We start from the raw sequence: 82881 nt of genomic DNA, 5'->3' as shown, positions 1-82881 counted from the left end.
GACACAGCTCTCCGGAAGATCGACGGATGGATTGAAGACTATAATGAAATCCATCCACACTCAGCGCTCAAAATGGCCTCCCCAAGGGAGTTCATCAAAGCATTGTCTCAATAGCTGAGCTGTCCGGCGAAATGGGGGGCACTCCAACACGCAAGATGTAGTCGATTCTACCATATCATGATTTTTGCGAAGCAATTCTGCCGGCAGAACCAAATTTGAACCCCCACGGGTCGGTCACCGCGGATGAAAGCCGAGCTCTGGCCCAAAGGCAATTTTCTCCTAGATAGGCAGAAATTGGCACGCGTTTGCGCGCCGAAGTCATTCAGAGCTTTTAAAACACGTGGTGAAGTTCAACGAAGAGGGGAATGCAATGATTTCGAAGACCTTGGCAGCGATGATTGCGGGCACTTTCGTTGCTGTCGCAGCCATCGCACCAGCCCATGCCGATGCGGTTAAGATCGGCAGCAAGAATTTTACCGAGCAGTTCGTCGTCGCTGAAATCTATGCCCAGGCTTTGGAGAAGGCGGGCGTTGAAGTGGATCGTCATCTGAATCTTGGCGCGACGCTTGTTGCGCACACCGCTTTGACCAACGGCGAAATCGATCTCTATCCGGAATATACCGGCACCGCTCTCGCGGCAGTGGTTAAGGGCGACCTGTCGGGCTCCGCCGACAAGATCTATTCCGACGTCAAGGGTTATTACGAGAAGAACCTGAAGCTGACGCTTCTCGAGCCGACAAAGATCAATAACGGCTACGCGATTATTACGCTGCCGGAGACGGCCGAGAAGTACAAGCTCAAGACCTTGAGCGACCTCGGCCCTGTTTCCAAGGACCTGACCTTCGGCGCAGAGGGCGGGTTCAGCGAACGCAAGGACGGTCTGCCGGGCTTGAAGCAGACCTACGGTATCGAATTCAAGGAGTTCAAGATATTCGCAAAGCTCGGAATTCGTTACAGCGCCTTGACCAGCAAGGACCTCGATGTCTCCTACGGTTTCGCGACGGATTGGCAGATCTCAGATAACAAGCTCGTCATCCTTGACGACGACAAGAACCTCTTCCCGCCTTACTATCTCGTGCCTGTCGTCCGTCAGGACGCTCTCGCTAAGAACCCCAAGATTGCCGAGGTACTGAACAAGATCAGCCCGCTGCTCAACAATGACACGATGCGTGGTCTCAACGCCAAGGTCGACCGCGACAAGGAAGAACCGGCAGACGTCGCCGCGGAATTCTTGAAGTCGCAGGGCATCTGATTACGGTGAAGGTTTTCATTCCCCCGGAAGCAAAATGCGGCCAAGTTCTCTGCTTGGCCGTATCGGCGTGACAGCAGGCAGGATCGTTTCCATTTGAACTGGGCACCTAAGCACATTCCCGAGATAGCGCTTGCCGTCTGGCAGCACCTTCTCCTGTCCAGCACGTCGGTGCTGATCGGCATGGTGATTGCGCTTGTGCTCGGAATTGCTTGCGCGAGGCGTCCAAGGCTCTACGCCTTTGCACTGACCGTGACGAATATCATCTTCGTTATTCCAAGCCTTGCGCTGTTTGCACTCTTGATCCCATTCGTCGGGCTTGGCATGGAGCCGGCGCTTATCGGGTTGTCCTCCTACTGTCTGCTGATCCTCCTGCGAAACGTCGTTACAGGCATTCGCGGCGTTCCGGCCGACGTGCTCGAGGCTGCAGACGGCATGGGCTACGGCCGCTGGCAGAGGCTTTTTCGGGTCGAGCTGCCGCTTGCGATGCCGCTGATCATATCAGGGACGCGCATCGCGCTTGTCACGGTGATAGGCATTGCCACGGTTGCGGCGTTCATCGACGGTGGCGGGCTTGGAACCATCATCCTGATCGGCATCGACCAGGAGTATCCCGAGAAAATATTTGTTGGTGGCATTCTGACGGCGCTTCTCGCGATCATCTTCGATTTCCTTCTGACGCGCGCTGAAAAGCGGCTCGTTGGCTGGCAGTGAGGTTGGCGATGCTGAGCACGGCCTTCTTCTGGATTGTCGACCATCAGACGGAGTTTTTCCGCGCCCTTGGGCAGCACCTCCTGATGTCGGGCATTTCACTTGCCATCGCGCTGGTGATTGCGTTGCCGCTTGCGGTACTGATCGTGACCTATGGCCGACTGGCGTTCGCCGTGATCAATGTCATCAACGGCTTGAGGACGGTCCCGAGCCTGGCGATCCTGGCGATCATGCTGCCGCTTCTGGGCATTGGGCTCATGCCGTCAATCGTGGCTCTCACTGTGCTCGCGCTGCCACCTATCCTCCTGAACTCCTTTGTTGGCCTGCGCGACGTCGACGCGGACGCGGTCGAAGCTGCAATCGGCATGGGAATGAGCCGCAGCCAGCTATTGCGAAAGATCCGCATTCCGCTTGCTGCGCCCGCGATGTTTGCCGGTGCCCGCACTGCTGCCGTCCAGGTTCTGGCAGGTGCGACGCTTGCTCCTTTCATCGGCGGTGGCGGGCTCGGCGATTTCATCGCTACCGGCATCGGCGTGATGGACATGTCCCGCCTTCTGGTCGGCGCTGTGCCGATCGCTATACTCGCGCTGACGACCGAATTCGTGCTGGGGCGCGTCGAGAAACTGCTTTTTTCAGAGAGAGCTGCCGTATGATCCGCATGGAGAACGTCACCAAGCGCTACGGCGAAAGCACTGCGCCGTCGGTCGATGACCTGACGCTCGACGTGCCCGAGGGCTCGACAGTCGCGTTGATCGGCCCGTCCGGTTGCGGCAAGACGACGACGATGCGGATGATCAACCGCCTGATCGAGCCGACGGAAGGACGGATTTTCGTAAACGGCGAAAACGTCACGGAGGCTGATCCCGTGAAACTGCGCCGGCATATCGGTTACGTCATCCAGAACGTCGGGCTTTTTCCCCACATGACGATCGGCGAGAACGTCGCCGCCGTTCCGAACCTGCTAGGGTGGGAACAAGCCCGAACCGCCAAGCGCGTCGATGAATTACTCGATCTGGTAGGGCTCGATCCGGGCGAAATGCTCAAGCGTTATCCGCGTCAGCTTTCGGGCGGCCAGAGGCAGCGCATCGGCGTTGCCCGCGCTCTTGCGGCCGATCCATCCGTGCTGCTCATGGACGAGCCCTTTGGAGCGATCGATCCGATCGCCCGCACACGCCTCCAGGACGAGTTTCGCCAAATCCTGAAACGCGTTCGGAAGACCGTGGTGCTCGTGACCCACGATCTCGACGAGGCGATCCGCCTGGGCGACCGTATCGCCATCATGAAGTCGGGCAAGATCGTCCAATACGATACGCCGGACGCTATCCTCTCGCGCCCGGCAAACGCTTTCGTATCGAGTTTCGTCGGCATCGACAGGGCGATCAAACGTCTCAGTCTGTTTTCAGTTGAAGACGCGATGACGGCGGGACCGTCACCGATGACGGCCCCCAGTGTTCCAAGTAACGCCAATCTGCGCGAAGCCCTGTCGCTCATGGTTGCAGCAGATTGCGACCAGCTGGCGGTCGTCGACGGTGACGAGGTCATCGGGAGACTGACGCGCGATGCGATCTTTTCGATTTGAAAATGGAGATGTCCATGCTTCTCGGATTTTCGCTTACCCCTTTCGGACATCACTTGTCGGCGTGGCGCGACGGCGCGGACGTCAAAGAGCTTTCATTTGAGGCACTTCTGTCGCAGCTGGTAAAGGTTGAGAACGCCGGCTTCGACTTCGCGCTGATCGCGGACCTCCATGGTGCTAGGCCGCTGGATGCGCTGTCTTCTATCGCGACACCCTTCGAGCCCACGACGCTCGTTGCCGCGTTTGCCACCAAGCTTGAGCGTCTCGGGTTGCTCGCAGCAGCGGCCACATTTCAGCACGAGCCCTACAATCTTGCACGCCGCTTTGCATCGCTCGATCAGATCAGCCAGGGCCGCAGCGGCTGGTTTAACATCCCGTCAGCGGGTGAGCCCGCGCGCGACCGTGAGTATATCGATCTCGTCCGGGCTCTCTGGGACAGTTTCGAGGACGACGCGTTTGTGTACGATAAGCAGAATGCCCGCTTCTTCGATCCCACCAAGATGCATGTTCTCAATCATCAGGGCGAACATTTCTCGGTCCGGGGACCGCTGAACGTCAACAGGTCGCCTCAGGGCCGGCCGGTTATCGCGCACCTTTTGACGACTGCGGACTATGCCCTCGCTGCCGAGTTCGGCGAAGTGGTCCTGCTTCAGGAGACATCGGGAGAAGGCACAGTCGAAGCTGTTCAATTGTTCGAGGCCGCGCTGGAGGCGGCTGGTCGCTCGCGCGGCGATGTGCGGCTGCTGTCGAACGTCGTTCCCTTTGCCGCCGCCACCCGCGAGATGGCGCAGGAACAGTATGACAGCCTGCAGAGCATAGATTCCGGTGGGCCTGCGGGGCTTGTTCCGATCGGCAGCTTCACCGAAATCGCCGACGCGCTTCAGACGTGGCAAATAGCGGCGAAGGTCGATGGTTTCACGATCCTGCCGCCGACATTGTCGGCCGCGGACGCCTTCACTGCCGACGTTGTGCCGGAAATGCGCAGGCGAGGGCTGATCGAGGCAAAAACAGGCAAGACGTTGCGGTCGCATCTTGGACTTCCACGTCCTCCCCATCCTGCCACTGAAGAGAGTGCATCATGAGCAGCGATCGCAAGATGCGTCTTGGCGCCTTTCTGATGGCCGGCGGCCATCATATTTCTGCCTGGCGTCATCCCGACGCCCACGCGCCGGCTGGTGTCGATATTGCCCATTTCATCGAGCTTGCGCGCACAGCGGAACGTGGCAAGTTCGACATGATCTTCGTGGAGGACGCAGCCGCAATCCGCGAGCGCAATCCGGATATGGCGAGCCAGGCGGCCCGCTCCACCGGGTTCGAGCCCTTGAGCCTGCTGGCGGCCCTTGCCGTCAACACCTCGCATGTCGGCCTCGTCGCAACGGCGTCGACCACCTACAATGATCCCTATGGGCTGGCCCGGACCTTCGCCTCGCTCGATCAACTGAGCGGCGGTCGGGCGGGGTGGAACCTCGTGACGTCGGCGAGCGAGCTGGAGGCCGAGAATTTCGCAAGCAGCGGCTTGCGTCCGCATTCGGAGCGGTATGAGCGTGCCGAGGAGTTCGCCAACGCGGCGCTCGCTCTGTGGGATGGCGTCGACCAGGGGGCGTATCTTCCGCGGGGGGAAGGGAGGTTCTTCGACCACGACAGGCTCCATCCGCTCTCCCATCGCGGAAAGCACTTCACCGTCGGGGGGGTGCTCCAGAGCCAAAGGTCGCCGCAGGGCCGCCCCATCATGGTTCAGGCAGGAGCTTCCGACGTCGGCAAGGAACTGGCGGCGCGTACTGCCGATGTGGTGTTCGCCGCGTCGCAGACGCTGGGGGAGGCCAAGGCTTACTACGACGACGTCAAAGCGCGGATGGTCAAATACGGCCGCCAGCCCGACGACATCAAGATCATGCCGGGCATCTCGCCGATCATTGGGTCCACCGAAGGCGAGGCGAAGGCCAAATATCGCGAGCTCCAGGAACTGATCCCGGACGCGGTCGGCGTCGCCTTGCTGGCGAGCTATCTCAGTATCCAGGACCTCTTGGCCTATCCGCTCGACGGGCCTCTACCCGACATGCCACCGACCAATCTGATCCAGAGCCGGCAGCAGTTGATCATCGATCTCGGCCGGCGCGAGAACCTCTCCATTCGCGAATTGGCTCGCCATTTCGCCGGTGCGCGCGGCCACTGGCAGGTCGTTGGGACACCCGAACAGATCGCCGACGCGATGGAAGAGCGTTTCAGGGCAGGGGCTGCTGACGGTTTCAATGTCATGGCACCGCTGTTTCCTTCGGGGCTTGAGGATTTCGTTACCCATGTTGTGCCGGAACTACGCCGCCGGGGCGTCTTCCGCGAAACTTATGAAGGCAGCACCTTGCGCCAAAACCTCGGCGTCGGTGCGCCGTCCAAACGATAAAAGAGATGACAATGGACCCGATCTATATCGACTACCTGAACGCCTTCGACATCGAAGCACTGGCATTGACGGACGCCGAAATCCTCGCTGCCATCGAGACATCGCTCAAAGCCCAGGGCAATGGCCAGACCGTCATCGAGCCACGGGTCCACCTCGAGCCCGACCCGAGTTTCCACGGACATTTCAACGTGTTGCGCGGCTATGTTGCACCGATCGGCCTTGCAGGGGTCAAGGTCGTCGGCGATTACGTCGACAACTATAAACTTGGCTATCCCTCCGAATTCGGCGTGCTCAACCTCTTCGACCCGCGCACGGGCGTGCCGAAAGCGATCCTCGACGCGACTGTCATTACTGATATGCGCACCGGCGCGGTTACCGCGCTCGGCGCGCGCCACCTCGCGAAAAAGAACTCCAAGGTGCTCGGTCATATCGGTGCGCGGGGTACGGCCTACTGGAATGTCCGTCTTCTCGACCATCTCTTCGATTTCGACGAAATTCGCGTTCATTCGCGACGAACTGAAAGCCGCGAAGCCTTCGGTGCTAAGCTGGAAGCCGATCTCGGGAAGAAGATAACCGTCGTAGACAACTGGCGCGACTGCGTGGAGGACGCCGACATCGTCGTCGAGGCATCGCGTCTTTCCGAACCAGAGCCGATGCTGAAGACGGAATGGATCAAGAAGGGTGCTTTCGTCGTCCCGTATGGGACGATGAGCGCGGTCGAACTATCGCTGACGGATATTATGGACAAGCTGGTCGTTGATGACTGGGGCCAATGCAAATCCGGCAAATTCGGCTCGCTGAGGGCTCACGTGGAGACCGGCCGGCTCTCGGAACAGACATTGCATGCCGAGCTTGGCCAGGTCGTCGCCGGGTTAAAGACGGGGCGCGCGAACGACGACGAGACGATCCTACTTTGGCATCGTGGCCTGTCGCTGAGCGATATAGCCCTTGGGCATGCATTGTTGATGAAGGCCCATAAGGAAGGCATCGGCCAGAGGCTCAGATTCGCATGACGATCGAGTTCTCCGGCGCAGATGTCACGATCGAGGATATCGCCGCGATTGCCAGAGATGATCAGGAGGTCGCCGCATCCTCAACCGTTCGCGGCCGTCTGCTGACCGCTCGCCGCATCCTCGAGGAGGCGGCAGCCGCCGGGCAACAAATCTACGGGATGAATACCGGCCTTGGGGCAAACCTCAAGACGGCGGTCACTGGCGATTTCGAGGCTTTCCAGCTGACCCTCATTCGTGGACGGGGGATGGCCGTCGGCGAGCCGCTGAAACGCGACGCGACGCGCGCGGTGTTGGCCACGCGGATCGCCACGCTGGCAGTTGGCGGCTCGGGCATCTCGCTTGAGACCTTCGAGGCGCTGCTTGCGATGCTGAATGCCAGGGTGCATCCTGTCATGCCGTCGCTGGGTTCGATCGGCGCGGGCGATCTCGTCGTCCTTTCTGCCATGGCCCGCTCGCTTGTAGGTGAGGGCGAGGCTGAGTTCCTGGGGACGCTCCACCCTGCGAAGGAGGCTTTGCGGCTGGCCGGCCTTTCGCCTGCCCGCCTGCTGCCGAAGGATGGGATTTCGCTCATCAACGCATCCGCCTTATCCGTCGGAACAGGCGCTCTGTTTCTCTTCGATGCGGAACGCATTTTCGACGCCCAGCGGAAGGCAGCCGGCCTCACATTCGAGGCGCTTGGTGGAAATCCGCTTATCCTGTCTCCGGGAATACAGTCCGCCCGTCCGGCAGCCGGGCAGGCAGAGGAAGCGGCGCGCCTGCTGAGCGCGCTCGAAGGATCGACACTGTTCGAGACAACAACGGCCCTGCAGGACCCTCTCAGCCTTCGCTGTCTCGCACCCATTCATGGTTCGCTGGCGACGGCGCTCTCTGCAGCCAAGGCCACTGTCGAGACCGAGCTTAACGCGGCGGCCGACAACCCGGTGGTGCTGATCGACGAAAAGCGGGTTCTGTCGAGCGGCAATTTTCATACACCATCGCTTGCACTGGTTTTCGAGACACTTGGCCTCGCGGTCGCTCAAGCGGCTTCGGCCTCCGCTGGCCGTTTCATCCAGCTGACCGGTTCGGCCAGAAATGGCTTGCCGCGCTACCTTTCTCCCACCGGCGGACCATCGGCCGGCTTCGTGCCCTTGCAGAAGACGGTCGCGGCGCTGATGGCTGATATCCGGCACAAGGCCAACCCGGTGATGCTCGATTTCCTCACCGTGTCCGAGGGCGTGGAAGACCATGCGACGCAATCGGCGCTTGCCGTTCGAAAATTCGGCACGATGCTCGACCTGTGGCGGCTTGTCATTGCCTGCGAATTACTCGCCGCCGCTCAGGCAGTCGACCTGCGTCCGCACCATCGGTGTGGTCGAGAGACGGCAAAGACGCATTCGTTCGTTCGCGTTTTGTCGCCGTTCGTTGAGGAAGACCGCCCTCTCGGCGAAGATGTCGCCGCTGTCGCTGACCAGCTGTTAAGGGTGTGACCTTTTCGCGCTGAAGCCGAGCGCCGATCGGCACGTCGCTTGGCTGGCGATCGCCGGTTTCACCTGGCTGACTGGGAAAAAGACCTCCCGCCACAGCTGGTCGATCTTCCTATATTCCGTGAATGAGAGGTCGTAAGCCACGGATTCTGACCGTGAATCGACGGTGTGCGCCACGAATGAGAGGTGTTGGTCATGCAACAGATAATTTCCGCTATTTCGCGCTTGGTGCTTCCGACCTCAAACGCTCCCACCGATTTTCTCGGAGGGTTTCGGCTGGAAGCCGATATTTGAGAATGACGAAATAGTCTTCTGCCAAAGAGCGGGTTCGTCCTCGGACTTTCCGCAGATCGTCGTTGGAGGACGACATCTCTCGCAAGGCTGGTCCCGGTCCAGCAGCAACATCGCTTTCGCACAACGTCCCCAGACAGGACGAAGTAGAGCCGCTCCTCGAAAAGTTGGTGCAGGCTAGGGAACTCATCCGCAAAGTTGACGCGCCCGGCCACGGGGCTTTCGTAGGTACGTCGACGACGCCGACGGCCACGCATGCGACATCGACGGCCTCGTGACCTTCGGCGAGTAACGAGGCAGAAGGTCGCATCTTCAAAGATGTAGTCGCCAGACACTCACCGATAGGAATCGCTCCGCGGCGCTCGGAACCTTTCGGGCTCTAAAGCGCTTCCGTCACCATCTTCGGTGGCAGGAGCAACACGCATGATTAACGATCTTTGGTACAAGAACGCCGTTGTCTACTGCTTGTCGGTCGAAACGTTTATGGACTCGAACGGTGACGGCGTCGGCGATTTCCAGGGGCTGCAGCGCCGTCTCGACTATTTGGCGGGCCTTGGCATCACAGCGATATGGCTCATGCCCTTCCAAACGTCACCAGGACGAGATGACGGCTACGACGTGTCCGACTACTATAACGTCGATCCTCGTTACGGCACGCTCGGTGATTTTGTCGAGTTCACGCATGGCGCAAAACAACGGGGCATTCGCGTTCTTATCGATCTCGTGGTCAACCACACGTCCGACGAGCACCCCTGGTTCAAGGAGGCAAGGGCGGATAAGGACTCCCGTTACCGAGACTGGTATGTTTGGTCGAAGACGAAGCCGGAAAACGCCGACGAAGGGATGGTGTTTCCAGGGGTCCAGAAGTCAACGTGGACGCGGGACAAGCAATCCGGCGAGTACTATTTCCACCGCTTCTACGATTTCCAACCCGACCTGAATACCGCGAACCCGCTCGTCCAGGCTGAAATTCTGAAAATCATGGGTTTTTGGATTCAGCTAGGCGTTTCGGGCTTTCGCATGGACGCCGTGCCTTTCGTCATCGCCGAGAAGGGAGCAGACGTCAAGAAACCCAGGGAGCAGTTCGAAATGCTCCGAGCGTTCCGTGAATTTCTTCAGTGGCGGAAGGGCGACAGCATCATTCTCGCCGAGGCCAATGTCGTGCCAAAGGAAAACCTTGAATATTTCGGCAATGACGGCGACCGAATGCAGATGATGTTCAATTTCCATGTCAACCAAGCGCTATTCTATGCAATGGCAAGTGCTGATACTCGACCGCTCGTCAAAGCGATGCGTGACACTGGAGACCTGCCGAAGACCGGGCAGTGGGGCGTCTTCTTGAGGAACCACGACGAACTTGATCTCGGCCGCCTCACGGAAAGTCAGCGGCAAACGGTGTTTTCCGCGTTCGGGCCAGAGAAGGGCATGCAGCTATACGATCGCGGCATTCGGCGCAGGCTTGCGCCCATGCTTGGGGGAGACGTCCGCCGGCTCAAGCTGGCGTACAGCCTAATGTATTCGCTGCCTGGCACACCCGTCCTCCGATATGGCGACGAAATCGGAATGGGCGATGACCTGACGCTTCCCGAGCGGAATTGCGCGCGCACCCCGATGCAGTGGTCCAACGAACCGCAAGGAGGTTTCACCAAAGGCGAGAAGCCGGTCCTACCGGTGATTTCCGATGGGCCATATGGATACGATCACGTCAATGTCGCGTTTCAGCGCCGAGACAGCGAATCCATGCTGAACTGGACCGAGCGGATGATCCGCATGCGGAAAGAGGCACCGGAGATCGGCTGGGGCGAATTCGCAGTCATCGACTGCGGTGATCCCGGTGTCCTGATCCTGCGTTACGAATGGAGGAGGAACGTATTGGCGATTATCCACAGCTTCCACGACAAGCCTGTCGAGATCAGTTTCCGGATCGAAGACAACGAGGACGCGTCGGTGCTGATCGACATTCTCGACGGCCACGATAGCCATATCGACCAAGGCGGAAAGCATCGAATGGTGCTCGAGCCGTACGGCTTCCGTTGGTATCGATCCGGCGGCCTGGACTACCTTTTGAAGCGTAGCGAAGTGTAAAGAGCGTCGACGGACGCGCATAACACGATTACGATCATAGCCGAAGACGAAAGCAATCGCCCGATGACCTTGATCGCCGCTGATCGGCTATTCGGATTTTCGTGTGGACACGCCTTCTTTTGAGAACACCGCCACGTTGTAACTAGAGATTCCGAACTACTGCCAAAAGGAATAGCCATCGAGGTGTTTGCGTTGGCTCTAAGGTTTCGCGTAGCATCACGGGATTCAGGGGGCGATAGCGGTCGCGCCTTCGCCAAAGCCGCCGGCAAACCTCTCCCGCTTTATGAGCCATATTTTTTTGGTCTCGACCAGACCGGAGGTTAGCGGGAATCCGGTTGGCTTTCGGATGGCCGTTCCTATGTTTGATGAAGCCGAGTCCCAAGTGATCGCGACGACCACCGGGTCGGGCGGCGAAGGCAAGGTTTTACAAAAGGAGCGTCCGGTGAACTCGATCGAGCAACTGTGGGAGTGGCGGCAAACCATTGCGGATCTCTACTGTAATATCCGAACGAGCGAAGACCCCGCGATCGCCTGGCAAACGTGGTGCGACACCCGTTCCCAACTGTTCCGGGGGCATCCCCAATCACCCATCGAGGCCCAGGACCGACAAGGTTATCAGGGGCCCGCAATGTTTCCCTATGATCCTTCGCTGCGCCTGACTGTTCGCCTCGAGGAGACACGCGAGGAGCGGATCACCGTTGCGACGGGCGCTGATGGCGAGTTGACCATGCGCGCCTTCGCACGTACCGGCGGGTTACAGGATGTGCTCGGAGGAGAACTGACGCTTTACTGGATCGAGGGCTACGGCGGCGGCGTATTCCTACCTTTCACTGACGCCACCTCAGGCAACGAAACTTACGGAGGCGGGCGCTACCTTCTCGATACGATCAAGGGCGCAGACCTCGGTACGTTGCGCCCGGACGGAAGCGCCATTCTCGACTTCAACTTTGCTTATTTCCCGTCCTGCTCGTACTCCAGCCGTTACGTCTGCCCACTGGCACCGTCGGGCAATCGCCTAAGAGGCGCGGTGCGGGGCGGGGAGCGTTGGGGGTAGGGTCCGGAAACAGGTCATGCGAAAAGGTAGCAGACTGCGACAGACGCTATTGGGGCGACGAGCGCGCGCGCTCTCGGGGGCATCAGACGACGTTGCTAGAACACAACGGGACCACCACACCGTGATCCCCTGGGAGCCGAGCCCCGTATCGCGTTACCTCCCTGAACAACCACGGGGAACCGAGATGAATAAGCTGTAACGCGTCGTAGAATATGAGATGCTCATCCGCCTCTTCTTGGCAGACGTGCTCGATATCGACGCGGTTTTCACCGATGTCGATATGCCGGGTGGACTGAGCGGCATTGACCTCGCGAAGATGCTGGTTAGCACGATCCCCGCGTTGGCGTCGCGGTGACGTCATAAAGGGTGGATGTTTCACGGATCGACCTACCTGCGGATGCACGGTTCCAGCCAAGTCCTTTAATCGATGATGGCATTGAGCGTCATTCAAGCGACCACCGTTGTCCGCGCTGACAGAACGTCTTGATCTCAGTCGATCGACTGCCGCCCGCCCTGAACGGTTGAAGGTCGGAGGATTGCCTCTTACCATGTCAGCGTATGCTTGCTTGCCTTCCGTGTGAACGACCATCAGCGATCCCGGCTCCCAGGTGACTGTGGTGTAGAGATCAGTTCTGCGGCGGTATTCGGTGAGACCAAAGTCAATCATCTGCAAGTCGACCAAGCGGCCAGCAATTGCTGAGGCCCAGAAGCGTGGCTTGGCGACGAGCAAACAGGTTGCGAATGTCATATACGACGCTGCGACTGACGGTATCGACAGGCTCCGTTACGTGGCTACCGAGGACATCAGGCCCCTCGTGGAGAAGCGGCGCGGTAGCTCAGACGAAGAGGATATGGCTTTCACGCCGGAACGGATGACGCCAAGGCTCTAGCCGTCGTTAGTTATCTCGCCAGCGCTCCGCCAGTAGTGGTCGATAATATGCTGAGCGTTGTTGACAATGCGCTGGCCGATCTCGGCATCGCCGCCCTTTAAAGTGTCGGGATCTCCCCCGCTCAAGCTCACGAACATGACCTGCTGGACCGTGAACTTAAAATAGTCGGCGCTTGTTGGCTCGAACGCCAGTCCGGCCTCTCTAAATCTGTCCGCGACCTCCGCGGCAGCTTCATTGATAGCCGCGAAAACCTTGTCGAGCATCGCGCGCTCTGCGGCGTCCTTGATCTCAATGTATTTTCGCTCTTCGGGCGTTGGGACTGGGCAGGATTTGTCGGACATCGGCAACTCCGGACTTGGTTTCGGTTAGTTAGCTTTCCACTATCGATGGGCGATATTGCGACAAAATTGTACGCCGAGACTCGATCCGTTTCACTTTTTGCCCTCCAATGTATGAAGATTCCCAAACGAGCGCGTTGACCATGACGTTACGGCAGAGTTCAGAGTCTTTTCTGAGGTTGGGCAATTTGTGAGACCGTACCATGTCAAAATTAATTGGCGGCATCGACCGATAAGCGTATGTTTGTTCGTCGGCTGGAATGCAATGGCAACGGCCGCTTGGGAGTTGATACGAGCTCTCGCCCCTCTAACAAGGAGGGCGATCTATGTCGGAGCTATTCCGCGCGATTTCGTTCAGTGATGACGTGACACCGGTATTTGAGGCCATGGCTGAGTGGTGTGAAACTCACCGCGTCAGTCCGAACAGCCAGGAGGGATGCTCGTTGGTATCGCGCCTCTTCGACCTTTTGCAGGCCGGATATACAACCAAAAGCGAGTTGCTGGCTGCGTTGGGCGAAGCGCGTCAAACTTAGTGGTTCGCACGATCCCGACGCACGACACTGTATTTCCGCTGATCATGGGACGAAAAAATGAAACAGTCGGCTGTTGATCTCATCCTCCGGGGAGACAGATACATCGTTCGGGTGACCGAGCTGGGCAAGGTCACCGAGCAGGATTTTTCAGGCATTCATTTTGCACTTTCGTGGGCATCAGGCCAAAGCGTTCGCCTTGGCTTGAAGACGCCCAATCCCCCGGCTTTCAATTCCGAAGCGTAGTTGTAGAGTGCCGAAACCGACCAAGATTATCTTTCTAAGGCACTGTTTACTTGCGACAGAATTCTGTGGCAGCACCGCAGGGGCATACAGCCTCATGCGGTCTCAAGCTGCACGTTGACGGCTCTGGGGCCCTTACCCCTCTTGTCAGGCTCCGTATCGAACGAAACCTTCTGACCATCGCGCAGGGATTGGATGCCGGACGCCTGAAGCGCGGAGATGTGGACGAAGATATCCGCTCCGCCGCCATCCGGGGTGAGGAAGCCGAACCCCTTGTCCATGTTGAAAAATTTGACTGTACCTGTTGCCATTTTTGTTCCCCTTGGCATTTTTACGGGCAGCAACATGCAATGGCTTTTGGAAGCCTGCAACCATAAAAACAACGTCAGCAGCAAACGACATCGGATCGTCGTTTGATCCAGCGATCAAGCGGAAGCGATCCTTGTTCACCGCCTATCGGGCTCCAGTCTGCGATAGCGGAGAGTGGAATTCGGATATCCCTCGCGTTGAGCCGAACAGTCAGCACAACGCCGTCGCAATCGATCGGTTCTACGATCAACGCACGACATGGTATCTATGACAATTTGCATCGCGCAGCTCCAAGTTTATGAGCTACATCTTATGCAAGCAACCTTGCTACAGGCAGGGCTGATGACGGGCAGCTGGCCGGGAAGGCTACGGCGACAGCCTTGCTGAAAGGTAGGGCTTAGAGCGCCGTAGCATATGGAGGGTCGGGTCCTATCATTGCGAGCGGTCACACATCTCCTCATCGGGCTGCTGGCTCGCCGTCAAAAACCCGTGAACAAACCTCGACGGGCATGAAACGTGACCTAACTCGTCGGATGTTCAGGAGGAGAATATGCGGGTTTTGATTGTTGAAGATGAGGCGCTCATTGCTATGGAGCTTGAGCGGATTGTTACGGACTCTGGGCATTCTACGGTTGGTCCAGTTTCCACAGTGGAACAGGCGCTCGCTCACGCCCCTCGTGTCGAGGCCGCTTTGGTCGACCTTGGTCTAGCGGATGGGTTGAGTGGAGCCGCCTTGGCCAGAAGGTTGATCGACCGCTATGGACCGAAAGTGATCTTCGTGACCGGAACGCCCCGAGAGGTCGGTCACGGTCTTGACGGCGCAGTCGACGTGATCGGGAAGCCGTTTTCCGACGAGCGAATTCTCCAGAGCTTGGCGAAGGCAGACACGAAGTCAAAGACGGCTTTGAACGTCGCTGCAGACTGGTAGACCGCGTCTTGGGGCTTCTGAAGCCAGATATGCACGGCGATTTGCCTTCTACGCGGTGCGGCTGAATTGGGCCGCACCGACCAACGCGACCACCCTCAGTTCAAGCTTCCACATATTGATGGCGTCCAAAGTGGACTCGTGGATTGCGATGCCGTTCCCTCGATATCCATTTGCATGGTTGCAACAAGCTAGTCAGGCGGCATGATGGATGGCAGATCTTGCGCGGCCAAGGCCTCTATGAGTTTAGCTTCCGTGGAAAGACCGCTGCGGGTCTGCCGGTTGTGTCGGTCCAACGTCAAGAGGTATCTCCGCATCATCATGTTAAGTCCATATTTTTGTCGAGCGGGCTGACTAATCGGGGGACGACGTGAAGTGAAGACCAAGTCGATACTGGTTTGCTCGCGAAGCGGCTTGCTAATTCCTCGGTTGTGAACTCATAAACCGGTGCATTGGCGCTGTCCTGTTTCTCAGGGGGGCCCCATAAACCTGTCCGCTCAGGATCGGCCGCTCGACACTGGCAATTCCACACGGGAATCCGAATAGCCCAGAATTCAAGGAAAAAAATAGCGCCGCTGGGAGGTGGCGCTGAATTGTGCTCGGGAATTGAGCATAGGAGCGGACAAGACAACGAAGAGGGAAGTCATCATGCCCACGACGCATTTAGTGCGTGTTTTGGTATTGCCAAGGTGTCCGCCACGCCTTTCGCTCCAAAGAACTCCGATTTTTATCGGTGAGGAGTCTGGAAATCTGACACAGTCACATCGACATCTGGCATTCAACCCCTATTTCGTCAAAGATATGAGTGGTTGGAGATGAGATGCATATCGACATCGACGGCGCGTGCCAGTGTGGACAGGTCAAGTCGCTAAGGTCCAAGCCCAGGACGTCACGATTTGCCATTGTAACGACTGCCAGCGGCTTACGGGTGCGGCGTACCGCGTGACCGTAACGGCCCTACGTGAGAACTTCCGCCTAACTTCTGGCCATCCAACGCTGTACGTGAAGACCGCCGCTAACGGCCGCAGAAGAATGCAATACTTTTGCTCCAACTGCGGCTCGCCGATCTATACGAGCGGCGAACTCGAGGATGCCAATCAGGTTGGAATCCGGCTTGGGACCATAACGCAGCGGCAAGATCTCGGACCACGCGCACAGTTTTGGTGCTCATCGGAGCTTTCTTGGGCCCAAGATATTCGGTCCTTGCCTCGGTACAGCGGTGATTAAATCCGAGGTTTGCACTTGCGGCGAAGGTACGGTGGGCTAGCATCGTCCCGATGCATGGCCAATGCGATCTGTTTCGGGGTCTAACGTCCAGAAAGGGAAGTGGGCGCGGTATCCGTCCGGCGGCGGCGAGCAGCCTGAACGGTGCCAGCAATGCCTTGGTGTCCAACGGCGCTCATTTCGGAGCCAATCTTGCAACGGGATCAAACTCCTTGGTCATGGAGAAGCTGAAGCGGGTCATCTTCTCGTCGGACAGAACTCCCAACGTCCCTCCGTGGGCACGGGCAATTTCTGAAGCAATAAAGAGGCCCAACCCCAACCCCTGACCCTTCGAACCCTCTGCTCTTTCAAAAGGTTGGAAAAGCTTATTGAGAGATTGCTGCGGAATTGGCTCGCCACGATTTTCGACGCTTAACTCGAATTTGTCATCCGTGGTGATTGCCTTCACCCGCACGGGATGGTCTGGTGCACCGTGCGTTAGGGCGTTTCCAAGGAGATTGGAGAACATCTGTCCTATTCGCGCATGGTCGATCCGAAGCGGAGCTTCGATCTCCAGGCACATCTCGATCGCTCTTTCGGGATGCGCGATTTTGAACTCCTGAACGACGTGCTCGATCGTGTCCTCAATGGTTCGGTCGGGATCGAAGTCAAGATTGATCCCGCCGCCGAGCCTCGCGCGCGCCAGGTCCATGACATTGTCTACCAGTCCCGCCATGCGCACCAGGCTTGCCTTCATCATGCGTAAGAGTTGTGGCGACTTATCGGTCCAGCCATGACGTAGAAGCCGATTGATCCCGGCGTCCACGCCGGCGATCGGGTTGCGAAGATCGTGGCCGAGCACGGCGATGAATTGTTCCCGAACCTCGGATTGCTTTCTTTCGTGGTCAAGATCAATTTTTGCGGCATCTAGCCTGTCACTGGCGTCAAGATGGTAGGCGATCAGTTCTGCGAACAGCTTAAAGGTCCCTATTGTCTCGGGGTTGTTGACCTTCGCTGTCTTGGAGTGGATAGCGCACAGAGTGCCGAAGAAAGTTCCGTCGGGAAGGATGATCGGCACCGAGATGTAGCTTTGGAGGCCGTAGATCCGCGGTGTGTGGTGGTCACTGTAGATCGGGTCTTCAGCCACATCGTCGATGGCGACGACTTCATGATGCTGCCGGATCTCATGACAGAGAGTGGTCTCCACCTTCAACTCACCACCCGCCGGCAGCCCGAAATCGACATTGTCCAAGACCTGACATGCGATCCATCGCTCTTCCGTGACGCGGGCTACGGCAGCAAACCCCATTCCGGTCGAGCGGCAAACGACATCGAGTATCGATGGAACCGCGGAAATTCGCTGGACTTTATCGATGTCTTTTTGGAAGTCTTCGTTCACCTGCCCGCCCCAACACTAATAATACTGCGAATATGGTGTTCCCCAACAGTTTTGAAAGCGCTCGTATGTAGGGTTTCTGCGCGGGTTTCACTGAATTTGAGACGACCTGAGGCTTGTTCGGCAGCAAGGGTCCACTTTCATCCAGTGGCGAGCAAAACCGTCGCATCGTGCGTGGATGTTGAGCGGCCCAGAGCTTCAAGCTCACGGAACGCCGCAGACAGTGACCTCAGGTTCGATAATGCCGTCCTTCGATTATAGTCATCAAACTATGGAACTCCCTTGCGGTCTGGTAGTTCGCACTACGGGGAGGATCCGGTGATCCAAGTATTAGTCGTTGAAGACGAGCCGCTTCTTTTGATGATGGCGCTGGACCTTGTCGAAGATATTGGTTTCGAGGTTTTCGAAGCAACCAACGCGGATGACGCTCTTCGGCTATTGGAAGCGGAGCCTGGTATTCGAATAATTTGGACGGATATCGACATCCCCGGCTCGATGAATGGCCTCGTGTTCGCAACAGCCGTGCGTGAACGATATCCGCCGATCGAGATACTTGTTGTATCCGCGATGGCGAAGCCGCTCCTCCACCAGATGCCGGAGCGCGGAATTTTCTTCACAAAGCCATACAATCGGAAGCAGTTGGCTCAAACCTTGATCGGGCTCGCCGCATAACCGCCGCTCGCTTGCATCAAAGGCAGCGGAAATCGAACGCACTTACAGATACAGTCATACGGGGCTGCGCTGATCGAGCTTGGCTTCAAAAGTCTTCGGAGTCAGCGACTGCCTGGCAGGCTCTGGCTCTGCCGTAAGTCGTCGATCGACTGGCTTTGCGACATCCGTTCGTTAGCATTGCGGTCGCCCTCTGACACGTCGCGTTGGTGGCCGGTCGGGATAATGTCGTCGACAACGTCGCTCGAAACGTCTTCAGCCAGATCGTATCCGCGAACCCTTGGCGAAGTCGCTTTGGAACTCCTGCTGTATCGGCCGATGCCGGTCGCGCTGCCTGCGGTCGCATCAGCCTGGAACACGTCCTCCTTGGACGCTACAGCCTGCTGGTTATATCCGCCGGCCGACCAGCCTTCGGCGCGCCACAGGTCGGCCCGCTCGTCCATGTCGATCGATCCCTCGTCGTCAAGTATGTCGTGCGCCGTGTCGTAGTTGCTGTCGTCGACCGAAGCAGAGACGAGAAAGCCGCCGCGACGAAGGCCCTCGGCAAAGACGTCGCGGTCATTGTCGGGAAAGAACCAGTCGGCCAGCCCGGCCCAGAACCCGGAACCTTCCCTTTCGCTTGCAACGTTTTCGCCGTTAGCCTCGTAGCCCGGCATTAGACGGACGTCGGCAACGCCTGCCGACCTCAGCTTTTCGATGGCAGTCTCGGCGTTGCCCCGGCTGTCAAAGAATGCAGTCAAAGTACTTTTGGCCAGGTCACCCGCGTATACGGGCGCGCTTTCGTTGTAAACGTTGGTCATGAATGCTCCTCCTCTTTTGGTTAGGAGCGAACGAGCACGCGCGTTGAATGTTCCGTCTTCAACCGGAGCCAGACGATAACTCGCCGTAATGGCGCCATAGCCTGTAAAAATGGTCGCCGGCAGCTTTCGTCCTCCGACGTCTCGCGTGCTAATCGTCCTCAACGATATCTCACTCCTCGTCGGCCACCGACTTCTCCGAAGGATCACATCGAGGGTGACTGGACGCAGCCCTTGTGCGCCAACTCCGACGTCGATTGGCGGGGAAGGGGCTTCAACCGCCCATGTGAGTGGCCGAGCAGATCTATAGACTGCTTTCCGATCTGCTTCCATGTCCGGAAAGCATAGTGGCAAAGGATCAGGTGGTGACCGCCCTGCTGGAGCTCGGCATAGTGTTGCGCGCTATCCCCTTCTCGCGACTGCGGCGTCGTCTCAGGATCGTTGTTGCCGACGGTCAGGTGCTTGCCGCCGTTGAACTTCCTTAGGAGTTAGTTGCAAACTGCGGGCCTTCGCCGACACGACGTCTCCAAGATGCCAGGCCTCGTCGGACCCGACCCTCTCATTCCAGTTCCGGATGTGCGCTGCGTCGTGTTCCTCCATGTTGGAGAGAGGCCTTCGATCCAGACGGAGGACACCCGGATCGCCGAAATGTGTGTCGCCGGTGAAAAACATCATCCGCACTATTTGGCACTCTGAGTTCGGACGTCGACAGCAGCCCATGTTGGTTCTGACGCAGCAAGCTCGCTGTAAAACAGACCGCAGTATCTAGGTAGCGCACGAGCCGTTACACCAACAGGTTTGCGCGCACAAAGATGTTTGCAGTTCGAATGTATCTTCATCCGCTGTCGTTGCGTCAAAGTAGGGCCGTCAGAGCGGCCGCCGGTCCTAGCAGTGCAGACGCTACCCACAGCCTCTGTCGTCGTACGGTGCCGGACCAAACCTCGCATAGTAAACCTTGGTTAAGTTTCATTAGCAATGCTGAATATGCGCTTTGCAACGGAGGTTTATATGTCGCAGGTTCATCTGATTGATCATCTCGAAGCAGCCAAAAAACTCGCTGAACTCAGCGATCAACCGTTTGTCGTCTACCTTATCAAAATGGCAAAGGACGCCGCTATCAAAGCGGAGGCCGAGCGGAGGCGGGTAGCCTAAGCCGGGCTTTACTTTGCGGGCCAGTTCCACTGAGGTTCGTATGGTCTGCGTGAGGCGGCGTAGTGTCCTGTGTCATCGCACTCAACATTGTCACCCGACATCCGGTGCCGATGTGAGATCGCCAAAGTGCCATCAAGACAATTGCAAACTCCATTGGGCATTATGCTCGAATGCTGAAGTATCGCATCCGATATTGACAGCCTCGAATCTACAAACGACAACGAAATTGCCAAACAGGGAGATACGCCAATGGCCGACGAAAACAATCCAAGCATTGCTCCAGACACAGCCGCTGTAGCGCCGGAAGCCCCAGCAAAGAAGAAACGTGCACCGCGTGTCAAAAAGGCGGATGCGAAGGCAGCTGCAACGACTGCGGAGCCAGTTAAGAAAAACCGCGGTGGTCGTCCCAAGCGCACCGAGGTTGCCGCATCGCCGGCAGCTGCCAGCGCCACAGCGACCCGCGGTAAGCGCACAGCAGCAAGCCCAACGACAGGCAAACGCGGGCCAAACCGTTCTGCGAAGCCAACAGCGGCCACATCTCCTCTGGCAGACGACTTCGCGGAACTTCTCCAGCTCGAGGAAGAAAATCAGCGCCTCCGCAAATCGCTGGCAGAAAAGCTTCGCGGTGAGAACGCTGATCTTCGCAGCCGTCTTGGACTGAAGTGATCGCCTATCGATGGCGGATGGTTTGCTTCGCATCCGCCATCGGTTAAAGTCCATGTAGAGAATCGTTCGCCCGATCGGACTTTCTGATCCGGTCTCTGCGCCGCGTATATTGGCGCTTCAAGCGAGAGGGAACGTCTATGTCGCCATGGAACATTATCTCCAAATTTAGGTCTAAGGCCCCGGCTCAAGCTGCAAAACCAGCCCAAGAGCCGGCAATTCCCCCTCGCGAAGAGGCCTCGCCGAGCGTTGTCTCCGACGAGGTGAGGATCACACAGGCCGCCCCGGTTGCAGATGCGATGGTACCCGAGCATGAGCGCGTCGTCGTCAGGGTCTCGGCCCACCACGTATCCTCCGAAAACTCTGCGGTGACTGAACAGCTGACGCACACCGAGATAGCGGAAGAGCCCGGAGATGCGCATCAAGTTTCCGAGGATGCGCTAACGATCAGCAATGCTCGACCTACCTACGATCTTCGAACTAAGAAGAAAGCGGCCAAGGCGTCTCGGGTCTCCTTGAAGTCCGCAGGGGCCAAAGCCCCAGCCAAACTGGTTGAGCCGCCGCCACGTGACGAGCGGGGGGAATATGTCACCGCAGCGTTCAGCTTGGATGATGATATCAAACAGCTCAGGGCCACACTTGCCGAAAAACTGGAAACACAGAACGACCAATTGAGAGACATGCTCTCCCGCTTCGATGGCAGATAAGTGTCGCGTCTCGTCTCAATCAATCCTGGCTCAATAGATTGATGCAGAGCTACGCTGACGATCGGCTAGGCAGGAGGCCCTGTTTGATGCGGGATGTCTTGTCGACCTCAAGTGAAAGAGCTGATGACAGACTTTCGGTGTGCCTTTTCCAGGGATAGAGGGCTCCGTCGAGCGGCTTGCTGGTCGTCGTGGTGACTGCGGACGTTGGATTGTTGCTAGGTGCCAATCTCCTCCGGATCAGGGACGGTGTTTGCAAGGATGTCGTGAATGCTCTTTCGCTGCTTTAGCGACAGATTGGGATTGTCATCGACTACTCTTTCGACAGCGGCCTTCAATTTTTGTGCCGTCTTTACGAGACGCAGCTCTGCTGTCACGAGTTTTTCAGGCGCCTGTTGCATCGGGATGCTGCCCTTCGAAGCGAGATCAACAGTGCGGGTCCTTCTCGGCGTTATCGAAGGAGACGCTTCTTTGTCGGTTGCTTGTGAAAGTTCAGGCTTTTCAAGGTTTTCGGTCGGGGACTGTTCGTAGTCCTGCAGCACAGCCGGCACCATCGGCATCGTTGTAAGTTCGACCTCAGGAATTTCGACCATGCGATACGGAGCAGCAGCAGCGGTTTTGAACGGTTCGACCTTGTAGTAGCGGATCTTTTTGGTCTGGATTGGCCGTTGACCTTCGACCAGCAGGATCGCGTTCTTCTCCGGCATTTGTCTGATCTCCTGCGGCATCATCAGGTCGCGCTCGCGAATCTGCTCGACCTTGGTGCGGCGCGGAAGCCCCATCAACTCGACCGTCCTCGATTCTGACTGATAGCGGATCGTCCGCTTCCCAAGTGCACGAGAGGTATAATCGGCGGTTGCCTGGTCGTTGGCGCCGAGGATGAGTTGAAGGCCGCAATTGCCGAGCAGCGAGTGCCGCGCGGTTTCACCGTAGATTTCGTCGATATTCTTCAGGTCCTGAATGATGAAGGCTAGCTTGATATTGTAGCCCGCGACATAGGGCAGTTTGTTGAGAATCTCGTCCATTCGTTTCAACTGCCGGAATTCGTCGAGAAGGAAGTAGACGGGCAGGGCAGCCGGATTATGTTCGCGGGTCAGGAGATCCATGATCTGCTGAACGAAGAGTGTCAGCAGTGGTCGAAGGATGGTCATATCGGTGATGTTGGGTGCGAGATAGATTGTGACCGGTCGCCGCTGCAGAGAGGCGATGTCGATGTCGGTGATACTGGTGGCCGCGACCACGCGCTCGTTGCGGAACGGAGCCAGCGCCTTCTGGATATCGAGGAGCGCCGAGCGCGCAGCGCGTTCGTTGAGTGAGATGTAGGCATTGAAGCTATCAACCGTGAAGCGTGACAGATCCGTTTCATTCTCTTTGATAAGCTTCATCAGGGCCCGGAGATCGACGCCGGCATTGAAGAAAGCATTCACTTCGCCGAAATTGCGCCGATTGTGATAGTGGCGGCTCTCCAGGATGTAACTGATGATACCCGCAATGACCTGCTGGGCCGTGCCCTGCCAGACGGCATTCTCCGATCCGACCGTCTCCGGTATCAAGATCGCTGACATATTCTGGATATCGATCGTACGGCTGCCGCGATCGGACCGGACGAAGTCGAGCGGATTCCAGCGATGCGTTTTCGGCGACCCTGGCGAAAACAGAAATACCTGATGCCCTCGCGATTTCCGGTATCCGGCCGTCAGTTCGAAAATTTCGCCCTTGAGATCCGTGACGATCATCGAGCCTGGAAACATCAGCGCATTCGGGATGACATAGCCGACACCCTTGCCGGAGCGGGTCGGTCCGATGATCAGGTGGTGACGATCGTCCTTTCGCCTCAAGATACTGCTACCGTAGGCGCCGAGGACATGGCCATCCTTGCGGAACCAGCCTGAGCGCCGCAGGGTAGCCATATCCTGAAACGCCGCGTCTCCCAACGGATTGGATGGTCGTCGAAGTCCGAACATCGCGGCTGCGACAGCGGCAGCCAATGCCGGGATCGCGGCCGCGCAGGCGACCAGTTGAAGCGGCCGGTTGCCGATATAAGCGGCAAATTGCTGAAACGGGACGAGCGGGTTGGTCGTCGTCATCATATGGAGGACGCGCCCATCCTTCCAAACGACTTGCAAAATCAGCGAATAGGCAAGCATCCAGACTGCGACTGCGAGCAAAGCGCAGAAGAACAGGTAGACGGCGGCATATTCCCGGCTCATGCTGTCCGCCTTGCGTAGAAGATCTCGGAGACGCCTCTTCGCCCGCCGTCGCGCCGTAACTGAATAACGATCGGGATGACCATGCGGATGTAGGACATCAGATCCTGCTTGGAGTAGCCGGAGGACATGCCGGCCTGCATCATCATCATCGCGAGTTGCTCGTATGCGCCGGTTGGCGTATCGGCATGAACCGTCGACATGCTTCCGGGGTGTCCAGTGTTGATCGCACGCAGAAAGGCGAATGCTTCTGCGCCGCGGATCTCGCCGACGAACAAACGATCCGGCCGCATACGAAGCGATGCCTCAAGCAGGGTCTGGATCGAGACGTGCGCCGTGCCCTGGTCGCCGCGTGACGCCAGCAGATGCACGCTGTTGCGATGGGGCGGGAAAAGCTCACGGGTATCTTCAAGCGTCAAGATGCGCTCATGCGGATCGATGCTTTTGAGGCAGGCGTTGAAAAACGTCGTCTTTCCCGTCGATGTGCCGCCACTGATCAGCATCGACACACGTTCGCGGATCGCCGTTTCAATAAAGTCATGGATCCGCTCGGCTTCGAGCAGAGCGGTCAGCCTCGTCTCGATCTCGCTCGCGCCGCCAACGGTGACGGACACTCTGTCGAGCCCGCCGTTGTCGCGATATTGCGCCAGCGTGAAGTCGTTGACGACCTGCTTGCGGATCGAGATCGAGCCACCGTCCGCGGCAGCCGGAGGCAGGACAATCTGGATGCGCTCGCCTGTGGGAAGTGCGGCACTGAGCAACGGATTGATCCGGCTGATGAACTGGTTGCTGGCCGAAGCGACCCGTTCGCCAATATGCTCGATCTCCTTAGCTGTCAGGGCGGCAATGGCGTGGAATTCCATTGCGTCCGCGCCAAGGCGTTCGACAAACACTTCTCCTGGCCTATTGACCGATATCTCGATGACGCCGGGGTCATTGAGGAACTCGCCGAGCGGCGCCAGGGCGCGGCGCAGGAAATAATACGGATCGTTACCGGCTACGACCTTGATCGAGGCCTCGTTCATGTTTGATCTCCTTCAGTGCTTCCTCGACCGGATCGGGATACATGGCGGAAAAGTCGAGATCCTGCCGGACGTAGACGAAAATGCGCTCGCCCTGGAGCACACTGATGGTCGGTGGAATTTTGAGGTTCTCCGACAGCGCCTGGTTTGCCATGTCGGAGAAGGTCTGGGCGATCGTTTCGCGCGCGAGGTCTGCAGCCGGGTCGGAATCGGATTCTCCGTTGCCACTGCCCGAGCTGTATTGGCCGCTTCCGTAACCCGTCAGGTAAGACGAGCTGGCGCCAACAATCGAGAGCAGGATTGCGGAGCCAAAACGCTCACGCCACTTGTTGTCGACAATGCCGGTGAGGCCGGAGCGTGCGAGGCTATCCGTTCCGATACTGTTCAGCCGAACGGTGACGCCATCGTCACGCAGCAGCCTGGTCCAGATGACGAAGATGCGCTTCTGCCCACGGGTCACCTCCGACTGGTATTCACCAATCAGTCGCGTGCCCGTTGGGATCAGGACGCGCCTACCATCGAAGGAATACACGTCCTGGGACGTGATTGCCCGGATCTGGCCCGGCAGATCGCTATTAATCGCAGTTTCGAGGATACCGGGGATGAGCGTGCCTTCGGGGATCATCGCGTCAATCCGGTCGATCTTGCGTGCCTGGGCTGACCGGTCGCCGACGGCCGACGCTGTCGCGAGGAATTTGCTGTTGCGATCTTCGCCCGCCACCGTTGGGCCGCCGGCAGCATTGCTGCCACCGAATGATGATCCGTCGCTTTCACCCTTCGCGGAATCGACGACGATCTGCTTCGAGCGGAATCGCTCTGGGAATATTTCCGGTTCGGGCTCGGCCGCAGGCGTTGCTGCGGCAACCGCCGGCGGTGGCGGCACGGCAAATTCGGTCGTGTCGGGCGGTGCAGGTTTTTCGGGCGGCGGCTCCGGTATCTGGATGATATTGTCGGCTGGCTTTGGATCGGGTTGAGGCTCCGGGCGCAGAAATGACGGCGGCCTGAAGGTTGTTGTCGAGAATTCCTCGTCGCCCTGCAAGGTATCGTGTGTCGGCTTCTGAGCGCCGAAGAAGACGACGTAGACGAGGACTGCGCCACCAAGCAGCAAGGCGGTGCCGCCAAGAAGGTGTTTCCGACGGGCGCGGCTATCGCGCACCGCGACCTCGTCGCCGGCGAGCATGGCTTCCAGTTCTGGAGAACGCTGCATCAGTTGCCGCTCCTTCTTCGTGTCGTCGCTCGGCTGTCAGGCGAGGGGCCGAAGACATCAGCGTCAGGCTGGCCAAAATCCGGCTTGCGCAGATTGAAGATGCAGGTCCACTGGTCGCCATCGCGCAGCGTATATTGCGTCGCGGTGCCATCGACGACGATGTATTCGCCCTCGCGCCGGAAGTTACGCAGCGTCTCGCTGAAGTCGCTGTTCACCGCGAAGATTGCCGGCACCTTCGGACCGAATTTGAAGAAGGTCTTCTCGCCGTCATCAAACACCATCAGCGGCTTAAGAGCCGTATCGCCGGAGAAAGAGTAGTCGATGTTGACGTTCGCCTTGTCGATGCCGGAAATGTTCGGATAGCCGGCGCGCGCTTCGGCCTCCTTCCGCAGCGAGGCATTCAAATCCTTGTCGGGATAAACGAAACGGATGCCGAAGACCTTTTTGTTGTCCTCCGGCGCATAGTCATTGAGCTCAAGGTAGTAGATGCGTTTGGTGGTCACGACATTCATGTTGGTCGCGACATCCTTCGCTTTCGGCTTTACAAAGAGGATGTTGCCCTTGTCGGTTGGCACGACATCCCAGCTTGAGGTGTCACCAACAGCAATCGTCTCGAATTTTTCGTCCTCGTCGAAGATGATCATCGTCGAGATGCCGTAAGTCGCAAAAACACGCACGACATTGTTCGGCTGGTAGACGACGCTGGTCACGCGGGGATCGAGCCGGCCGGCGGCTGGCGTCTCAACCGCGTTCGATGTGTTCGCTATGCATGCTGCGAGCAGAAAGCCGTTTAGAAAGAACCGCCTCACCGATTGCTCTCCGTTACTGTTTCCTGATCCCGTCGATAGTCGTAGACCTGGAAGCCAAGCGGGTTTTCGAAGCGCCATTCGTTGGTCGCCGGCGTGTCCGTGTAGCGATAGCGAACAACCGCGATCCAATGACGGGTGACCGCGTCCGTGTCGGAAACTTCGGTCGTGGCAAACCGCACGATCCCGGTAGAACTGTTCGGAAATGTCACGGATGCTATCTCGACTGTGACCCGTTTCGTTTTCCCGTAGACCTTGGCAGGGTTTTTGGCGTTGGCGGCGCTGTAGAGATCCTGCAACTCTCGGGCAGCGTTGCCGGTCGACAGAAGTGCTGCAATCTCGAAGTTCTGTTCGATGGCATAGGGATCGTAACCCTCGCGCGACCGGATATAGCGCACGATATTTGCCTGAGTGATGGCCTGCTGTTCAGTGAGGTTGGCCGGTCGCGTCAGACCGCTCTTGACCTCGAGATAGCCGGTGTTCCTGTCGACTTCGACGATGTAAGGCTCAAAGCTCTTCAGCGGCACGAGCATCACCAAAGCCAGCAGGCTCAGCAACGTTATGCCAGCGAATGTCAGCGTCACCAACCAGGCAAGGGTGCGGGACCGCTTCGCCTTCTTGACGATCTCCTGCTCCCAGATGTCCCCGCTTTGATAATAGGTTCGAAGGTCAAATTCTTTGGTATCTGCCATGTTGGTGCTTCATATCCGGTTGATCAGCCTGGGAGGCCCTGGCGGGAAATCTTCGTTTGCATCGCGGTCCGCGCTCCGTCGGTGCCTTCGTCGCCACCACCGCGGTTGCTGAACCTGCTGGCAAGGGAGCGGCCAGCGCGATAGGCACCTCGGCCGGCAGCTGTGCTGCCGCGCGCCGCCGTCAGCGGAACTTGTATTCCGACGAACTGCGAAATGCGGCGTGCGGCGCTGCCGACGCCAACTGCAATCCCGCCGGCGATCCCCTGACCGATCGATTGGATGTAGAGCATGACAAATCCACCGGCGACGCAAAGCAGCAGGAAGCCTGCGACGTCGGCAAGGGTGAGGGTCCGCAATCCGCTTGCTGCATCGATTTTGGTGAGCTCCGGGCTCATCGCTGCGATCAGAAAGGCGGCGATGACATAAATGAACAGTGGAATAAGCGCATAGGTCAGGACCTGATTGAACCAGCCGATGCCATATCCCCGGGTTCGTTCAAAGAGCATGCAGGCGATGAAGACCGGCGCGACACCGATCAGCACCCAGAGCATCACCTTCGCGAGGATGAGGATCGCTAGCGCAATCGCGATGAACACGCCGGCGCCGACTATAGTCAGGATGCCGATCATGCTGGGGAGGATGGAGAAGTAGCCCGATTGCTCGGCGAAAGCCGAGGCCGCCTCGTTGGCCGTCTTCCAGATCTGCGACAGGCCATTGGTGGGATCGGTAATCCCCGTTCCGGAAGCCGCAAGAATGGCCCGACCAACATCCTCGGGTGTGTCGTTGAGCCAGTGGTAGAAGAGGTTATTGAAATTTGCCCAGGAGCCGACAAGCGCCAGGATGATCATCATCCTGACAATCCGGCCGATGGTTTCGCCGACCGATAGACGCGAGGTGCCCATAACAAGTTGCAGGCCATACCAGGCGACATAGACTATCAGCATGATCCGCAAGAGCGGCATTAATTCGTTGCCGACAACGGTATAGGCCTGCTGCGAGAAGCTCGAGCCGGAATCTTCAATCCGCTGAAGGAGATCGCCCAGAAAATCTTGCATCTTGAGACCCTATTTGCCGCCTGGTTCGGGGATGCCTATCGCGGCAAAGGCGGCGGCGGGATTGTTGACCGCCCGCATCGGCCCGCAATCGTATCGGAGATCAGCAGCAAAGGACGTCAGGTTGGCCGGCCGTTTGCAAGGGGCGGTCTTTTCTTTGACCGTGCCGCAGCCGGCCAGCATCGACAGGCTTGCAACGACTGCGGCATTCAGGATCGCGTTTTTCATGATTCAGTTGCCGTAGCTCAGCGCCTTCTTGGTGTTGGAAATATCCGTCAGGCGCCGCTGGTTCTCCGCCTGCAGCGCTGAGACTGCGCCGTTCATCACACCGATCATCTCGTTCAACGTCAGGCCCGACTGGACCTGGAGCTGGCTGTTCTGATCGATCGACCCCTTGATGTCCTGAGCGCTGCCGATCTGCGATCCGGCTTGCTCAAAAGCGCTCCTTCGCGTTTCGATTGCCTGTTGTGATCCGTTGATCAGCGCTGAAACGCTGAGCACGGAGTTGACGAGCTGCTCGTAGGACTTGTCACCAGAAAAGCTGCTGTTTTCCTTACCCGACAAGCTTTTCACCAGTTGCAAGCCATTGATGAATATGGTCGCTGCCTTAGCGATATCGCCCCCCATCGATCCAAAATTGGGAACGCCCTCCTTGAGAATGCTATCAAAGGACGGGATGGAGGAGACGCTGAAGCCGTTGCCGATCGCCAGGTCCTTCAGGGGCGCGGCGGTGCTGCCGCGGTCACCCGTCACCGCCTTCAGCGTATCCTGCACCGTCGTCAGGATGTTCTTGTTGGTATCGAGGATCTTGTCCGTCGTATCCGCGGTCTGCTTGGCGACCGCGTAGTTGGTCTTGTCGATCACCGGAACGTCGGCAAGCGCGGCTGCCGGCAACAAGAACAGGATCAATGTGCTCGAGGCCTTGATTATCATTGCAGTCCTCCTTCATTGCGGCTGAAGCAGCAGCCGCACATCGTTGGTATTGGGGCGCTTCTGGATGCAGCCGTTTTGCTCGTCGCTCCACACCAGGTTCTGTCGGGGGTCGCACAAGCCGGTCGTATCGCGCGGCGAGGTATCACTGGAACCGCCGGCGGCTGTCCGTGATGATCCGGAAAGATTGGCTGCCGACATCGCATTGCGAGAATTGACGAGGTCGGCCATCGCCGTCGTCAACTTGATGACGCTGTTCATCATTTCCAGATTGGCGTTGCGGGCCGTCGAATTCTGGTCCCAACTGTCCTGGATCGTGCCGGTCTGCATCGCGCCGAGTTGCTGGTACCAGCTCGCAACGTTGCCAAGGCTGTCCGACGTCGACGCGCTTGCGCCCATGGCATTGAGCGTCGATGACCGCATGCCGGTATAGGCGGTCTCTCCACCGCCAAAATTGAGGGGAATCCCCGACTTGTCTGAGCCACCGAAAGCCGGCAGCCAGGCCTGTGTGATCGAGGCGACGTAGCCTTGCGTCTCCTTGAACGGCGGAATCCCGCCATACTTGCTGACCGCTCCCGGACCTGCGTTGTAGGCGGCAAGTGCCAGATTGGTATCGCCGCCAAATTTTAGCAGTTGCTCTCTCAGATATCGCGCGCCGCCGCGCAGGTTGTCTTCGATATTGTTCTCGTCAACGCCGAGGCCTGCCGCTGTCGCCGGCATGAGCTGTGTCAGGCCAGTCGCGCCGGCGGCGGACTTGGCGCAGGGATTGAACCGGCTTTCCTGATAGATGAGAGCGAGAAAGAGGCTTTCGTCGACGCCTTGTTCCTGCGCGACCCGCCGGGCGAGCCCGGCGATTTCTGGGTTGGCTTGCGCAGCCCCGACCGGATCGTTTGTCCGGCCCGGCCGATACATCGAGCAGGTCACGGATGTGTGGATGATGTAACGGTCGTGATCCGTGTCTTCGAGATTGCTCGTTGTTTTATCTCGACGATCTCTTGGGTCGAAATTGGTGCCGTCGATCGTTGGTACGTCGGCCATTGCAGGATAGGGACCAACGCCAGGCCCGCATGCGAGAAGCATGAGCACGGCCGTGGCATATGTCGGAGTGCGGCTGCCTCTCACGGTTGCTGCTCCCAGCCGCAGAACTTCGCGAGCCAGCCCATGGGGTCGTCACCGAACTGATCACGAAGCGCTGCGCATTCTTCGACGGTTTCTTTGCGCCCGGAGAGGACCTTGATCAGGTCGGGCATAGACCCGAGGTCGAGCCTGGCGATGACGCTGTCATTGCCATGCTTAATGAGGAAGGAGCGCTTTTCGGGCGGCGTATTGCGGATGAAGCCGAATTCCTTCGCCGTCAGCCCGAAACGGTTGATGTAGCTTTCCTCGTCGGCGCGGGGGTTCGGGAAATGAATATTGGTCGCCGACTGTTCGATCAGGGTATGGGCCGCCGGCGAGTTCACGATATCGGCAGCCGATTGGGTGCCAAATCCGACGATCCCGTTCAGTTTGCGGATCGTTTTCATTTTGTCGACGATGAAGTCGCTGAAGGTCCGATCCCGTAGCAGGCGCCATCCTTCGTCCATGAAGATCATCACAGGCGTGCCGTCGAAGAGCTCGTCAAGACGGTGATAGATATACATCAGAGCCGGGGTGCGAACCTCGTCGTTGTCGAGGATGCTCGTCATGTCGAAGCCGAATACGCGGCGGCCGGAAAAGGACAAGACGTCGTGCCTAGCATTGAACAACCAAGCCTTTTCTCCGTCGATCCAGGGCCGAAGCCGAGAATTGAGATCGTTAGGATCGGCACGTGAACGGCCGGTCAGGAGACCGGCAAAGTTGACGAGCGTTCGCTCCGCCACCGGTTCGGACATGATCCGCACGATCGCGCGCTCAAGGGTGTCTTCTTCCTCCTGATCGAAGGCATCCGCGCGATCCTTGCGCAGCATCGCCTTCAGCAAACGGAGGAGAAACTCCCGGTTTTCACCGGAGTTCTCGAGCTGCAGCGGATTGAAACCGGTAGGAGTTCCGGGTGAGAGGATCTCGTAGGAGCCGTTCATTGCCCGGATGAAAATTTCCGCGCCGCGATCCTTATCGAAGAAGACAGCACGCGGTGAGGGTTTTACTCGGAAGGCCTGGGCCAAGAGAAAGGTGAGGGCGACTGTCTTGCCGGATCCGGTCGGTCCAGTGACAAGGAAGTGGCCGATATCGCGCCGATGAAAATTGAACCAGTAGGGTGTCTGGCTCGTCGTTTCGAGGATGGTGATCGGGCTTCCCCAGTGCGTGTCCTCTCGTTGTCCGGCCGCGAAATTGTGCATCGACGAAAGGCCGGAAAAGTTGGCGCTTGAGAGCATGGCGCGTCGCGCGATATAGGCATGATTGCCAGGCAGTTGCGCCCAGAAGGCCGCTTCCAGGTTCAGATCTTCGCGCAGCCAGTTGATGTTCATGTCAGTAAGACAGGCGCCAAGGTCGGAGACCGACTTGCCGACCCCGTCCAGATCCCGCGACAGGCAGAGGAGCGACAGATGGTGGAAGCCGAAGACGGCTTCCTGGTTGAGAAGGCTGTTCAGCGCGAAATCGATATCGGTTTCGACATCGCTTCCAGCCTCGTCCGAGGCGCTGATCTGTCGCTTCAGACGTGTAATCCGCTCCTGCGCGATTGGCTTGTCTGCGAGCGTGAAGGACTGAGTCAGAATGAATTCGTGGTTCACCTGAAGCAGGCCATCCAACATCCCGGGCCCGGTAAAGGGCGGATATTCCTTAATTGACAGCATCGCGCCAAAGCGGTCGTCTTGCTTAACCGGCCCTTGCGCTTGCATGGTCCGCCTGGAGAAATGCAGCCTCGATGTGCCAACGAAATTCGAAAGCCCCATGCGCGGCAGGCGCATCTTTCGCTGTACCCCGCAGGTGAGGACCGAGTTCAAAAATTCTGCCGGCTCGGAATATGGCGACCCTTCGATCGAGCGGATGCCGAGCGCTCTTGCGCCATATTTGTTCAAGTCACGGACGATATTGCCGACAAGTTCCTCGAGCTCGTTGATTGTTTCGCGGCTTTGATCAGCTTGCCCATCGCGCCCAGACGCGAGACCGATCAGTCGGCGCGCGCGATCACCTGCGGCCAGTGCGCCGCGCATCCCAGAGCGAAGCACCGTAAGATAAAGTTCGTTGGTGAACATGCGCTTGCCGCCAAGCGAGGCCGCATAGCGCCTATCGAGTTCGGCGCAGAAAGGATCGTCGAACTCACCGTCGATGGATGTATCGACCTGCCGTCGGACAACGGTGGACCACAGCGAAAACCGGCTGGAGCCAAGGGCCCTGATCAGCGTGTTCTGCACGGACGAACGCATATTGATCTCGGCCTGATCTTCCGTCTGGAAGAAAAGACCGTCCAGCTTGATGACGCTCATGAGCGCGCCGCCATCAAGCTTGATGACGGTGTCTGCAACATGACGCAGATACGGAATGTGCTTTGACATGGGCCGTTCGCGGTGGCCAATCGGGCCGAAGCCGAGCTCTTCGCGGATAACGCTCAGCATGGTCAGGGCCCATAGGAATTGGCGCCCCAGAACGACTTATTCGGCGTTCGGGGCGTCAGGCGGCTGGAGACCTGCAGCACGTCGAGCACGCGTGCATCCCAGCTACAGAGGGTGAAGAGAGCCGCATAAGCGACAGGCGCCGTAAGCAGTGCCCAAAGTGCGTTGGTCACGAGCCAGGCGATGATCGTCAGGCCAATCACCAGGACGACCGCCATGTAGGGGACGCCCCAGAGCGTGGGTGACCGGGTGAGGCCGATCACCAGCGGGGTCAAGTGAGGCTTGTCATCCTGAGCGGTCGCCATGGATCAGTTCCCGACCGTGGAAATCAATTGATCGACGATCGCGGGCGCCCCGAAGACCAGCCCGATGCCGAGGACGACCGCGCCTGCGGTGAACCAGCTCAGCCGGCCAGCGAATGCGAGAAATCCGAGGCCGATGACGGCAATGATGGCAATGAGCCGACCAAAAGGCCCGGTGATGAAGTCGACGACCGCCTGCACGACCGTCTGGAGGGGCGCAAACGCCTGATTGGTCGCTTGCGCCATGGCAAAATCAGCGGAGGCAAGCTGTACGAGGGCAAATGCGCCAACGATGGCGATACCCTTTACCAGAAACTTCCGGCGGGGCGATGAGACAGGTTTCATGATCTGCTCCTTTGCTTCAGAATTGCATGACGCCGCTGACGAATTTCGGTGCTCGCGCGCCGATGACGTCGATCGTGGAGGTCTCACTGATTTCGATGGGTGATTTGCCGTCCGCCCTTGCCGTGATCGGGGCGGGAAAACCAAACTGATGGTTGATGACAGAGGAGACATATCGGACGGTCTCGGGATAGGCCGGCACGCCGCCGCTGTCGTAGACCGCCTGCTCACCCGCATTGTAGGCGGCAGCAGCAATGATCGGGTTTTTGAACTCATCGAGGAGCTGACGCAGATAGCGCACTCCGCCGTCGATATTTGCGACAGGGTCGCAAATATCGGTAATACCAAAGAGCCGTGCCGTCTGCGGCATAAGCTGCATTGGTCCGCGAGCGCCTTTGGGGCTATTTCGAATGCGGTCAAAGCGACTTTCCGTCCATGTGACGGCCAACGCAAAGTCCGGATCGACGCTGTACCGATTTGCTGCGATGACCACCAACGTTTTGATTTCTTCGATCGACGCCGGGGAGGGACCGCAAGGTCCCTCAACCGACGTGAGGCTTGGATGAACCGATTCGGTTTCCGTCTTCAGCGGAAATGTGCTGCCTCCAGCAGTATCCGTATTATCGGGATTCAAACTCGGAATTGAACCAAAATAGGCTTTTTCGTGAGGGCGCGGGGTAACCCGGCTGACGATGCCCGAACCGTCGATCGCGAAGTCCATAGTATCAAACGAACGCCCGGCATCGTCTCCGGCTGCAGAGGCATCAAACCGTCTAGAATCAAAGGTTTTTAGGCTCTCTGCGTGGATCGTCGAGGCGGCAAGGCATGCTACCGTTGCGGTGAGGCTGAGGAAACACCTGTTGAACATAGGGCTACCCGTGCGTTGCATTCGAGGGCAAACGACAGCAATTCTTCCATATTGTCAATTGCAAAATGAACTAAATAGGTTTAGTTATTTTCAGGTAACCGCTCTCAACTCCAGGAGTGAGATGAAAATGGACCGAACGGATTTGGTTCGAAGGACTGTGGCGCTGGCGGCGCTGCTGACCGCGGTGAAGGGCGCCTTCGCAGTGGGCGCGGTCGATCCGTCCTACATCAAATCTCTTGCAGCGCCCGGCAAAGCGGTGCTGGTCGTTGAATATTATGATGGCGCGAAAACCGTTGTGTCGCGAAAAGGATATGCCTCCTCGACTGGCTTTCGAGCTGTCTCGTCCTTGGACATTGTCGTCGACGGCAAAACAAACCTGCACCTGTATGGCCTTGAGCCCTGTGCCGGCGACATGGTCAATCGGAGAGAAAACTATTCGGGCTCGTGCGCTGAATTTGCGCAGCAAAAGCTCCAGATTCTGTTGACGTCACCGAAGGTGATCCTCTGCCGGGCATTCGTCTCTGAGGAAAATGCGATCAAGCAGGATGTCACGTGCTTCGGATATTACTATTTTCCGGGAGCGCTCGACAGCGTCGACAATCTCGAGGAGGAACTCCTGTCACTCGGTGCCTTGCGGCTTGCGAAGAAGCCGGATGGCACCCTGATGCGTCCGGACTTGGCGGATGCTGAAAGGATCGGCCGCCAGGGGTTTGGGATGTGGGCTGATCCAAGGGTGCCGAGATGAAACGGGATATCGTACGCCTCGCAGTGGCCGGTGGGTTGGGCGCAAGCGCTTGTTTGGCAGCTGCTTCCATTCCGCCGGACATCATTGTTATCCACCCCGGCGTAACCCTGGTCTCCGGCGATACCTGGCTCGAAGATGGAAAGCGATACCGGCTCTTCGGTGTTCAATCCTGTTTGCGCGGCACCTGGTTTACAAACGCGACGGGTCAGCGGCTCGACTGCGGCGATGCCTCGATGGCTTTCCTCGCTGCCTTCATCAAGGATACCAATCCGCGCTGCACCCCTTTGGTAATCACATCCGAGCTTGCCTACGTCGTTTGCTCGGCTGCTATTGGCAATCAAACGGTGGATCTCGGCACCGCCCTTGTGGGCAGCGGCTACGCGTTCGCAGCGCTCGATAATCGCGGGCTTCCCGCAAACCCAGCTTATGCGGTTGCTGAGCAACGGGCGAGGGCGGCCAGGGCAGGGCTTTGGCAATTCGCGGATGTGCAGCATCCGGCACTGATTTTGGGCCCAGCGGAGTCCCAAGGGAAGGCGCAGAAATGAGGATGAGGCGACGCGGGGCCGTTCTGGCCATTTTGCTTGTCGCCAGCGTGACGCACGCGGCAGATCTCCTGCCCGAAGGGCAAGAGACACTGCATCTGACATCGCCCATCCAGCCAATCGTTACATTGACCGGTGACGCATCGGTCATCGACGGCCGGACACTTTGGCTTCCAGGATATGAGCTTCGAGTGCGGCTTGCTGGCATCGACACATGCGAATTGCCGCAATGGGCCTTTGATCCGGACCGTGCCGAGGCAAATGGAGACAAGCTCAAGCCGGTGCCCTGCGGGGCATTCGCCAAGGCTTGGTTGAAGCGGACGATCCAAAACAGGCGGGTGGAGTGTCGTGTTCTGGCAGGGCGTGATGGCCTGGCCGGACAGTGCAGGGCCGGAGGCCGGGATCTTGCGCTCGGGCTCCTCAGGGCTGGCTGGGCGAGGGCCGTGGAAAACGTGGGCTTGTCGATCGGCTACCATCTGGCTGAAAGCCAGGCGAGGAGGGCGCGGTACGGGATGTGGGCGACGTACGTCCTCGACATGGATGAGTGGCGCGAGAAAGCAGTCGACAAGACTGTCAGCAGACGACCGATCGCCGACTACAATCTTTTGCGTGAAAGGCGCCTCGAAATCTCGCCATCCTTTGCGGACGCCAGGCGCTTGCCAAAGCGCACCGACCGCTGACGAACACCTGAGGAAAGTCCATGAAGCACTTTTTCGTTGTTATTGCCGCAATGTTGATTGCGATCTGTCCGCGCCTTGCATTCGCCGATGAGTGGGGATGCGAAGTGCTGCTGTGCGCGGCTTCGTCCACTCCGTCCTGGCACGGGGTACCGGAGTGCCATCCCCCAATGGACCGACTGATCTCGGAGATGAAAAAGCCCGGGTTCTCTTGGCCGACCTGCCCAGAAGGCGGAGCCGACAAGCCTGGGTATGAGGCCTTCGCCGAGTGCCCGGCCGGCTGGTCTCCAGCCGCAGGCGAACATGGTCGCGACGGATTTGCAAAGTCGGAGCTGTCGCGCTGCACCAGGGCCGTAAGTGACTGTCACGACGGTCGACGTCAGTTTGGAAGGGGCGGTGAGGGCGCGCGAACCAGAGACGACGGTATTACAAGAATTTATGACGGAGGTCGGGGATGTGGATACAGGGAATACGTGGCCCGGCCGCGCCGTCAGCAACCCTATTTCTTCGATATTCGAGATCCGCAAACGCAAGTCAGCTCCCGATTCTATTTTGATTTGAGTAAATAGATCGGGGAGAGTTCGCACCTGCAGCATTGACCGCCCGCATTGGCCGTAGTCGTATCTTGTCGATAGCACGGCCCGCTGCATCTCTCGTGAGGCGGGGGGTGTTCAGGAACCGCACGGAGGCTTGGAGGTTCGGCCAATGAAGCGGGCAACTTCGGCTGTGATTTTACTTAAAGAGATGTCGTCGAGCCCTCTGTCCATCTCGATAACATTGACGAGCACGTGCAAAAGTTTCTCCCTCAGGAGATCGGCATCCGGAGCGGTCCATGCGATCAAGGCCTCGCGAGACGAAGCCTCATCAGCAGCCGCTTTGATGAACTCGAGGCTCACCGGATCGCCCGATCGCCCTCGGCTTTCTAAGGCAGAAAGCCGGAGCGCGGAACGGATATGTGCGTTTGCGAGCAGTTCCAGTTCGGCCCGGGCCTCGTGGTCTTTATCCATTTTTGACACGTGTTGTAGTGTTGAAGCCGCAGCTGACTTTGAATCGAAAAGCGCTAGGCACCATCGGATTTGTGAAAAGCACATAGCCAATCGCAGCTCGGGTGATATAACTCTCCGCACGGAATTGGGCGGGAATGCATGACAGCTAGGACTGACGAATTTATCAACGAGGCGGGGCTCGAGCCGACAGAGGACCCGAAAGTAGAACGACCAATCTATCGGCGGCCCGGGTTCGCTGGTATCCCCACGCCTCAGGAGATGGACGAAGCGATCGCTGCATCATTGAGACAATTTCGAATCGACAAGGATCTATCCAGGGCAGAGCTTGCTCTCCTGATTGGCTCGCTGGAGCAGGTCTACGGACGATACGAGCGCGCGATAACGAAACTCCATGCTACGCAAATCCTTCATCTTTGCGAGGTCCTCGGCATCTACCCCGACGATCTGCTTTTCAAGGCCGCTCCTCATATTTGGGGCGCCTCCGAGGAGGAAGCGAACGAGAGGCGTCGGATTACCAAGATGATCCAGTCACTGTCGCCATCGACGCTGCGCACCGTCGCTACTATTTTAGACTCGGTGTTCGCGCTGCAGAAATCCGAAAATGGGACCCCTCTCGATATCGACCTCAAAGAGCCACGATGAGTGTGGTTCAGCATGCTTTTCGGACTTGTCGCGCCGCGTCGTGAGGAAGTGAGTAGGTTGCTGCCGGGACTAAACATGTCTGCGCCTTTTGTCACTGCGCGGCAGGTGATCGTAGAGGGGAGAAGGTAGCGCTTGATATACGTATTCGGTCGGGAGCGCTGGCCTTCCCATCTTTCTAATTAGGCGCTGCAAATTCCGAGGGCTATTGCTCGAGGCAATTGTATAAAAGTTGCCGCTGTTCCAAGTCACGAAGGAACTGACAAAGTGATCGCTTAAGGCGTCTGCAATCTGCCGGAGCGTAACCTCGTTTCCGTTCATCCGTGTTAGAACTTCATCTTCCTTGGCTTGGATCTGCTCACTGGTAAAGTGACGGGATTTGAAGCCAAAATCCTTCTGACATTCGCGTCGTCGATACTCAGAGGGATCGATATGCCGGAATTTCTCGACAAGGAGAAGTATACCATCCGGCTTCAAGTGTTGTCGGACAAAACCAATCTGATCCTTCCTGTTCGGTGAATACATTTGGAAGGTCGTGTCCTCCATGATGATGTCGAAGCCGTTTGAGAAGGGACGGAAATCTTCACGGCTCGCGATCACGCTTGGTGTGAGATGGTGGAAGGGACCGTGGAAAAAGAACGCGTGGGGCGGCTTGCCATAGGCCAAGAAGCTACGCTCATTTTCTACGTTCGGGCTGCATGACAGAGACTTCACGTGGCCATTGGCGATCTCACTAATGGTTCGGGCCATTGTGGCTTCGGCGGTCCCAAGGCTGTACAAACTCAGCGGCTCGCTTCGGTCTATGGCGTAGCGCAGGATCGCCGTTCCCAAACGACATTCCTCCTCAAACCTGTAGGGGATGCTGCTGAGGTAGTGCTGGTCGAACGGCCCCTGACGCTTTTCATGGAGCGTGATAAATTGGGCTGTTAATGAATCCCGGCGAAGAAGGCGGCGGTCAACGTCCGGTCGCTGCGACGGCATTCCCGAGCGTCCCGCCGCAGTGGACGAGAAAAACGCAGCAAGTTCGTTAAGCCTAGGCGCACGGTCGCATTCGGCGATGAAATCCGTAAAGTCCTGCATGTCAAAAATGGCCCTTCGCCTGCGCCGCTGCTCCGCCTTCATGACGCGAGACCGCTACTACCTGAAGGAAGTGCGGAGGCGGCTTACTGGTGGGCATTGTGCATGCGCCGTCAGGCCGTCCGCATTCAAAATTTTGATGTACTTTCATAAATTTGATACGAAATTCCACCCTTGATTAACACGTCTTTGATTAGCAACCATCGGTAAATTACGGTAGCCTTCTATTTTTGAATTTGTGATTAGTGGTAAGGACAATGACAATAGATTTCGACAACGAACATACGAGGTCATCGACGGCCGACGTCGTCGTGCAACGTCACGAACAGTGGCAGGGTTTCAGGGCTGAATTTGTGCGTCGCACCGGCTTGACGCGACAGGAAATCCGGGTCGGGGGTGACATGCATGCAATACTTTTGAATCTCGAAGGCGCGGCCCGATCCGGCGAGAATTTTATCGATGGGACGCGCACGAGCTTTGTTGCCCGGCCGGAGGGCTCTCTCGCCTATGTCCCGCCTGGCCGCACATGGAGCGGATGGGACGACGGTGATGATACTGCGGCCTACTTGTTCCTCGCGGTTGATCGCGCTTTTGCCGGACGGTTTTTTGATGATCCGCGCCGATCGGATGATCTTCGGCCGGAGTTAGGGTTTCACGACCTCGCGATCCAGTTTGCTGCACGCAAGATTGCAGCGGAGCTCCCGCGCATCGACCATGCCAGCGGCCTGATCGTCGAGGGCTATCTTACAACCATCTTCGGGCACCTATCCCGGCGGATCAATCATACCGAACGGCCGATCAAGGGTGGCTTGGCGCCGACTGTCTTGAAGCGCGTTCTTGATCGTCTGGGCGAAGTCGGCGAGAGGGTCACTCTGTCCGGGCTATGCCAAGACCTTGGGATGAGTACGGCGCATTTCAGCCGTGCGTTCAAACAGTCGACGGGTGTCAGTCCCCATGCCTACTTCAATCGCAGAAGGCTGGAGCACGCCAGTATGCTTTTGCGCACCACTCCGCTTACTGTCACGGAGATCGCTTTCATCTGCGGCTTCGCAAGCGCCAGCCATCTGTCGACCACCTTTACGCAGGTCCTGGGAGTATCGCCAAATGTCTATCGTTCTGTCTGGGGTAAGATCGAGAAATAATGTCAAAAACCTGAAAGCTGGAATGGGTGAGCTTGGATAGGCTGTGCGGGAATGCGTGCTTCCTGAATAGCGGACCGGATATGATGTCGTTATCGAGACCTGATCTATGTGGACATTACATGACCAGTGTAGGCGCGTCGGCAACCGGTCGGAATGCCTACTTTGTCATCGTGGCTTGGATGGGCGTGGATATCAGCAACGGTCCTGCCTTCGTCGCTATTCTTCTTGCTGCTGGCAGCGTCGCGGAGTTTCTCACAACAAATCTCGGTGGCATCATCGCCGATCGCTATGAGCGCAAACTCGTTTGCTTGGTGTGCGATGGACTGCGAATGATCCTGATGGCCCTGACCATTCTAGGCCTCTGTCTGCTCAATCCACTGGCTGTTCTGACGGTCTCATGGATTGCCTACTCCGTCATCGACCGAACTTATCTGACGACACTTCAGGCGATGATCCCGGCGCTGGCACCTGCAGATCGCCTCGCGCGCGTCAACTCCATGTCCTACATCAACATGCAGATAGGTAATTTAATTGCGGCCGTCGCTGCCGGCCTGTTGCTGACGATGATCCCGCACGCGCTTTCCCTGCTCCTGCCTTTGTGCTGCTACGTGGTGTCGTTCTGCGCGCTATCGGCCCGAAGATTTAAAATCCAAAAAATGACGCCTGCACCGCACCTGAGGATCTGGGACCGGGGCATTTTTCCGACCGCCTTGCCGCCTGAGCCTTTGCGGCTCATCGCGGTTGTTTACGCGCTGGTCTATGCGATGGGCATGCTCGTCAGCGTGCTTGCGTCGGCGCTTGTGCTGAGCCAGTTCAGGAGGTCTGCTCTCGAGTTCGGCTATCTCGAAGCGTTCTGGGCGGCGGGATCCATTTTGGGCTGTCTCTATGTGTTTATAGGGGGTGTGCGGTTGCAGAGCCAGGCCGGCCTACTTCTGATTTCTGGTTCGGTGCTGGCCGTTTTCCTAGTCATCCAGAACCTCAATATTGCCTTTCTCCAGATGGCGGTGCTCGGCATTGCGTATAACGTCGCCCGTATCGTCATCGATGTGCATATCCAACAGGTGGTTCCGATCGAAGCGCTGGGGCGCTGTAGGGCTCAATTGCATACCGTATGCGTGGCTTTGGGGCTGCTGACATATGCTGCCGTGGCGACAGCCGGCAACAGCTTCCCGCCGGCGACTGTTTTTGGCTTTTTTGGTCTTCTCATGCTTCTGGTCGGCGCCTTACTTATCTTGCGATACAGAGGAGCGGCTGCGTCTCGCAGTTGGTCAGGGACATGAGCGCGGCGTCGTCGATCGATCGTGAGCGGCTTCTCGCTGTTCTGTTCGATCTCTTTCCCTGGTCGCGGGTCTATCGCGATCGCCCAGTCCGAGACTATGCCGCCGCACTCTTTGAAACTCGATCGGATCTCACCTGCTCGACACGCCTTCATGCAAGACACGTTATGTGCCGCTGGATCAGACAGAAAGCTATTAAAGTTGGATTTGATACCACGAGGGCCGACAGGATTGCCGAAGAAATCGACAGTTTCCCGGTTCTGCAGACAGGGCCGCACCTACATCTGCTTATAGAGCCCGACGCATTCTACACGCATATCTTCAGCCTCCTCGGACTCCGAGCGCGCAACGCTACAAGTTATGTGTCTTATGCGTGTTCGACCGTGAAATTTGTCGAAAAGAGCCGCAAGGGACCGGGCTGGCTGCGCCTTGATGGGCAGGCGGTGAACGTCTTCGGCCTCAGCCGCCGCGAGATGATACCCTATAGTGTTTTAGCGCAGAACAGGGACTATGAATTCCGGCTGCAGCCGGCCGATGGTTACACGAGTCATTCACCTGCCATCCAGAAACTTCGCGAGTTCTTGCCGGAAGAGTCTTTTTCATCTGGAGCAGCTGCAATCAAGGCCGCAAACCAGAGACTGTGGCTCGAGTTTTTCGATCCCCGTGTGGATTTCCTCCAACTTGATGACGACGACGTCATTGATCTTGTCGTTTCTCATCTGGTTGATCCGAATTCCTGGCTACACTCGAAGTTCATGGGCGATGCTACGCTGCCGGTGACGATGCTTCGAGCGGTTGATCGGCTTGCGTCGACACCCTGGCGAAACTGGCTGAAGAATAGCACGCATTATTTCTGGGGCTGCGATAATGGCCGGATCTATCCGATGGTGCTCGAGGCCGGCATCCTGAAGCCGGCTGACGGCGTTGGCGAAGGGATTGCATTTACGCCCGAGGGGCTCATGAACGGGCTGGCCGCAAAGCAGATCGTTCCCAATCTGTTTCTGGTCTTCATTGTGATGGCCATCCTTCCAGGTGTCAGGGTGCTGGGTGGCAGCCGCCACACTGTCTACTATCCATTGATGCGTTATGCATTCTGTTCGGGGCTCGTAGATAGCGAGCGGGACGATGACCTTCTGCGATCGCTACTGCACGACAAGAGAGCCGGAGCGTGGGGGCACCGGGTAATCAGCGATGAAGTTGAACCCTTCGCGCTGCTCAATTCGAGGAACGGCGAGGTGCCCTCCCTGCTGTCGCGCTATGGTGCCAAGACGTTTGACCGCTCCTGCGGTTCGCTCGAAAGCTTCATCGATGACCCCTTATGGGTCGAACTGGCAGCAGCACTTGCCAACGGAACGGCCAGCACGATGCGTGGCCCCTGGGCCTTTGCTTAAACGGCAAACACTCACCTCTCGCCGCGCCTTCATGAGGCGTTTCGGATATTAGAAGTCATTGAATCTTATCGTTTTTGTCTTGAAACATGCCCGCCCCGCGTGTATGTTTCCAGGTGAGGCAGTACGTGCTGCCTTGGGGCTTCGAAACCCCTACGAGCGGTTGGTGCCGGCCGGTACGGCATCGCACTCCTTGACCTTTGGTCGGGGAGCCTGTGGCGTATGTCCAGGTTCTCCGGAACTAAAGGTTACAGGGCCGTCTCGTACGGTTTCGAACTCCCCGATCAGCGGGTTAAGTGAGTTTCTTCCAAGCGGGGACGTACCGCTTGAAACTCTCACACGGGGAGTCTTTAATGAACCGTCATTCACCAGTAATCCATCGTTCCGCAAGGTCGGCCCGGCGCCCAGCAGAGGTCGCACAGCCGGATACGCATCCGGTCGACCGCCATGTCGGCCAGCAGATCCGCATCCGGCGGATCCAGTCAAATGTCTCCCAGAACGATCTCGCCAGGGGGATCGGTGTCAGTTTCCAGCAGGTTCAGAAATACGAAAACGGCCGCAACCGGGTCAGCGCTTCGATGCTCTACCAGGTCGCTGCATGCTTGCGCACGCCGGTCTCGACTTTCTTTGTCGGATTGCCCGAACCTGCTGATGGCCAACAACAGTTGGCGGTCGCCGATGTCGACGAGAGGATCGCCTATATCTCGACGGCCGAAGGACGCCAGCTGATTGAAAGCGTCCTTCGTCTGTCACCGCGCCTCCGCAGCAAGGTTGCGACGCTGCTGAGCACCATCGCTGAGGAGAGCGAACCGGAGTAATCGGAGACGTCCGGCTTAGCCGGCGATCGTCAATCGTGCGCAGTTGCCGCTCTTGACCAGCCTTGTACCATATTGGTTGGAACGGTCGGCCAGGTCGTCGAGGATTTCGCCGGCGAGCCAGCCTTCGGCAAGCACGGGATAGGGAAGACGCGCTGCTGTTCTGTCATCTAGCGCATCCGGCCCGCCGACCGCGATTGGGTCGAGATCGATGCCCTCAAGGTTTCCTTCGCCGTCAAAATGGCAGGTTGCAATCACGCTCTTCCAGACGTCGCGCGGGCTCCACTCGTCATCATCATGCGACGTATGGAACAGGAAATTGCCGAGCCCATAGAAGATCGGCGCGTTCTTATAGATCTCGACCCCCTGGAGAACCGGCGCGCCGTGGCTGACGAACATGCGCGCACCGGCATCGACACAGATCCGTGCGAAATCCTGAACCCATCCCGGCGTTCGCAACCAGTCTGGCTCCCAATGATGGTGATGCAGATAGGCAATGACAAACAGGCCCTGTGCCGTCGCCTTGCGGATCGCAGAGAGCTGGCGGATCGCGCTTTTCGGATCGACAGTGACCCGACGGTGCGTACTCCGGCCCTGTCTGAAGACTGTTCCGAAGAAGTCGGTTTCATTTGTGCCGTCGGTTTGGGGAGGATCGTTAGGCTGGGCATAGTTGGCAAGCTCCAGCTGCGTCGTTCCGACCTGGCGCTGCAGGTGCTGAAGCACTGCAAAGGCGCGCTCGTCGACATCGAACCGGCGCTCCACCTTGAGCTCGTTCACGCCAGGGCGCGCCGGACGAGTGCCTTTGGCGTCGGCGGCGTACATGAATGCGGGGCCGGGGCCTGCATCCATGGCGACCAGCCCAATTGCGCGACCCGCAGCATTGCCCTTCCCGGGTGCTTCGGCAGACTGCAAATCCTGGCCGGTGCCTGCGTGAATGAACCCAAGCCGTGTTGCCTCCTCCATAGTCGAAAGAATACCGGGTGGCCCAAGATCGAAGGCGTGATTGTTTGCCAGTGACAGGACCGAGAATCCCATGCTCTTAAGGCAGTCGAGCACCACGGGTTCGGCATAGCCGAAATAGGAGCCTTTCAGCGGCCAGCCACCGTGGCTTCCAAGGACTGTCATCTCGAAATTGGTGAAAGCAAGATCGGCACGCCTGATCAAAGCGATGACGGCGTCAAGGCGGCTGTCGGCCACGCCGCGAAGATCCTGGTGGATGAGAGATTGGCCGGTGGCCACGACGGAAAACGGAGAGGTCATAGTAACTCCTTGAGAAAGTGCCGCTTCGCCTTTCGACGAAGCGGCCGGAAGGATGTCTGGGTTCAGGGGTTGGGCGAGACATCCATTCCGAACCATTGCAGGCTGAGGCGCTTCAACGTGCCGTCGGCCTTGGCATCGGTAATCGCCCGATCGAGACGTGCGGCAAGATCCGTATCCGCCTTGCGAAGGCCGATGCCGACACCCGGGCCCCACGGCCCACCCGACAGTTCAGGTCCGTAGAATGCGGCTTGCCTGCCGCCATCGCTTTCCAGAAACGCCTTCCACGTGAAATAGTCTGCGAGCCCGCCATCGATGCGTCCGGCAGCAAGGTCGAGCTGGAGATTGTCCTGTGAGTCGTAGCTGCGTATCTCAGCACTGGAGCCGACCAGTTCCTTGAGCACGATCTCGGAATTGGACGAGCGCAGCACGCCGAGCGTCTTGCCTTTCAGAGCCACTTTCAACCCATCAAGGACGCGCTGCTTGTCGGCGGTGATCTCCGTTAGATCAAGCTTCTGGGTGATGTCAGTGGCCGGGAGCCCGATCTCGCTCCGCATGACGATCTGATTGAAGCCTCCAGCATAGGGCTGCGAGAAGGCGATCGACTTTTTTCTTTTCTCGGTGATCGCCATGCCGGACATGATCGCGTCGAACTTGCCGACCGTGAGCGCCGGGATGATCCCGTCCCAGTCCTGGGCGACGAAGTGGCAATCGAGTTTCACACGGCGGCACAGATCCTTGCCGACATCGATATCAAAGCCGACCAGCTCGCCATTGGCGCTGATCGAGTTCCAGGGCGGCGATGCACCCTCCGAGCCGATGGCTAGGGTTGCAGCATTGGCGGCGAGCGCGACGGTGACGTTAAGCACCAGGGCGATGCTGGTGAGTGTAAGCTTTCTCATACAGTTCCCTTCCTTTGGTTGGTCGATGGTCTTACCGGTTGCCGGATCAGTGGCGCACGATTGGGTTGAGGCCGCGCTCTATTGCTCGAGCAAGCCAGGTGATGCTGAGGGTTGTGGCAAGGTAGATCGCACCGGCGACGACGAAGACCTCGTAGGGTGCGAAGGTTGCAGAGACGAGTTGCCGTGAGAGGCCAGTAACCTCAAGAATGGTGATGGTGCTCGCAACCGAGGTTGCTTTCAGCATTCCGATCACCTCGTTGGTATAGGCGGGAAATACTGTGCGGATCATCAGTGGGTAGGTCACGAAACAGAGCGTCTGGAGACGCGTAAGGCCGAGTGCCTTGGCGGCCTCGATGGGACCTTTCGGAACTGCCAGGAAGCCACCGCGAAAAATCTCGGTTGTGTGGGCGGCACTGTTCAGCGTGAACGCTATCAGAGCGCACCAGAGGGGTTCACGGAAGACTGGCCAGAGAAAGCTATTGCGGACCAGAGCAAGCTGCCCGAGGCCGTAATAGATCAGGAAGAGCTGCACCATCAGTGGTGTGCCCCGGAATATATAGGTATAGCCGAGCACGATTGACGAACTCAGGGTTCCCTTGGCAGTGCGCACGAGTGCAAGAGGAAGCGAGACGATGAACGCTACAAGGAGCGGCACGATCGTCAGCCCTGCCGTCAGGACCAGACCGGTCGGAAGCAGCATGATTGCCTCGCGAAACGCGTCGAGGTTCATCGCTGCCTGCCCCGGTAGTCGAACTTTCTTTCCAGGATCGTAAAGGATAAAAGCGCGATGCTTGTCAGCGCTAGATAAATGGCTGAGGCAGCAAGAAAATAGGGCAGGGGTGCACGGTTGGATCCGGCGCCGACATAAGCGACGCGCATGATGTCGCTGAGGCCGACAATGGACACAAGCGCGGTATCCTTGATGAGCGAGATGCAAAGATTGCCATAGGCTGGCAATGCGAGAGGAAGCATCTGGGGAACAATGACCAGCATCCAGCGATGCAGGCGCGGCAGGCCGAGAGCGAGGGCCGCTTCCGTCTGCCCTCGCGGAATAGCCATAATTGCGCCTCTGAAAATCTCGGCGGCGTATCCGCCAAAGACGATCGTCAGCGCAGCCGCGCCGGCCGCAAAGGCATTCACCTCCACATAGCGTCCAGCGATAGCGCTAAGACCCGCCGTGCCGCCAAAGAAGACGACCAGAATGATGAGCAGCTCCGGTACGCCGCGGATGACCGAAACATATCCGGCAGCGAGTTGACGAAGCGTCGCGGAACGTGACAGCGAGGTGCCAGCGGCGGTCAGTCCGATAAATGTTCCAAAGCAAACGCTGACGAAAAATACAGATAAAGTCACAAGTATTCCGATACAAAAATCAGAATAGCGCATGTTTATGTCTCCAGATACGGAAGCACGTTTTGATTTTATACGGATAGGAGTGGCAAACTATAAGGATTATTTCTTGTCAAAACCGATTGCTTAAACCGTAGAGCGACATTTTAACAGGAAATAACCTTTGATTGCTGACCTTAAGTTTGAAAATATACTTTACAAAAAGAAGGTCAATTTATAAGCTGCGATTAAAACCGATAAGTAAACCTTATCGAGATGACCTCACGTCATGGGAGCAGCTATGTGGAGATACTGAGTTCCGGTCTGAAGCTGCGTCATCTGCAGGTATTGCGCCAGGTCATGAAGGCTGGATCAGAGCGATCGGCGGGCCGCGATCTGCGCATCAGCCAGCCGGCGGTCAGCCAGAACCTCCGCCAGTTGGAAGCGATTGTTGGTTTTCCACTCTTCATCAGGGAGAACAATCGCCTGGTGGCGACCACGCAGGCCCATGAATTGCTTCGCAGCGTCGACACAGCCTTTGCCGGCCTTGACCGTCTTGGACGGGCCATAGACGGCATCCAGAACAGCGACAGAAAAACCGTGACGATCGCCGCGCCGAGTGCCTTCTGCCTCCGGCTGCTTCCTTCAGTTGCGGTTGCTGTCAGGAGCAATAAGCCTGCCCAGGCATTTAGCATTCGCACCGGCGCCTATCACGAACTCGCCGATCACGTCCATCACGGACGCGCCGACATCGCGCTGACGCGATTGCCGCTCGATGAACGCCTCTTCGATTGCCGTCCACTGGGCACTGCGGCGAACGTTTGCCTGTTTCCCAAAGGTCATCGTTTCCACGAGCGCAACATCCTCACGCCCGATGATCTTGTTGGCGAGCCGCTTGTCGACATCGATCCCCAGTTCGCCTCGCATCAAATGAACGTCAATGCACTGAGGTTCATGGGCGAAACACCCGAGGTCGCGGTTGAATATGACGCCCACGGTCATGACGCAGGCTTCGTTGCCGCTGGCCTCGGCGTCTCGATCACCAATGACCTGGTGGCTCGCGAGTATCAGCGCTTCGAGCTACTTTCTCGCCCCTTCGAGCCAAGCGCCATCTATCACTATGTGATTGCATGGCAAAAGGAACGGCAGCCGGACGGGGCGGTCCAGCGAACTATCGATGCGCTTATACGGGCGGTAGAGGAAAACGGCCGGCTGGATACCTGACTGTCAGGCCGAATCGGCAGGGTCCCTATTGGATGTGCGATAGCGCGCCAGTCAAATTCTTGATCAGCTGTGCGCAGCAAGCGCATGCTTGACGCGGGCAATGCAAACGACCACGGCGCCGATGACGATTGGGACCGATCCAAGCATGATGAGCGGATCGACATGGAGGCCCGCGTGATCGGCTGCCTCGAACGTGATTTTGAGCAAGCCCAGGAGATAGTAAGTGATAGCGATGATCGAAAAGCCTTCCACCGCTCTCTGGATCTTGACCTGGACGGCGGCTCGTTCTGCCATCGCCTGAATTTGCACGGTGTTCTGGAACTCGATTTCGACCTGTATGCGCGTCTGTAGCAGATCAATCAGATGCATCACTGCGCGCGAAAGCTGATCCAGGCGCAGCGCCGTCGCCTCACACGTGCGGACAGCAGGCCTGAAGCGGCGGGTGACGAAAATTCCAAACCTTTGATATCCCGGTAAGTGTGTTTCTCTGAGCTCGGTGATCCGCTCCTCCACGATCCGCGCATAGGCGGCGGTTGCCCCAAAGCGGTTGCGCGTCCTTGCGGATGCGGAAATAATCTCGGCCGAGAAGGCCGATATTTCCTCCAGAAGTTTCCTGTGCTCAGCCTGAGCGGTCGTCTGGTTCCGGTTCGACAGTTCCATCAGCCTGCTGTCGTAGGACCCGAGCGATGGCGCCAGTCTGCGTGCTTCAGGAAGTCCAAGCAGTGCCATGGCCCGGTAAATCTCGATCTCGTAGATGCGGCGGACCATACGGCCAAGACGATAGGCATTCAGGCCGTTGTTGAACAGCAGTATTCGGCTGGTGCCGTCAGCCTGGACCCTGAAATCGGAGACCACGGTTGCATCGCCGCCGGCAACGGCGGAAGCAGCGCTATCTCCAAATCCGAACTGGCTGAGAGTTGGTCCAAGTTCTGCCGGCGCCGGGCCAAGGACAAGAATGCCGACATGCGAGACCAGTTTTGGTGCGCAAGGGCCAAAAAGTGCAGTAATCTCCTCAGAAGAGAATGTCGGACGTGGCCAGCTCTGGAGCTCCAGTTCCAGTCTGGATACCCTGGTCGCACTGACAAATTCGGTGTGGACTTCGATCTGCACTGGTGCCGTACCGCCGTCGTCACTCGACAGAAGGCGGCTCCCGAGCGGGCCGCCCATTTCAACAGGGACAAGCGCGACGTGCTCGACATAGGCGGGCCCCTCGAAATAGATCGAGGGCCGGGCATGTAGTTCCGCATTGAAATCCGACGTCATGGATCCATCTCCCGGCAATCGAAACTTGCTCGGCGACATCGCTTTGAAGCCGCCAGAAACCTCAATCATCAGCGACGGGGCAGGTCAACGCGGCGGCGGTTCTTCTAATCGATTTTAAGTTTGGATTTTGAAATCGTCACTCGTCTATTCACCGAGATTCGGCCTCTACCCCCGGTGGGCCGGCTTACCTACGACGTAGATAGATGAAATTCAGCGCCCTTCAGTAATGCGCTATTTGCGATTGGCCCGTCCCCTCGCTGGCTTCCGAAGCCAACGACGGCGATCATGGTCCAATCGGGAAAAGTCATCAATTGTGGCGATGGCTATTGCGGGGACTGTGGGTTTCATTGCCGGTATTGCGCTTGCGGGCGTATCGCTGATTTGTTGGCTTGGATGACGCGGTGACACATCATTTGCCGTGACGCGGTCCGAAGCAAAGGACCGGCGCATGGGAATGCGGTGAATCTGGCCGCAGCTTCCCGGCATACCGAAGGCTGAGCAGGTGAAGATCGTACTTAATTAGCGACGAACTTCTGCGCGCACCTATGGCAACAGAAGGATAAACTTCCTCCAGGACGGCAATGTGCCAGGCATGGGCATACGTCCACAGCCAGCGCGTTAGCCGATGGCCCGCGCTCGCCGAGGCCAGTCTCGCGGATTCTTTTGACGTCGTGCTATCAATTGAGATCCATCACGGCGATAGCAATTGATCCACAGAGGCTGGCGAGAAAGCACCCGATACCGATCAGTGTGACCTTTCATGTTCATAGTGGCCCGTCGAAGGCAAGTCTCCCACCCGGCGCGTGTGCGGCACAGTGATTGGCCGGGTGGGAAGAATTGGCGGCAACCCCAGAAGCCGCACCAAAATGAAAAGCAGGTCTTGGGTTTTGGTTCAATGCGAAACGCTGCGTAAGCTTATCAGGCAAGGTTAAGCCGTCGCCTTTTAACGATCGCAATGGCGGATGAACACCGATGTCAACAGCGGGAGCCTGCATTAATATCCATATGGGCCGAGTGACCGATGCGGCCGATCGAGCGTATCTCTCCGCTGCGATAAACGGCCTAGAGAACATTGCTTTCCAGCTCATATTGAAGGCTGGCGATGTTGCGGGTGTGAATTGGGAAGGAGATGACCATTTGCCCAAGTAAACAGGCCCCCCGGTTTCGCTGTGACGGGATCCGTACTTGGGTCATGGCATCGGCCAGCATGCAAGCGTCCGTTCGGGATGACCCCTCCAGTGTAGCCTTTAACAAACATTTCCCTTAGATAGAGACGACTGGCCTGGGGCGTAGGGAGCCACCGAGGTTGCAGCGCGCTTTGCCTCCCCGTGCGGAGCGCCCAACTTATCCTCAATCCAAGGTCTGCCGGAGGCAATGCAGTCAGAAGCGGTGGCGTTTTGTTCAACTGGGGGACAAGCAGTGATACGAGCTGTCCGAGCGGACCGGTCCACGGCAAAAAATGGGCGTCGTCGTGTTCGCCATCATCACCGGGCAATGCAGCATATAACCAGGCAGGGACGGATGCCACTTGCGGAAAGCCTGGCCGGGGAGGGGTGATGCAGACTTTCCGCGCCTGTAGGCGAAACATAAATATATACTGTTACTGCTATTTCATAGGGCCCCTTGTCGCAGGCAGGGCTCCTGCACGGGAACGCTTCCCAGGCGCCAGCATGAGCAACAGAGTACGGGATGATAGTCGTTTCGGTGATTTTAGGAGGAATGAGGCCCGCTACCCAGCAAACAGGCAGGCCCGTAACAGTGTCGCGGGATCTCATTCCGTGACGATTCAACATCGATCCAACTCACCACGTCCTTAACCGATTGACGTGGTTGCATGAAGATGCGAATGGCCCTGCAAAAGGTAGCCTGAGTAGCATGACAAGACGGTTGAAATGTCTAATGCTGGCGTTTCGGTATCGCTGATAATGTGGGGCGGGATAGTTTCTGGCGCCCTCTGGCTGATGAGCGACGGCACAGACCGCGTTTACCTCTGTATCCGCTGATCACTGCAATCCCCGCATATTGTTTGCCTGCGGCAGACATCGCAAGGAAACCTCGTCTGCAGCCCTTTCCCCGCCCTTAATGACGGGCGGCCGTGTTTATATGCCGCGTTGCGCGCATTGTACGCGACGATAATACTTACATCGTGACGTTGCTCGTGGCTCATTTCGATCCGCTGGCCGAAGTCGTTGGAGATCGACGCGCGATATCGGCTACTCTCGCTTTCGTGGCAGGAGACCCCCACGAATTCTGGAGGCTCTGTCCTTTTGCGCGGTTGCGGCAGGCTTTGCATGGGCTGACTGCAAAGCAATAAGGCTCTGCAGTGCACTTTCACGGTCTGCCTCACTCACTTTGCCGACGGAAACACCTGTCAGATCAAAACGCTCTGCGCCCTTCTGGGCGCAGGCAAGGTAATATCGCTTCGAGTGAACATAGCCAGACGTGACCCGGCGAAGTTTCGATATGGTTATGCCCGGCTTGAGCAAGCCTCTGATCTGGTCGAAGAGACCAATTGCGAAAGGCCGGACGGGCTCGCCTATTTCGGATGGCAGAATATCGATGGCGCGTACGAGCAGCTCGATGATGGCTTGGGCGCGCCTGACCTCAAGCTCGGTTGCGAGAATGGGATGTGTATCTTCCCTCCGTGGTTTCTCTGCCGTCAACTCCGGGTCGCTCATGATCATCTGCCTTGGGGCTGGCGATTGTGTTCATATGGGTTTGCTGTTGCAGCCATTAAATTGCGAAACGGCCATAAGGCAAGGGGCTAGCTAGCCTGTGACGAAGTCTGGCCGAGCGAGAAGATGGAATATATAATTGACGGCACGGGCTCGCGACGGAGCGTTGACGCTGGCGCGCAGTGTCACCAGACTTCGCGTCCCCGCGCGCGCCGGAGCCCTCAAGTTTCATGCGTTAGGACGGAGCGATGCCCCAGTCGATCTGAGACAATTAAATTGCGACTGATTTGCTATCGCGGCCGGCTCGCTCCCCATCACGAGCCTTTCACGCCTGAATAACTGTCTGCCTCTACGTTGGCTCCGCCACTTGGCTGGGCGAAAAGCGTGCCCCTCCTGAAGGTGCCGGTCACACAGCGCTCACCGATGTACTCGAATTATGGACCGGGAGCACGCTCGGAGAAGGAGACGCGGCTCGATGATCTGTTCGCAGACCCTGGTCAGCTCGCGCCACTTGCCGATGATGCGTAGAGCGCCAGACGATCGACAGGATGTTAAAGCTTATGGGCGCCAACGAAGCCCCAGATGAGGCACACAAGAGTTTGAGCTTGGCGCCAGCTCTGTCGCCCGCTGACCCGTCAGCGTTGAACTCCGAACTGAGCGGTCACGATCGGGTGTGGTCACCGCATTGGCTTTCGGTTCACAAAGCGTTTGGTGTATTTCAAAGCCAATGCCCGGTGTTTTCAATGTTCTGAACCAGGTTTCTGTTCGATGTGAGGCAGCAGATCTCGCATCTAGCGCAAGAGGTCGCCCTCACGGCTGGCGTTCTCCGCCTCCCACCCAAACTTCCACGCATCGTGGCAGGAAAGCCAGTCGGCCAATCCGTCATGGTTTTCTGGGGGAAGCTTGTCTGCTTTTAGGAAGGGGTTCTCGTGGCCGGCAAGTCCCAAAACACACGCTCTCGCCCCGGCCTCCTGCAGATCCATCAGTTCTTCTATCGTCATAAGTTATCCCCCTCAGGCGGAGGCTACCAACAGGAGGAGCTAATGCAAGCATTGTCTTTCTTGAGGGTTTGCAGATGCTAGGGATTTGCATCGGAATAGCTGGTCCGAAGAGCGCAGTGGGGCCCGTTGTTCAAGGGAACCTAGGTTTCGCGCCCCGAAGTAAGAACGGTCGACTGGAGCACTATGACAACAGCCTGGCTTGCGCGGTTATCGGGTACGGTGCGGTGAAACACAGTGCTCGGAAGAATCACCCAGTATGTGCGGCCCTAGTATTGCCATCTTCGTTTCTGGCAATGATCCGGTCAAAATCTACGCCCGCCATCGGGCGGGAAAAATAGAAGCCTTGCAGATCGGTACAACCGGCCGCGATCAGGAAGTCGCGTTGCCCTTGGGTTTCGATACCTTCAGCTGTAGTGGTTTTTCCGAGCGTTCTGCTCAATCCGATGATCGACGAAATGATGGCAGCTCCCTCGGCCTGGCTTCCAAGCAAGTTGACAAATGAGCGATCGATCTTGATCCTGTCGATATTGAATTGGATTAGATGGCTAAGGGACGAGAAGCCGGTCCCGAAATCATCCAAGGCAATGCGAATTCCGTGCGCCCGAAGGATCGCAAGCGTCTCCTGAGCGCCGTGGTCCAGGTTGAAAAGCGCAGCCTCGGTGAGTTCGAGTTCGAGACGCGAGGGGCTGAGGCCAGCCTCCCTGATAATCGAAAGAACGCGGTCGCCAAATCCGCGGCGCCGGACTTGGGAGGGCGAAACGTTGACGGCCAGCGTGATGCCCATAGGCCATGATGCCGCTCTGAGCGCGGCAGTTCTCAACACCCATTCCCCGAGTTGATCGATAAGACCGGCCTCCTCGGCAATCGGAATAAACATGTCGGGCGTGAGCAACCCTAGATGCGGATGCCTCCACCGTACCAAAGCCTCTGCACCCGACAGCGGCATTTCTTCGGAAGCCAGGTGGACCGATTGGAAGAATACTTCCAGTTGGCCCTTATGTTCTTGGGTGATGGAATCGCTGGCGGAGCCCAGAAGAAGACGAAGATCCTGAGTCAGGTTGTCCTTTTCGACATTTCGAGTATCGAGATATTCGTGATACTCGACACACCGACCCCTTCCATGGCTTTTGGCCTCGTAAAGCGCCACGTCAGCGCGGCGAAGGTATTCGCTGCGGGCTAAGGTCCGGTCGTTGACAATAACAGCACCAATCGAGCCGCCAATCCTGACAACGATATCGCCGTTGCGCAGGTTGAATGGCTTGGCGAGCTCGGAGACGACCTCGTCCCATAATTCCGGGAGCGCTCGCCCCGCTGCGCTCCCAGGGGGCAGGAGCAAGGCGAATTCGTCGCCGCCCATCCTGGCAAGCATATCCCGTTCTCCGAACAGAGGGCTCAGCCGGATCACAACGCTGCGGAGAAGCTCGTCTCCAGCCGGGTGTCCGTAGGTGTCGTTAACCTCTTTAAAGCGATCCAGGTCAATAAGTGCCACGACGGCGTCGCCGGCAGAAGCATCCAGGGTGCCGAGACAATGCTGAAAGCGCTCCGCAAAGAGCGCTCTGTTGGGCAATCCCGTCAACACATCATGATAGGATAGATGACGAGCATGGTCCTCGCTGCGGCCGAGTTCCTTCAGACTTTTTCTCAGGCGTCCCATCAGAGCGAAGAACAGACCGCCGATCAACAGTCCTGCGACCGAGAGGAGGGGCACGAGACGGGCAACGACGCGTGAGCCGGGAAGATCCGGCGTCCATATGATAAAACCGATGGGTTCGTTCGTAGCAGTTGCCTCGATCTGGAAGGCGACCTCGTTTGCATCAGCGTCTGCGGTCCGCGCGTACCGGGCGCCGGCAAGGCCTTGCTCACGGCTGAGCGCATCAAGAGTGGCCCCATCGAGAAAGCGGAAAGCAGCGAGATACAAGGGCTGCACTGGTTTTACCTTGACGCCATTGGCTTCGATTGACCCTGTCACTTTCGCGACGCCCGCAATAGACGGCCGCCCCTCCAGTTTCATCAGAGCAACATGGATCCTTTCTGGGTTAGTCTCGCTCTGCCCAGGGCCATTGAGATCGGACTCCTTTATCATCGGCAAAAGGAGCGGGCGGATCCATTTGTACCGGCGGGCGGTTTCGGCGTCGGCCTCCAGCGCAAGATCGCCGGTCGATGTGACCAGATAAGTGCCGTTGTAACCAAACACGGTCTTTGCGACCGTGGCGAAAGCTTCGGCGGTGCTACTGTCGTATCCGCCATCCGCGGCCACCGCATTTCCCGACAGGAGTGACGAGAAGCCTGCAGCCATCAAGCGCATGTCTTTCGAAACCCGGTCCACCTGGTCCTGAAGGCGGCCGTTGACGAGTTTGCGCTGATGGTCCAACGCCGCAGCGTCACTTTCTTTCCCCGCCCAAAGTGCCGCGACGAACACGAGGCCGAGAATGGCAACACCGCTGATCGCTAGCAGCACAAGTGTGGCTCCAGAGGAGCGGGCAGCTTTCTGGGCAAGACGTTGAGGCAGATCATATGCAGACAAAGCGCTTCTCTCCCGGGGCGCCTTCAATTCTGGCGCGCATTCATTACGAAAAGCTTGTCAAGGATCCGCAAATTTAGTGCTTGGAAAGGGTAAGCATCTTAAACCTTTGATGGTTTGATTGGCATCGTCAAACAGCCTGATAGGCGCAACGAACAGTGGGGTCGCAACATGCCAGAAATGAAGATGCTCATTACGCGACGGATGCTGGTTTTGGGTTCGGTGATGGCCATGGCCGCAGGGGCGCCGTTTCCGTTGCTGGCAGCCGAATACGATACCGTCCGCGTGGCGGTCGAAGGCGGCTTTCCACCGTTCAACTACCTAGACTCCGAGAACCAGCTCCAGGGATTTGACGTCGATGTCGCCAAAGCCCTGTGTGAGGCGGCAGCACTTAAATGCGAATTCGTGATCCAGGAGTGGACCGGCATGATCCCCAACCTGCTCGCAAACAAGTATGACGCCATCGTTTCGTCGATGTCCATGAGCGCCGAGAGACGCGAGAAAGTGGCGTTCTCGGCAAAATATTATGACAGTCCCTCGGTGTTCATCGTGCGCAAAGGCTCCGATATCGCAGGTACGTCGCCGGACGACCTGAAAGACAAGAGGCTTGGCGTCACTGCATCAACGGCGCAGGAGGCATACGCAAAGAAATACTATGGCAATGTATCGACGGCCGTGGTTCAGGCCTCGCCCGACCTTTACAAGGAACTGGCTGAAGGAAGTGTTGATATCATCTTTGAAGACAAACTTGCGGTTTATGACTGGCTGACCAACACCAAGGCAGGAAGCTGCTGCGAGTTCAAGGGCGAGGACATCAAGAATGCTGAGTATTTCGGCGACGGTGCGGGGATAGCGGTGCGTCGCGATGATAAGGATTTGCTTGGAAAGCTGAATGGCGCCCTTGAGAAAATCCAGGCGAGCGATGTCTACGACACAATCAATGCGAAGTATTTTCCTTTCAGCATCAGGTAGACGCGATCCGCGATTTGGACTGCCCAACACTGCTACGTTGTCAATGGTGGATCGCGCCGGAGAATAGCCTCAGCCTGGCCGCCCCTGCAGCCCCGGACTTTTATGCGGCAGGTATATGGCCGTAACTAGGGTTGCTCGCGTGTCCCCGGCGCAGCTTCGCGCTGATCAGCATCCTCAAGATCGGTTGCGACGACAAAGGCGTCGGTATGTTGGCGTGACGCCTCCCGCAGTGCTTCAAGGCTCGGGTGATCGTCAGGGAAGGTTTCGTTAGCGTGCTCTACAGGCGCGTCGATTTCTCCGGGCGGGCGTGGAGCCTGAATATCCGTTTTGGTTTCGGACGTTTCGGTGCTTCCGACAAGAGGCTCAATCCTTGGCTGCTCCCTGGCTGGCGCATTGTCAGGTATTCCGGCGATTGTCTTGGTTCTCTCGGTCATCAAAGATCTCCTTTCGATGATAACGACGGGTCTCCAGATGGGTTCCGGACCTGCAGCACGAATGCGACTGTGGCCACGCTGCGTTGAGCGCCGCTTCCAAGACAAACCAGCTGGTGGAAACACCCCGCGCCAAGTCCTCCGCTGATGGATACGCTGATGTCGACCGACGGCGACCGGAAAGCGTGGCGCAAGGCTCGGAGAAATGTGCGCTTTCGGGCTTAGCCTTTGATCAAGGCAAAATATCGCTATGGTTGAGCGGAGGGACAACCTCTTCGATGCTCAGTTCCCTAGTGCTCACTCCCGAGCATCACCTTAGCGCCATCTCCACTGGCGCTATTTTTAGCACAATCCCGGCAGTCGCTCCGCAGATCCTGCAAATCAAACGCGGATACTTGAGCCGGGCAAGGTGCGCAACGGCCACGGCCCGAAAATGCGTCACAGATGTCGTTCCCTGGTCCATGTGCCCGCTTGCGCGTGTGGCGATGATGTCAGGGCAGTTGAATTGCAGAAAATCCTCACCCGGGCTTCCATTAGCGCCTTCGTCCTTAGCGCGCCGATGCGCAGGCTGATGATCGATCTGTCGCCCCGTCGGGACGCGGATCTTGCGCGTCATCCGGCGCCGAACGTCCAATATCGGCAATGACCGGAAGATGGTTTGATCCATACATTGGACCCGTCCGTCGATCACTGACGGCTAACGCAGCGGAAACCGCGACATGGTCGATCGTTGAACCGAGGTAGAAATAAGGGTAAAGTTTTAGGCTAAAGCGACTTGTTATCCAGGGACGACCGTCACCCGCGCCGCCAAGGCCCGCCTTCTTCAGGACATCCCTGTAGAAACCGGAGGCGCGTGGTGTGTTCCAGTCGCCTGCGACGACGACGTCGGAAGCAGGAAGGTCTGATCTAACGCTGCTTGCCAATGTTTCCAGATGGAGGTTCCGCTCACGCCATTGCTGAAGAGATCGCGGTGTGTCCGGATGGATCGCGTAAAGGACGAGAGAGCGGTTCCAGCCGCCGAGCTCGAGGCGCACGGGGTGCTTGTGGAACTGCTCGTCAATCGCGGGGTCCGATACCATGCTCTCACGAAGGATCGGAAACCTCGAGAACACCTTGACCCGATCATAGGTCATTAGGTCCCGGGTCGTTTCATATGGAAAAAGGCCAAGATTGCGGATTGGGTCCTGCCATGTATCCGGCGTCTCCTGAAGCACCAGAAGGTCCGGTTGTTCCTTTCTTATCAACTCGAGAAATTGATCCGGGCCGTTTGTGTTTTCGATGAAGAGGTTGGCCGTCAAAACACGAAAACTGCATCGAGCGGCCGTTTGGGCGGCCGGGACAGCAGCATAGGGGTAGATCGATATCAGGAGAGCTGAAAGAGCTAACGCAACCGCGACCTTTGCTTTCGTTAAAGACGCGGCAACGAGAAGCACCAGTCCTGCCACCACGACATATTGCCACGCAAATGTCAGCAGATCGAGGAGCCAGAACTGCTCGGAAAACACCACGACGGCAATCACCATGCCTGCATATAATATGGCGGACGCGAGTACCGTCACTGTCAGTGCCTTGCGCATTTAAGTCCCATGGGTTTGAGAACGTGCCCATCAGCTATCCGAAAGGCGGCAGGAAGTAACTGACTGTCTCACATGTGGTGTAAAGGAAAAAGCTGGGAGCAGGCGTCTTCGCGACGGCGCCATGGACGATGCCGTTGGGCGCAGGCACTGTCGCGAAACCTCGTCAGGTCCTCTCGGCTCGAAGACGGATCGCCTGCGCGGCGCAGTCTTCAAGCCAAGCCGCTGCGACCATCATGACGGCGAGCCGATCATCAGCGGTTTCTTGTCGAGCCCCTTCTTCATCAGCACCCCGGTATCCGGCCCGAATTGGGCGTAGATCGGCATGATGCTGGCGCCGAGCGCTGAACCGCGCGCACCGAGATTGCCGGCTGTAATCTTCGGAGCAATGAGCCCGGGGGGAAGCATTTGGGTGAAACAGGCCCGCACACGGTTGACCGTGTCAAGAAGGAGAGGTGAGGGGAGTAACCCGTCAATCACAATGGCTTCGACATCGACGACGGCAATACTGCCGATGATGGCCTGGGCAAGCGCGTCGGCACAGTCGTCCTGCCATTCTTCGACGAACCTTCGAGCGTGTGCCGGCATCGGCTCCAGATCACGGACGCGGCTGATGTCGATGCCATTGGTCTTCAGGTGATGGATCAGCGTGTAGATTGAAGCGCGGTGGAGGAGCACCTCAAACCTGCCAGCGGGCTTTGGAACGGAACTCAGGTTTGAATGGGTTACCGGAAATGGCCCAAAAGCAGCAGTGTTGCCGTTCGGCCCGGTCTGCAGCGTACCGTCAAGAACGAGCCCGGCTCCGACGAAGGTGCTAAGCGAGATATGCAGGAAGTCGGTGAACTGCTTTCCGAGCCCGAAGACGAGTTCGGCGACCGCCGCCGCCGACGCATCGTTCTCGATCATCACGGGGAGGACGTAGGTCTCGACGAAATGCGCCTTCAGGTCAAACTGGCGCCAGGCCAGCTGAACGTCGCCTGGAAAGCCAAGTTCCTCATCCCAGCCACCGATGAAATATGGCGCCGAGACGCCTATACCCGTGAGGCGGAGGCTTGGTTGCGGACCCAGCTGCTTCTTGAACCTGTTGACTGCACTGGCTGCCAGCCGCTTGACCGTGTCCGGATCCGGATGGTCGTAGTCATGTGTCTCATAGGCTACGCTTTCGCCGGCAAAATCGATCAGGATGGCATCCATCGACCGCCTGCCGATATGGAAGCCGATTGAATAGGCGCCATCGCTTGCCAGAGCGTACATGGCAGATGGCTGGCCTTTGCCGCCGTAGCGCCGCCCGTTTTCCACGAGATAGCCACCAAGAACCAGCGCATCGACGATGCCGGCGACAGCAGGGGGTGTCAGATGGGCAAAGCGGGCAATTTCTGCCTTGGAAGCCTGGCCGAAGCGGCGCACCGCGTCCAGAACAACACGCTCGTTGTAGTGCCGTAACTGTACCGAGTTGCTGCCTTTGCCCGCCATGTTCCCTACCAGTATCGATGCTTCAAAAAATGCAGTCTGCTTTATCTAAGAAGCCCTATCCGCCACCTCTGATTTGCACAAGGCCCTGACCGCTAGCCCGCACGGGAGACCTCCGACAGATTGCCCCTTGACGTGTTCGAGTTACAATTATAGTAAATTGCTTTAATTATTCCCAGTGGGAGTTGGGACTTCTTTTGACGGCTGAGAGGAGACGCCACGAGATGCATAATCGCTATCCTATCCATGCTCTGAACGGACTGGCCGGCGGCAATGCTTGACGTGGCAAACATGATTGCTTCCCAAGCCGCTGGGACGGTTGTCGCATCGCTCGAAAACGTTACCAAGGTTTTCGGGGGAACGGCAGCCGTCTCCAACGTTTCGATCGAGCTGCGCGCCGGCGAAGTGCTGGCGCTTCTGGGCGAGAACGGTGCAGGCAAAAGCACTTGCGTCAAACTTCTGGCTGGCGTCCATCATCCTGACCATGGCCGCGTTCTGGTGCGGGGAGAGCCCCAGGCATTTTCTTCGCCGCTGGAGGCGCAGAAGGCCGGCATCGCGGTGATGCACCAGCATCCCGGATTGTTTCCTGATCTCAGCATCGCCGAAAACCTGTTCATCGGGCAGACCGGACTTCGCTTGAGGCTCGATCGCCGGAAGATTGAGGCAGACGCCCGCCGGTTGCTGGCAATCGTTGGTCTCAACGTCGATGTGACGGCTCCGCTGTCCGGCCTCAGGACATCGGAACAGCAACTGGTCGAAATTGCCAGAGCGCTATCTCTCGACGCGTCGGTGCTGATCATGGACGAGCCGACGGCAGCGCTGTCGCAAAGGGAAGTCGAGCGGCTGTTTTCCGTGGTCGACAGCTTGCGAGCGCGCGGCGTCGCCATGATGTTTGTTGGCCATCGCATGGACGAGATCTACCGGATCGCCGACAGGATCGCCGTTTTGCGCGACGGCAAGCATGTTGGTACAGAACCGGCATCGGACTTGTCGCGCGAGCGGGCCGTACAGATGATGGTCGGCCGGTCGCTCGATGGTCTTTACCCTCACCACGCAAAGGCGCCGGGCGCAGTCGTCCTCAGCATCAAGGATCTTGCCAGGGATGGCGCATTTCGTGCCGCGACGTTCGATGTCCGGGCAGGCGAAATCCTGGGGCTAGGCGGCCTTGTCGGCAGCGGCCGGACCGAAATCGCCCGTGTTCTCTTTGGTATCGACCAGCCGAGCGCAGGATCAATCGAAATCGACGGACATCCGAGGCAGTTTTCCTCGCCGAAGGATGCGATGGAACACGGGATTGCCTATGTCTCCGAGGACCGGATCGGTCAAAGCCTGGTCATGGATTTCCCGATCCTGACCAATGCGACGCTGACGGTTCTGGACGAAACCACCTCGACACGCCTGATATCCCGGCGAAAGGAGATCGGGATCGCCGAGCCATTTCTTTCGCGCCTGCGACTCAGATTCAGCTCCTACGATCAGCCGGTCAGCGCCCTGTCTGGCGGTAACCAGCAGAAGGTGGTGCTATCCAAATGGCTGGCGACCAAGCCGCGCCTGCTCATTCTTGACGAGCCGACACAGGGTATCGACGTCCAGACGAAGGCAGACGTCCACGCCATGATGGCAGATCTTGCCAGCCAGGGCATGGCGATCATCCTGATATCCTCGGAACTTCCCGAACTCCTTGGAATGTCTGACAGGATCGTGGTCCTCAGGGAAGGTACCATCACGGCCGAGTTTTCCAGGCAGGACGCGAGCCAGGAAAAAATTATCGCAGCCGCGACCGACGCTGTCGTCAGCAAGGTCGATGGCGGCATCGTAGCGCGTCCGTCTCAAGGCAGCACCTCACAGCCGGACCATCGCGAGCCTTCGTCCGCCAAGAGCAGGCTTGCGCGCCGGGAGCTTGGCCTACTGGCGGCCATTGCAGCCGTTGTCATACCGGTGTCGATCCTGAACGTGCGAATGCTGAGCGGAGCCAATCTGTCGGCACTTGCCATGGATGCCGGACTGCTGATGATCGTGGCACTGGCGCAGATGCTTGTGATCGTGACCCGCAGCATTGACCTTTCGGTCGCGGCGATCATCGGTCTGGCTGCCTATGGCGCGGCCTCGACGCTTCATGCCCATCCAGAGATCGGTGTTTTTGGCGGCGTCTTGCTGGCATGCGCGATCGGCCTGGCGGCAGGGCTGTTGAACGGGCTGATCGTCACCTACGGACGGGTTCCTGCAATCGTCGTCACCCTTGGGACGATGTCCATCTTCAGGGGTATTAACAGTCTTTGGGCAGCCGGCATGCAGGTCAGTGCAGACCAGGTGCCGCAGTCATGGCTCGACATGACGGCAACCGAAATCCTCGGCATTCCGGCTGTTCTCATCATCGCCGTCCTGACCCTTGGCGCAGTCGGCTATTTCCTGAGATCGACCTCGATCGGGCGTGAGTTCTACGCGATCGGCTCCAATCCGGATGGTGCGAAACTGATCGGCATTCCGGCGCGATCGCGTGTGCTGCTTGCCTTTTGCATGTCAGGTCTGCTTGCTGGTTTCGATGGCGCGCTCTGGGCATCGCGCTATGCGACTGTCGATGCGCGCGTCGCATATGGATTTGAGCTGACGGTCATTGCCGCCGTTGTCGTTGGCGGGGTTGCCGTTCGCGGCGGCTCGGGCACGGTCCTGGGCGTTGCAGCAGGAGCCTTGATGCTCCTGGTCATCAACAATGGATTGACGCTGGTGCGCGTCGATCCGCTTTGGCTTCAGGGGGTATACGGTCTTGTTATCCTGATTGCGATCGGCATCGACGCCTATGTGGCACGCCGGGCAACCGGGAAACATCAAGGGGTTGGGCAATGAGCGAGAGCCGCACGCAGGGACCTGACTTTATCAGGCGCTTTGCAAACTGGGATAATTTCCTCGCAGGACTGACGGTGATCGTCGTTGTCTATGCCGTAGCAGGCGTCGACAATTTCGCGTCCGCATTCAATATTTCGCAAGCGATTGCCGGCATTTCCGAACGCGCCCTCATCGTCTTGCCAATGGTACTTTTGATCATTGCGCGCGAAATCGATCTGTCCGTCGGAAGCATCCTGGCGCTGACAAGCGTTCTGTTCGGCCTTCTGGTCCAATCAGGCATGCCTCTCGTTTTTGCAATTCCGTTGACACTGATTGCCGGCGGGCTGTGCGGGGCTTTCAACGGCATTCTGGTGACGGCGCTCGGGCTGCCATCGCTGGTGGTGACCCTTGGCACGATGGCTCTCTTTCGAGGCATCGGCTATATTCTCCTAGGGTCAGGATCGATCAACGAATTTCCGGATAGCTTCCTTGATTTCGGAATAGACACGCTTGGCAACTCGCCGATCCCGGAAACGATCGTCCCATTCCTGATCCTTGCCCCGATCTTTGCCGTGATCCTGCAAAAAATGCCGCTTGGACGACGCATCTATGCGGTCGGCGGCAGCCCGGATGCTGCCCGTTACTCCGGCATTCGCCTCGCCCGGTTGGTCTTCGGTCTTTTTGTGACATCAGGCGTCGTCTGTGCCGCAGCCGGCATGGTCTACACGGCACGCCTGGCCAATGCGCGGGCAAACAACGCGCTCGGCATCGAGCTCGATGTGATCACCATCGCACTACTCGGAGGCATCAGTGTCTTTGGCGGGCGGGGCAAACTGACGGGCGTGCTGTGGGCGCTCTTATTGGTTGCCACCATCAGAAACGTGCTCGGCCTTCTGCAGATCGGCGGGGATGCACAGGGGACTGTCATCGGCCTGCTTCTGATCCTGTCGCTCGTCGCCAGCAACGCGGCCGAACGCGTCTTTGCCAGAGCCAGACTTCGCAAGTTCGACATCAAACCAGGCAAGTAGTTTCCGGGACTGGCCTGTCCACATCATACCGGATCCATTGGAGGAGGAAACAGCATGACATCCCAACTTATTCAATCGCTTCTTGTTGCGTCGTGCCTGGTTGCGCCGTTTGCCGCAGCGCAGGCCGCCGAATGCGCCAAGGAGCCAGTGACCGTCGGGTTCCTGCCGAAGCTCGATACAGATCCCTATTTCCAGGTCGCCCAGACCGGTGCCGAAGAGGCGGCCAAGGAGATCGGTGGCAAGGCGGTCAAGCAGGCGCCGTCGCAAGCGACCGCTGAGGCCCAGATCGACTTCATCAATAATCTGGTTTCCCAGAAGGTTGGTGTGATCGCAATCTCTGCCAATGACGCGAATGCGGTCGCACCCGCATTGCGTCGCGCCGAAAAGCAGGGCGTCAAGGTCGTCTCATACGATTCAGACGTTTCGCAGGCAGCAAGAACACTCTTCCTGAACCAGGCCGCCGGCGACAGCCTGGCGGAGATGATGCTGGAATCGATGGGTCAGATGATCAACTACGACGGAGAGTTTGCAATCCTGTCATCGACGCCGACAGCAACCAACCAGAACGCCTGGATCGACTTCATGAAGAAGCGCATGGCGGGCGACAAGAAATACGAGAAGATGAAGCTGGTCCAGGTCGCCTACGGCCAGGAAAGCGAGCAGGTCAACCAGCAGCAGGCGCTGGCGCTCGCACAGGCATTTCCCAACCTGAAGGGTATCATCATCCCAGCCGGGATAGGTCTGCCTGCAGCCGCACGCGCCATGGATCAGGCGGGCCTACTTGGCAAGGTCAAGCTGACGGGATTGGCACCGGCGACGCTCATCAAGAAATACATCCAGAACGGATCGGTCCAGGACATCTGGTGGAACGTCAAGGATCTCGGCTACCTGACCTATTACGCAGCGCAGGCGGTGGCGTCTTGCAAGGTAACGGGCAAGGAGGGCGAGAGCTTCGAGGCAGGACGCCTGGGCTCCTACAAGGTCGGTGCGAAGGGCGAGGTGCTTCTTGGGCCAGCCGAGATCGTCACCCCGAAGAACGTCGATGAATTCAAGTTCTGAAGCCTGACGGGTGGAGCGCGCTACCAGCGCTCCACCTCCAACAAAAAATCGGAGAACGAAATGAAGCCGGTCCTTCTCGCTGGCGAGACTTTCCACGTGACCTCATTTGCGTCGAAAGGCTATGAGGTCAGCGCGTCAGCTCGCTTTTCCAATGGAGGACTTCGCTGGATCGAAGCCCTGACACGACATGGGTTTGACGTGACCCAGATCGGTGGAGAGCGGTGCGAAAGCGAGTTCCCCACGACAAAAGAGCAGCTTTCGGAATACGCAGCCGTCGTACTTTCGGACGTCGGGGCGCTCTCGTTGCTCTATACGCCGGAGACCAGGAAAGGCCGCCGCTCGGTCAATCGCCTCGAGCTGCTGCGCCAGTGGGTTCTGGAGGGCGGGTCGTTGATGATGGCGGGAGGCTATTGCAGTTTTCAGGGGATCGACGGACTAGCTCTGTTTCATGATACGGCCGTGGACGATGCGCTTCCCGTCAAGATCTATGCCGGACCGGATGGCCTCGAGGCGCCTGAGGGTTTGGATCCCCGCATCACGGAGCCAGACCACCCAATCCTGCGTGGCATCACAACGCCGATACCCTACCTTTTGGGCATGAACAGGGTGGCGGAACGCCCCCAAGATGGTTCAACGACCCTTGTTCATTGTGACCGGCGCGGAGAAGGGCTGCCTCTTCTGGCTGTCCGGGACTTTGGCAAAGGCCGATCGCTGGCGTGGATGAGCGATATCGGTCCTCATTGGCTATCGACAGAGTTTATGGAATGGGACGGGTATGACGTGCTGATGGCGAACATGGTCAGATGGCTTGTCCGCCAGATCTGACGGGGCGCTTTCATAAACGCCAGGGCAGTGGTGTGATCTAGTATCGCCACTGTCTGGCCGTTTCCAATGCGGTCGAGCACCATCGCGGGTGTTGCCATCCTGCTACTGCAAGAGGCGATCACTTCTGGCCTCTTCCGGCTTCAGCGAATCTTGGATCCGAACATGATTGAACATCGGCGCGCTGCAGCCGCCAAAGCATTGGCGAGGGCTGCCAGCATCGGCATAGCAGTTGACAGCGATCCGAAATTTGCCGAACTCGTTGAGGAGTGGATCGCCGGTCACATCACGATGCGGGAGGCGCGGGCTCAGTACATTGCCCATATTCGCGAGCGCGAGGGCGCTCGTGGGGACTGGCGCGCGCTTTCGATCCAGTCCTCGAATGCACAGACCAAATCGAGGCTGCGGCCGGCCGGCTAAATGCCGCAAGTGAGAGCCACTTTTCCTGGATAGGCTGTGTCAGGTGCTCCAAGACCTAGAGGTCGCTGACGTCCCGGACAAAGCCGTCGGCGTCGAGGTCGGCAGCCGCAAGCTCGGCACCCACGATGTAACTGTGCCCATGGAGCCTGGCACACTGGTGATCAGCGGCAGGTGGCACAGCTGATGCGACGCCGAGAAATGGAACTCCTTGGTGATCCGGTGCACCAGCGCACCTCTTCCACGGAGTAACGCCTGACCGCTTCGGACCAGAAGTTCGGGTCCTTCTTGTTCAATAGGGTCGATGTGCCCGGCGAGATGACGCGCCGCTCGACACAGGTGCCAGTGTCGCGCTTCACGGGATTTGACATCAGCGTGCACAGAGAATCAATTAGTTAGAGGGTCTTCGCGACACAAAACCTGACACAAGTGATCATGACACACCAACTTGGCGAGGTTATTGACTTAGCTAAGCCCTGCGGCTCCAGCGTCCATCGATATCGGTTCATCACAGGAGTGCAGTTCATGCCTTCAATTGGCGGTTTGTCGATCGCCGGAGCAACCCGAGATCAAGTGAGTGAAACCTATTGGTCGACAGGCGGCAGTGACGGGATTCCCTGGGAAGACCCGTTCAGGGTGAGTGACAGGCAATCCCTAGCGACTGCAACTGCCGCTGACGTTCAGTTAGTTCGATCCCAAGGGGTTGATATCCCGAGATTTTATGATCCAGCGTTTAATCAATCTGCCAGAGTTTCCCGGAAAGAAACTGCCTCGCTACTGATTGCGAAAATCAGCCCGGCAACCCTGTCCCCTCCAAGCCGCGCCGAAAATGCTGAATTTGCTCTGGCGTCTCCACGACCAGGCCTCGGCTCAGAAACTCGCTTACTGTCAGGTCCGGATACTCTTCGATCAAGCCTGCCGCATACGAAGACGCTTCGTCTACCCGACCCGCCATTGAGAGGCAGGCCAAGATCCTGGCTTTCGTATACTTTCCAGGATTGGGCAGTTGGTGTAACGCGGACATCGCGCCGAGATAATCATTTTTGAAATATAAAAGATTGCCGAGTACCGCATGATACCAATGCGGAGGGTAAGGGTTGAGACGCATACCTTCCTGGACCCAAGGCAAGGCCTCCTCGATGCGATTGCGGCGCGCGAGCAATCCACCGAGCTGCACCAGCGCGCTTGCATCACTAGGATTGAGTTTGCAGGCCAGACGGAATTCACGTTCTGAGTTCTCGAAGTCCTTCAGGTACAGATGGGCAAGCCCCAGGACTCGGTGGGCGCCGGACTCTCCCTCATCCAGTTTTATAGCGTGTCTCGCCAGGGCGACGCTGTCGTGAAGTACGTCGGCCGGAGCATTCGCGTACCCGCCAACGGCAATACGAGCAAGCGCAAGATAAGCATGCGCCAGCGCAAAACCACTGTCACCAATAACCGCCGCTTCGAACATCTCCACTGCCTTTTCATTGTCGTCGGGCTCATACCCTCTCAGGTGCACAAGGCCACGCAGGTAGAACTCATAGGCCGCGAGATTATCGGGAGGCCGCCGGGCGGATTCCCGATAGTCGGCACTTTCGATTTGGCCGACGAGGCTGGCGATGATCATCCTCACGATGTCGTCCTGGATGGCGAATACGTCGTCAGCCGTTTGGCGGTACTTTTCCGACCAAACCAGCCGTTCGGTATCGGATTGGACGATGCGCACGGATACGGCTAGCTCGGTGCCGATCCGACGGATGTCTCCGGAAACAAGATAGTTGGCACCGAGTTTGCGCCCAAGATTCTTCAGATCCTGAGGCTCGTCGCGAACGGCAAATGCGGACGATGCGGCAATCACAGAAAGACTTCTGAATCTTGCAAGCCCGGATATGACATCTTCGGTGAAACCATCGACTAGGAGTTCTTCAGTGTCGGCGCTCGCGCGCCGGAAGGGCAGGATCGCCACGACGCTGCGAAGTGAGCGCTCTCGGTCCGGCGCTTTTGGCCAGTGCCAGACCCGAACAGGATTAGGGATGTTCTTGAGCTGGATTGCTCCACCGTCGACGAACTGCTCGCGCAGGTCTGCCGGAGATTCCAAATAGGCCGAATGCGAAATGCAGATTCCCCCAGATATGGCCCCGGCTTCCAGACGAGCAGCGATGTTAACACCATCTCCGAAGACGTCGTCGTCAACTGTCATCACGTCTGCAAAGTTGACGCCTATGCGGACTTTCAACGGCTTCATCCCGGGAGGCGTTGCCCCACTCGCGATCAGATGCTGGATCTGCAAAGCGATCGAGACTGCGGAACCTGCATCATCAAATGTTGCGAGCAGTCCGTCACCCATGAGCTTGATCGTACGTCCGCCGCCTGATGCGATGCGCGGGCTAAGGACTTCGGTATGCAGTAGCCTGACGCTCGCAAGCGCGCCGTCTTCATCGTCGGACATCATGCGTGAGTAGCCTACGACGTCGGCGGCGAGGATGGCCATGGATCTTCTCGACGTCGGAGCAGGGGTCATGAGCGACCTTCCAGGATGGGCACGGTTTTCATTGCGTCGGGCTCTTCCTTCAGCACAATTAAGTCCGATTGGTAGCTCGCTGTCTAGGTACAAGCTACCGGACTATCAGACATTACAAGAAACTGCGATTTTAGGGGAGATTGACTGAGAGCTCCAGAGGCTAGAGCGGACCCACATGAGGGCTCGGCAATGGAGCTAGATCCTTTGATCGGCATCCATCCTGACGCGGTCGATACCTCCGACCCATCCTTTCCGGCCGCCCATTTGCTTCTCGGCGGACTGGATAGGTTGTACGGCCTTGCTCGTCACGGTTCGGCTCGACAGCTTGAACGAAAGCGTGACCGATGATGGCTCGGCCGTCGATAGCTCGCTACCAAGCGTCGAATCGGATCAGGACAGTCCAGCGGACCGGCGGACTCCGGGCTAACGTGGAGATCAGACTCAATTGGCAGCAACTCTATTGGCAAGGCTCGGTAATTTTTGCGGAGATTGACGGCGCTGAGGGAAAATGAGCGGCGACTGGAACCGATCTCTGGTTGACGCGTTTCAAATTCTCATCAACTGAAGCGAGACACATGATTCAGCGCAATTATATCAGCGCACGCCCGAGTTTCGACCTCCATGCCGGCGATGCAAATCTCCGCCGACGGCTTCAATCGGTGTATGGACCTGAAAATTCCGGTCACGATCCCTTCGCCGATCTTCTCTCACGAATCGATCGCGTCGAGGATCGGGGCAGAAAAACTGATTTAGAAATCGATACGGCAGACTTGCCGGAGCTTTCGTGAATTCTGGCCGCGCCTCACAGTTGCTATCCGGTCAGACGCCGGGGAAGTCCATGCGAGGCGCGTGGAACCCGTAGGTCCCGAAGACAACGGTGCGACCCGCAACTCGTTCCAGTGCCTCCGAAACTAAAGTTCACGTTAAACCATGCTTATGTCGGAACTTCGTTTAGCAACTCCATCTTCAATGCGTTGAAGGAGTTGATCGTGACGACAGGGGCAGTGAATGGTTCAATTCCGGTGCGCTTGTGGGCACGTTGATCCCCGTCGACGAAGCTGTGGCGTTCTGTCGAGGGGGAACCATCGATGATCATAGAAGTTAGGGTCCGCTGCAATGCTCAGCCAGTAGCGCAGCCGCCGAAAGGTGGAAGGCTCGTTTCTCAAGCCGGGACGAGCCTTTAACGTTCGTCCTCCTAAGGTCATCCTCCAATGATTTGCCTGTATGACCAAGCAAAAGAAAGCCCCGCTTGAGGGCGGGGCGAGTCGCGAGAGTGACATAGCTGGGATAGGAACATGCCAGCGCACCGTGAACGCGGCTGCGCCTGTGTTGGTTCCCCAAAAGTTTCTAGATCGAATCGCGCCAGAATTGGCTAACGAACCGCAATCCAAACTGCGTCAGGGCGATGATAAGAACGAGGACGCCCAAAACATACGGAATTCCCGTCAGGCTGTAGAGGATGGCGGTTTTCACTGCGATCGTGCCGGCGACCGCGCCAATCACGAGGCTGGCCACGCTAGGTATCTCGGGCTGTCCATCCATGACCAGGGCCGTGCGTTGCGAGTGTCACGAGAATGCGCGAATTTACTTAATTAGACGTTTCAAATATAGCGCTAAGGCAATCCAAGCTGTCGTTTTTAGTGGCACGACCATGAAATCCGGGGATCTAATCCCATATCAGTTGGATGGAGTACCTTGTGTCCGCGCGTGAACGTGAAGTCCTCGTCTTGATGTGTGACGGGAAGAGCGCGCAAGAAATCGCCGACATTCTTGGGATTTCGGTCCACACCGTGCGAACGCATATCGACAGGTTGAAGGAGACCTTTTCCGTCTACAAGGATACGGCGCTCGTAGCTGCGGCACTTCGAGCAGGGATCGTCTACTAAGAAGCGGGTGTGGGGGTGCGTGACGTCGCATTCACATGCCGACACTCAAGCGGCTATCGCGCACTTCCTGCAGCGGGACCGTCATCCACTTTTCCTGCGACCTTTCAGGTCGGCTTCAACACTTTTCTTCAACGCATCCATGATGTTGATGACATTCGACGGCTTCTCCGACTTGTCCTTTTTGCTGTCGGTCTTCCGAGTGGGTTTCAACCCTTTCTTCTTCGAGGCGATAAGCTTCAGCAGACTTTCCTGTATTGGATCAGTCACCATCGAGGGCGACCATTTCTCCATCCGCGGCTTGATCATCGTCTTGATGACCTCGACGGTCTTAGGATCGGCTTTCTTCTCAATTTCCTGGAAGTACTCTCCCTCAGGACGGACCTCGTCGCCAAAACGGAGGGTCCAGACGACAATGCCCTTGCCGCGAGGCTCCAGAACGACGGCGCGTTCTCGCCTGCCGATGACAACCCTGGAGATACCGAGGACGTCGTCGGCTTCCATGGCATCCCGGATCACCGCAAACGCCTCATTCCCAATCTTGTCGTTCGGCATGAGATAGTGCGGCGTCTCCAGATACACCCACTCGATGCTTTCACGGGGAACGAACTTCTCGATATCGATTGTGCGAACCGTCTCCAGCTCGACTGATTCCAACTCGTCATCGGTGAGCAAAACATAATCGTTCTCGCCGCGTTCGTACCCCTTCGCCTCGTTCTCCTCCTTGACGGACTTTCCGGTCACCGAATCCACGAATTGTGACACGACACGGTTTCCGGTCTGTTTGTTGAGCGTATGGAAACGGACCTTCTCGCTATCGGAAGTCGCGGGGCTCATGGCGACAGGGCAGGTGACCAGCGAAAGTTTGAGATATCCTCTCCAGTATGGGCGACGCGGGGCCATGGGTGATCTTCCTCCTAGCTGGCTTTCTTCTGTGGGGTTTTGCCGTTCGATTTGTCCGCGACCGCCTTTTTGGACCTCCGGGCGTTGGCGTTGGCAGCCTTCTTAGGCTTGGCTTTTCCCATGCCGGCGCTTTCGCGCAATGCCTTGAGAAGATCGTTTGGCTTGGAAACCTTGACGGGCTTCGGCTTGGGAAGCGTCTTGCCCTCGGCCTTTGCCTTCACCAGGTCTGCGAGCGCTTTCTCATATCGGTCCTCGAACTGGGCAGGGTCGAAATCGCCCTTCTTGGTGCTGATGATGTGTTTGGCGAGATCAAGCATTTCACCGTCGACCTTGATCGACGGCATCTCTTTGAATGCCTCTTCAGAGGAACGGACCTCGTAATCGAAATTGAGGGTGGTGGCGATGAGGCCCCGTCCGTGGGCTCGGATCAAAACAGTCCGCATCCGACGGAACAGAACAGTCCTCGCGATTGCCGTGACGCTCGCTTCCTTGAGCGCTTCACGAAGTCCGGCGAACATATCCTCAGAGACATCATCCGTGGGCACGAGATAATAGGGCTTGTCAAAATAGACATCGTCAATGTCGGAGCAGGGCAGGAAGGCTTCGATTTCCAGCATCTTGTCAGAATCCGGAATGACAGCCGTCAGTTCTTCCGGGTCGATCATGATGTACTGGTTGTCTCCGACGTCGAAACCCTTGACCTGTTCGTCACGCTCGACAGTTTCTTCGGTTTCGCTGTCAATGAACTCCCGGCGGACCCGGTTACCCGTGGCCGCGTTCACGGTATGGAAGGTGATGCGATCCGACGTGGAAGCCGCCGTATAGAGACCAACACCACAGCTGAGCTCGCCGATCTTGATGTGACCCTTCCACTGAGCGCGATGAGCGGCCATGTCGTAACTCCCTCTGGAACCTTTTGCTCAACTCCCTGTTCATGCTTTCGTTCCTAGCCATGATCGAGGGGAAGAAATGTCGCGGCATCAAGAAGACAATGGCGAAGCTGGCAGAAGCGGTCCGATCCTGTTGAACGCGGTCGTGACCTGGTTTCGCGTCCACCAAGTTGCGTTCGACCAGAAGGTGGCCGACGTTCTCTGTACAGCCGCTATCGCGCTGTACACCCTTGGTTTTGACGAACGGCAGATCACCGATCATTTGATCCAGAACTACAATGGACCGATGGCGACGAAGGCAACCGCCCCGTCATCGTCGGCATACCACTGAACGAAAGAGCGTCGTGGTCGCAAGTGCACTGTACGGCAACGGACGTAGCAACAATCGTCGGAACATCGTCGTTTGACCGGCATTACCCTTCCGAGATCGCGACCGTGTCAATCGGACGTGACGGGGATGGTGAACATGGGAATTTTTCCGATTTCTTCCTATGGCCAACGAAACGGCAGTCGAGCGCCCCACCCGTCCGGCGCGATTTCATCCCAACCAAGCGCGTCCGAACAGAACTTGGACATGCGCCTCTGGCGCATATGAAAGTGTGATTTCCATGGACGAACACGTATCGAAACGGCGACAGGCGAGTTCACAGCAGGCGCGTATCGACGCCCGAGAACAAACGGATCGCATTGCAATGCAGACGCTGGAAGAGGAGCGGCGGCTCCGCGCCGTCAACACCAAAAGACTGAGGCAGGCGAGGGAGGCGTTGGTCGAACGCGAGACCGCTCCCGACGATCTGTCTGATTAAAGGTGCAGCTGTCGCAGCCCTGCACAAGACGCTGGCTGCACGGGTCCACCGATGCGGCAATATAACAGGAGAAATTCACATGCAGTTGCTCAATACGAATGTTGCCAAAACCACCGAAGGAACCCTGACTGTCGAATTTCACGGTGAGGGAAATGAGATGATCTCTGTCCGTATGGCTTCCGACGCGGCTGGAGATGAGAGCGCGGCGATATTGCGCGCGAAAGAGATGATGGTACAGATCACTTCATTCGGTGTGGACGATCTTTCGCCGAGTGTTCCAGGCGAAGGAGTGAGTATCGACGACACGTTGGCTGGCGAGCTCGACGACCGGACTGAGGTGGTCTAGGTGCAGCTCGGTTTGACCTAATCCGCTTTTGAGGCCTGCGTGGTGAGCCTGTCTCGTGAAAATTGGCAGTAGTCTCCCGGACCCCGGGTTTGAAGCGTCGCGGAATATCCGCACGCTTTGTGCAGCCATCTCGCCGAAGCAATGCGACCCACTGGACATCCAAGGCTCGAGACGAGAAGATTACAGCCAGATTAGGACTTGATGAATTTTCGTATCCGATTGGTGAGGGCGTTTTACTGATCAAAGATCTGATCACAGCCGTACTTCGAATTCGGCGACGGACGACATCGGCTGGGTAAAGTCTTCCTGACGCTTACTATAAAGCATCTTGTCGAACCCAAACGCTGACACTTCCTCCGTTGGTTGGGAAATCGGCGCGACCGCTGTCATCAGTTGGTATCTCGCCTTCACGATGACCCAGAAAGTCAACAAAGGAGGTGCTCGAATGGCCTAGGCCAAGATCAACGGATATTTGTCCTTCCCCGCCATTGGACATAACAACCACGCAACCCGGCTCGCGCTCGGTTCCGTGACGGACGAAACCGATCACACGCGCGTCGTCGAAATGTTCACTCTGCGGGCCATTGCCGAACCGCTTGCGCGCTTCTATCAGCTTGGACAAGCAGGTGATTGCCGGCATGTTCACCGTCTGCTGGCTGCCGTCTACGGCCTTGTCACTGTATTCCGCGCCATACAGATCCGGATAGAAAACGCAGGGCGTGCCGTGTTCGCGCAAAAGGATCAAGGCGTAGGCAAGGGGCTTGAACCAGGGCTCGACTGTCGCTTCCAGCGATTGCAGGGGCTGTGTGTCGTGATTATCGACGAGAGTGACGGCGTGGTCTGGAATTGAAGACACGAGCGATCCATCGAAGATAGTCCGCATGTCGAATTCTCCACCGGCCTTTGAGGCATCATGGAATCGGTGGTGGAGCGCAACGTCGAAAAGCATCAGTTGCTTGTCGACGAGTTCCAGATAGTTTGTAAGCGTCGTCATTTCGGGGTGCCAGTATTCGGCAACGACGAATAGGTCCGTCCCGACCGTGTCGCGCATATGGCCGACCCAATCCTTGAAGAACCATGCAGGGATGTGTTTCGCAGCGTCCAGCCGAAATCCGGCAACTGGCACCTGCTCGGAATACCAGCGCCCCCAATACTTCAGTTCTTCGTAGACCGCGTTATTACGGAACTCGACATCGGCTCCCATCAGGTAGTCGAAGTTGCCAAGCTCGTCATCGACCTCGTCGTTCCATTGGCCTTCGCCATATTCGTTCATCAGCCGGAACACCCCGGCCTCATCCGGCTGCTCAATCACGTCGACGCCGCTGAAGCACTGCTTGTCCCAAACGAATTCGGAGTGCTTGCCAGCTCTGCCGGGGAAAGTGAACCGGGTGTAGGCGAGGGCCTTCACGTCGTCGCCCTCGATCTGCGTTCGATCTTCGGAGTTCACGCGCCGCACGATCACGCTTTCCTTTTCATCCGCCCCCATTTTGTGGTTCAGCACGACATCATGGATCGGCCGCAAACCATGGTCGACAAGAGCCTTGCAAGCGTTCTCAAAGGCTGCCTTGACACCGTATTTGGTGGTCACGCTGCCCTTCTGGTCAAATTCCCCGAGGTCGAAAAGATCGTAGGTGTCATATCCGACCGATGAAGCGCCAGACGCGCCTTTATAGGCGGGCGGCAACCACACGTCGGTGATTCCGATCTGTGAGAGGTAAGGAGCCTTTTCAGCTACCTCATTCCAGAGGTGCCCATCTCCTGGAGAGTACCAATGAAAGAATTGGAAGAGGGTACGTTTGCTCATCAGGTTCCTGAAAATGGATGTTGCGACACCAGGCCGACTATCGGCTGTCTCGGGGGAGGCGGCTGTTTATCAGCAGCTCGTGAAGCGTTGCGAATTGCCCGAAAAGGGCCACAAGATCGCGTCTTTGCTTTTCGTCCAGATTGTACCGGTCAACAAAATCGTCGACTCGAAAAACCTGTCGGGCTCCGCTCTTTATCATTGATTTTGTTTGAAAATGGTTGCTCACATGAAGGCCCTCGCTAATCGCGCGGGAAGAATGCCCATCGTGAACATTTGTTCCAGGATCCACGCGATAAATAGCAGATGGGTCGAATGGAGCCGCCTTGGCCTGACGGCTAATTGACGCTATGGAATAAAGTGACCTTCGTGAACGTCCATCTTGAGAGGTCTGTCATGGCTGGACCGCGCAGTCGAGGTCATCGGGAAGCCATTGTCCGACGAGCGAATTCTTAAGAGTTTGGCGAAGGCCGATATGCACGGCGAGTTGTCATCAAAGGGGTGCGGCTCAGTGGGCCGCACCGACCATCACGCGACCACCCTTAGTTCAAGCTTCCACATGTTCCCTGCGGCCGCAGTGGACTCGTGGATTGCGATACCGTTTCCATCAATATCCATCTGCATCGTCGCAACGAGCCAGTCGGGGGGCATGATGCATGGCAGGTCTTCGGCGACCAAGACATCTATAAGTTCGGCCTCCGTGGAAAGACCGCCACGGGTTCGCCGGTCGTTTCGGTCCAACCTCCAGAGGTATCTCTGCATCATCATGTTCAGTCCACATATGAGTCGAGCGAGCTGACTAGTTGGGGGACGACGTGAAGTAAAGAACAAGTGCGTAGCGGACTGACCGAGTGGCCGGCTTTCTCATTCCTCGTTCAGAAATTCATAGACCGAAGCATTGTCCTGTTTCTCACGCAGGCCTTTGTACGACGCATGTCGAAGATGTCCGTCTGTGGTCCACCCCCTGAAGTCAATTTCTGCAATCAGTGTCGGCTGAGAGAAAACCAGTCGTTTTCCTTGCATTGGGACCGCCGGGCTCTTTGTTGCCAGCTTGTCGAGCATCCGCTTCAGATCGATGGCATCACGCTCTTTGAACCCTGTCCCGACGGAGCCAACGTACTTCCATTCATTCCCGTGGCGCGCCGCTAAGAGGAGGCTGCCAATTCCACCGCGCGCAACGCTGCTTTGCTCATACCCGACGACGATGAAGCTTTCGCTCTGGACACATTTGATCTTGAGCCAATCGCCAGTTCGCCCAGATCGGTATTTGCTCTCCCGGTTCTTGGCAATGATGCCTTCCAGGCCGTGTGAGCGGGCCGTTTCGAGGAGCGTGTCGCCATCACCATCGACCTCTTCAGAGAGCTGTATTGCACCCGTCGCGCCGTCGAGGAAATCCGTGAGCAAGTGACGACGAACCGACAGCTCGGTGTTTGTCAGCAGGTGACCGTCAAAGTATAGAAGGTCGAAGGCGAAGAAGACCGCTTCCGTCGAGACCCGTTTACCGCCCCGACCGCCGAGGGATCGCTGCAATGCGCTGAAGTCCGAGCGACCCCGGTTGTCGAGCACGACGGCCTCGCCATCCAGTATCGCCGAGCCGACACCCAAGTCTCTTGCCGCCTCGGCGATCGTGGGAAATCGAGACGTCCAGTCATGGCCACCGCGCGTCAGAATGCGAATGCCGTTAGGCTCGATATGGACCGCTACCCTGTAGCCATCGAATTTGACCTCGAACGTCCAGTCAGAGCCGCTGGGTGCCTTCGACCGAAGCAAGGCGAGGGCTGGCTCGATTCGATCGGGGATCGCATCGAATGGCAAATTTGGTTGAGCAGGGTCTCGAGTTTTCCGGGGAGCCGACTTTGCAATTTGGTCGTCTCGCAACAATGGTTTGGATCGACTACGCATAAGATCGGGCCCTTATCGAAAGGTCGGGATTGCCTCTTCAATTCTGGACTCAATCGTTTCGCAACCGATTCGTTCCTCTTCGGGAATTCGGCGTCTAAGGAAAGTCATGACTGACGTATTGGCTTATGAGACGGGTGCGTTAAATTGGGAATGGGCTTGATGACTGATCCTCTTCGTCATCCTGTCCGCTCCTACGCTCATTCCTGAGCATCACCTTTAGCGCCACCTCCACGGCGCTATTTTTTTGCCTGGATTTCTTGACGCGCCGCAAAGCGCCGCTAGTTCCATAGAAGAACGTATCCAGCTTTAACCCAAGCACGCAACGTTCACCGCTGACCTCCCTTAGATCAGCAAAGGAAAACCCTCACAGTGGCTGTGAGGCTTTTTCTGCGTTTATCGAAATGGAAGGCCGCCTCTCAAGCCTGTCTAGCGTGAGACGAACTGCTAAATCACGTTTCGGGCGGATGTGGGTTTGAACCGCTCGGCATTGTCGTCTGGACATCTGTGACCTGGACGATCCAGGCCTCGGGCGCGATCTATGTCCTCGCCGCAGTTGCCGACGTGACCACCGAGTCTAGATTGCAGGGCCGACTAGCGATCGGAACCCTCAAGCAACCTTGCTGGCGAACGTCTCTGCAATTTCAGCAGCTTCCAACCTGGCAGACGTCTTGTAAGGGTAGTGTTTCCAGCACCAGTAGTTTTGCTGCGCACCTTTGCCAAAACCGAACCCTGCCCAATCCCCGCATTCGCACTTGGGGGCGGGGAGAACAGGTGAACGCTCGAGCGTTGGGCGGTCTATGTCACTCATTTGGCAAGCTCTGTCTGGAGGAGAGGGCAAGATTATTTGTTCACTTTTTGTTCCGATGGCTTTAGAATGTCAACTCTTTTGATAAGGATCACAGGGACCAACGTTCATGGGCAAACGCTTGACGCAAACGACCATAGATCGTGGATGGCCATATCAGGTTGCCATCCTAGCCGTCCATTCTGAAGGGAGCCTTGCGGATGAGCAGGCTCTTTACTGCAATCGGTTACTCCGTTGCAGTATGATCAACTCAATCACCTTCGAGGGACAAACCTACAAGGTGAATTGCTTCGCGACGCGAGCGGGAGCGGAAGCGTTCATTTCGAAGTTCGGCGGGGAATGGTTTGACCCGCGAGATCGAGGGCGGGGCGTGAATGCTGACATGTGGCTGAAAGGATCTAGCTCGCGGTCGCGAGGTGAAAGGCCATGATGACCAAGCCTTCACCGTCGCCGGCTCCTAGACCATATTTGAGGAGCTTCACTGCGGTCATCAATGTTGGCGGTTTTCTTGCGGAGATAACGCGGGCGCGAAGCCGATTGCCGACCTGAACCGGATGCGCGATGAAATGGGTGATGTCCATGCAGTCAGTGCCAGAAAAAAGGGCCAGCTGAAGACGATCGGAACATAGAGACTACGAATTGCGACGATGGCAACGCAAAAGGCCCACCGGGTAGCATTGCGGTGGGCCCTCCGACATCAACAGAAGCTTACGCTTTGTCGACAACCTTCTTGACTGCTTCTTTGGCTTCGCCCTTAGCCTGTTGCGCGTCGCCCTTGGCTTCCTGCGCAATGCCCTTGGCCTGCATCTCACGGTCGTCGGTGGCTTTGCCTACGCCCTGACGGGCTTTGCCCGCGATTTCGTTTGCCTTACCGGAAACCTTGTCAGCTGTGCTGCCCATCGAATTTCTCCTTTTAGAAACTGAATTGTTTCAGTGAGATATCAACGGCGGTCGTACCAGATCGTTCCATGCCTGGACACTCGCTGCCGGCTTACGACGTCCAATCATGCTGCATCCATAACCGGCTCGATCTTCAGGAGCTCGTCGGGCAGGGGCCGTTGCAGCGCCTTTGCCTTCTCCCAGGGAGCTGTCAGCCAGGTTTCAACCTCCTCCTTGGCTGTCAGGATGACCGGCATTGCCTTCTGATGGATTGGAGCGACGACGCCATTCGGCTCGGTGGTCAAGAAGGCGAATAGATCGATGGTCACCAGACCATCCTTGACCTTGCGAACGCTGGTCCAATCCCTGACCCATAGACCGGCAAAGAACATCAGTGGATCGTCACCTGTACTGGCGAACCACGCATTCGGTGTCCGGCCTCCCTCGATCTTGCTTGCCGGGTCAGGCTCGGCGAACCGGGTGAATGGGACCACACAATGGTTCTGCACGCCGAGCCAGCGCTTCCAGTGCTGGCTGGATGTATTTCGAATGTTGGTCGTGCCGCCGTCAGGCTCCATCTTGAGCAGTTCGTTGAAGTCGAAGGTCTTGCCCTTGGCCCGGAGCTTGTCGGCCCGCTTGCCGGCTGCATCAAGGAGAGCCTTGCTGGAGGAAGGCAGGCCCCAGCGCACCATCGCCAGCTCACGCCGATCTTCGTTGTTCCTGACGATTGGGGCAAAGCGGTCCGGGAACACATCGATGGACGGCTCCATGTTGCCAATGATGTCGTGTGTTATTGCCACAAAGTATCGAATGGCTTGCTGGTTGGTCGTGATGTTGTAGGCGTTGCACATGGATTACCCCCTCCATCGTCGTCCGAAAGGTCGAGCACTTCCTTTCGATGTTCAAGCCTGTCGATCTCGGCCGTCAGCATGCCGTCGTACCTGTCTTCGTAAATCCTCTAAGGGTAAAGCCATGGCAGCCGCAGAAAAGATTTCCGAAACCCCTCCAGAACCTGGCGAGCCATCGCGTGGCACGGAGGACACCTCCGCGCCATGATCGAAACGTTGATTGCGGATCGTCAGCACCTGCGCGATCAGCTGGACACGGCGACGAGATGAATGAGTAGAGGAATGACCCGGGGCTGGCAGCCCCTGAACGTTAGTCGTCATATTCAACGGCTCGGTGGGAAGGTGGTCAGACGCCGCGCTTGTTCCCCCACAGGAGGACATGCAGCTGCGGCAGTACCCTCGCTTCGAACCAACGATCCTCGGTGACCTTGCCGACCAGCCAGTGCATTCGGTCCATCACGCCATCGATGTCGACGACAGCCTCTTCTTCTGTCGGGGGCGGTGGGGTGTGGTTTCCTGGTTGGAGAAAGATGGGGTAGGCGGGAAACCGATTGGCGACGCCGCGAGCAAACGCGTAGTCGGCATCGTCGAACACCACCATCTTGATCACGGTCTGCGGACGGTCCGCCGCCAAGCTGAGGCAAGACGAGAAAGCCTCCCAGTCGGGGTCCATTCCGCTGGAGGGCGGCTTGGGGCTCAGAACGAGTGCATCAAGCCGTCCGAACCAGGCTTTTGGGATACTGCCCTGCGTTTCCAAGGCGAACCGGTAGCCTCGCTCATGTCCGAGGTCGATGAGCGGTCCAAGAGGCTGGATGGCGGGATTGCCGCCCGAGAGCGAAATCGTCAGAGGTATTCCGCCCGCGAGATCGTCGACCTCTGCCAGAACGTCAGCTGCGGACATCGGACGCCAATCGTGCCGGAACTCGCTGTCCACGGCATGAAGGCTGTCGCACCAACTACATCGGTAGTCGCAGCCGCCAGTCCGAACGAACACGGTGGGCAGTCCGATCAGAGCCCCTTCGCCCTGGATGGTTGGCCCGAAGATTTCGCTTACTCGGATATCGGCGGTCACGGGCGATACTCCGCCCAGGTCTTTGGCGTCTCGCTGACCCTGACCGAGGAAGTCTCCGGAAAGCGCTCCCTGCACCACTCGAAGAAGTGTCTGGCCAGGAATTCAGACGTCACCTTTTCATGCCCGAAGACATCGTTGAGATGCCTGTGATCTAAAGTGTCGTCGATATGGCGCTTCAAGACCGAGAGGTCGCTGTAGTCCCGGACAAAGCCGTCGGCGTCGAGCTCGGCAGCAGCAAGCTCGACAACCACAATATAGTTATGGCCATGGAGCCTGGAGCACTGGTGATCAGAGGGCAGGTGGCTCAGCTGATGCGACGCCGAGAAATGAAATTCCTTGGTGATCCGGTACATCAACGCACCTCTTCCGCCGAATAGCGCGACACGGCTTCGGACCAGAAGTTCGGGTCCTCGTAATCCGTGGGATCGGTGTGCCCGGCGAGGTGGAATGCCTCGCGCCGCTCGACACAGGTACCGCAGCGGCCACAGTGGCGTTCGCCCCCTTTGTAGCAGGACCAGGTCTCGGCAAAGGGAGTGCTGTGATTTGCCCCATCAACGACGATAGCAGCCTTCGAGAGGTTGACGTATGGGGCGAGTAGACTGACGTCTGCGTATCCATCCAGCGCGCGCGCCTGCATAGTTTGAAATGCGTCGATGAAACCGGGCCGGCAGTCGGGGTAGATGAAATGGTCTCCGCCGTGGACGGCCACTGCGACAGCGTCAGCCTTTTGCGCGGCCGCAAGACCGAATGCGATCGAAAGCATGATGGCATTCCGGTTCGGGACGACCGTCGACTTCATGGTCTCTTCGGCGTAGTGGCCATCCGGCACCTCGACGTCATCAGTCAGTGCCGACCCCGTCAGGTGCGCGCCGATCGAACGGATGTCCAGGACGTGGTGTGGGACGCCGAGCCGCTCCGCGCAGCGAGCCGCGTACCCGATCTCCTTGTTGTGGCGCTGGCCATAATTGAATGAGATGAGGCCGATAAGTTGGTTTTCCGTTGCGACCCTATGTGCAAGCGAAACGGAGTCCAGTCCGCCGGAGCAGACGACGAGTACTTTCATGTTGTGATCCCTTGTTTTGATGAACCGGGTGGGCTGCGACCGGTTAGCGGAGCGCTTCTATTCGGAAAAAGCCATCGTGGGAAGGGGGAGCGTTGAGTCTTGGCGATCGGTTGGCCCGCTCTACCTGCTTCGCAGAGAAATGGAGAGAATTATGAAGGTCCAGAAATTCAGCCTCGCAGATGCAGACCTTACCAAGTCACCCGGACAAGATGCGGATATTTTTGTGGGCAACCTCGTCGATGAGCGCCACGGCGGACCTATCACCGTCGGATACGGCCGCTACGCGCCCAACCAAACATTGACCGAAACGATGGCGGTTGACGATGTCATGATCGTCTGTTGATTTGCGCTGAGAGCTGACCCGGGACTTCGGGTAAATATCACTGAGAATTGACCCATGTTTCAATCATCCCCTGTGGTTTCAGCGGGGGCTCTGGAGTGATCGACATGGCGTTACTGAGCGTAATCCGACGCTGGCATTTTCGG

General features: G+C 57.6%; 83 protein-coding genes and 4 pseudogenes. 41 read left to right on the top strand and 46 right to left on the bottom strand.

The genetic code is table 11. From position 1 onward, the window contains the following. The 11 genes from AC1DJO_RS26500 to AC1DJO_RS26450 form a co-directional block, all read left to right on the top strand. On the top strand, positions 1-114 hold a 114-nt coding region (locus tag AC1DJO_RS26500; RefSeq protein ID WP_477831473.1), incomplete at its 5' end, for an integrase core domain-containing protein. Positions 115-370: 256 nt separating this feature from the next. Then, positions 371-1252: a glycine betaine ABC transporter substrate-binding protein gene (locus AC1DJO_RS26495; RefSeq protein ID WP_442208178.1), complete on the top strand. Its 882-nt coding sequence runs from the start codon at positions 371-373 to the stop codon at positions 1250-1252. Between the two features lie 93 nt (positions 1253-1345). Further along, a complete protein-coding gene (locus AC1DJO_RS26490; protein WP_477973770.1) occupies positions 1346-1963 on the top strand; it encodes an ABC transporter permease in 618 nt (205 codons plus the stop codon). An 8-nt stretch (positions 1964-1971) separates the two neighbouring features. Next, positions 1972-2613, top strand: coding sequence for an ABC transporter permease (locus AC1DJO_RS26485; protein ID WP_112389526.1), 642 nt, complete (start codon positions 1972-1974; stop codon positions 2611-2613). Continuing rightward, a complete protein-coding gene (locus tag AC1DJO_RS26480) occupies positions 2610-3539 on the top strand; it encodes an ABC transporter ATP-binding protein (protein WP_112446072.1) in 930 nt (309 codons plus the stop codon). Before AC1DJO_RS26485 ends, AC1DJO_RS26480 begins: the two co-directional genes overlap by 4 nt. A 14-nt stretch (positions 3540-3553) precedes the next feature. Beyond that, positions 3554-4618 (top strand): LLM class flavin-dependent oxidoreductase, encoded by a 1065-nt coding sequence (locus tag AC1DJO_RS26475; RefSeq protein WP_112540936.1) that lies wholly within the window; start codon positions 3554-3556, stop codon positions 4616-4618. Further along, on the top strand, positions 4615-5934 hold the full coding sequence (locus AC1DJO_RS26470) for an LLM class flavin-dependent oxidoreductase (protein ID WP_112446073.1): 1320 nt from the start codon (positions 4615-4617) through the stop codon (positions 5932-5934). The genes AC1DJO_RS26475 and AC1DJO_RS26470 overlap by 4 nt, the downstream gene beginning before the upstream one ends. A gap of 11 nt (positions 5935-5945) precedes the next feature. Beyond that, positions 5946-6947: an ornithine cyclodeaminase family protein gene (locus AC1DJO_RS26465; protein ID WP_112446088.1), complete on the top strand. Its 1002-nt coding sequence runs from the start codon at positions 5946-5948 to the stop codon at positions 6945-6947. Further along, positions 6944-8413, top strand: coding sequence for an HAL/PAL/TAL family ammonia-lyase (locus AC1DJO_RS26460; protein WP_477973767.1), 1470 nt, complete (start codon positions 6944-6946; stop codon positions 8411-8413). Before AC1DJO_RS26465 ends, AC1DJO_RS26460 begins: the two co-directional genes overlap by 4 nt. A 711-nt stretch (positions 8414-9124) precedes the next feature. After that, the gene (locus AC1DJO_RS26455; RefSeq protein ID WP_112446076.1) at positions 9125-10786 is read left to right on the top strand and encodes an alpha-amylase family protein; all 1662 of its coding nucleotides are present in this window, start codon (positions 9125-9127) and stop codon (positions 10784-10786) included. Positions 10787-11144: 358 nt separating this feature from the next. Next, positions 11145-11840: a DUF1684 domain-containing protein gene (locus tag AC1DJO_RS26450; protein WP_112389524.1), complete on the top strand. Its 696-nt coding sequence runs from the start codon at positions 11145-11147 to the stop codon at positions 11838-11840. An 82-nt stretch (positions 11841-11922) separates the two neighbouring features. Here the strand turns inward: AC1DJO_RS26450 and AC1DJO_RS26445 are convergent, their stop codons facing one another. Continuing rightward, a complete protein-coding gene (locus AC1DJO_RS26445; RefSeq protein ID WP_477973764.1) occupies positions 11923-12588 on the bottom strand; it encodes a hypothetical protein in 666 nt (221 codons plus the stop codon). 138 nt (positions 12589-12726) lie between these two features. Beyond that, on the bottom strand, positions 12727-13071 hold the full coding sequence (locus AC1DJO_RS26440) for a hypothetical protein (RefSeq protein WP_477973762.1): 345 nt from the start codon (positions 13069-13071) through the stop codon (positions 12727-12729). 323 nt (positions 13072-13394) lie between these two features. On the opposite strand from AC1DJO_RS26440, the gene AC1DJO_RS26435 reads away from it, so the two are divergent. Further along, positions 13395-13601 carry a hypothetical protein gene (locus AC1DJO_RS26435; protein WP_112446079.1) on the top strand — a complete coding sequence of 69 codons (207 nt, stop codon included), beginning with the start codon at positions 13395-13397 and terminating at the stop codon, positions 13599-13601. A 57-nt stretch (positions 13602-13658) separates the two neighbouring features. Beyond that, on the top strand, positions 13659-13844 hold the full coding sequence (locus AC1DJO_RS26430; RefSeq protein WP_112446080.1) for a hypothetical protein: 186 nt from the start codon (positions 13659-13661) through the stop codon (positions 13842-13844). Positions 13845-13936: 92 nt separating this feature from the next. On the opposite strand, the gene AC1DJO_RS26425 is transcribed toward AC1DJO_RS26430, so the two are convergent. Next, a complete protein-coding gene (locus tag AC1DJO_RS26425) occupies positions 13937-14152 on the bottom strand; it encodes a cold-shock protein (protein WP_112389242.1) in 216 nt (71 codons plus the stop codon). Between the two features lie 548 nt (positions 14153-14700). On the opposite strand from AC1DJO_RS26425, the gene AC1DJO_RS26420 reads away from it, so the two are divergent. Both AC1DJO_RS26420 and AC1DJO_RS26415 read left to right on the top strand, forming a co-directional pair. Continuing rightward, entirely contained in the window at positions 14701-15078 is a 378-nt protein-coding gene (locus tag AC1DJO_RS26420) for a response regulator (protein ID WP_477973760.1), read from the top strand. Between the two features lie 823 nt (positions 15079-15901). Continuing rightward, positions 15902-16302 (top strand): annotated as a pseudogene (locus AC1DJO_RS26415) (GFA family protein). A 172-nt stretch (positions 16303-16474) separates the two neighbouring features. Here the strand turns inward: AC1DJO_RS26415 and AC1DJO_RS26410 are convergent. Then, complete coding sequence (locus tag AC1DJO_RS26410; protein WP_112446082.1) at positions 16475-17677, bottom strand: sensor histidine kinase; 1203 nt, start codon at positions 17675-17677, stop codon at positions 16475-16477. A gap of 315 nt (positions 17678-17992) precedes the next feature. Between AC1DJO_RS26410 and AC1DJO_RS26405 the strand changes: the two genes are divergently transcribed. Then, a complete protein-coding gene (locus AC1DJO_RS26405) occupies positions 17993-18346 on the top strand; it encodes a response regulator (RefSeq protein WP_477973757.1) in 354 nt (117 codons plus the stop codon). A gap of 101 nt (positions 18347-18447) precedes the next feature. Here AC1DJO_RS26405 and AC1DJO_RS26400 read toward each other — a convergent pair whose 3' ends face one another. Next, positions 18448-19143, bottom strand: a complete 696-nt coding sequence (locus AC1DJO_RS26400; protein WP_112446090.1) for a hypothetical protein — start codon at positions 19141-19143, stop codon at positions 18448-18450. 186 nt (positions 19144-19329) lie between these two features. Next, a pseudogene (locus AC1DJO_RS26395) lies at positions 19330-19815 on the bottom strand (hydrolase); the annotation flags it as partial. A 333-nt stretch (positions 19816-20148) separates the two neighbouring features. Between AC1DJO_RS26395 and AC1DJO_RS26390 the strand changes: the two are divergent. The 3 genes from AC1DJO_RS26390 to AC1DJO_RS26380 all read left to right on the top strand — a co-directional run bounded on the left by AC1DJO_RS26390 (position 20149) and on the right by AC1DJO_RS26380 (position 21662). Beyond that, positions 20149-20292, top strand: coding sequence for a hypothetical protein (locus AC1DJO_RS26390; RefSeq protein WP_162702813.1), 144 nt, complete (start codon positions 20149-20151; stop codon positions 20290-20292). A 249-nt stretch (positions 20293-20541) separates the two neighbouring features. Beyond that, positions 20542-20958 (top strand): MreC domain-containing protein, encoded by a 417-nt coding sequence (locus AC1DJO_RS26385; RefSeq protein WP_112446083.1) that lies wholly within the window; start codon positions 20542-20544, stop codon positions 20956-20958. 137 nt (positions 20959-21095) lie between these two features. After that, positions 21096-21662 carry a hypothetical protein gene (locus AC1DJO_RS26380; protein WP_112446084.1) on the top strand — a complete coding sequence of 189 codons (567 nt, stop codon included), beginning with the start codon at positions 21096-21098 and terminating at the stop codon, positions 21660-21662. Positions 21663-21877: 215 nt separating this feature from the next. Here the strand turns inward: AC1DJO_RS26380 and AC1DJO_RS26375 are convergent, their stop codons facing one another. The 13 genes from AC1DJO_RS26375 to AC1DJO_RS26315 all read right to left on the bottom strand — a co-directional run bounded on the left by AC1DJO_RS26375 (position 21878) and on the right by AC1DJO_RS26315 (position 34617). Then, positions 21878-23869: a type IV secretory system conjugative DNA transfer family protein gene (locus AC1DJO_RS26375; RefSeq protein ID WP_112446085.1), complete on the bottom strand. Its 1992-nt coding sequence runs from the start codon at positions 23867-23869 to the stop codon at positions 21878-21880. Next, the gene (gene virB11 / locus AC1DJO_RS26370; protein WP_477831470.1) at positions 23866-24876 is read right to left on the bottom strand and encodes a P-type DNA transfer ATPase VirB11; all 1011 of its coding nucleotides are present in this window, start codon (positions 24874-24876) and stop codon (positions 23866-23868) included. The genes AC1DJO_RS26375 and virB11 overlap by 4 nt, the downstream gene beginning before the upstream one ends. Next, the gene (gene virB10, locus AC1DJO_RS26365) at positions 24857-26095 is read right to left on the bottom strand and encodes a type IV secretion system protein VirB10 (protein ID WP_112540895.1); all 1239 of its coding nucleotides are present in this window, start codon (positions 26093-26095) and stop codon (positions 24857-24859) included. Before virB10 ends, virB11 begins: the two co-directional genes overlap by 20 nt. Next, the gene (locus AC1DJO_RS26360) at positions 26095-26877 is read right to left on the bottom strand and encodes a TrbG/VirB9 family P-type conjugative transfer protein (protein ID WP_477973777.1); all 783 of its coding nucleotides are present in this window, start codon (positions 26875-26877) and stop codon (positions 26095-26097) included. Before AC1DJO_RS26360 ends, virB10 begins: the two co-directional genes overlap by 1 nt. A gap of 23 nt (positions 26878-26900) precedes the next feature. Next, on the bottom strand, positions 26901-27593 hold the full coding sequence (locus AC1DJO_RS26355) for a VirB8 family type IV secretion system protein (protein WP_477973754.1): 693 nt from the start codon (positions 27591-27593) through the stop codon (positions 26901-26903). Between the two features lie 23 nt (positions 27594-27616). Then, complete coding sequence (locus tag AC1DJO_RS26350) at positions 27617-28648, bottom strand: TrbL/VirB6 family protein (protein WP_112540898.1); 1032 nt, start codon at positions 28646-28648, stop codon at positions 27617-27619. Between the two features lie 9 nt (positions 28649-28657). Beyond that, positions 28658-28873 carry a hypothetical protein gene (locus tag AC1DJO_RS26345; protein WP_112540899.1) on the bottom strand — a complete coding sequence of 72 codons (216 nt, stop codon included), beginning with the start codon at positions 28871-28873 and terminating at the stop codon, positions 28658-28660. 3 nt (positions 28874-28876) lie between these two features. Next, a complete protein-coding gene (locus AC1DJO_RS26340) occupies positions 28877-29578 on the bottom strand; it encodes a type IV secretion system protein (protein WP_477973751.1) in 702 nt (233 codons plus the stop codon). Between the two features lie 12 nt (positions 29579-29590). Continuing rightward, complete coding sequence (locus tag AC1DJO_RS26335) at positions 29591-30613, bottom strand: lytic transglycosylase domain-containing protein (protein WP_477973749.1); 1023 nt, start codon at positions 30611-30613, stop codon at positions 29591-29593. Positions 30614-30693: 80 nt separating this feature from the next. After that, positions 30694-33108 (bottom strand): VirB4 family type IV secretion/conjugal transfer ATPase, encoded by a 2415-nt coding sequence (locus AC1DJO_RS26330; RefSeq protein ID WP_112540901.1) that lies wholly within the window; start codon positions 33106-33108, stop codon positions 30694-30696. Between the two features lie 2 nt (positions 33109-33110). Further along, positions 33111-33410, bottom strand: a complete 300-nt coding sequence (locus AC1DJO_RS26325) for a VirB3 family type IV secretion system protein (RefSeq protein WP_112540902.1) — start codon at positions 33408-33410, stop codon at positions 33111-33113. Positions 33411-33413: 3 nt separating this feature from the next. After that, the gene (locus tag AC1DJO_RS26320) at positions 33414-33752 is read right to left on the bottom strand and encodes a TrbC/VirB2 family protein (protein ID WP_112540903.1); all 339 of its coding nucleotides are present in this window, start codon (positions 33750-33752) and stop codon (positions 33414-33416) included. A 16-nt stretch (positions 33753-33768) separates the two neighbouring features. Next, positions 33769-34617 (bottom strand): lytic transglycosylase domain-containing protein, encoded by an 849-nt coding sequence (locus AC1DJO_RS26315; protein WP_477973746.1) that lies wholly within the window; start codon positions 34615-34617, stop codon positions 33769-33771. 127 nt (positions 34618-34744) lie between these two features. On the opposite strand from AC1DJO_RS26315, the gene AC1DJO_RS26310 reads away from it, so the two are divergent. Genes AC1DJO_RS26310 through AC1DJO_RS26300 form a run of 3 tightly spaced genes read left to right on the top strand, consistent with a single transcriptional unit; the run spans position 34745 to position 36584 of the window. Then, positions 34745-35362: a hypothetical protein gene (locus AC1DJO_RS26310; protein WP_477973744.1), complete on the top strand. Its 618-nt coding sequence runs from the start codon at positions 34745-34747 to the stop codon at positions 35360-35362. Further along, positions 35359-35907, top strand: a complete 549-nt coding sequence (locus tag AC1DJO_RS26305) for a thermonuclease family protein (protein ID WP_477973742.1) — start codon at positions 35359-35361, stop codon at positions 35905-35907. Before AC1DJO_RS26310 ends, AC1DJO_RS26305 begins: the two co-directional genes overlap by 4 nt. 2 nt (positions 35908-35909) lie before the next feature. After that, positions 35910-36584, top strand: coding sequence for a thermonuclease family protein (locus tag AC1DJO_RS26300; protein WP_112540941.1), 675 nt, complete (start codon positions 35910-35912; stop codon positions 36582-36584). A gap of 668 nt (positions 36585-37252) precedes the next feature. Here AC1DJO_RS26300 and AC1DJO_RS26295 read toward each other — a convergent pair. Beyond that, positions 37253-37588, bottom strand: a complete 336-nt coding sequence (locus AC1DJO_RS26295) for a hypothetical protein (protein WP_112517454.1) — start codon at positions 37586-37588, stop codon at positions 37253-37255. A gap of 138 nt (positions 37589-37726) precedes the next feature. Here AC1DJO_RS26295 and AC1DJO_RS26290 point away from each other — a divergent pair, with 138 nt between their 5' ends. Further along, on the top strand, positions 37727-38230 hold the full coding sequence (locus AC1DJO_RS26290; RefSeq protein WP_112517455.1) for a helix-turn-helix domain-containing protein: 504 nt from the start codon (positions 37727-37729) through the stop codon (positions 38228-38230). Positions 38231-38299: 69 nt separating this feature from the next. On the opposite strand, the gene AC1DJO_RS26285 is transcribed toward AC1DJO_RS26290, so the two are convergent. After that, the gene (locus AC1DJO_RS26285) at positions 38300-39307 is read right to left on the bottom strand and encodes a class I SAM-dependent methyltransferase (RefSeq protein ID WP_477973775.1); all 1008 of its coding nucleotides are present in this window, start codon (positions 39305-39307) and stop codon (positions 38300-38302) included. A 254-nt stretch (positions 39308-39561) separates the two neighbouring features. Here AC1DJO_RS26285 and AC1DJO_RS26280 point away from each other — a divergent pair, with 254 nt between their 5' ends. From AC1DJO_RS26280 to AC1DJO_RS26265, 4 genes are all read left to right on the top strand, one after another. Further along, positions 39562-40446 carry a helix-turn-helix transcriptional regulator gene (locus AC1DJO_RS26280; RefSeq protein WP_477973739.1) on the top strand — a complete coding sequence of 295 codons (885 nt, stop codon included), beginning with the start codon at positions 39562-39564 and terminating at the stop codon, positions 40444-40446. Positions 40447-40565: 119 nt separating this feature from the next. Beyond that, positions 40566-41726, top strand: a complete 1161-nt coding sequence (locus AC1DJO_RS26275) for an MFS transporter (RefSeq protein ID WP_477973737.1) — start codon at positions 40566-40568, stop codon at positions 41724-41726. Beyond that, positions 41723-43114: a hypothetical protein gene (locus tag AC1DJO_RS26270; RefSeq protein WP_477973735.1), complete on the top strand. Its 1392-nt coding sequence runs from the start codon at positions 41723-41725 to the stop codon at positions 43112-43114. Before AC1DJO_RS26275 ends, AC1DJO_RS26270 begins: the two co-directional genes overlap by 4 nt. 350 nt (positions 43115-43464) lie before the next feature. Continuing rightward, complete coding sequence (locus AC1DJO_RS26265) at positions 43465-43929, top strand: helix-turn-helix domain-containing protein (RefSeq protein ID WP_477973733.1); 465 nt, start codon at positions 43465-43467, stop codon at positions 43927-43929. A 15-nt stretch (positions 43930-43944) separates the two neighbouring features. Here the strand turns inward: AC1DJO_RS26265 and AC1DJO_RS26260 are convergent, their stop codons facing one another. The 4 genes from AC1DJO_RS26260 to AC1DJO_RS26245 all read right to left on the bottom strand — a co-directional run bounded on the left by AC1DJO_RS26260 (position 43945) and on the right by AC1DJO_RS26245 (position 47471). Continuing rightward, the gene (locus AC1DJO_RS26260) at positions 43945-45186 is read right to left on the bottom strand and encodes a CapA family protein (RefSeq protein WP_477973731.1); all 1242 of its coding nucleotides are present in this window, start codon (positions 45184-45186) and stop codon (positions 43945-43947) included. A gap of 62 nt (positions 45187-45248) precedes the next feature. Next, on the bottom strand, positions 45249-46085 hold the full coding sequence (locus AC1DJO_RS26255; protein ID WP_477973729.1) for a transporter substrate-binding domain-containing protein: 837 nt from the start codon (positions 46083-46085) through the stop codon (positions 45249-45251). A 46-nt stretch (positions 46086-46131) separates the two neighbouring features. After that, on the bottom strand, positions 46132-46815 hold the full coding sequence (locus AC1DJO_RS26250) for an ABC transporter permease (RefSeq protein ID WP_477973727.1): 684 nt from the start codon (positions 46813-46815) through the stop codon (positions 46132-46134). Next, a complete protein-coding gene (locus tag AC1DJO_RS26245; protein WP_477973725.1) occupies positions 46812-47471 on the bottom strand; it encodes an ABC transporter permease subunit in 660 nt (219 codons plus the stop codon). Before AC1DJO_RS26245 ends, AC1DJO_RS26250 begins: the two co-directional genes overlap by 4 nt. Positions 47472-47717: 246 nt before the next feature. Here AC1DJO_RS26245 and AC1DJO_RS26240 point away from each other — a divergent pair, with 246 nt between their 5' ends. After that, a complete protein-coding gene (locus AC1DJO_RS26240) occupies positions 47718-48638 on the top strand; it encodes a LysR family transcriptional regulator (protein ID WP_477973723.1) in 921 nt (306 codons plus the stop codon). Positions 48639-48701: 63 nt separating this feature from the next. Here the strand turns inward: AC1DJO_RS26240 and AC1DJO_RS26235 are convergent, their stop codons facing one another. The 4 genes from AC1DJO_RS26235 to AC1DJO_RS26220 all read right to left on the bottom strand — a co-directional run bounded on the left by AC1DJO_RS26235 (position 48702) and on the right by AC1DJO_RS26220 (position 56101). Beyond that, positions 48702-49940: a DUF3422 domain-containing protein gene (locus tag AC1DJO_RS26235; protein ID WP_477973773.1), complete on the bottom strand. Its 1239-nt coding sequence runs from the start codon at positions 49938-49940 to the stop codon at positions 48702-48704. Positions 49941-52114: 2174 nt separating this feature from the next. Then, positions 52115-52579 carry a ProQ/FINO family protein gene (locus AC1DJO_RS26230; RefSeq protein ID WP_112389516.1) on the bottom strand — a complete coding sequence of 155 codons (465 nt, stop codon included), beginning with the start codon at positions 52577-52579 and terminating at the stop codon, positions 52115-52117. Positions 52580-53367: 788 nt separating this feature from the next. Beyond that, positions 53368-53577 (bottom strand): CrpP-related protein, encoded by a 210-nt coding sequence (locus AC1DJO_RS26225; protein WP_112389211.1) that lies wholly within the window; start codon positions 53575-53577, stop codon positions 53368-53370. 247 nt (positions 53578-53824) lie between these two features. Beyond that, entirely contained in the window at positions 53825-56101 is a 2277-nt protein-coding gene (locus AC1DJO_RS26220) for a putative bifunctional diguanylate cyclase/phosphodiesterase (protein ID WP_477973721.1), read from the bottom strand. Between the two features lie 168 nt (positions 56102-56269). Between AC1DJO_RS26220 and AC1DJO_RS26215 the strand changes: the two genes are divergently transcribed. Further along, positions 56270-57070: a transporter substrate-binding domain-containing protein gene (locus AC1DJO_RS26215; RefSeq protein ID WP_477973719.1), complete on the top strand. Its 801-nt coding sequence runs from the start codon at positions 56270-56272 to the stop codon at positions 57068-57070. 125 nt (positions 57071-57195) lie between these two features. Here AC1DJO_RS26215 and AC1DJO_RS26210 read toward each other — a convergent pair whose 3' ends face one another. The 3 genes from AC1DJO_RS26210 to AC1DJO_RS26200 form a co-directional block, all read right to left on the bottom strand. Further along, positions 57196-57504 carry a hypothetical protein gene (locus tag AC1DJO_RS26210; protein WP_112444331.1) on the bottom strand — a complete coding sequence of 103 codons (309 nt, stop codon included), beginning with the start codon at positions 57502-57504 and terminating at the stop codon, positions 57196-57198. Between the two features lie 545 nt (positions 57505-58049). Further along, positions 58050-59078: an endonuclease/exonuclease/phosphatase family protein gene (locus AC1DJO_RS26205; RefSeq protein ID WP_477973717.1), complete on the bottom strand. Its 1029-nt coding sequence runs from the start codon at positions 59076-59078 to the stop codon at positions 58050-58052. A gap of 231 nt (positions 59079-59309) precedes the next feature. Then, positions 59310-60548 (bottom strand): ROK family protein, encoded by a 1239-nt coding sequence (locus AC1DJO_RS26200; protein ID WP_477973715.1) that lies wholly within the window; start codon positions 60546-60548, stop codon positions 59310-59312. A 288-nt stretch (positions 60549-60836) separates the two neighbouring features. On the opposite strand from AC1DJO_RS26200, the gene AC1DJO_RS26195 reads away from it, so the two are divergent. From AC1DJO_RS26195 to AC1DJO_RS26175, 5 genes are all read left to right on the top strand, one after another. Further along, on the top strand, positions 60837-63389 hold the full coding sequence (locus AC1DJO_RS26195; protein WP_477973713.1) for an ATP-binding cassette domain-containing protein: 2553 nt from the start codon (positions 60837-60839) through the stop codon (positions 63387-63389). Further along, positions 63386-64396 (top strand): ABC transporter permease, encoded by a 1011-nt coding sequence (locus tag AC1DJO_RS26190; RefSeq protein ID WP_112540920.1) that lies wholly within the window; start codon positions 63386-63388, stop codon positions 64394-64396. The genes AC1DJO_RS26195 and AC1DJO_RS26190 overlap by 4 nt, the downstream gene beginning before the upstream one ends. 54 nt (positions 64397-64450) lie before the next feature. Continuing rightward, positions 64451-65455 carry a rhamnose ABC transporter substrate-binding protein gene (locus AC1DJO_RS26185; protein WP_112444321.1) on the top strand — a complete coding sequence of 335 codons (1005 nt, stop codon included), beginning with the start codon at positions 64451-64453 and terminating at the stop codon, positions 65453-65455. 60 nt (positions 65456-65515) lie between these two features. Further along, the gene (locus AC1DJO_RS26180) at positions 65516-66280 is read left to right on the top strand and encodes a glutamine amidotransferase (protein WP_112444319.1); all 765 of its coding nucleotides are present in this window, start codon (positions 65516-65518) and stop codon (positions 66278-66280) included. Positions 66281-66442: 162 nt separating this feature from the next. Continuing rightward, positions 66443-66697 (top strand): hypothetical protein, encoded by a 255-nt coding sequence (locus AC1DJO_RS26175; RefSeq protein WP_162698884.1) that lies wholly within the window; start codon positions 66443-66445, stop codon positions 66695-66697. A 58-nt stretch (positions 66698-66755) separates the two neighbouring features. Here AC1DJO_RS26175 and AC1DJO_RS26170 read toward each other — a convergent pair. Both AC1DJO_RS26170 and AC1DJO_RS26165 read right to left on the bottom strand, forming a co-directional pair. Further along, positions 66756-66922: pseudogene (locus AC1DJO_RS26170) on the bottom strand (6-pyruvoyl trahydropterin synthase family protein); the annotation flags it as partial. Between the two features lie 562 nt (positions 66923-67484). Further along, positions 67485-69167 carry an adenylate/guanylate cyclase domain-containing protein gene (locus AC1DJO_RS26165; RefSeq protein WP_477973709.1) on the bottom strand — a complete coding sequence of 561 codons (1683 nt, stop codon included), beginning with the start codon at positions 69165-69167 and terminating at the stop codon, positions 67485-67487. Between the two features lie 605 nt (positions 69168-69772). On the opposite strand from AC1DJO_RS26165, the gene AC1DJO_RS26160 reads away from it, so the two are divergent. Next, positions 69773-69985 (top strand): hypothetical protein, encoded by a 213-nt coding sequence (locus AC1DJO_RS26160; RefSeq protein WP_477973708.1) that lies wholly within the window; start codon positions 69773-69775, stop codon positions 69983-69985. A gap of 559 nt (positions 69986-70544) precedes the next feature. On the opposite strand, the gene AC1DJO_RS26155 is transcribed toward AC1DJO_RS26160, so the two are convergent. Next, positions 70545-70712, bottom strand: coding sequence for a hypothetical protein (locus AC1DJO_RS26155; RefSeq protein ID WP_477973706.1), 168 nt, complete (start codon positions 70710-70712; stop codon positions 70545-70547). A 182-nt stretch (positions 70713-70894) separates the two neighbouring features. Between AC1DJO_RS26155 and AC1DJO_RS26150 the strand changes: the two genes are divergently transcribed. Further along, the gene (locus AC1DJO_RS26150; RefSeq protein WP_310295588.1) at positions 70895-71083 is read left to right on the top strand and encodes a response regulator transcription factor; all 189 of its coding nucleotides are present in this window, start codon (positions 70895-70897) and stop codon (positions 71081-71083) included. A gap of 81 nt (positions 71084-71164) precedes the next feature. Here the strand turns inward: AC1DJO_RS26150 and ku (AC1DJO_RS26145) are convergent, their stop codons facing one another. Beyond that, positions 71165-71983, bottom strand: coding sequence for a non-homologous end joining protein Ku (gene ku, locus AC1DJO_RS26145; RefSeq protein ID WP_477973704.1), 819 nt, complete (start codon positions 71981-71983; stop codon positions 71165-71167). 14 nt (positions 71984-71997) lie between these two features. Further along, positions 71998-72876 (bottom strand): non-homologous end joining protein Ku, encoded by an 879-nt coding sequence (gene ku, locus AC1DJO_RS26140; RefSeq protein WP_477973702.1) that lies wholly within the window; start codon positions 72874-72876, stop codon positions 71998-72000. A 76-nt stretch (positions 72877-72952) separates the two neighbouring features. Here ku (AC1DJO_RS26140) and AC1DJO_RS26135 point away from each other — a divergent pair, with 76 nt between their 5' ends. From AC1DJO_RS26135 to AC1DJO_RS26125, 3 genes are all read left to right on the top strand, one after another. Beyond that, positions 72953-73204, top strand: coding sequence for a hypothetical protein (locus AC1DJO_RS26135; RefSeq protein ID WP_477973700.1), 252 nt, complete (start codon positions 72953-72955; stop codon positions 73202-73204). Positions 73205-73481: 277 nt separating this feature from the next. Then, a complete protein-coding gene (locus AC1DJO_RS26130) occupies positions 73482-73679 on the top strand; it encodes a hypothetical protein (RefSeq protein WP_477973698.1) in 198 nt (65 codons plus the stop codon). Positions 73680-73758: 79 nt separating this feature from the next. After that, on the top strand, positions 73759-74025 hold the full coding sequence (locus tag AC1DJO_RS26125) for a hypothetical protein (RefSeq protein WP_112389194.1): 267 nt from the start codon (positions 73759-73761) through the stop codon (positions 74023-74025). A gap of 316 nt (positions 74026-74341) precedes the next feature. Here the strand turns inward: AC1DJO_RS26125 and amyA are convergent, their stop codons facing one another. Further along, on the bottom strand, positions 74342-75829 hold the full coding sequence (gene amyA / locus AC1DJO_RS26120; protein WP_477973696.1) for an alpha-amylase: 1488 nt from the start codon (positions 75827-75829) through the stop codon (positions 74342-74344). Positions 75830-75842: 13 nt separating this feature from the next. Between amyA and AC1DJO_RS26115 the strand changes: the two genes are divergently transcribed. Next, positions 75843-76031 carry a hypothetical protein gene (locus AC1DJO_RS26115; RefSeq protein WP_112444311.1) on the top strand — a complete coding sequence of 63 codons (189 nt, stop codon included), beginning with the start codon at positions 75843-75845 and terminating at the stop codon, positions 76029-76031. A gap of 323 nt (positions 76032-76354) precedes the next feature. Here AC1DJO_RS26115 and AC1DJO_RS26110 read toward each other — a convergent pair whose 3' ends face one another. The 8 genes from AC1DJO_RS26110 to queC form a co-directional block, all read right to left on the bottom strand. Beyond that, entirely contained in the window at positions 76355-76594 is a 240-nt protein-coding gene (locus AC1DJO_RS26110) for a hypothetical protein (protein ID WP_148194366.1), read from the bottom strand. A 96-nt stretch (positions 76595-76690) separates the two neighbouring features. Further along, the gene (gene ligD / locus AC1DJO_RS26105) at positions 76691-77728 is read right to left on the bottom strand and encodes a non-homologous end-joining DNA ligase (RefSeq protein ID WP_112389191.1); all 1038 of its coding nucleotides are present in this window, start codon (positions 77726-77728) and stop codon (positions 76691-76693) included. Between the two features lie 1203 nt (positions 77729-78931). Next, positions 78932-79114, bottom strand: coding sequence for a hypothetical protein (locus AC1DJO_RS26100; RefSeq protein WP_112444303.1), 183 nt, complete (start codon positions 79112-79114; stop codon positions 78932-78934). Between the two features lie 127 nt (positions 79115-79241). Beyond that, positions 79242-79433, bottom strand: a complete 192-nt coding sequence (locus AC1DJO_RS26095) for a CsbD family protein (RefSeq protein WP_112444301.1) — start codon at positions 79431-79433, stop codon at positions 79242-79244. 104 nt (positions 79434-79537) lie between these two features. Further along, positions 79538-80263: an SOS response-associated peptidase gene (locus AC1DJO_RS26090; RefSeq protein ID WP_112444300.1), complete on the bottom strand. Its 726-nt coding sequence runs from the start codon at positions 80261-80263 to the stop codon at positions 79538-79540. Positions 80264-80606: 343 nt separating this feature from the next. Beyond that, the gene (queE, locus tag AC1DJO_RS26085) at positions 80607-81332 is read right to left on the bottom strand and encodes a 7-carboxy-7-deazaguanine synthase QueE (protein ID WP_112444298.1); all 726 of its coding nucleotides are present in this window, start codon (positions 81330-81332) and stop codon (positions 80607-80609) included. Continuing rightward, a complete protein-coding gene (queD, locus tag AC1DJO_RS26080; RefSeq protein ID WP_112444297.1) occupies positions 81329-81685 on the bottom strand; it encodes a 6-carboxytetrahydropterin synthase QueD in 357 nt (118 codons plus the stop codon). The genes queE and queD overlap by 4 nt, the downstream gene beginning before the upstream one ends. Next, on the bottom strand, positions 81685-82395 hold the full coding sequence (gene queC, locus AC1DJO_RS26075; protein WP_112444295.1) for a 7-cyano-7-deazaguanine synthase QueC: 711 nt from the start codon (positions 82393-82395) through the stop codon (positions 81685-81687). Before queC ends, queD begins: the two co-directional genes overlap by 1 nt. Positions 82396-82546: 151 nt before the next feature. Between queC and AC1DJO_RS26070 the strand changes: the two are divergent. Next, positions 82547-82732, top strand: a pseudogene (locus AC1DJO_RS26070) (hypothetical protein); the annotation flags it as partial. Positions 82733-82881 lie beyond the last annotated feature (149 nt).

The sequence above is a fragment of the Rhizobium sp. 05N430 genome (assembly GCF_056396985.1).
This window is presented reverse-complemented; position numbering and strand designations above follow the sequence as displayed.

What these genes read in the sequence shown, in the direction of transcription:
- AC1DJO_RS26195 (WP_477973713.1), top strand. Translation starts at nt 60,837, where the DNA reads ATGATTGCTTCCCAAGCCGCTGGGACGGTTGTCGCATCGCTCGAAAAC.
- AC1DJO_RS26440 (WP_477973762.1), bottom strand. Translation starts at nt 13,071, where the DNA reads ATGTCCGACAAATCCTGCCCAGTCCCAACGCCCGAAGAGCGAAAATAC.
- AC1DJO_RS26345 (WP_112540899.1), bottom strand. Translation starts at nt 28,873, where the DNA reads ATGAAAAACGCGATCCTGAATGCCGCAGTCGTTGCAAGCCTGTCGATG.
- virB10 (WP_112540895.1), bottom strand. Translation starts at nt 26,095, where the DNA reads ATGCAGCGTTCTCCAGAACTGGAAGCCATGCTCGCCGGCGACGAGGTC.
- AC1DJO_RS26265 (WP_477973733.1), top strand. Translation starts at nt 43,465, where the DNA reads ATGAACCGTCATTCACCAGTAATCCATCGTTCCGCAAGGTCGGCCCGG.
- AC1DJO_RS26090 (WP_112444300.1), bottom strand. Translation starts at nt 80,263, where the DNA reads ATGTGCAACGCCTACAACATCACGACCAACCAGCAAGCCATTCGATAC.
- AC1DJO_RS26270 (WP_477973735.1), top strand. Translation starts at nt 41,723, where the DNA reads ATGAGCGCGGCGTCGTCGATCGATCGTGAGCGGCTTCTCGCTGTTCTG.
- AC1DJO_RS26300 (WP_112540941.1), top strand. Translation starts at nt 35,910, where the DNA reads ATGAGGCGACGCGGGGCCGTTCTGGCCATTTTGCTTGTCGCCAGCGTG.
- AC1DJO_RS26350 (WP_112540898.1), bottom strand. Translation starts at nt 28,648, where the DNA reads ATGCAAGATTTTCTGGGCGATCTCCTTCAGCGGATTGAAGATTCCGGC.
- queC (WP_112444295.1), bottom strand. Translation starts at nt 82,395, where the DNA reads ATGAAAGTACTCGTCGTCTGCTCCGGCGGACTGGACTCCGTTTCGCTT.
- AC1DJO_RS26160 (WP_477973708.1), top strand. Translation starts at nt 69,773, where the DNA reads ATGATTCAGCGCAATTATATCAGCGCACGCCCGAGTTTCGACCTCCAT.
- AC1DJO_RS26315 (WP_477973746.1), bottom strand. Translation starts at nt 34,617, where the DNA reads ATGTTCAACAGGTGTTTCCTCAGCCTCACCGCAACGGTAGCATGCCTT.
- AC1DJO_RS26305 (WP_477973742.1), top strand. Translation starts at nt 35,359, where the DNA reads ATGAAACGGGATATCGTACGCCTCGCAGTGGCCGGTGGGTTGGGCGCA.
- AC1DJO_RS26475 (WP_112540936.1), top strand. Translation starts at nt 3,554, where the DNA reads ATGCTTCTCGGATTTTCGCTTACCCCTTTCGGACATCACTTGTCGGCG.
- AC1DJO_RS26130 (WP_477973698.1), top strand. Translation starts at nt 73,482, where the DNA reads ATGGACGAACACGTATCGAAACGGCGACAGGCGAGTTCACAGCAGGCG.
- AC1DJO_RS26425 (WP_112389242.1), bottom strand. Translation starts at nt 14,152, where the DNA reads ATGGCAACAGGTACAGTCAAATTTTTCAACATGGACAAGGGGTTCGGC.
- ligD (WP_112389191.1), bottom strand. Translation starts at nt 77,728, where the DNA reads ATGCGTAGTCGATCCAAACCATTGTTGCGAGACGACCAAATTGCAAAG.
- AC1DJO_RS26210 (WP_112444331.1), bottom strand. Translation starts at nt 57,504, where the DNA reads ATGACCGAGAGAACCAAGACAATCGCCGGAATACCTGACAATGCGCCA.
- AC1DJO_RS26180 (WP_112444319.1), top strand. Translation starts at nt 65,516, where the DNA reads ATGAAGCCGGTCCTTCTCGCTGGCGAGACTTTCCACGTGACCTCATTT.
- AC1DJO_RS26295 (WP_112517454.1), bottom strand. Translation starts at nt 37,588, where the DNA reads ATGGATAAAGACCACGAGGCCCGGGCCGAACTGGAACTGCTCGCAAAC.
- amyA (WP_477973696.1), bottom strand. Translation starts at nt 75,829, where the DNA reads ATGAGCAAACGTACCCTCTTCCAATTCTTTCATTGGTACTCTCCAGGA.
- AC1DJO_RS26420 (WP_477973760.1), top strand. Translation starts at nt 14,701, where the DNA reads ATGCGGGTTTTGATTGTTGAAGATGAGGCGCTCATTGCTATGGAGCTT.
- AC1DJO_RS26280 (WP_477973739.1), top strand. Translation starts at nt 39,562, where the DNA reads ATGACAATAGATTTCGACAACGAACATACGAGGTCATCGACGGCCGAC.
- AC1DJO_RS26095 (WP_112444301.1), bottom strand. Translation starts at nt 79,433, where the DNA reads ATGGGCAGCACAGCTGACAAGGTTTCCGGTAAGGCAAACGAAATCGCG.
- AC1DJO_RS26375 (WP_112446085.1), bottom strand. Translation starts at nt 23,869, where the DNA reads ATGAGCCGGGAATATGCCGCCGTCTACCTGTTCTTCTGCGCTTTGCTC.
- AC1DJO_RS26260 (WP_477973731.1), bottom strand. Translation starts at nt 45,186, where the DNA reads ATGACCTCTCCGTTTTCCGTCGTGGCCACCGGCCAATCTCTCATCCAC.
- AC1DJO_RS26245 (WP_477973725.1), bottom strand. Translation starts at nt 47,471, where the DNA reads ATGCGCTATTCTGATTTTTGTATCGGAATACTTGTGACTTTATCTGTA.
- AC1DJO_RS26125 (WP_112389194.1), top strand. Translation starts at nt 73,759, where the DNA reads ATGCAGTTGCTCAATACGAATGTTGCCAAAACCACCGAAGGAACCCTG.
- AC1DJO_RS26100 (WP_112444303.1), bottom strand. Translation starts at nt 79,114, where the DNA reads ATGGACATCACCCATTTCATCGCGCATCCGGTTCAGGTCGGCAATCGG.
- AC1DJO_RS26230 (WP_112389516.1), bottom strand. Translation starts at nt 52,579, where the DNA reads ATGAGCGACCCGGAGTTGACGGCAGAGAAACCACGGAGGGAAGATACA.
- AC1DJO_RS26235 (WP_477973773.1), bottom strand. Translation starts at nt 49,940, where the DNA reads ATGTCGCCGAGCAAGTTTCGATTGCCGGGAGATGGATCCATGACGTCG.
- AC1DJO_RS26465 (WP_112446088.1), top strand. Translation starts at nt 5,946, where the DNA reads ATGGACCCGATCTATATCGACTACCTGAACGCCTTCGACATCGAAGCA.
- ku (WP_477973704.1), bottom strand. Translation starts at nt 71,983, where the DNA reads ATGGCCCCGCGTCGCCCATACTGGAGAGGATATCTCAAACTTTCGCTG.
- AC1DJO_RS26135 (WP_477973700.1), top strand. Translation starts at nt 72,953, where the DNA reads ATGTCGCGGCATCAAGAAGACAATGGCGAAGCTGGCAGAAGCGGTCCG.
- AC1DJO_RS26285 (WP_477973775.1), bottom strand. Translation starts at nt 39,307, where the DNA reads ATGCAGGACTTTACGGATTTCATCGCCGAATGCGACCGTGCGCCTAGG.
- AC1DJO_RS26185 (WP_112444321.1), top strand. Translation starts at nt 64,451, where the DNA reads ATGACATCCCAACTTATTCAATCGCTTCTTGTTGCGTCGTGCCTGGTT.
- AC1DJO_RS26485 (WP_112389526.1), top strand. Translation starts at nt 1,972, where the DNA reads ATGCTGAGCACGGCCTTCTTCTGGATTGTCGACCATCAGACGGAGTTT.
- AC1DJO_RS26470 (WP_112446073.1), top strand. Translation starts at nt 4,615, where the DNA reads ATGAGCAGCGATCGCAAGATGCGTCTTGGCGCCTTTCTGATGGCCGGC.
- AC1DJO_RS26215 (WP_477973719.1), top strand. Translation starts at nt 56,270, where the DNA reads ATGCCAGAAATGAAGATGCTCATTACGCGACGGATGCTGGTTTTGGGT.
- AC1DJO_RS26115 (WP_112444311.1), top strand. Translation starts at nt 75,843, where the DNA reads ATGGATGTTGCGACACCAGGCCGACTATCGGCTGTCTCGGGGGAGGCG.
- AC1DJO_RS26340 (WP_477973751.1), bottom strand. Translation starts at nt 29,578, where the DNA reads ATGATAATCAAGGCCTCGAGCACATTGATCCTGTTCTTGTTGCCGGCA.
- AC1DJO_RS26355 (WP_477973754.1), bottom strand. Translation starts at nt 27,593, where the DNA reads ATGGCAGATACCAAAGAATTTGACCTTCGAACCTATTATCAAAGCGGG.
- AC1DJO_RS26480 (WP_112446072.1), top strand. Translation starts at nt 2,610, where the DNA reads ATGATCCGCATGGAGAACGTCACCAAGCGCTACGGCGAAAGCACTGCG.
- AC1DJO_RS26380 (WP_112446084.1), top strand. Translation starts at nt 21,096, where the DNA reads ATGTCGCCATGGAACATTATCTCCAAATTTAGGTCTAAGGCCCCGGCT.
- AC1DJO_RS26385 (WP_112446083.1), top strand. Translation starts at nt 20,542, where the DNA reads ATGGCCGACGAAAACAATCCAAGCATTGCTCCAGACACAGCCGCTGTA.
- AC1DJO_RS26205 (WP_477973717.1), bottom strand. Translation starts at nt 59,078, where the DNA reads ATGCGCAAGGCACTGACAGTGACGGTACTCGCGTCCGCCATATTATAT.
- AC1DJO_RS26165 (WP_477973709.1), bottom strand. Translation starts at nt 69,167, where the DNA reads ATGGCCATCCTCGCCGCCGACGTCGTAGGCTACTCACGCATGATGTCC.
- AC1DJO_RS26225 (WP_112389211.1), bottom strand. Translation starts at nt 53,577, where the DNA reads ATGACGATAGAAGAACTGATGGATCTGCAGGAGGCCGGGGCGAGAGCG.
- AC1DJO_RS26435 (WP_112446079.1), top strand. Translation starts at nt 13,395, where the DNA reads ATGTCGGAGCTATTCCGCGCGATTTCGTTCAGTGATGACGTGACACCG.
- AC1DJO_RS26430 (WP_112446080.1), top strand. Translation starts at nt 13,659, where the DNA reads ATGAAACAGTCGGCTGTTGATCTCATCCTCCGGGGAGACAGATACATC.
- AC1DJO_RS26390 (WP_162702813.1), top strand. Translation starts at nt 20,149, where the DNA reads ATGTCGCAGGTTCATCTGATTGATCATCTCGAAGCAGCCAAAAAACTC.
- AC1DJO_RS26450 (WP_112389524.1), top strand. Translation starts at nt 11,145, where the DNA reads ATGTTTGATGAAGCCGAGTCCCAAGTGATCGCGACGACCACCGGGTCG.
- AC1DJO_RS26290 (WP_112517455.1), top strand. Translation starts at nt 37,727, where the DNA reads ATGACAGCTAGGACTGACGAATTTATCAACGAGGCGGGGCTCGAGCCG.
- AC1DJO_RS26255 (WP_477973729.1), bottom strand. Translation starts at nt 46,085, where the DNA reads ATGAGAAAGCTTACACTCACCAGCATCGCCCTGGTGCTTAACGTCACC.
- AC1DJO_RS26460 (WP_477973767.1), top strand. Translation starts at nt 6,944, where the DNA reads ATGACGATCGAGTTCTCCGGCGCAGATGTCACGATCGAGGATATCGCC.
- AC1DJO_RS26325 (WP_112540902.1), bottom strand. Translation starts at nt 33,410, where the DNA reads ATGGCGACCGCTCAGGATGACAAGCCTCACTTGACCCCGCTGGTGATC.
- AC1DJO_RS26445 (WP_477973764.1), bottom strand. Translation starts at nt 12,588, where the DNA reads ATGACATTCGCAACCTGTTTGCTCGTCGCCAAGCCACGCTTCTGGGCC.
- AC1DJO_RS26275 (WP_477973737.1), top strand. Translation starts at nt 40,566, where the DNA reads ATGACCAGTGTAGGCGCGTCGGCAACCGGTCGGAATGCCTACTTTGTC.
- AC1DJO_RS26330 (WP_112540901.1), bottom strand. Translation starts at nt 33,108, where the DNA reads ATGCTGAGCGTTATCCGCGAAGAGCTCGGCTTCGGCCCGATTGGCCAC.
- AC1DJO_RS26495 (WP_442208178.1), top strand. Translation starts at nt 371, where the DNA reads ATGATTTCGAAGACCTTGGCAGCGATGATTGCGGGCACTTTCGTTGCT.
- AC1DJO_RS26190 (WP_112540920.1), top strand. Translation starts at nt 63,386, where the DNA reads ATGAGCGAGAGCCGCACGCAGGGACCTGACTTTATCAGGCGCTTTGCA.
- queD (WP_112444297.1), bottom strand. Translation starts at nt 81,685, where the DNA reads ATGTACCGGATCACCAAGGAATTTCATTTCTCGGCGTCGCATCAGCTG.
- AC1DJO_RS26335 (WP_477973749.1), bottom strand. Translation starts at nt 30,613, where the DNA reads ATGGCCGACGTACCAACGATCGACGGCACCAATTTCGACCCAAGAGAT.
- AC1DJO_RS26310 (WP_477973744.1), top strand. Translation starts at nt 34,745, where the DNA reads ATGGACCGAACGGATTTGGTTCGAAGGACTGTGGCGCTGGCGGCGCTG.
- AC1DJO_RS26110 (WP_148194366.1), bottom strand. Translation starts at nt 76,594, where the DNA reads ATGATGATGCAGAGATACCTCTGGAGGTTGGACCGAAACGACCGGCGA.
- AC1DJO_RS26320 (WP_112540903.1), bottom strand. Translation starts at nt 33,752, where the DNA reads ATGAAACCTGTCTCATCGCCCCGCCGGAAGTTTCTGGTAAAGGGTATC.
- ku (WP_477973702.1), bottom strand. Translation starts at nt 72,876, where the DNA reads ATGGCCGCTCATCGCGCTCAGTGGAAGGGTCACATCAAGATCGGCGAG.
- AC1DJO_RS26455 (WP_112446076.1), top strand. Translation starts at nt 9,125, where the DNA reads ATGATTAACGATCTTTGGTACAAGAACGCCGTTGTCTACTGCTTGTCG.
- AC1DJO_RS26175 (WP_162698884.1), top strand. Translation starts at nt 66,443, where the DNA reads ATGATTGAACATCGGCGCGCTGCAGCCGCCAAAGCATTGGCGAGGGCT.
- AC1DJO_RS26400 (WP_112446090.1), bottom strand. Translation starts at nt 19,143, where the DNA reads ATGACCAACGTTTACAACGAAAGCGCGCCCGTATACGCGGGTGACCTG.
- AC1DJO_RS26200 (WP_477973715.1), bottom strand. Translation starts at nt 60,548, where the DNA reads ATGGCGGGCAAAGGCAGCAACTCGGTACAGTTACGGCACTACAACGAG.
- AC1DJO_RS26250 (WP_477973727.1), bottom strand. Translation starts at nt 46,815, where the DNA reads ATGAACCTCGACGCGTTTCGCGAGGCAATCATGCTGCTTCCGACCGGT.